The organism is Micromonospora fulviviridis (assembly GCF_014648395.1).
GTDB classification, from domain to species: domain Bacteria; phylum Actinomycetota; class Actinomycetes; order Mycobacteriales; family Micromonosporaceae; genus Micromonospora; species Micromonospora fulviviridis.
In genome coordinates, this window is record NZ_BMRA01000009.1 from 149,744 (window position 1) to 263,559 (window position 113,816).

Sequence of the window (113,816 nt, forward strand, 5' to 3'; positions counted from 1 at the left end):
AGCCGTCAGGCGGTGTACGGCAGGGTGAGCTTCGAGCGGTTGCCGGTGCCCAGGCTGGTGGCGCCGCCGCCGATGGCGTTCCACACCTCCACCTTCACCGTCCCGCCCGCCAGGTTCCCGAGCGTGCCCACGCCCGAGTAGAGGCCGCGGGCCTCGGTGTAGTGCTCCCATCCGGTGACCGGGTCGGTGGCGAAGTACTGGTACGTCTCCACGCGGTCGAAGGCGCCGTCGCCGGTCAGGTCGTAGGAGACCCGGACCTGGGTGCCGTTCCCCACGGTCGTGCCGGCGTCGAGGAACAGGTCGAAGCGGGTCGGCCCGCCGGCGTAGGCCGCGGTGACCCCGGTGGCCGTGTAGACCAGCGGGTTGTGCGGGCTGCCGACCCAGCTGCCGTTGGCCGCGGGCACCGTGGTGCTGGCCGCGGCGCCCGCCGCGCCGGTCAGCGTCTGACCGGTCAGGTACAGGTCCGCGGCGAAGCCGGTCGGCGGACCGCTCGGCGACGTGGTCGGGCCGGTCCCGGTGTACGGGAGCACGAGCTGGGACGAGTTGCCGACGCCCAGCGTGGTGGCCCCGCTGCCGATCGCGTTCCAGACCTCGACCTTGACGGTGCCGTCGACGAGGTCGCCGAGCGTTCCGGTGGCCGACTTCAGGCCCTGGGTCTGCCGGTAGTGCTCGACCCCGGTCACCGGGTCGGTGGCGTAGTAGGAGTAGGTCTCCACCCGGTCGACGGTGCCGTCGCCGGTCAGGTCGTACGAGACCCGGGCCTGCACGCCGTTGCCGACCGCGGTGCCCGCGTCCACGGCCAGGTCGAACACGGTCGACCCGCCGTTGTACGCGCCGGTCAGCCCGGTGGCGGTGAACACCTGCGGGTTGGCCGGGGTGCCGTCGTGGTTGCCGTTCGCGGCGGCCACCGACACCGTGCCGGCCGCGCCGGCCGTGCCGCCGAGCGCGCCACCCGTGAGCAGGTACTGGGTCGGGCTGAGCGACGGGGGCGGAGTGGTCGGGCTCGGGCTGGTCGGCGACGGGCTGGGACTGGTCGGCGTGGGCGAGGGCGAGTCCGTCGGGGTCGGCGGCGGGCCGGTGGGGACGACGACGCCGCCGGTGGCGTTGCCGCCGCTCCAGGTGAGCGCACCCGAGGTGGCCGTCCTGCCCGCCGGGACGGCCAGCGTCGTGCCGTCGGAGAAGGTCACCGTCAACGGCTGGGCGGTGATGTTCGACGCCACGTACGTGCGGGCCGTGCCCTTCTTGAAGACCTTGGCCAGCGGGTGGTTCGCGGTGACCGTCGGGTCCACGTTGCCCAGTGCGGCCAGGTTGCGGATCCAGTGGAAGGTGTGCGCCTTGCTCTCCCCCTCCTCGCTGGCGAACGTGCTGTTGGCGCGGAAGTTCTGCAGCGCCTGGTCGCCGTCGCCGAGGGCCAGGAACTCCCAGAGGATGTCCTGCCACACCGTCGGCGGGCCGCCCTTGTTGGTGACCAGCTCGTTGTAGTTGGCCTTCACGTAGGCGGGGTCGTCGCCGAGGTAGAGGTGGCCGCCGGTGATCGGCAGCATGTTGATGCCCTGGATCATCTCGGGCGCGGCGGAGAACCAGGTGGAGTACGCCCCGCCGTCGCCCCACACCATGCCGACGGTCCTGTGGCCGAAGGCGGCCGGGAAGTTCTCGTCCCGCACGTCGAACCAGTACTCGGCGATCGCCGCGGCCTGGGTGGTCCAGATGAAGACCCCGGCGTCGCGGACGGCGGTGTCACCGGTCGCCTGTCCCCACTGGATCAGGGCGTTGGCGAAGTTCATCCCCTCGGAGGAGGACTCCTGGTTGTTGCCGGCGAAGAAGGGGGCGAGGCCGGAGGCCCAGTCGTGGCCGGCGTAGATGTCGAAGTCGCGCAGGTAGGGGAAGCGGCTGTCGGCGCGGTCGTAGTTGTTGGCGTCGCGGATGAGCAGGTCCACCATGCCGCCGTATCGGGTGTCGTCGGCCCAGGCCGGGTCGAACTTGGCGACGGTGGCGGCGGCGGCGACGAAGTAGCCGTAGTGGAAGTGGTGGTCGTTGAGGTCCTCGTCGGAGCCGTACGAGGCGGGGTAGCCGATGAGCGTGCCCCAGTTCCGGTCGTAGTGGAACAACTGGCCGGTCTCGCCGGAGCCGGCGGTGAGCCAGTTGGTCAGCCGGGCCTTCATGGCGGCGACCGCCGCGTCGCGGACCGTGGTGAGGCCGAGCTGGTCGGCGATCTCGGCGATCCGGGCGGCCCGCCCGAGGCCCTTGCCGGCCCAGTAGGTGTCCTTGCCGCTGATTCCCTCCGGGTTGGCCAGCTCGGCGTTGAGGTAGTTGGTGACCGTGCCCAGGTCCGCCCCGGACGAGTCGCCGACCGCCGGCACCTCCGGCAGCACCCCCGTGAACCGCATGCCGGTGGTGAAGGACGAGACGCCGGTGAGGACCCGCATCGCGCCGCGCGGCGAGACGTAGCTCGGGGTGATCGGGGTGGCGCCGGTCAGGCTGCGCCACTGGTGCGGGTAGAGCGCCACGACGGTCTTCGTCTCGGTGCCCTCGCGCGGGGTGGTGGTGACGGCGTACGTGGTGCGTACCGCGCCGGTCGCCGGGTCGTAGGCGTAGCTCATCCGGGTGCCGGTGACGTGCGCGTGGGCGTACCGGCCGTACTCGGTGGCGAGCGCGGCCCGGTCGGCGCCGCCGGGCAGCACGGCCACCGAGAAGTAGCCCTTGCCGGCCAGGGTGGAGCTGATGCCGGCGCCGCTGACGCTCCAGGTCGCGCCGGTCGGCGCGTACGCGACGTAGTCGTGGCCGTTGACCGTGAAGCCGATGGTCGAGCCGGAGTTGGTCCACACGGTGGGCGCGGCCGCGGCGGTGAGCTGCGCGGCGCCGCCGCTGACCGTGTAGTAGCTGAACGGCAGGCCGTGCCCGATGGTGGCGCGCATGGTCCGCGCCCCGTCGCTCCAGTCGGCGGTGACCGTCCAGTCCGTCCAGTCGGCGGCCTTGACCACCGGCGCGGCGAGCCCGGCCACGCCGACCCGGACGTCCTCGGTGTACGGGAAGTGGTACTCGCCGACCCCGGTGGCGCTGCCGCTGATCGCCGGCGTGGTGGTGTACGACAGCCCGAGCCCGTTGTTCTCGGCGTGGTACGCCAGCGGGTGGGCCTGCATGTTCTCGCTGGTGGCGCAGTTGTTGCGCTTCCAGATCAGCGACGACCACCAGTCGTTGGTCGGGATCGCGCCCTTCGGGGCGTCGGCGGTCGTGAAGAGCCGCGGGTTGGTGCTGATGTCGCCGCAGCCCCTGGGCAGGACGGCGCCGGGCGGCAGCGTCTCGGTGTAGCTGCCCGCGCCGATTGTGCCGGCGGTGGCGGTGCCGCCGCCGGCCACCACGACGCCGAGCACGCCGGCCGCGAGGACGGACGCGGTGGCGAGGGCGAGGGCGCGCCGGACGCCGGGGCGCCGGACGGGGCTCGCCAGTGGAGGATCGCCGGGCGAGAAGTCCCGGAGGGGGAGTGTCATGGGGTTCCCTTCACCATGGGGAATGGAGGTGCGGGGTGTGGCCCGGCCGGGTGTGAGAGCGCTCTCTTGAGGAGCGAGGTTAGGTTCCGGTTACGCGCCCGTCAATGTTTCATGTCAAAAGAGAGCGCTCTCTCGACCCGTCCGGTCGACCCCGGCGTGGCGCCCGGAAGCCGCCTGACCAGCACGATCAGGTTTTCCGGAGGCCGCTGCGGGTAGTCGCCGCCCGCCGACCGGGACCGAGTGACGGGGGTGGCCGCCGACCATGTGCGGCATCAGTGGTGAGGCCCGCTTCGACGGGTCGCGGCCGGACACCACCGCCGTCGAGCGGATGACCGGGGCGATGCGCGCGCGCGGCCCGGACGGCGAGGGGCTGCGACCCGCGGGCTGGGTGACGCTGGGGCACCGTCGGCTGACCGTGATCGACCTGTCGGAGGCGGCGGCGCAGCCGATGACCCGCGAGGACCTCGGGCTGACGCTGGTCTTCAACGGCTGCGTCTACAACTACCCGGAGCTGCGCGAGGAACTGATCGCCGCCGGCCACACCTTCCGCTCCACCGGGGACACCGAGGTGGTCCTCGTGGCGTACGCCCAGTGGGGTGAGCGCTTCGTCGAGCACCTGGTCGGGATGTTCGCGGTGGGTCTGGTCGACCACCGGCGCGACCGTCTCGTGCTGGCCCGCGACCGGCTCGGCATCAAGCCCCTCTACCTGGCCGAGTCGCCCGGCCGGCTGCGGTTCGCCTCCACGCTGCCCGCGCTGCTGCGGGCCGGCGAGGTGGACACCGACATCGACCCGGTGGCCCTGCACCACTACCTGTCCTGGCACTCGATCGTGCCGGCGCCGCGCACCGTCCTGCGCGGGGTGCGCAAGCTGCCACCGGCAACCCTGCGGATCGTCGAGGCCGACGGCCGGTCCCGCGAGCGCGTCTACTGGCAGCCCGACTACGTCCGCGACCCGGCGCACGCCGGCCGGACCGCCGAGGACTGGACGGCGGCCGTCGGGGACGCGCTGCGGACCGCCGTGCGGCGGCGCCTGGTGGCCGACGTGCCCGTCGGCGTGCTGCTCTCCGGCGGCCTCGACTCCAGCATGATCGTGGCCCTGCTCGCCGAGGCCGGCCAGCACCACCTGCAGACCTTCAGCATCGGCTTCAGCGGCCGCGACGGCGAGGCGGGCGACGAGTTCCACTACTCGGATCTGGTGGCGGCCGCCTTCGACACCGACCACCACCGGATCCGGCTCGGCGACGAGGACCTCGTCCCGGCGGTCCGCCGCGCCGTGACGGCGATGACCGAACCGATGGGCAGCCACGACGTCGTCGCGTTCCACCTGCTCTCCGAGCAGGTCGCCCGGCACGTCAAGGTGGCTCAGTCCGGCCAGGGCGCGGACGAGGTCTTCGCCGGCTACGGCTACCACCAGCCCCTCGCGGGCGTGCCCCGCGACGCGGTGGCCGACGCCTTCGCCGAGGCCTTCTTCGACCGTACGCACGCCGAGCTGGCCGGGGTGGTCGGCCCGGCACACGCCTGCCCGCGGGACGCCAGCCGGGAGGTGCTGGCGGCGCACCTGGCCGCCCCCGGTGCCGAGACGGCGCTGGACGCCGTGCTGCGCCTGGACACCCACCTGATGCTGCCCGACGACCCGGTCAAGCGGGTCGACAGCATGAGCATGGCCTGGGGGCTGGAGGTGCGTACGCCCTTCCTCGACCAGGACCTCGTCACGCTGGCCGCCGCCTGCCCGCCCGAGCACAAGACGGCCCGGGACGGCAAGGGTGTGCTCAAGGAGGTGGCCCGGTCGGTGCTGCCGGCCGAGGTGATCGACCGGCCCAAGGGCTACTTTCCGGTCCCGGCGCTGCGCAACGTCGACGGCCCGGTCCGCGACCTGGTCGCCGAGGCCCTCGCCGCGCCGGCCGCCCGGCGGCGGGGGCTGTTCCGGCCGGCGTACGTGGCGGAGCTGCTCGCCGAGCCGGACCGCGCGCAGGCCGCCGCCGGCAGCAACAAGCTCTGGCAGCTCGGGATGCTGGAGCTGTGGTTGCAGGCGCACGGCATCGACTGACCGGCCGGACCGGCGGCCCGGGTGTCGCCGCCCGCCGCGCGGGTAAGGGGCGGGGATGAAGTTCCTCATCGCCGCCGCCGACACCGGCAGCTTCGGGTTCAGCCTGGTGGGCGACGACGGCCAGGTCATCGCCACCGGCCGGCAGTACGCCGACAAGGCCACCGCCCTCGCCGTCGTCGCGGACCTGATGCGCGAGGTCGGCAGCGCCGCGATCGAGGACCGGACCGAGCCGGGCGAGCCGACCGAGCCGGCCGCGGCGCCGCCCAGCCGGACCGTCGACGGCGAACCCGACCTGGCCCGGATCGGGCGGTCGGGCATCCCGCCCGTCTGACCGTCCCGGCTCAGCCGTCGAGGGTACGGGCGGCGAGCTCGTCCAGGACCGCCCGGACGTTTCCGCCGGTGTCAGCCAGGATCCGCCGCTGCCGGGTCGCCCCGCTGCCGTCGCGGCGCAGCCGGTCGAGCTGGTGGTGCACCACCTCCAGGTCGCCGTGGTGGGCCAGCGCCGGGGTCACGGTGGCGACCAGGTCGTCGATCAGCTCCCAGGCCGGCCGGGACCCGCCCGCGCGCAGGTCGACCAGGTGCCCGTCCAACCCGTCGTGCGCGGCCCGCCAGTGCGCGGCGGCCACCAGGCAGTTCCGGATCCGCGGCGCGGCCCGGCCGGCCCGCACGTCGTCGATCGTCGTGGCGACCAGGGCCCGCAGCAGGGCGGCCACCAGCACGGTGTCGTCGACCGTCGGGCAGACGTCGCCCACCCGGATCTCCACCGTCGGGTAGGCGACGGACGGGCGGGCGTACCAGTAGACCATCTGGGCGTCCAGCATGATGCCGGCGTCGACGAGGTCCCGGACCGTACGGTCGTAGTCGGCCGCGGAGTCGAAGTGCGGGGTCGGCCCGACGCTGGGCCAGCGGTCGAACTGGATGGCGCGCCAGCTCGCGTGCCCGGTGTCCCGCCCGTCGTGCAGCGGCGAGTTGGTGGTGAGCGCCTGCACCAGCGGCAGCCAGGGCCGCAGGTGGTTGCAGACCTGCACGGCGAGTTCCCGGTCGGACACCCCGACGTGGACGTGACAGCCGCAGACCGCCGGGTCGTGCGCCACCGGCCCGAACCGGTGCGACATGGCCCGGTAGCGGTCCTTGTCCGGCACCGACCGGTGCGGCTCGCACACCGGCGTCGCCGCCACCGCCACCAGCCGCGCTCCTGCCGCCTCGGCCGCCTCGGCCGCCGTCCGGCGGAGCGCCACCAGGTGCTCCCTCAGCTCGGCCAGGTCGGTGCAGATCGGCGTCACCATCTCGACCATGCTGTGCCGGAACTCCTGCCGGCTCTGCTCCCGGCTCGGCCCGGCGAGCGCGGTGAGCACCTGGTCGGCCACCGGCAGGCTCTGCCCGGTCACCGGATCCAGGAGCAGGTACTCCTCCTCCACACCGAGCGTGCGGACCGCCGGGACGGGCGCCACGGGCTCACCTCCGGATGCGGCGGGCGCGCGGCGCGGCGGCGGTCGGACACGTGCCGGCGTGCCGCGCGGGCGGGGTCGGCGACGGTCGCACCGCGGGGCGCGCCGGCCGCCTCACCTCGACGGTACGGCGCGCCCCGGCGTGCCGGTGGACGTTTCCCCTGGCACCGCCAGCTCGAGCGGCCCGGTCAGGCCGCGGTGACGGCGAGAGTCTCCGACCGGGCGGCCGGCAGCAGGTCGGTGGACCAGCCGGTCAGCGGGTCGCCGCGGCCCGGCTCCCCGGCAGTGGCGTCGGCCGGCGGCGCGGGACGCGGAGCGCGGGCGGCGCGCAGCCCCTCCTGGGCGTTGTTCCAGGCGGCGCAGGGCCAGGCGGCGCCGACGCAGCTCGGGCTGACGCAGACGCGGTCCTCGTCGGGCTGGTGGGCGTCGGCCACCGCGGCGGACAGGCCCCACAACAGCGGATCGGTCACCTCGGCCGGACGGTCGGCGCGGTCTGTGCTGGCTTCGGACATGAACAGGTCCCCCCTCATTCGAGCCGCCCCTCTGTTTCCAGAACGCCCGTACGTCAAACCTGGTCACGCCGGATCTTCTCCACTCGCCTCCGGCCGTCCGGCGGAATAGGCTCATCGACGTGGCGAGGTACTACGACCTGCACCCGGACAATCCCCAGCCCCGGGTGCTCCGGCAGATCGTGGACCTGCTCCGCGCCGACGGCGTGATCGCCTACCCGACGGACTCCTGCTACGCCCTCGGCTGCCAGCTGGGCAACCGGGCCGGTGTAGAGCGGATCCGGGAGATCCGGCGCCTCGACGCGCGGCACCCGTTCACCCTGGTGTGCGCCGACTTCGCCCAGCTCGGCCAGTTCGTCAAGCTCAGCAACGCCGTCTTCCGCCAGGTCAAGGCCGCCATCCCGGGCAGCTGGACGTTCATCCTGCCGGCCACCGCCGAGGTGCCCCGGCGCCTCCAGGACCCGCGGCGGCGGGTCGTCGGGGTCCGCGTACCGAAGCACACGGTGACCCAGGCGCTGCTGGCCGAACTCGGCGAGCCGCTGCTCTCCAGCACCCTGCTGCTTCCCGGCGACGAGGAGCCGCTGACCCAGGGCTGGGAGATCAAGGAACGGCTCGACCACCTGGTCGACGCCGTGGTCGACGCGGGGGACTGCGGCCTGGAGCCGACCACCGTGGTCGACCTGTCCGGGCCGGAACCGGAGATCCTGCGCCGCGGCGCCGCCGACCCGTCCCGCTTCGAGTAGCGATCGCCCGTTCCAGCCCGCCGCGCCGCGGCGGTGCGGCACCGTGGGAGCCGGCGGACGGCGACGGGGGTACGGCATGAGCGCACTCGTGCTGATCGCGGTGCTCGGTGCCACCGTGCTCATCGGCACCACCATCGGCGGCCGGTACAGCGTCGCCCCGCCCGTGCTGCTCATCGCCATGGGGGCGGGACTCGGCCTGCTGCCGCCGTTCGACAACGTGATCCTCGAACCCGAGGTGGTGCTGCTGCTCTTCCTCCCGGCGATCCTCTACCGGGAGAGCCTGGTCATCAGCCTCCGCGAGATCCGGGCCAACCTCGTGGTGATCGCCCTGCTCGCCGTCGCGCTGGTGATCCTCACGATGGTCGCCGTGGCGTACGCGGCCCAGGCCCTCGGCGTCGACCCGGCCGCCGCCTGGGTGCTCGGCGCGGTGCTCGCGCCCACCGACGCCGCCGCCGTGGCCGGCCTGGCCAAGCGGATGCCCCGGGGCATCCTCACCACGCTGCGCACGGAGAGCCTGGTCAACGACGGCACCGCGCTGGTGCTCTTCTCGGTGGCCGTCGGGGTGATCGCCGGCGGGGCGGTGCCCGACGCGCTCGAGCTGGGCGGGCAGTTCGTCGGCAAGGCGCTCGGGGGGATCCTCTCGGGCCTGCTCGTCGGCGGCGTGGTCGTCCTGATCCGCAAGCACGTCGACGACCCGATGCGCGAGGGCGGCCTGAGCATCCTCACCCCGTTCGTCGCCTTCCTGCTCGCCGATGCGGTGCACGCCAGCGGGGTGCTCGGGGTCGTGGTGGCCGGGCTGCTGCTCTCGTACGCGGGGCCCCGGGTGATCCGGGCCCGCTCGCGGATCACCGCGTACGCGTTCTGGGACCTCTCCACCTTCATGATCAACGGCAGTCTCTTCGTACTGCTGGGCATGCAGGTGCCCCGGTCGCTGCGCAGCATCACCAGCCACTCGCCGTTGGAGTCGTTCGGGATCGCGGTGCTGGTCGTCCTCGTCGTGGTGGCGACCCGGATGATCTGGGTGCACCTGTCGGTGGCCGGGTTGCAGGGCATCGACCGCCGGGAGTCCCGCCGCGCCCGCCGCTTCGACGCCCGGGTCCGCACCGCCGCCGGCTGGGCCGGCTTCCGGGGCGCGGTCTCGCTGGCCGCCGCGCTGGCCGTGCCGGTCACCACGCACGCCGGGACCCCCGTGCGCGAGCGCGACCTGATCATCTTCGTCACCGTGGTGGCGATCGTGCTGATCATGGTGGTGCAGGGCACCACCCTGCCGGCCGTGGTCGCCTGGGCCCGCCTGATGGGGGACCAGGAACGCGAGCACGAGGTGCGCTGGGCCCGCATCCGGGCCACCGAGGCCGCCCTGGACGCGCTGCCCGAGGTCGCCGCCGAACTCGGCGCGTCCTCGGACACCGTCGAACGGCTCCGCGCCGACTACCAGGACCACCTCGCCGACGTCCGCTCCCCCCGCAGCGACGAGGCCGACGAGGAGCGCGAGATGACCCGACGGTTGCGCCTGGGCGTGCTGGACCGCAAGCGGCAGGAGATCACTCGGCTGCGCAACAGGAACGAGATCGACGACGTGGTGCTGCGGCAGTTGCAGGCGGCCATCGACATCGAGGAGATCCGGCTGCTCGGCCCGGAGCCGGAGGACTGAGCGTCGCGGGCGCGGGTGTCCGGTGGCGGACGCCGGGGGAGGGTTGAACCGGGGGCGGCCGGGGCGGATGCTGGACGGGCATCGATCCTCGACGATGGAGGAGGCATCCCGGATGCGCCGATCGCTCGCCGTCCTCGCCCTGACCGCCCTGCTCGCCGGCACCCCGACCGCCGCGCGGGCCGGCACCGCCCCGGATACCGGGCTCGCCGCGGTGCGTACCCCCGGCACCGCCTGGGGAATCGACCCGGCCGGCGGCCGGCTGACCCTCACCGTCGACGACACCGTCGCCGGCGCCGAACTGGCCGCGCTGCGACGCGCCGCCGCCCGCGCCGGCGCGGTGCTCCGCCGCGAGCCCGGCCGGCTGCGCACCCTGATCGCCGGCGGCCAGGCGATCTACGGCGGGGGCGGCCGCTGCTCGCTCGGCGCGAACGTGCGCAGCGGCAGCACCTCCTACTTCGTCACCGCCGGGCACTGCACCAACCTGGCCGGCACCTGGTACGCCGACAGCGCCCGCACCACCGTGCTCGGCAGCCGGACCGGCACCAGCTTCCCGGGCAACGACTACGGCGTGGTCCGCTACACCGGGACGGTGGCCCACCCCAGCGCCGTGTACACCTACCCCGGCCAGGTCACCGTCTACGGCGCCGGCAACGCGTACGTGGGCCAGGCGGTCTGCCGCAGCGGCGCCACCACCGGGGTGCGGTGCGGCTCGGTCACCGGCCTGAACCAGACCGTCAACTACGCCGAGGGCACCGTGTACGGGCTGATCCGCACCAACATCTGCGCCGAACCCGGGGACAGCGGCGGCCCGCTCTACGTGGCGTCGACCGGCACGGTGCTCGGGATCCTCTCCGGCGGCAGCGGCAACTGCACCAGCGGGGGCACCAGCTACTACCAACCGATCACCGAGATCCTCGCCGCGTACGGCCTCACCATCCCGTGACCGGGCCGGGGCGGGGGTGCGGCAGGCGTCCCCGCCCCGGCCCGCCGGGTCAGCCGGCGCAGTTGTAGTTGCGCGCCGGCTGGGTGAGCTTCTCCTGCGTGCCGAACTTCGCGTACAGCCGCAGGTAGCACGGCAGCTCGACGTCGCCGTAGTAGCTGACGGTCTGGTTGTCGTAGTGCGTCGTGCCGCTCTCGGTGACCTGCCAACTGCCGCCGTCGCCCGACTGGATCTCCCAGTAGACGTCGCCGGAGCAGCCCTCCAGGCCCCGGGCCCACGCGATCATGTTGGCCCCGTTGTAGATCTCGGACTGCACCAGGGTGCAGGCCGCCGCCTGCGCCGGTGCGGCGCCGACGAACAGCCCCGCCGTCAGCAACGCCCCCGCACCGACCGCCGACATCAGCTTGCGCATGCTCCGACCCCTCCAAGGTGGATAGTGGATCACTTCTCCGGAGGGTAGCCGCAGATGCAAACAAGCTTCAATACCTGCCCCGGTGTCCGTTGGAAAGTTTCAGAGTGGGCGCCGGTGCCGTACCGCCCCTCAGCTGCCCTCGGGGACGGCCATCTCGCCGAGCCGCGACCAGTCCTGCCCGGGCACGGTCGTGTTGACGATCCGGGGCGTCTCGGCCAGGTGCGGCGGGAGCGTGCGCTGCGCCTCGGCGAAGTGCGCCGAACGCACGTGCGCCGCGCCGGCCTCGTCGTCCCGGAACGCCTCGACCAGCACGTACTCCGTCGGGTCGTCGAGACTGCGGGACCAGTCGAACCAGAGGCAGCCCGGCTCGGCCCGGGTGGCCGCCGTGAACTCGGCGGCGATCTGCGGCCAGCGGTCGGCGTCCTCGGGCCGGACCCGGAACTTCGCGGTAATGAAGATCATGCGCCTCAGGCTACCCAGGTCGGCGGCGCTCGGCAGCGGCTCGCCGCCGCCCCGCTCAGCTCTTCGTGACCGGGGCGAGCAGCTCCGACGCCCGGCGGTCGGCGAACGCGGTGACCGCCTGCTGCCCGGCGCCGAAGACGATGGCGACGCCCAGCAGGGCGGCGGTGCTGTTCACCGTGGTCTCCACCAGGCCACCGATCACCAGCATGATCCCGACGACCGCGACCAGCGGACCGATGGCCAGCTTCAGCAGGCCCTGCTGGAAGGGGAGCTTGTAGGGCAGGCCGCCGGAGCGCGAGGTGATCATCGAGGGCAGGGCGCTGATGAACGCCCCGAGCGCCCCGGCGATGAGCACGAAGAAGAGCAGGCGCCAGGGCGGCACGCCGCCCGCGTCGGTCGGCGGCTTGAGCAGCTGCACGTCCCGGCTGCGCCACTGCACCAGCACCATCAGCGCCTCGGCGACCAGCGCGAAGACGGACAGCCCCAGCATCCGGTTGCGCAACCGGCGTACCGACTCGTGGAACTCGTCCGACGCCGAGTGGTAGCGCAGCAGCAACGCCCGCACCTTGGCCTGGAAGCGCACCGGCTCCGCGACGTCGGCCGTCGCGTCGAAGTCGGTGAGCACCTTTTCGTCGGCCTTCAGGAACTGCGCGGCCGCGCCCTGGTACGCGGGGAGCAGGCCGAGCAGCTCCTCCGGCGTCCGCAGCTCCACCATGGCCCGCTCCACCGAGTGGATGCTCTGCCAGGCGTACTCCAGCTTGCCGCCGCGCAGCCACTCGACGATCCCGCTGCGGCCGAGCACGGACTCCACGCCGGACAGCTGGGCGCGCAGCGCGGCGACCCGGGCGGGATTCGCGGCGGCGCGGGTCTCGAGGTCGCTCAGCTGCTGGTACAGGTCGTCGAGCTTGGTGCGCACCCGCACCTGCCACACCGCGGTGGGCACGCCCGAACCGCCGCTCCCGCCGCCTCCGCCGCCTCCGGGACCGCCAGCGGGCGCAGTCGGCGCGGTGCCGCTCCCGGCGGTCCCGCCGCTCCCGCCACCACCACCGCTTCCGGAACCATCGGCGGGCGCCGCCGGGACGGGAGTGCCGGGCGTGCCCTCGGGCTGGGCCTCCTGGTCGATCATCTGACTGCCCCCAACCGGCGCGGCTCGCCCCGCTGCCCTCTGTTCCCAGTATCCGCAGCTCAGGGGCGGTATGGCCAGGGCGGTTCGGACAGTTGACAGCTCCCGTGCCGCAGCCGTTCCCGACCCGACGGTCCACGGTGGCGCAGCCCGGCGACGCGCCGGCGGCGCCGCCCCGGCGGGACGGCCCGCCGACCGGGCCGGCGGGCCGCGCCGTGCGGTGGATGTCCGCCCGCATCGATTTCGGACGATGGTCCGAGGTGGAGCGAACGCACCGCGCGGCGCCCCGCCCCGGCCGCAGGGAGGACGACGTGCGCGGACAGGACAGGCTCCGCGGGTCGATCAGGTGGGTGTGCCGCTGGACCGGCAGGGCGTCGCCTACGCCGGCACCTATCCGTCCCTCGGCCCCGGCGAACCGCTGGCCGGCAGGATCCGGTCGTTCTCGATGGCGCACGGCCTGTTCAGCCTGCTCGACGCGTTCCCGTTCCAGTACGGGTGCACCCCGCCGGACGCCACCGGCCCGGGCGCCTGCGACCCCCGGTACGCGTCCCACAGCGTCTCCATCGCGCCCGCGGAGCGGGCCTTCGGTCAGGGGGCGATCGGCTCGTTCCGCAACTTCACCGTCGGAACGGTCGGCCGGTAGGCCGCCCGGTGCTGCCGGGCCGGGGGACACCGGGGACGCGTACCGGTCCGTAACCTTGGGCCGGTGACCGTCTACGCCCTCGCGCAGATCACCATCCACGACCGGGCGCGCTACGACCGGTACGTCGCCGCCTTCCTGCCCGTCCTGGCGCGCCACGGCGGCCGGCTGCTCGCCGCCGACGGGTCCCCTCGGGTGGTCGAGGGGAGCTGGCCGCACGAGAAGGCCGTGCTCATGTCCTTCGACAGCCGCGAGGACTTCGAGCGCTGGTCCACCTCGCCGGAATACCGGGAGATCTCCCGGGACCGCGAGGCGGCCACCGAGGGAGTGGTCCTCCTGCTCGACGGGATCGGCCACGCCTGGCCGGCCTGACCGCCGGCACTACAGCCGGTGCCGGACCCAGACGTTCGGCTCGACGTAGGCGGCGTGGTCGTGCGCCACGTCGACCAGCACCGGCGCCAGCGCGCCCGGCACGTGCACCGGCCCGCTGGTGTCGAACGGCAGCCCGGTCCACCGCCGCCAGTCGGCGAGCGTGCCGGTGACCGCCATCGACCGGGGCGCGACCCGCTCGATCACCCCGCCGGCCCGCACGTGCACCCGCAGCCACGGGTCGACCGGCAGGCCGTCGGGGCGCACCCGCGCCGCGTACTCGGTCATCGGCAGGTCGGGGAGGGCGGCCTTGCCGTTCGGGCGCACCGGCGCGACGAGGGTGTCGAAGCCCTGGCGGGCCGCCGCCTCGCGCATGGCCGCGAGCATCAGCCCGGACACCCCGCCGCCGCGCCGGTCCGGCCGCACGCAGATCTCCAGTGCGGAGACCAGGTTCGGGGTGGCGCCGGTGAGCCGGTTGACGGCGGCCCGCTGGATCATCCGGTCCCACCCGCCGTCGGGCAGCTCGTCCTCCGTCCAGCGCAGCGGCACGGCGTACGCCCGGGCGACGGCGCGGCCCGGCTCGGCCGGGTCGACCGCGGCGAAGACGAACTCCGGGTAGAGGTCGTGGGCGACGCTGTAGTACACCGAGCCCATCGGGTCCCAGAGCATGAACTGCGGCCAGGCGCCGTCGAAGTCGCTGTCGAGCAGCGGGGCCAGGTCGGGCCGCTCCGCCAGGCTCACGATGTCCAGGTTCACGCCGGGCACGGTAGAGCGGTCCCGCCGGAGCCGCACGCCGTTTTCGGCCGGGCGGGGCCGGGGGCGTTCAGGCGCCGGCCGTCCCCGGCGGCCGTTCCCCGGAACCCCGGGCCAGCAGTCGCGTGGGGATCACCACCTGCCGGGCCGGCCCGCGGTGGCCGTCGATCCGGTCGAGCAGCAGCCGTGCCGCCCGCCGCCCCATGTCCTCCGGGTCGTGTGCGACGACGCTCACCCCCAGGACGTCGCCGAGGTCCACCTCGTCGAAGCCGACCAGCGCCGGGGGAGCGGGGTGACCGCGCAGGGCGCGCAGGGCGCCGAGGGTGATCCGGTTGTTCATCGTGAACAGGGCGGTCGGGGCGGGCGTACGGCCCAGCAGCTCGCTCACGGCCCGTTCAGCGGCGGCGACGTCGTGCGCGTTCTCCACGAGGTAGTCCGCCCAGTTCGCCACGCCGGCCGCGCGCATGGCCTCGGCGAAGCCGTCCAGCCGGTCACGGTGGGTGCTGAGCCGGGAGAGGTCGCCGACGACGCCGATCCGCCGGTGGCCGACCGCGCCCAGGTGGGCGCCGGCCAGCCGGGCACCGTGGTGGTTGTCCAGCAGCACGGTGTCCGCGGCCAGCTCGACCGGCGGCCGGTCCACGAACACGAACGGGATGCCGTGGCGGTGTTCGGCCGCGAAGTGGGCGTGGTGGGTGGCGGTCGAGGCGATCACCAGCCCGCGGACCCGCCGTTCCAGCAGCGCGTCGGCGAGCCGCCGTTCCCACTCCGGGTCCTCGTCGGTGCTGGCGGTGATCAGTTGCAGGCCCCGCATGCGCAGCTCGCGCTCCAGCCCACCGGCCAGTCGCGAGTAGAACGGGTTCGCCAGGTCGCCGATGAGCAGGCCGACCAGCGTGGAGGTGCTCGCGCCGCGCCGTAGCTCGCGGGCCACGCCGTTCAGCCGGTAGCCGAGCTGGTCGGCGGCGTCGCGCACGCGCGAGCGGGTGTCCGCGGCCACCCGGGGCTCGCCGCCCAGGGCCCGGGAGGCCGTCTTCACCGACACCCCGGACAGCGCCGCGACCTGTGCGAGGCTCGGTCGACCAGCCTTCGGGTCAGCGGTCATGGCCGCGATTATGACACCCGCGCGAGGCCCGGCCGCGGGCTCGGGTGGGTGGCCGGCCGCACCGGTTCACCAGGCCGTCCCGGCCACGAGGGCGCTTCGCGAAACAGCGGTATACGATGCGCGTCAACGATGTCATTAGTTGATCAGTAGCACCACCTCGGCGCTTGTCGGCAAGCGCTGGGCGCGTCGCAAAGGTCACTCAGCGTGGCGGTCGATATTACCGACTTGTTACGAAAAAGAGCGACTTGAGCACTTGCGGAACAGCCCCCGGCGAGATTGGGTTGCCGACGACAACGAAAAGTGAGCGAAGGTCATAACCCATCGCGGAGGCGGCCATGACGTTGGCAAGGTGGTGGGAGCGATGAGCGATCTGCCCGTCCTCCTGGAGATGCGCTCCATCACCAAACAGTTCCCCGGCGTCAAGGCGCTCGCCGACGTCAACCTTGTGGTGCGCGCCGGCGAGATCCACGCCATCGTGGGTGAGAACGGCGCCGGCAAGTCGACGCTGATGAAGGTGCTCAGCGGCGTCTACCCGTACGGCAGCTACGACGGCCAGATCATCTACCAGGGCGCGGAGACCCGCTTCTCGGACATCCGGGCGAGCGAGAACGCCGGGATCGTGATCATCCACCAGGAGCTCGCGCTCATCCCGGACATGTCGATCACCGAGAACATCTTCCTCGGCAACGAGCCCCGCAAGCGGGGGGCGATCGACTGGAAGGCCGCGAACCGGATGGCGCTGGACCTCATGGCCCGGGTCGGCCTGCGGGAGGACCCGGACACCCTGATCAAGGACATCGGCGTCGGCAAGCAGCAGCTGGTGGAGATCGCCAAGGCGTTCGCCAAGGACGTCAAGCTGCTGATCCTGGACGAGCCGACGGCCGCGCTCAACGAGGCCGACTCGCAGCACCTGCTCGACCTGCTGCGCGGTTTCCGCTCGCGGGGCATCACCTCGATCATGATCTCGCACAAGCTCAACGAGATCGAGGCGATCGCCGACCAGATCACCATCCTGCGCGACGGCCGGACCGTCGAGACGCTGGACGTCAAGGCGGACGGCGTCGACGAGGACCGGATCGTGCGGGGCATGGTCGGCCGCGAGCTGAGCAGCCGGTTCCCGGACCACACCCCGAAGATCGGAGAGGTCTTCTTCGAGGTCCGGAACTGGAACGTGCGCCACCCGATCTCGGCGGAGCGCCAGGTCTGCAAGAACGAGAGCTTCACCGTGCGGCGCGGCGAGATCGTGGGCTTCGCCGGGCTGATGGGCGCGGGCCGCACCGAGCTGGCCATGAGCGTCTTCGGCCGCTCCTACGGGGTGTACGAGTCGGGCACGATCATCAAGGACGGCAAGGAGATCGTCCTGAAGACGGTGGCGGACGCGATCGCCCACGGGCTCGCGTACGTCAGCGAGGACCGCAAGGCGCTCGGCCTGAACCTCCTCGACGACATCAAGACCTCCACGGTGGCCGCCAAGCTGTCGAAGATCTCGCGCCACGGCGTCCTGGACGAGGTGGCCGAGTACCAGGCGGCCGAGTCCTACCGGCGGGACCTGCGCACCAAGGCGCCGACGGTCGACGAGGGCGTCTCCAAGCTCTCGGGCGGCAACCAGCAGAAGGTCGTCCTGGCGAAGTGGATGTTCACCGACCCGGACCTCCTGATCCTCGACGAGCCGACCCGCGGCATCGACGTGGGCGCCAAGTACGAGATCTACGGCATCATCCAGCGGCTCGCCGACCAGGGGAAGGGCGTCGTCGTCATCTCCTCGGAGCTGCCCGAGCTGATCGGGCTCTGCGACCGCATCTACACCGTGTTCGAAGGCGCCATCACCGGCGAGATCGCCCGGCAGGACGCGGACCCGGAAACCCTCATGAAGCAGATGACCTCGACGAAGAAGATGCAGACACGATGAGCCGAATCAAGGACCTGCAGAAGAACCTCTTCGGAGGGACCACGTCCAACGCCCGCCAGTTCGGGATGATCTTCACCCTGGTGGCGATCGTCGTCCTGTTCCAGATCCTCACGGACGGCCTGACCCTGCGATCGGACAACCTGATCGCGCTGTTCAACCAGAACTCGTACATCCTCATCCTGGCCATCGGCATGCTCATGGTGATCGTCGCCGGGCACATCGACCTCTCGGTCGGCTCGATCGCCGCCTTCACCGGCATCCTGGTGGCCAAGTCGATGGCGGAGTGGTCGCTGCCCTGGCCGGTCGCCATCCTGTTCGGCCTGGTGATCGGCGCGATCATCGGCGCCTGGCAGGGCTTCTGGGTCGCCTACGTCGGGGTGCCGGCGTTCATCGTCACCCTGGCCGGCATGCTGCTCTTCCGGGGCGGCAACCAGTTCATCGGCAACGCGAACACGATCTCGGTGCCGGAGGGCTTCCGGGTGATCGGCTCGGGCTTCCTGCCCGAGGTCGGCCCGAACACCGGCTACAACAACCTGACGCTCCTGCTCGGCCTCGCCGCGTGTGTGGCCGTGGTGTGGCGGGAGTTCCAGGCCCGCAAGACCCGCCGGGAGATGGACGCCGAGCCGGCCCCGATGTGGATCTCGGTGCTCCGGATGGCCGTGATGGTCGGCGTGATCGTCTTCGCGTCGCTGCGGTTCGCCAGCGGCCGGGTCGGCACGAGCTTCCCGGTCTCCGGCATCATCCTGGTGGCGCTGGTCCTCGCCTACTCCTTCTACACCCGGAACACCGCCGGCGGGCGGCACATCTACGCCGTCGGTGGCAACTCCCGGGCCGCGGAGCTCTCCGGTGTGAAGCTCAAGCGGGTCAACTTCTTCGTCATGATGAACATGGCCGTCCTGGCCTCCCTGGCCGGCATGATCTTCGTGGCCCGTTCGGCGGCCTCCGGACCGCAGGACGGCAACGGCTGGGAGCTGGACGCGATCGCCGCGGTCTTCATCGGTGGCGCGGCCGTCGCCGGCGGCATCGGCACCATCAGCGGCTCGATCGTCGGCGGTCTGGTCATGGCCGTGCTGAACAACGGCCTCCAGCTGCTCGGCGTCGGCACCGACCGGGTCCAGATCATCAAGGGCCTGGTGCTGCTGCTGGCCGTCGCGCTCGACGTCTACAACAAGAAGCAGGGCCGGTTCTCCGTCATCGGCAGCCTCACCCGCTCGTTCCGCCGCGACACTCCCGCCCCGCCCACGGCACCGCCCGACGCGGACCGGGAGACCGCCCGCACGGCCGTGCCGAGCTGACGTTCCACCCCGCCTCACACCCCGTAACACCTCTCCAGAAGGGCACCACCAGCCATGCGTAAACTGATCGGCAAGTCGATGGCCATCGGCGCCATCGCGGCGCTGGCCCTGACCGCCACCGCCTGCGGCTCCGGCCGTGACGGCGACACCGGCGGCGCCAAGGGCGACACCAAGGGCTTCGCGGCCGACTCCCTGATCGGCGTCGCCCTGCCGTCGAAGACCTCGGAGAACTGGGTCCTCGCCGGTGACCTGTTCACCAACGGCCTCAAGGAGGCCGGTTTCAAGAGCGACGTCCAGTACGCCGGCGCCTCGACCACCGTCGCGGACCAGCAGGCCCAGATCACCGCCATGGTGACCAAGGGCGCGAAGGTCATCGTCATCGGCGCGACCGACGCCGCGCAGCTGTCGACCCAGGTCGCCGCGGCGCACGCCGCCGGCGCGAAGGTGATCGCGTACGACCGCCTCATCACCAACACCCCGGACCTCGACTACTACGTCGCGTTCGACAACTTCAAGGTCGGCCAGCTCCAGGGCCAGGCCCTGCTGGACGGCATGAAGGCCAAGAAGCCGAACGGTCCGTACAACATCGAGCTGTTCTCCGGCTCGCCGGACGACAACAACGCCGGTGTCTTCTTCAACGGCGCCATGAGCGTGCTCAAGCCGGAGATCGACAAGGGCAACGTGGTCGTCGCCTCGAAGCAGACCGACGTCAAGCAGACCGCCATCCAGGGCTGGAAGGCCGAGGGCGCCCAGGCCCGCATGGACCAGCTGCTGACCTCGACCTACGGCAACAAGGAGCTGGACGGCGTCCTCTCCCCGAACGACACCCTGGCCCGCGCGATCATCACGTCGATCAAGGGTGCCGGCAAGCAGATCCCGGTCGTCACCGGTCAGGACTCCGAGGTCGAGTCGGTCAAGTCGATCATGGCTGGCGAGCAGTACATGACGATCAACAAGGACACCCGGAACCTGGTCAAGCAGACCATCGCCATGGTGAAGTCCCTGCAGGCCGGTAACAACCCCGAGGTGAACGACACCAAGTCGTACAACAACGGCGTCAAGGTCGTGGACACCTACCTGCTGCCGCCGGTGGCCGTCACCAAGGCCAACGCGGCCGAGGCGTACGCCAACGACCCGAAGCTGTCCCCGCTCACCAAGTAATCCCCTCGCACGAAGGAAGGGCCCCGGAGTTCGCTCCGGGGCCCTTCTTCGTGCCGTGTGGCCGCGGCCGCGGCGCGGCCGGGGCGCTCACCCCGGCCGCGCCGGCGGTCACCGCAGGTGGGACTCGATGGCCTCGATGACCCGGGGGCGGAGTTCCGCCGCGCGGACGACCGCGTCGACGGAGCCCACCTCGACGGCGCGCTGGATGCTGTGCACCCGGTCGAACTCCGTGGCCACCTCGCCCAGCTTCTCGGCCCGGACCGACGAGCGCAGCTCGTCCAGTTCCGCGGTCAGCGCGGCGCGGTCGGCGCCGGCGGCGGCCGCCACGCGGGCCTCCAGGTCGCGCACCCGGGGGTCGGCCGCCGTGCGGGCGTTGACCTCGCCGGAGAAGACCACCGCGGCGGCCGGGGCGCCGCCCAGCACCGAGGCGAACGAGCCCTCCAGCGCCAGCACGGTCATGTTGGGGTTCAACGCCTTCGAGAACACCACGAACGCGCCGCCGTGGTAGCGCGAGATCACGCAGAACACGATGGGCCCGCGGAAGTTCACGATGGCGCGCCCGATCTCGGCCCCGTACTCGAGCTGGAGCTTGCGCATCGACTCGGGCGAGCCGTCGAAGCCCGACAGGTTCGCCAGCACCACCAGCGGCCGGTTGCCGCTGGCCGCGTTGATCGCCCGCGCGGCCTTCTTCGACGAGCGCGGGAACAGGGTGCCGGCCGTGTAGGTGTCCGGGCCGTCGGTGGGCGGGAAGCCGCGGCGCGGCACCGACCGGGACTCGATGCCCAGCAGGCACACCGGGATGCCGCCGAGGTGCACGTCCTGCACCACCGCGGTCTCCGCGTCGGCCATGCCCGCCCAGCGTTCCAGCACCGGGTGGTCCTGGTCGGCGAGCGCCCGCATGACGGTCCGGATGTCGAACGGCTTCTTCCGGTCCGGGTTGGCCGCGGCGGAGAAGATCTCGCCGACCGTGGTGAAGTCGCTGCCCGCCACGGTGTGCGGGAAGTCCGAGATGTCCCGGTCGACGGGGTCGGTCGTCTCGGCCCGCCGCGGCGCCGACTCGCCGGGCGCCACGTACGTGTGGTCGTAGTGCGCCATCAGCACGTCGCGCGCGGCGGGCAGGTTCGGCGCCCAGTACTGGGCCTGGCCGTTCGGGCCCATGACCCGGTCGTAGCCGCCGATGCCGAAGTTGTCCTCGGCCGACACGCCGCCGGAGAAGTCGAGCGACTGCTTGCCCGTGAGCACCATGGCCGAGTCCGGCGTCATCACGAGGACGCCCTTGGTGTGCATGAGCATCGTCGCCTCGGCGTTCCAGTACGGCTGGGCGCCGACGTTGATGCCCGCCACGACGATGTTGATCTCCCCGCCGTCCTGGGTGAACTCGACGATCCGCTTGAGCGCGGCCGCCACCCAGTCCATGTTCTCCGTGCCGGAGGTCATGGAGATCCGGGCGCCGGCGGAGAGCGCGTACCACTCCAGCGGCACCCCCATCCGCTCGGCCAGGTCCAGCGCGGCGATCACGCGGCGGCACTCCGGCTCGGACAGCGCGCCGAGCGACTTCGTGGGGTCGCCGAGCAGCACGACCCGGGTGACCCCCTGCGGGTGGCGGGGGGTCGGCGTGGTGACCACGCCCGCGACGATCGCCGCGCTGTTGCGCCCCCGGGGCCGGTCGACCGGCACCAGCGCGTGCTTGTCGTCGAGGTCGTGCTCGACGAAGTCGCCGAGCAGGCCGGTCAGCTCGTACGGGTACACCGTGTTGCGGCTGCTCGCGCGCAGCACCTTCAGCCGGTAGTCGTCGAGCGGCTCGACCGGCTCGACCGGCGGCTCACCGACGCTCAGCTCGGCGCCGCCCGTGGCGGTGAAGGAGATCCGTACGGCGATCTTGGTCAGCTCGCCGGTCCTCCGGTCCCGCTGTCGCGCGATGAACAGGATCTCCTCCAGCCCGGCGCCCGCGGTCGTCGGGCGCACCCGCCCGGCGATCATCTCCATCTCCTCGCGGGTGAGCTCGCTCGGCGGCCAGACGTAGATCACGATCCGGTTGGTCTGGAAGCGCGACTTCGAGGGCCGCCGCGACTGCGCCCGGCGGATCGAGTCGAGGCAGGCGGCCACGGTGTCCTCGGTCGTCGGCAGGGCGACCAACCGCCCGTCCTGCTCGCGCAGCTCGGTCAGGTCGCGCACCTGCGCGAACGCGACGAGGCGCTGGTCCGACGGGTTCTCCCGGGCCACGCACTGGAAGAGGTAGACCTCCTCGTCGGCCGACGGCAGCCGGGTCAGGTCGAACTTGCTCAACCGCTCCAGCTGCATGCGCTGCGCGATGTACGGGTGCAGGCCGCGGATCAGCCGGTCCTCGGTCATGCCGGTGTCCGACGACCGGAAGGTGAAGTGGTGGTGCATCACCGCGCCGCCGCGGCCCGCGACCGTGGCGGTGACCCGGCGGACCTGCCGCGGCAGCGGGTGCGCGGCGACGACCTCGTGCAGCGCGGCCGCCATCGCGTCGAAGCCCTCCGGCTGGTCCTCCCACGCCAGGTAGATGTCGGCGTCGATGGCGTCCGTGCCGTCCGCCAGCTCCGCGAGCCCGCGCAGCGCGCCGCCGAGCGCGTCGAAGCGCACCGCGGCGGAGACCACGGTCGAGTCCGCGCGCCCGGCCACCACGAACGTGCAGCCCGCGACCTCGCGGGTGCGGACGTCGGTGAGCCCCTTGTTGCCGTAGTAGCGCCGGGTCAGCACCTCCAGCATCACCGCGTTGTCCAGGTGGTCGCGCACGAGCCGCTGGCCGAGCAGCCGCACCAACGGCTCGGTGCTGCGCACCATCGCCGCGACGCGCTCGGCGCGGTCCGGCGCGTCCGGGTGCTCGTCGAGGTGGCGCAGGTGCCGGCGGACCTCGGCGTAGACGCGGGCGCGGTTGCGGCGCAGCAGCGGCTGGGCGAACCAGGCGAACACCACCCCCCGCGCGAGGTCGGCGACCACCGGGAAGCGGACCTGCGTCGCGGCCACCAGCCGCTCCAGCGCGAGGCCGGCGGGCTCGCGCAGCGTGTCGTCCGGCGGCGGCTCCCGCAACCACGAGCGCAGCAGCGTCGCCACGACCGTGGCGTCGGCGGACGCGCGCTGCTGGGCCAGGAAGATCCGGAACACCGCCGCCTCGAGCGCGGGGGAGCGCTCCAGGTCGGTGACCCCGTAGTGCCCGAGCGCCTTGCCGAGCTTGGCCTGGAAGGCGGCCGGCAGCCCGGCCCGCTCGATGTCGAGGCTCTGCAGGTAGGTGTGGAAGTACTCGCGGGCGCTCGGGACGTGGCCGTCGCCGTCCTCGCCCGTCGGCCGGTTACGGCTCAGCTCGGCGAGGTCGGCGAAGACGTTGACGAGCTCCAGCTCCGCGGCCAGCGGCCGGTGGCCGTCCTCGGTGGCCGCCTCGCGGGCGGCGAGGTAGTCGTCGAGCACCCGGCGGTCGTCGTGCGGGTCGACGTCGAAGCCCAGAAACAGGGCGCGCAGGTCCTCCTGGCCGCGGGCGGCGCGCTGCCGCGCGGGAATCTCCACCGGCTCGGCGGGCAGGTCCAGCTCGACGGCGGCCCCGGTCGGGCCGTCGGCCGCCTCGGCGCCGGAGTCGGCGAGCGGCTCCAGCCGCAGCAGCGGCGCGCCGGCCTCCACCTGGCTGCCCACGGAGACGGCACACTCCTTGAGCCGCGCCCGGAACGGCGCCCGCAGCACCGTCTCCATCTTCATGGCCTCAAGCACCAGCACCGGCGCGCCCGCCTCGACCTCGGCGCCGATCGCCAGCGGCGTGGCGACGACCAGCGCGGGCATGGGGGAGCGGAGCACGCCGCCCTCGTCCCGGCTGACCCGGTGCGTCACGCCGTCCACCTCGACCAGGTGGATGGGCCCGTACGTGTCGGTGAGCACGCGGTACCGGACGCCGTTGACCACGATCTGCCCGGTGTGCCGGTCGAAGCGGTCCAGCTCGACGTCGGCGGTGCGGACACCACCGGCCGTCTCGATGCCGACCCGGAACCGGTGCGCGCCGACCCGCGCCACGCGCATGCGGTAGCCGACACCCCGCAGCTTGAGGTCCAGCGGACGGCCGCTGGCGTGCTGCACCTGCGGGCGGCCGCCGGACGCCGTCGACAGCAGCCGCTGCCGCTCGACGCGCTCCTCCTCCTCGTACGCCTCGATGGCGGCGGCCGCCAGAGCGACGGCGGAGTGCCGGTGCGCGACGAGCCGCCCCTCGCCGCGGACGCGGTCGATCCAGCCGGTGTCCGCGCTGGCGTCGATCACCTCGGGCTGGTCGAGCAGGTCGAGCACGAAGCTCTTGTTCGTGGCGCCGCCCTCGATGATCACCGTGGTGTTCGCCATCGCCCGGCGCAGCCGGCCGAGCGCCTCGTCGCGGTCCCGGCCGTAGGCGATGATCTTCGCGATCATCGAGTCGAAGTCGGCGGGGATGGTGTCGCCCTCGCTGACGCCGGTGTCCACCCGGATGCCCGGCCCGGCCGGCAGGTCCAGCCGGGCGATGCGGCCGGGGGAGGGCGCGAAGTCGCGGTCCGGGTCCTCGGCGTTCAACCGGGCCTCGATGGCGTGCCCGCGCTCCACCGGCGGCTCGCCGTCGAGCCGCCCGCCGGCGGCCACGTGCAGCTGCGCCTTGACCAGGTCGAACCCGGTGGTGGACTCGGTGATCGGGTGCTCCACCTGGAGGCGGGTGTTGACCTCCAGGAACGCGAACAGCCGGTCGCCGGGGTGGTAGAGGAACTCGACGGTCGCCGCGCCGCGGTAGCCGACCGCGACGGCCAGGCGCTCGGCCGACGCCTTGAGCTCGGCGGCCTGCGCCGGGCTGAGCACCGGCGACGCCGACTCCTCGATGACCTTCTGGTTGCGCCGCTGCACCGAGCAGTCCCGGACGCCGAGGGCCCACGCGGTGCCCTGGCCGTCGGCGATCACCTGGACCTCGACGTGCCGGGCGCCGGTGACCAGGCGCTCCAGGAACACCACGCCGCTGCCGAACGCCCGCGCGGCCTCCTGGCTGGTGCGCTCGTACGCGTCGGCGAGCTCGGCCTCGTTGGTGATCACGCGGATGCCGCGCCCGCCGCCACCGGCGGTGGCCTTCAGCATCAGCGGGTAGCCGATCTCGGCCGCGGCCGCCAGGGCGGCGGGCAGGTTCTCCACGGCGCCGCGGCTCCACGGCGCGACCGGCACGCCGACCTCCTCGGCGATCAGCTTCGCGCCGATCTTGTCGCCGAGCTGGCGCATGGCCTCCGGGCTCGGTCCGACGAAGGTGACCCCGATCTTCTCGCACAGCTCGGCGAACGCCGGGTCCTCGGCCACGAAACCCCAGCCCACCCAGGCGGCGTCCGCCCGGGTCTCCACCAGCGCGCGCTCCAGCACCGCCAGGTTCAGGTACGGGCGCGCGGACGCCGGCCCGAGGTCGTAGGCGACGTCCGCCTCGCGCACGAACGTGGCGTCGCGGTCGACGTCGGTGTGCAGGGCGACGGTCTCGATCCGTGTCCCGGTCTCCGCGGCCAGCTCTCGGACGGCGTGGATGAGCCGCATCGCGGCCTCTCCACGGTTGACGATGGCGATACGGCTGAACACCCGACCGACCCCTCCGTTGGACCCACGATGTACGCGCCGCGAGGCGACGGCCCCCGGCAGTGATCACCTTTCCGCGTGCCGGCCGGCGGCGCCATGTCGTAACCGCCGAACCCTGAGCGGCGCGAGTTGTAGGAACCGAACAAAACTTTTTGGCTGTCCCGCCGGGCGGCCGGACCACCCGCGGCCCGCCGGCGCCCGCCGCGCGTCTCCACCGTCATCACGTTCCCTGGGTGTGAGCGAGCCAATCCTTGATCGGTCAAGCATTGCGGATATGCTTGACCAGTCAAGGAAATGAGGTGCAGCCATGGGTGACGACGACCTCGCCCCGGCAGGCGTGGCCCCGGGCGCGACGGCGACCCTGTCGTCCCGGCCGCGGATGGCCGTACTCGGGGCCGGGCACACCGGTCCGGTGATCGCCCGGGTCGCGATGGCCGCCGGGTACCCGGTGACGATCGCGGCCTCCGGCGATCCCGCGAACATCGCCCTGATCACCGACGTGCTGGCGCCGGGCGCGGAGGCGCGCTGGGCGGCGGACGCCGTCACGGACGCCGGAATCGTCGTGCTGGCCTTCCGCTGCACCGGTTCCCGGGCCTCGACCCCGCCCTGGTCGCCGGCAAGCTCGTGGTGGACACCATGAACTACTGGCCGCCCGTCGACGGCGTGCAGGAGATGTTCGACGACCCCCGGCACGGCAGCAGCGAGATCGTCCAACGCCGGCTGGCCCGGTCGACGGTGGTGAAGACGCTGAACCACATCGGCTACCACGAGTTGGAGGACGACCGCCGCCCGGCGGGCGCGTCCGACCGCCGGGCGCTCGGCGTCGCCGGGGACGACCCCGCGGCGGTGCGCACCGTGGCGGACCTGATCGAACGCATCGGCTACGACACGGTCCGGCTCGACAGCCTGCGCGCCGGGCGCCTGCTCCAACCCGGCGGCCCGGTCTTCGGCGTGGCGCTGGGCCGGGACGAGTTCACGCGGGCGCTGGCCGCCCGCACCGACCACAGAGACAGAGGCACATCGTGACCACCTTTCCGCTCGTGCTCGGCCTGGACACCTTCGGTGACGTCACCCACGACGCCGACGACCGGCCGCTCTCCCACGCCCGGACGATCCGCGACATCGTCGAGCAGGGTGTCCTCGCCGATCAGGTCGGCGTGGACTTCTTCGGCCTCGGTGAGCACCACACCGACGACTTCCCGCTCTCCGCCGCCGACGTGGTGCTCGGCGCGATCGCCGCCCGCACCACCCGGATCCGCCTCGGCTCGGCCGTCACGGTGCTCAGCTCCGACGACCCGGTACGCGTCTTCCAGCGCTACTCCACCCTCGACGCGGTCTCCGGTGGCCGGGCGGAGGTGATCCTCGGCCGCGGCTCCAGCGTCGACTCGTTCCCGCTGTTCGGCTACGACCTGGCCGACTACGAGCAGCTCTTCGAGGAGAAGGCGCAGCTCTTCGCCGAGCTGCGCAAGGGCGGGCCGGTCACCTGGAAGGGCACCATGCGTGCGCCGCTGCACGAGCAGGACGTCGTCCCGCACACCGAGTCGGGTCCCTTCCCCGCCTGGATCGGCGTGGGCGGCAACCCGCAGTCGGTCATCCGCGCCGCCCGGTACGACTACGGCCTGATGCTCGCGATCATCGGCGGGTCGCCGGCCCGCTTCGCGCCCTTCTCCCGCCTCTTCCACCAGGCGCTCACGCAGCTCGGCAAGGACCCCCTGCCGATCGGCGTGCACTCGCCCGGTCACGTGGCCGCCACCGACGAGCAGGCCCGCGAGGAGTTCTTCCCCCGCTATCAGCAGGTCATCCGCCGGGTCGCCCGGACCCGCGGCTTCGCCGTGCCGACGCGGGAGTCCTTCCTGCGCGAGGTCGGGCCGGACGGGGCGCTCTACGTCGGGTCGCCCGAGACCGTCGCCCGGAAGATCGCCGCGAACCTCACGGTGCTCGGCGCGAACCGCTTCGAGATGAAGTACGGCATGGGCGGCCTCTCGCACGCGGCTCTGATGACCGCCATCGAGCTCTACGGCACGCGGGTCATCCCGCGCGTCCGGGAGCTGCTGGGCTGACCACGTCCGGCGGTCCGCCGTCCCCGCCGCGCGGGCGGCGGACCGCCGGGTCCGGCCGCCGGAAGCTCAGTCGGCCGTGCCGACGCGCTGGAACGCGCGGGCCAGCTGGACGAGGTCGATGCCCTCGAAGTGGTCGAGGAACCGTCGCCGCACGCTGGCCAGGTGGCTCGGCCAGGACTCCTGGAGCCGGGCGAGACCGGCGTCGGTGAGGACGGCGTTCCACCCGCGCGCGTCCTCCGCGCACTTGGTCCGCTCGACGAGGCCCTGCGTCTCCAGCCGGCCGATGGTGCGGGTCATCCCGCTCAACGAGAGCTGGCACGCCGCCGCGAGTTCGCTCATCCGCATCCGCCGGCCCGGCGCCTCGGAGAGATGCATGAGCGCCGTGTACTCGGTGAGGGGGAGTTGGCGGTCAGCCACCATGTCGGCGTCGATGGTGCGGGGCAGGACGTGCATGAGCCTGCCCAGCGAGCGGACCAGCGCCTCCTCCTCGGTGCTGAGGGGGCGCAGCGGCTGCGGTGCGGCGGACATGCGCCGATTGTACTTGCTTGACCGAGCAATGACACGCGCCGCCGTGACAGCCGCCACCCGACCGTTGGTTGCTTGACGAAGCAATTAACCGCTAGCTTGTACTTGACCAGGCAAGGACTTTGGAAGGGCACCACGACATGACCAGGATCGGAATCATCCTCGGCAGCACCCGCCCGGGTCGTAACGGCGAGTCGGTCGCCCGCTGGGTGTTCGACGTCGCCAAGCAGCGCAGCGACGCGCAGTTCGAGCTCATCGACCTGCTCGACTACCAACTGCCGCACCTGGACGAGGCGTACCCGCCGTCGATGGGTCAGTACACCCAGCCGCACACGCTGCGCTGGGCCAGCACCATCGCCTCGTTCGACGGGTTCGTGATGGTCACCCCGGAGTACAACCACTCCACCTCGGGCGCCCTGAAGAACGCCATCGACTTCCTCTACGCCGAGTGGAACAACAAGGCGGTCGGTTTCGTCAGCTACGGCTCCGCCGGCGGCACCCGGGCGGTGGAGCACCTGCGGCTGATCGCCGGCGAGTTGCAGATGGCCGACGTCCGGTCCCAGGTGGCGCTGTCGCTCTTCACCGACTTCGAGAACTTCAGCGTCTTCAAGCCCAGCCAGTTCCAGCAGGACGCGCTGAACACCACCCTCGACCAGGTCGTGGCCTGGAGCACCGCGCTCGCCCCGCTGCGCAACCGCTGAACACCTCGACACGATCGAAGACGGCCGCGGAACCTCCGCGGCCGTCTTCCTGTCCGCGGACACCGCCGGGGCCGGTGCCACACTCAGGACTGTTGGCGAGGCGCCACGAATCCGGGGGCCGGCTGCGGGGACTCGCCGGTGACCTGGGTGATGATCTCCGCGGCCACGTCACGCAGCTTGCGGTTGCGGTTCTGTGACGCCTGCCGGAGCAGGGTGAAGGCCTCCGTGGCGGTGCACCGCTGCTGGCCCATGATCACCCCGAGCGCCTGGTCGATGACACTGCGGGAGGCCATCGCGTCGGTGAGCTGCTGATGCAGCAGCGCCTGGTCGGCCTGGCGGAGGATTACGCTCAGCGCCGCCGACCCCTGCTCGCCGAACGCCAGGGCGTGCCGGCGTTCCGTGTCGGTGAAGGCACGCGGCTCGGTGGCGTAGAGGTTCAACGCGCCGACGGTCTCGCGGTCGACCGTCATTGGCAGCGACAGCGAGCTGCGGATGCCGAGCCGGAGCGCACGCTCCCGGTAGCGGCGCCAGCGTCGATCGTCGCGCAGGTCGGACACCTCGACGACCTGCCCCTGGCGCAGCGCCGCGAGGCAGGGGCCCTCGTCAGCCCCGTACTGGATCTCATCACCCTGCGCCGCGAGTTCGTCGCTGCTGGCGACCGTGAGGGCGCCTCCGTCGCGGCGCACGGTCAGTCCGCACGCCACGGCGGGGGCGACGACCTCCGCCGCGACCCGGACGATCTGGTCCAGGAACACGTCGACGTGAGGCGAGTCGGCAAGCAGCGTCAGCAGTCGGCCGTAGGCCGAGGCCAGAGACGGGTCAGCAGCACCGGACACCACCGCTACCTCCTGTAATCCATGTGCCCGTTCGGTTGCACCGAAGGTGACGCCACTGCTCCGGCCTGCCCCCTGAGGGGCCCGGCCAGTGCTTTTCCTGTCGGGGAGCCCACGTTTCGCCGGTCGGCGGGGGTGCCAATCGGGCGGAACGGGGCTAGGGTCGGGGTGGGTTCGGACATGAGCCCAGGACCAGTGCCGCGCCACCAACGGTGGGCGCGCGCATCAACCCGGTCTGACGTCCTCACCAGAGGAGCAGCTCATGTCCGTCCACCACGCAGAGCATCCGGCGGGGCCGGAGATCACCCGCCTGCCGACCCTGTCCCTGGCGCTCGCCCGGGAGGGTCCGGCGGCGGTGGTGCGGGTCGGGGGCCCGCTCGACCTGGCGACCGTCGACCGGTTCGTCGGCCTCGTGGACAGGCTGGTGGCCGGCGGACCGCCCGCGGTGCTGGTGCTCGACCTGAGCGGGGTCACCTTCTTCTGCGCCGCCGGCGTCAACGCGCTGCTGGCGGTTCGCCGGCGAGTCGCCTCCGCGGGCAGCGCCCTGGTGGTGCGCGAGCCCTCCCGGATCACCGTCAAGGTCCTCGACATCGTCGGCCTCAAGGACGAATTCACCACCGAGTGACCTGCCTTTCTCGACGCCTGTCAGCGAACGGCAGGGGTCACATCGTCCCGCTGCCCGCCGGCGTCCGGCAGATACCCGAGGTGGATCAGCCCGAAACGGCGAGACACCCGTGATCGGAGCCACGGGCGGCCCACCCGGCCGCCGAGCCGCGTGCTCAGCCCGCCGGCGGGCGGTGCGCGTCGACGGCCCGGCCCATCCGGGTGACGGCCTCGGTGAGGATCGCGGGTGAGGTGGCGAAGTTGAGGCGTACGAAGCCGGCCCCGCCGGTGCCGAACACGTGCCCGGAGCTCAAGGCGACCCGCGCGTCGTCGAGGAACATCCTCGCCGGCCCGGCGAGGTCGCTGGCCACCCCCGGCTCGCCGGCCGGCTGCTCGGTGGCGATGCCCAGCCCGGTGCAGTCCAGCCAGGCGAGGTAGGTGCCCTCGGGCCGGTGGTGGGTGACGGCCGGCAGGTGCTTCGCCAGCAGGGTCTCCAGCAGGGTGCGGTTGGCGTCGAGGCCGTCGAGGAGGAGGTCGAGCCACGGCCCGCCGGCACGGAACGCGGCGGTGTGCGCGAGGACGCCCAGGTGGCTGGGGCCGTGGCTGACCTCTTCCGGCATGCGGCGCAGGTCGGCGGCGGCCTCCGGCCCGGCGACCGCGAGCGCCGCCTTGAGCCCCGCGAGGTTCCACGCCTTGGAGGCGGAGGTGAGGGCGAACGCGTCCTCGGCGCCGGACACCGTGAGGTACGGGGTGAAGCGCGCCCCGGGCAGCACCAGCGGGGCGTGGATCTCGTCGGAGACCACCCGCACCCCGTGCCGGCGGGCCAGGTCGGCGACCGCCTCCAGCTCGTCCCGGCGGTGGACCACGCCGGTCGGGTTGTGCGGACTGCACAGCAGGAACGCCGGCCGGCTGCCGCAGGCCCGGGCCCGGCGGAACGCCTCGTCGAGAGCGGCGGGGTCCATCCGCAGGTCGGGCCCGAGCGGAGCCTCGATCACCCGCCGGCCGGCGTGGCCGACGAACGCGTAGAAGGGCGGGTAGACGGGGGAGCAGACGACCACGGCGTCACCGGGATCGGTCACCAGCCGGAGCACCTCGACGACGCCCATCATCACGTCGGGGACGACGGTCGTGCGGTCGACCCGGAAGTCGTGCCAGTCCCAGCGTCCGGCGGCGAACTCGCCGAGCGCCTCGGCGTACGCCGTGCCGTGCGCGTAGCCGGTGTCGCCGAGGTCGATGGCGCGGCGCAGCGCGTCGGCCACCGGCGGGGCCAGGGGCACGTCCTGCTCCGCGACCCAGAGGGGAAGCACGTCCGGCGGGTGCATCCGCCATTTCACGCTGCTGCGCTGGCGGAGTTCGGCCAGCGTGAGCACGGTGAGCGGATTCCGGGCCGCGGAGCCGTCGGCGGAGGGGTCGGGGCCTGCCATGCCCACCACCCTAGGCCGTGCCCCCCTCGGTGTCGTTCCGCCGCCTCGCGGCCGCCTGGCGCCGCAGCTCGTGGCGGGCCAGGGCGTTCCGGTGCACCTCGTCGGGGCCGTCGGCGAAACGCAGCGTGCGGATACCGGCGTAGGCCCTCGCCAGCGGGAAGTCCTGGGACAGCCCCGCCGCCCCGTGCACCTGGATCGCCTTGTCCAGGATCCACTGGACGGTGGCCGGGGTCGCGATCTTGATGGCCTGGATCTCGGTGTGCGCGCCCTTGTTGCCCACGGTGTCCATGAGCCAGGCCGTCTTGAGCACCAGCAGGCGCAGCTGCTCGATCCGCACCCGCGACTCGGCGATCCACTCTCGGATCACGCCCTGCTCGGCCAGCGGCCGGCCGAACGCGACCCGCTGCTCGGCGCGCGCACACATCAGCTCGACGGCCCGCTCCGCGAGGCCGATCGAGCGCATGCAGTGGTGGATGCGGCCGGGCCCCAGCCTGGCCTGCGCGATCGCGAAGCCGTCGCCCTCGGCGCCGATCAGGTTCTCCACCGGCACGCGGACGTCGTGGAACTCCAGCTCGGCGTGACCGCCGTGGTCGTGGTCGTCGTAGCCGAACACCTCCATGCCGCGGACGACCTCCAGGCCCGGGGTGTCCCGCGGGACCAGCACCATGGACTGCTGGCGGTGCCGGTCGGCCTGCGGATCGGTCTTGCCCATGACGATGAGGATCCGCGCGTTGGGGTTCATCGCGCCGGTGATCCACCACTTCCGGCCGTTGATCACGTAGTGGTCGCCGTCCCGCTCGATCCGGGTCGCGATGTTCGTGGCGTCCGACGACGCCACGTCGGGCTCCGTCATGGCGAACGAGGACCGGATCTCGGCGTCCAGCAGCGGCTCCAGCCACTGCTTGCGCTGCTGGGCGGTGCCGAACATCGCCAGCACCTCCATGTTGCCGGTGTCCGGGGCGGCGCAGTTGAGCACGGCGGGCGCCAGGTGGCTCCGCCCGGTGATCTCCGCGAGCGGGGCGTACTGGAGGTTGGTCAGGCCGGCCCCGTGCTCACCCGGCAGGAAGAGGTTCCACAGCCCCCGCTTCCTGGCCGCGGTGCGCAGCTGCGCGAGCACCGGCACCGAGTCCCAGGCCCACCGGTCGCCGAGCTGCCCGAGCTGCTCGTGGAAGACCTGCTCGGCCGGATGGATCTGGCGGTCCATGAAGTCCAGGAGGTTGTCGCGCAGTCCCTCGGTCCGCGGGTCCAGGGCGAAGTCCATCAGTGCTCCTTCAGGTAGGTCAGGCCGGCGTCGAGGAGCAGCTCGGTGACCTCGCCGAGCTGCTCGAAGCCGGCCCCGACGGTCTGGCCACGCAGGTGGCGGACGTGGATGCCCTCGAGGATCGCGGCCAGCTTGAAGGCCGCCAGGCCGAGGTGGAAGCCGAGTGGCGGAAGGGCGCCCCCGCGCGCCGCCGCGTACCGTTCGAGGATCTCGTCCTCGGTCAGGAAGCCGGGCGCGGACGACGCCTCGGCCACGGCCGTGCCCACGAGCCGGCCGAGACGCTGGTAGAGCACCAGCAGCGCCAGGTCGGTCAGCGGGTCGCCGAGTGTGGCCATCTCCCAGTCGATGACCGCGGCGAGGCGGTCCCGGTCGTCGACGAGGACGTTGTCGAGGCGGTAGTCGCCGTGCACGATGCCCGGCGCCGAGTCGGCCGGCACCCCGGCCGCCAGGCGGGCGTACAGCTCGTCGGCGGCCGGCAGGTCGCGGCAGTACGACGCGTCCAGCTGCTTGCGCCACCGCCGCACCTGCCGGGCCAGGAATCCCTCGGGCCGGCCGAAGTCGGCCAATCCCACAGCCGCAGGGTCGACCGCGTGCAGGGTGGCCAGGGTGTCGACCAGCCTGGCCGAGACGACCCGGGTGCGTTCCGGGCCGAGCCGTTCGAGTTCGGCCGCGTGCCGGTACGCCGTGCCGGCGACCCGCTCCATCACGTAGAACGGCGCGCCGAGGACGTCGGCGTCCGCGCAGAGCGCGTAGGTCGCCGGGACCGGCACGTCGGTGGCGTGCAGCGCCGACATGACCCGGTACTCCCGGGCCATGTCGTGCGCGGTCGAGAGCACGTGCCCCAGCGGCGGCCGCCGCACGATCCAGGTCGTCCGCCCGTCACCCACCTCGTAGGTGAGGTTGGACTTTCCGCCGGCGATCAGCCGGGCGGTCGACACCCCCGTCGCCCCGGGCACCGAGGCGGCGAACCAGTCGGCGAGCCGGGCCAGGTCGAGGCCCGGCGGGTCGGGGAGCGCCGGGGCCGTCACGGGACCAGGACGCTGACGGTCTCGACGACGCGGGCCGGCTTCTCGGCGCCCGCCAGCTCGACGGTCACCTTCGCGGTCAGCTGGTAGCCGCCCCCGCCGGGCGCCAGCGACAGCAGCTCCACGCCGGCCCGCACCTCCGAGTCGACCGGGACCGGAGCGGGGAAGCGAAGCTTGTTGGCGCCGTAGTTGACCCCCATGGTCAGCCCCTCGACCCGGTAGACCTGCCAGACCAGCATGGGCACCAGCGACAGCGTCAGGTACCCGTGCGCGATCGTCCCGCCGAACGGGCTGCGGGCGGCCCGCACCGGGTCGACGTGGATCCACTGGCGGTCACCGGTCGCCTCGGCGAAGGCGTCGATCTGCTGCTGGCTGATCCGGTGCCAGTCGGAGTGCCCGAGATGGGTGCCGACCGCCCGCTCCAGCTCCTCGATGCTCTCGAAGACCCTCATCGTCTCGCCTCCTCCACTCAGGACTTCGGCCCGCCGGCGACGTACAGCACCTGGCCGGACACGAAGCCGGCGCCCTCGCTGACGAGGAACGACACGGCGTGCGCGATGTCCTCCGGCGTGCCGGTGCGGGCGACCGGGATCTGCGCCGCGGCGGCCCGCTTGAACTCCTCGAACGGCACGCCGAGCCGGGCCGCCGTGGCGGCGGTCATCTCGGTCTCGATGAAGCCCGGGGCGATCGCGTTCGCCGTGACCCCGAACTTCCCGAGTTCCAGGGCGAGGGTCTTGGTGAAGCCCTGCAACCCCGCCTTCGCGGCCGCGTAGTTGGCCTGGCCGCGGTTGCCCAGCGCGGAGGTGCTGGACAGGTTGACGATCCGTCCCCAACCGGCGCTGGTCATGTAGCCCTGCACGGCGCGGGTCATCAGGAACGAGCCGCGCAGGTGCACGTTCACGACCGCGTCCCAGTCGTCGGCGGTCATCTTGAACAGCAGGTTGTCCCGGGTGATGCCGGCGTTGTTGACCAGGATCGTGGGCTCCGCCAGCTCTGCGGCGATCCGGTCCACGGCCGCCCGTACCGCCTGCTCGTCGGCGACGTCGGCGCCGACGGCCAGGGCCCGGCCGCCCGCGGCCACGATCTCGTCGACGAGCGGCTGGCCCGCCGCCTCGTCCAGGTCGACGACGGCGACGGCGAAGCCGTCCCGGGCCAGTCGCCTCGCGACGCCGGCCCCGATGCCACGGGCCGCTCCGGTGACGACGGCGGTGCGCGTGCTGGTCATGGCGCGTCAACTCCTCGATGGATGGGGTGAGGGCGGGTCGGAAGCGGGACGTACGCCACCCGGCCGACGGTGGCGCCGTCGGCGAGCCGCTGCACCCCGGCGGCCACCTCGTCGAGCGGGAGGCGCTCGCTGACCAGGGGCCGTACGGCGCCCTGGGCGGCCAGCGCGGTGAGGGCACGATGGCACTCGGCGACGGCGGCCGGGTCGTGGCGCTGGTAGAGGCCCCAGTGCAGGCCGACGATCGAGTAGTTCTTCACCAGGGCGTGGTTGAGCGCGGCGGACTGGATGCGGCCACCGGCGAAGCCGGCCACGAGGATCCGGCCCTCGAAGGCCACGCACTTGGTCGAACGCTGGTAGGTGTCGCCGCCGACCGGGTCGTAGACGACGTCGGCGCCCCGGCCACCGGTCTCGGCCCTGACCACCTCGACGAAGTCCTCGTCGCGCCGGTCCACCACCACGTCGGCGCCGAGCGCGCGGGCCACCGCGGCCTTCTCCGGACCACCGACGACGGCGATCACCCGGGCCCCGGCCGCCTTGCCGAGCTGGACGGCCGCGCTGCCGACGCCGCCGGCCGCCGCGTGCACCAGCAGCGTCTCGCCGGCGCGCAGCGCGGCCCGCCGGTGCAGGCCGAACCAGCCGGTCTGGTAGCCGATGTAGAGGGCGGAGGCCTCGGCGTCGTCGAGCGCCGGTGGCGCGGGGAACGTGGTCGCGGCGTCCAGCAGCGCGGACTCGGCGAACCCGCCGTGGGGCAGCGCCGCGCCGCCGAGCACCCGGTCGCCGACGGCGAACCCGGTCACCCCCTCGCCGAGCGCGACGACCTCGCCGCACAGCTCGACCCCCGGGGTGAACGGCAGCTCCGGCCGGACCTGGTACTCGCCGCGGCACATGAGGACGTCGGGGAAGTTGGCCGGGGACGCCAGCACCCGGACCACGAGCTGTCCGGGGCCCGGCTCCGGGTCGGGCACGTCGACGAGCCGCAGCACGTCGCGGGGCTCGCCGAGCTCGGTCACCCGCAATGCCCTCACCGGAACGCCCCCTCGTCCTCGAGCTGCCGCTGCAGCCGGTTCATGCCGTCGAGCCAGCGGTCGGTGTCGGTGGCGCGGTGCCGGTAGTAGTCCGCCACCCGGGGATGCGGCAGGACCAGGAACCGGTCGTCGTGCAGGGCCTCCCACGTCGCCTCGGCCACGTCCTCCGGGGTGAGCGCCCCGTCGCGGCTGATCAGGTCCCGCAGCGGTCCGGTCCGGTCGAGCATCCGGGTCCGCACGCCCTGCGGGCAGATGGCCTGCACCACGACACCGCGATGCCGGTACGTCGCCGACAGCCACTCCGCGAACGCGACGCAGGCGTGCTTGCTGACCGCGTACGCCGGATTCCCGAGCGTGGTGAGCAGCCCGGCCGCGGACGCGGTCACCACGAAGCGGCCCGCGCCGCGCTCGACCCAGGCGGGGATCAGCAGTCGCGCGGCCCGCACGTGGGCCATGACGTTCACCTCGTGGCTGGCGGCCCAATCCGCCTCACCGGCGTCCAGTCCGCGCCCCCGGTCGATCCCGGCGTTGCCGAACCAGACGTCGATGTCGCCGAGGTGGCCGCGGGCCGTGTCGACCAGCGCGGCGACGCCCTGTTCGGTGGCGGCGTCGCCGGGAGCGGCCCAGCCGCCGATCGCCTCGGCCACCCGCCGGGCCGCCTCGCCGTCGAGGTCGTTGACCACGACCCGCGCCCCCTCGGCGGCGAGCCGGGTGGCCAGCGCGCGGCCGATCCCGTGCCCGGCGCCGGTCACGACGACGCCCCTGTCCCGTACCGGCATCAGACACCTCCGCTCAGGGTGAGACCGCCGTCGACGACGAGCAGTTGACCGGTGATCCAGGCGGCGTCCTCGGAGAGCAGGAACGCGACGACGCTGCCGACGTCCGTGGGGACGCCGAGCCGCTTGAGCGGGTACGCCGCCGCGACCTCCTCCTCCCGGCCCTCGTAGAGGGCGGTGGCGAACCTCGTCTTCACCACGGCCGGGGCGACCGCGTTCACCCGGATGTCCGGCCCCAGCTCGACGGCGAGCTGCTGGGTGAGGTGGGTGAGCATCGCCTTGCTGGCGCCGTAGAAGCCGATGCCGGAGGCGGGCCGGACGCCGGCCACCGAGGAGACGTTGACCACCGCGCCCCCGTGCTCGCCCAGCCAGGCCCGGTGGACCTGCTGCACCCAGGACAGCGCGGCGAGGCAGTTCACCTCGAAGACCTTGCGGGCCGCGGCCAGGTCCAGCTCGACCAGCGGGCCGTACGCCGGGTTGACGCCGGTGTTGTTGACCAGGAAGTCCGCGCTGCCGAAGGTGTCGATCGCCCGGGTCACCACCTCGGCCTGGTGGTCGGGGTCGTCGGCGTGCCCGGCGACGCCGATCGCGTGCTCGGCGCCCAGCCGGGCGACCGCCTGGTCCAGCGCCTCCCGCTTGCGTGCCGTGACGACCACCTTGGCGCCGTCGGCGACCAGCCGCTCGGCGATGGCCAGGCCGATGCCGCGGCTGGCACCGGTGACGATCGCCGTGCGACCGGCGAATCTGCTCGACGCGGCCTCCGACACGGCCACCCCCTCCGAAAGTTACTAAGCGCTTGCTTAGAATGTGTCTGAGGGAGTGTGCGACAGCCCGGCGGGAGTCGTCAACAGGTCGGCGCCGGCCGGTTGTGGTATCAATGCCGGCCGAGGCTCAGGAGGGAAGGTGGACGCGTGGTGACCGACAGCGCCGAGCAGTCCCGCGCCGACGCGACCCGCGCCCGGCTGCTCGAGGCAGCCGTCACCGCCTTCGCCGAGCGGGGCTTCCACGGCACGACGACCCGCGACATCGCGGCCGCGGCCGGGCTGAGCCCCGCCGCGCTGTACGTGCATCACAAGTCCAAGGAGGAGCTGCTCTACCTGATCTCGCGCTCGGGGCACGAGCACGTGCTGCGGCTGGTGCGGGAGGCGGTCGCCTCGTCCGCCGACCCGGCCACGGCGCTGCGGCGGGTGGTCCACGACTTCGTCGTGACCCACGCCCGCGACCACACCACCACCCGGGTGGTCAACTACGAGCTGGCCGCGCTCAGCCCCGCGCACCTCACCGAGATCCGGGAGATCCGCCACCGCATCGAACAGGCGATCCGGCAGCTCGTGGAGGCGGGCGTGAGCGCCGGGGTCTTCGAGACGCCGGACCCGCGGATGGCGGCCGCCGCCCTGCTCTCCCTCGGCGTCGACGTGGGCCGGTGGTACCGGGACGGCGGCGACCTGGTCCCCGAGTACATCGCCGCCCGGTACGCCGAGATGGCGCTGCGCATCGTCGGCGCCCGCTGACCCGGGCGGGCCGGGTTCCGGTCAGCCCACCTTCGGTGCGGCGCGGGAGATGATCGTGGCGAAGTCGACACCGCTCGGCAGTGTGCCGAACGCCTGGCCGTGGTCGCCGCCGAGGCGGGAGGCGCAGAAGGCGTCCGCGACGGCCGGGTGGCCGTGCCGCACCAGCAGCGAGCCCTGCAGGACCAGGGCGAGCCGTTCGACGACCCGGCGGGCCCGCAGCTCCAGGTCGTCGCGGTCGGACAGGTCGGCCCGCACCTGCCGCAGCGCGGCGTCGAGCCGCGGGTCGGCGCCGGCGGCGGCGCTCGCCTCCGCCTGGAACGCCTCCATGACCTGGGGCTCCTTCGCGACCGCGCGCAGGACGTCCAGCGCGGCGACGTTGCCGGAGCCCTCCCAGATCGAGTTCAGCGGCGACTCCCGGAACAGCCGCGGCATGCCCGACTCCTCGACGTAGCCGTTGCCGCCCAGGCATTCGAGGGCCTCGGCGGCGTGCGCCGGCCAGCGCTTGCACACCCAGTACTTGCCGACGGCGAGGGCGAGCCGCTTGAACGCCGTCTCGGCGGCGTCGCCGCGCGCGGACCGGTCGGTCGCTCCGGCGAGCCGCATCATGAGGACGGTGGCGGCCTCGGACTCGACCGCGAGGTCGGCGAGCACGTTGCGCATCAGCGGCTGGTCGACCAGGTACCGGCCGAAGGCCGCCCGGTGGGTGGCATGGTGGACGGCGGTGATCACCCCCTGCCGCATCCCGGCCGCCGCGCCGATGACGCAGTCGAGGCGGGTCAGGTTGACCATGTCGATGATGGTGCGCACGCCACGGCCCTCGTCCCCGACCCGCCAGGCGACCGCGTGCTCGTACTCGATCTCCGCCGAGGCGTTGGACCGGTTGCCGAGTTTGTCCTTGAGGCGCATCAGCCGCAGGGGGTTGCGCGTGCCGTCGGGCAGGACCCGCGGGACGAGGAAGCAGGTGAGCCCGCCCGGCGCCTGGGCGAGGGTGAGGAAGATGTCGCACATCGGCGCCGAGGTGAACCACTTGTGCCCGACGAGCCGGTAGGTGCCGTCCGGGTCGGGGTGCGCGACGGTGGAGTTGGCGCGCACGTCCGAGCCGCCCTGCTTCTCCGTCATCGACATGCCGGCCAGCAGCCCCCGCTTGGTCAGCGGCGCACGCAGCCCGAAGTCGTACGCCGTTGCGGTGAGCAGCGGCTCGTAGCGCGCGGCCAGGTCCGGGGCGTGCCGCAGCGCGGGCACGGCGGCGTAGGTCATCGAGATCGGGCAGCCGTGGCCCGCGTCGGGGCGCCACGTGTAGAACTTGGCCGCCCGGGCCACGTGCGCACCGGGCCGGTCGTCCGCCCACGGCGCGGCGTGCAGGCCGTGGGTGACCGCGGTACGCATCAACTCGTGCCAGGCCGGGTGGAACTCCACCTCGTCGATCCGGTGGCCGTAGCGGTCGTGGGTGCGCAGGACCGGCGGGTGCTCGTTGGCCAGCCGCCCGTGCTCGATCGCCGGCGCGGCGCCGCCGAGGCGGCCGAGTTCGTGCAGCTCCGCGGCGGCCCAGCCGGCGCCCTCGCGGTCCAGCCCGTCGAGCAGCGCCGGGTCGTCCGCCGCGTCGTAGCCGGACAGCGGGGGGACCTGGTTGACGACCTCGTGTGTGGTCACGGCGACACTCCCAGCGCGCGGTGGATGAACCTGATCAGGTCGGGGATGGTGGCCGGGCCGGCGACCCCGGCGGCCAGCGGGCCGACCATGGCCTCGGCCAGGGCGCCGACGAGCGCGGTCGCGGTCAACTCGGGGTCCTGCGGGGGCAGTTCGCCGCTCGCCACCCCGGCCGCGACGTAGCCGGCGATCAGGTCGGCGTACGCGCGGCGGAAGGTGAGCCGTTCGGCGTCGACCGCCGGGTCGACCGGCTCGGCGAGCAGCGCGTACGCCAGCCGCGGCGAGCGCAGCGCGCGGCCGGAGAACGTCTCGACGACGGCGGACACCTGGTCGGCGGCGGTGGCCTCCAGCGCGGCGGCGCGCGCGACGGCGTCCACCTCCCGCTGCGAGGCGGTGCGGAACACCTCGGCGAACAGGTGGGCCTTGGTGGGGAAGTGGCGGTAGACGCTGCCGGTGGCGACGCCGGCCCGCTCGGCGACGGCCGCGACCGAGCAGCCGGCATAGCCGTGCCCGGCCATGATCGCCAGCGCGGCGGCGATGATCCGCTCGCGCGAGGCGCTCAGCCGAGCCTTGACGCGCTCGGTGCTCCGGTAGGCCACGCAAGAAGTGAACCACCATTCAGTCCTTGCCGGCAAGGGCGCCCGGTTGCGGGCCGGGTGCCGGGTTCACCGGCCGGATCGGTCACAGCTTGGACGCGGACGGCCGCAGTGATCTTGGTGTGCCTCCGTCGATCGGGTACCGTCCCCTGGCACATCGTCTTTGCACCACCCCTGGCTGCCTGTCACACCGGGGTCGATCGGAGGGACACTGTCGTGACTTTCTCCAGCGCAGTCCGCAGGGCTGGCGTCATCGTGGCGATCGCCGCCCTCGCGGCGACCGCGGGATGCGCCAAGAAGGAGGACGGCGAGACCCAGGCGAGCGGGGTCAAGCTCGTCGAGAAGGGCAAGCTCACCGTCTGCACCCACCTGCCGTACGCGCCGTTCCAGTCGAAGGACGCCGCCGGCAAGGTGGTCGGGTTCGACGTCGACGTGATGGACCTGGTCGCCAAGGACCTGGGCGTCGAGCAGAAGATCGTCGACACGCCGTTTGAGGGGATCAAGTCCGGCCAGGACCTGAACACCGGCAAGTGCGACGCGGCCGCCGCCGGCATGACCATCACCGAGGAACGGCAGAAGGTCATGAACTTCTCCGATCCCTACTTCGACGCGACCCAGGCCCTGCTGGTCAAGACCGGGAAGTCGTACAAGTCGCTCGACGACCTCAAGGGCAAGAAGGTCGGCGTCCAGGCCGCGACCACCGGCCGCGACTACGCCAAGAAGTTCGAGAAGGAGAAGGGCCTGCAGCTCGTCGAGTTCGAGGACCTCGCCGCGGAGCAGCAGGCGCTGGCCAACGGCCAGATCGAGGCCGCGATCAACGACCTGCCGGTCTGGACCGAGTACATCAAGGAACACCCGGGCGGGTTCGAGGTGACCGCCGAGTTCGACACCGGTGAGCAGTACGGCTTCTCGGTGAAGAAGGACGGCAACCCGGAGCTGCTCAAGAAGATCAACGAGGTGCTCGCCAAGGCGAAGCAGGACGGCACCTACGACACGATCTACGAGAAGTGGATCGGCAAGAAGCCGAACGCCTGAGCCACCCACCGGCCGGAGGGCGCGCGCCGGGCGCGCGCCCTCCGCACCTCGCTAGGAGCGCCGAACCGTGAAGCTGCGACGCCGCCAACGAGAACGGCTGTCCCTCTGGCTCCAGTACCTGGCCTTCGTGGCCGTCATCGCCGTGGTGGTCCTCGCGGCGGACTGGGGTCGGCTGAGGGAAGCGTTCTTCCGCGTCGACATCATCGAGTCGATGTTCCCGACGATCATCACCGTCGCGCTGCGGAACACGATCCTCTACACGCTGGGCGCGTTCGCCTTCGGCCTCGTCTTCGGCACCGTCCTCGCGCTGATGCGGCTGTCCCGGGTGGCTCCGTACCGCTGGGTGGCGACGGCGTACATCGAGCTGTTCCGGGGTCTGCCCGCGCTGCTGGTGCTCTTCCTCGTCGGGTACGGCATCCCCATCGCCTTTCCGGAGCGCGAGATCCCGGGCGGCGTGTTCGGGTCGATCACGATCGGTCTCGGACTGACCGCGGCGGCCTACATGGCCGAGACCATCCGCGCCGGCATCCAGGCCGTGCCGAAGGGGCAGATGGAGGCGGCGCGCACCCTCGGCATGTCGCACTTCACCGCGATGCGCACGATCGTCATTCCCCAGGCGTTCCGGATCGTGATCCCCCCGCTGACCAACGAACTGATCCTGCTCACCAAGGACTCGTCGCTCGCCTACGTGCTCGGCGTGACGGCGCAGACCATCGAGGTGACGAAGTTCGGCCGGGACACGCTCAACGACCGGGTGAACGCCACCCCGCTGCTGGTGGCCGGCCTCACCTACCTGATCATCACCCTGCCCCTGTCCCAGGTGGTACGCCGCCTCGAACTCCGCTACGCCAAGGCTCGGTGACCCCATGACGACCAGCCAGTCCCAGCCCGCCGTCGAGATCCGCGACCTGCACAAGTCCTTCGGCCCGCTCGAGGTGCTCAAGGGCATCGACTTCGAGGTCGGCCACGGCGAGGTGGTCTGCGTCATCGGGCCGTCCGGGTCCGGCAAGTCGACGCTGCTGCGGTGCGTCAACCTGCTGGAGGAGCCGACCGCCGGCAGGATCTGGGTCAACGGGACCGAGATGACCGACCCGGACGTCGAGATCGACTCGGTACGCCGCGGCATCGGCATGGTCTTCCAGTCGTTCAACCTCTTCCCGCACCTCACCGTGCTGGACAACCTCACCATCGCCCAGCGCCGGGTGCTCCGTCGCGGGCGCGCCGAGTCGGAGCGGGTCGCGCGCGCCAACCTGGAACGCGTCGGGCTCAGCGACAAGGCCGGCGCCTTCCCGGCCCAGCTCTCCGGCGGGCAGCAGCAGCGGGTCGCCATCGCCCGGTCGCTGTCCATGGACCCCAAGCTGATGCTCTTCGACGAGCCGACCTCCGCGCTCGACCCCGAGCTGGTCGGCGACGTCCTCACCGTCATGCGCAAGCTCGCCGAGGACGGCATGACCATGATGGTGGTGACCCACGAGATGGCGTTCGCGCGGGACGTCGCCGACCGGGTCGTGTTCATGGACGGTGGGGTGGTGGTCGAGCAGGGGCCGCCGCAGGAGGTGCTGGGCGCGCCCCGGCACGAGCGGACCCGCTCGTTCCTCTCCCGGGTCCTCGACCCGACCCACGTCGCGCAGCTCGGGCAGCCCGACGAGGCCGCCGAGCCGCCCGCGGCGCCGGGGCTGCCGGCCGACGACCGTCACCAGCTGTGACCGCCGCGGCGGGGTCGTCGTAACCCCTGTCTAGGCTCGACCGCATGGCAGATCCGTTCCGGGTGCGCGTCACCGTCCGCGGCTACGAGCTCGACACCCAGGGCCACCTGAACCAGGCCGTCTACCTCCAGTACGGCGAGCACGCCCGGTGGGAGTGCCTGCGCGCCGCCGGCATCGCACAGGACCGGCTCCTCGCCGGCGGGGTGGGGCCGGTGGCCCTGGAGGTCACCGTGCGCTACCTGCGGGAGCTGCGCGGCGGCGACGAGGTGGACGTGTCCTGCGAGTTCCGCTGGGGCGAGGGGAAGACCTTCCAGATCGTCCAGGAGCTCACCCTGCCGGACGGCACGCAGGCTGCCACGATCACCGGGGTGGGCGGCCTGCTGGACCTGTCCTCCCGGCGGCTGGTGCCCGACCCGCGCGTGCGGTTCCGCCAGCTGGCCACCGACCCCGCGCCCATGAACCTCTGAGCCGCCTACCCGCCGGAGCGCAGGTAGGTGAGCACGGCCAGCACCCGCCGGTTGGTGTCGTCGTTGGGCGGCAGGTCGAGCTTCGTGAGGATGTTCCCGACGTGCTTGCCGACCGCCGCCTCGGTGACGTGCAGCCGCGCGGCGATCGCCCCGTTGGAGTGGCCCTCGGCGACCAGCGCCAGAACCTCCCGCTCCCGGGGTGACAGGGCGGCCAGGGGGTCCCGGGGGCGGCGCAGGAGGTGCCGCACCACGTCGGGGTCGACCGCGGTGCCGCCGGCCGCCACCCGGCGCAGGGTGTCGGCGAACTCGGCGACGTCGGCGACCCGGTCCTTGAGCAGGTAGCCGACCCGCCGGCCGTCGCCGCTGTCGAGCAGCGCGGCCGCGTACCCGCTCTGCACGTGCTGGCTGAGCACCACCACGGCCAGGTCGGGCCGCTCCGTGCGCAGCGCGACCGCCGCCCGGAGCCCGTCGTCGCGGTGCTCGGGCGGCATGCGGATGTCGGTCACCAGCAGCTCCGGCCGGTGGGTGCGGACGGCGTCGAGCAGGGCGGGCGCCGTGCCGACGGCGGCGACCACGGCGAAGCCGAACCGGGTCAGCAGGCCGACGAGGCCCTCCCGCAGGAGGACCTCGTCCTCGGCGAGAACGACCCGGGTCACGGGCGGCACGGCAGCTCCACCCGGACGAGGGTAGGACCACCGGGCGGGCTGGCCAGCAGCAACCGCCCGTCCACCGCGGCGACCCGGTCGGCGAGCCCGGTCAGCCCGGTGCCCAGCGCCGGGTCGGCGCCGCCCCGGCCGTCGTCCTCCACCTCCACGACGAGGCGGCGGTCGGGCAGCGTGAGCCGGACCTCGGCTCGGCTCGCCCCGGCGTGCCGGGCGACGTTGCCCAGCGCCTCGGAGACCACGTACCAGGCGGTGGTCTCGACCAGCTCCGGCACCGGGCGGGTGAGGTCGGCACGCACGGTGACCGGGACGGTGGCCTGCGCGGCCAGCTCACGCACCGCCCCGGCCAGGCCGAGTTCGGTGAGCTGCTGCGGGCGGATGCCCTGCACGATCCCGCGCAGCGTGACCATCAGCTCCTTGGCCTGCTCGTGGGCGACGGCCAGGGGCTTCGCGGCGGGGGAGTCCTCGGGCACGTCGAGCCGGGCCAGCCCCAGCTGGAGGGTGAGGCTGGTCAGCCGCGGCTGGGCCCCGTCGTGCACGTCCCGCTCGATCCGGCGGCGTTCGGCCTCGTAGGCGCCGACCAGGCGGGCGCGGGAGCGGGTGACCTCGCGCAGCGCCGTCCCGTCGGGCGGGGCGCCGAGCAGCCGGCGGGCCACCGCTGCCTGCCCCGCCACGAGCAGGCCGGCCAGGTAACCCAGCCCCGGCACGGCGAGCAGCCCCGCGACGGCGTACGGGACCGCCGCGCCGGGGGTGTCCACGGTGGTCCAGACCAGCACGATCCGCTCGGCGCCCCCGGCCAGCCACGGGCCCGCGACCAGCGTGACGTCGAGCAGGACGAGCAGGGCGAACATCCCGTACGCCAACGGCACGACACCGCCCAGCCAGGCCGCGTACGCCACCTCCCGCCACCCGGCGGCCGTGGTGTACCGCGCGGCCAGCCCGCGTACCCGGGGCCCGGGCAGTGGACGCCCGTCGACGACGCCGAGCCGCCACCGCTCCACCACGGCCAGCGGGGCGCTCGCGAGCGGAGCGACGGCCAGCGCGGCCAGGGCGACGACGGTGAGGACGGCGACGAGGGGGAGGGCGACGGGGCGGCCCCGCTGTGCCGCGGTGACCACGGCGAGCAGCGGCGCCCCCACCACGGACAGCCCGACCGCGAGGACGCCGGACAGCGGCACGGTGGTGACGGCGTACGCCAGCGCGCGCCAGGGCCACGCGGAGATCAGGTAGCGGGGCCGGCGCAGGGCCTCCGCCAGGTGCCGGGGCTCGTCCAAGGTCATGTCGTCACGCTAGCCACGCGGTGTCCGGGCAGCCCAGCCGTCTGGACCCACTCCCCGGGTATGCCTGGCCCTACCCTGTTCCGGCCCGCCACGCCCAGTGCGCCGGCCGTCCCCGCGCGCTGGACTGGGCGCATGGATCGTGACCGTCTCGGCGCCGCCTGCTGGCTGCTCGCCACACCCCTGTTCCTGGCCGCGAACGTGATCGTCGGGCTGGCCTGGCGCCGGCCGCCGTTCAGCTGGGCCACCAACAACATCAGCGACCTCGGCAACGTGACCTGCGGCCTGTGGGACAGCACCCGGCCCCGCCCGGTCTGCTCGCCCTGGCACGAGGCGATGAACGGCGCGACGGCCGTCACCGCGGCGCTGCTCGCGCTCGGGGTGCTGCTCACCTGGCCGGCGCTCGGCCGCGGGGTGGCCGCCACGGCGGCGCGGCTGCTCACGCTCGCCGCCGCCGCCGGGTACGGCCTGGCCGCCGCCGCCCCGGCGGACGTGGACGAGAACCGGCACTTCCTGGCCGCGCTGCTGATCTTCGTGCTGGGCAATCTCGGGATGCTGGTGGCGGCGCTGGCCGGGCGGTCGCCGGTGCTGGGCGGGATGCGCGCCGCGAGCCTGGTCCTCGGGTCGGTCGGGGTGGCCGGCGTGGTGCTCTTCCTCGGGCAGGTCGACGTGGGCATCGGGGTCGGGGGAATGGAGCGGGTGGCGGTGTTCCCGCTGCTGGTGTGGACGGTCCTGGTCGGCCTGCGGGTGGTCCGGGCCGGTCGGGATCGACGCCTATCCTGAGCGGGTGGAACTGGAGTTCAGCGGCGAGGTGTGGTTCTGGCGGGGGCCGGCGCCCTGGCACTTCGTCACCGTCCCCGACGAGCTCTGCGGTGAGTTGGAGGCGGCCTCGGCGTCGGTGACCTACGGCTGGGGAATGATCCCGGTGACCGCGCGGATCGGGGCGACGGGCTGGCAGACGTCGCTCTGGCCGAAGGACGGGCGGTACGTGGTGCCGGTGAAGACGTCGGTGCGCAGGGCCGAGGGAATCGGGCTGGGCGACCGGGTGGACGTCCGCCTGGTCGTCGGGGACTGACCGGTCGGGGCGGGAGCGGGAACGGATGGAACCCCCGGGTACGGCGGCAGCGGCGAAGCTGCTCGCGCAGGCGCGGCGACTGGTGGTCTTCACCGGCGCCGGCATGTCGGCCGAGAGCGGCGTTTCCACCTTCCGGGACGCCGGCACCGGGCTCTGGGCGCGGTTCGACCCGCGCACCCTCGCCACCCCGGAGGCGTTCCGCGCCGACCCCGCCCTGGTCTGGGGCTGGTACGAGTGGCGGCGCGACGCCGTCCGGCGGGCCGAACCGAACCCGGGGCACCGGGCCGTGGCCGCCATGGCGGCCCGGGTCCCGGAGACGGTGGTGGTCACCCAGAACGTCGACGACCTGCACGAGCGCGCCGGCTCCGCCGCCCCGATCCACCTGCACGGCAGCCTGTTCGCGCCGCGCTGTTCGGCCTGCGCCGAGCCGGCGCCGGTGCCCGACGGCGGGGCGGAGCCGGGGGAGGGCCGGCGGCTGACACCACCCCGCTGCGGGCGCTGCGCCGCCCTGGTGCGGCCCGGGGTGGTGTGGTTCGGCGAGGCGCTGCCGGAGCAGGCCCTGGAGGCCGCCGTCGAGGCGGCGTACCGCTGCGACGTGCTGCTCACCGTCGGCACGTCCGGCCTGGTGTATCCCGCCGCCGAGATCCCGCAGGTCGCGGCCCGCCGGGGCGGGACCGTGATCCAGGTCAACCCGGAGGAGACACCGCTGGACGCGGTGTGCGAGCTGAACCTGCACGGACCGGCGGCCGTGGTGCTCCCGGCCCTCGTGCGGGCCGCGTGGGGTGACGCCGTCCCGGCGTGACCCGCGACGGCCGCCGCGGCCAGCGGACAATCACCGGAACCCGCTGATGCCGTTGCCCGCACGGCCTACCGTCGGCGGAGGCGGTCGGTCGAGCCGGGAGGGGCGGCGACGTGGGGCGGGACGGGGGACGGCGGCGTCCGGCGTGGCCACGCCCGCCCGCTCCGGCGCCGGCCGGACGCCGCGTGACGCCGTTCGAGATCTTCTTCGACCTGGTCTTCGTCTTCGCGCTCACCCGGATCATGGCGCTGATCGGGCCCGAGCCCACACCGACCACCATGGGGCAGGGGCTGATCCTGCTCGTGCTGCTGTGGTTCGCCTGGTCCTCGTACACCTGGTTGGGCAACCACACGCGGGCCGAGGTCGGGGTGGTGCGCGGCGGGTTCCTGGTCGCGATGGCGGCGCTGTTCGTGGCCGCGCTGGCCATGCCGGAGGCGTGGACGCCGGGGCCGGGACTGGACGGCCCGTTGCTCGTCGCGCTGGCCTACGTGCTGCTCCGCGCCGTCCACCTGGGGCTCTACCACTGGGCGGCGGCCGGCGTGCCCGGGCTGCGGGCGCGGATCCGGTTCTTCGCGGCGGTCAGCGTCGCCGGCTGGGTGCCGCTGCTGGTCGGCGCGCTGCTGAGCGGGGCGGCGCACGCGGTGCTGTGGGTGGTGGCGTTCGTCGTCGAGATCGGCGGGCAACGCGTGTCGTACGCCCGGCGCGGCACCTGGCCGCTGCGCAGCGCGAGCCACTTCACCGAGCGGCACGGCCTGGTTCTGATCATCGCGCTCGGCGAGTCGGTCGTCGCCGCCGGGGTCGGCGTCGCGTCGGCGGTGACCGCGCTGCCGGTTCTCGGCGTGGCGCTGGTCGGCTTCGCGGTCACCGTCTGCCTCTGGTGGCTGTACTTCGACCACGCCGGGCCCGCCGCCGCCCGCGTCCTCGCCGCAGCCACGGGGGACCGGCGGGACCGCATCGCGGCGGACGCCTACAGCCAGACCCACCTGCTGCTGATCACCGCGGTCATCTACCTGGCGCTCGGCATCGAGCAGGTGCTCGCGCTCGTGGCCGGGGCGCACGGCGGCGACGCGCACGCCGGGGGCGCCACGCTGAGCTGGTCCGCCTCGGTCGCCCTGTACGGCGGCGCCGCGCTCTACCTGGGCGGCCGGCTCCTCTTCCTGCGGCTCACCGGGCAGCCGGTCCCGCCGGCCCAGCCGGCCGTGGCCGTGCTGACCCTGCTCCTGCTGCCGCTCGGGGTGCTGCTGCCGCCCGCCGCGGCGCTCGGCGTGCTCGCCCTGCTCCTGCTCGCCGCCGTCGCCGCCGAGCGGCTGCCCGCGCGGCGGGGGACGGCCATCCGCTCCGCCGCCTCCTGAAGCCGGCCCGTTCGGCCGTGCACCGGTTCGCGGAGGTGGCGGTGCCGGTCCCCGCCGCGCCGAGCCGGAGTCAGCCCGCCGGCTCGTCGAGGAAGGCGAGGGTGACCGCGGCGAACAGCGGCGAGCTGAAGATGCTGTAGTGGGTGAGACCCGGCAGGATCGCCAGCGCGTGCCCGCCCTTGGGTCGGCCCTCGTTCCCCCAGCCGCCGTCGCGGAGGCCGCCGTCGAGCAGCCGGAACACCTCCACGTAGTGGCTCGGCGGCGCCATGTCGGCGTCGGCCGCGACGATCAGCGTCGGCACCCGCAGGTCAGCGACCTCCTCGGTCAGGTCGAAGTCCTCCGCCATCAGCGCGCCGATCTTGTCGAGCAGCCGGGGAAAGTCTTCCGGGCGTGGCGCCACCCGCTGGTAGAGCTGGTACATCGGGGTGTCCGTCATGAACTCCGCGGCGGCCCCGGTCACCTGGCCCTGCTGCGCCCGCATCTCCGGATAGATGGCGTCCGACCGCACGTGCGCGGACGCCGCGACGAGCCGGCCGAGCTTCTCGGGGTGGGCCACCGCGGCGCGCAGCGCCACGCCGCCGCCCAGCGAGTAGCCCACCAGGTGCGGCCGGTCCAGGCCGAGATGGTCGATGAGCGCGGCGATGTCGTCGGCCATCGTGCGCAGGTCGAGCGGGCGGTCGACGTCGGCGGTGCGGCCGTGACCCTGCAGGTCGACGGCGATGACCTGGTGCCGCGCGGCCAGCGCGGGCAGCACCGGCCCGAACATCTCGCCCGACCCGAGCCCGCCGTGCAGCAGGATCAGCGGATGCCCGGTGCCGTGCGTCTCGTAGTAGAGGTTGATGCCGTTGACCTCGGCGTATCGGCCGGTGCCCTCGACGTCCGTGGTCCAGTCAGTGGCGGTCACGCTGACGCTCCTCCCGTGCGCGTTCGGCGATGGCGACGTGGCCCCGACGGCGCCGGCCGCGAGGTCACGGACTGCGGCCCCACCCTACGCAGGCCGTGGCGTCGCCCGCTGCCCGCCGCGCCGGGTCAGGAGAAGTGCGTCCGCGGCCGGGGGAGGCGTTCCCCGTCCACCACCAGGTCGACCTTCTCGTTGTAGAAGGCGACCAGCCCGGCGATCGGCAGCAGCGCGGCGGTGGGGAAGTCGTACGACCAGGCCAGGTCCCGATGGAGCCGGCCCCCGGTGCGCACCGACCAGTAGCCGCTGGTGCGGCCCTTGTACGGGCAGGCGGTCCGGGTCGGCGACGGGGCGAGGTGCCGGAAGCGCACGTCGGTGCGGCTCAGGTAGTAGCGGGTCGGCAGGCCGGTCTCGAAGACCAGCACCGGCGAGGTCGACTCGGCCAGCACGGTCCCGTCCAGCTCGACCCGGACGTGGCGGGTGGAGCGCAGCGCGTCCACCCGGGCGTACGGGTTGCGGGGGTGGACGAAGACCTCCTCGTCCTCCTCGAACCAGGCGTCCAGCGCGGCCCAGTCGAACCGGACGGTGTCGGCCAGCCCGGGCGGCGCGTCGGCGCCGTACCACCGGGCGCAGGCGGCCCGGGCGAACTCGCCGACCCGCAGCCCGTGCAGCCGCGCGGGGCCGAGCGGGGTCTCCTCACGGCGTCCCTCGTCGACCAGCAGCTCCCGGCGGACGTCGGCGGCGGGGACGTAGTACTGCGGGTAGGGCGGCCACTCCCAGACGTACCGCGCCCGGCCGGTGTCCAGCACCAGCTCGCCGGCCAGGTAGGCGCGGATCCGGCGGGGCGCCGGCTCGATCCGGCCGACCTCGGCGGCCGGCCGTGGGTACTCGGGCACGGTGTCTCCTCCCGCTGGGACGTACGGCGGATGGTTCAACGATCCGCTGTGACCTGGGGCACCTTCGCCCGAGTGGGGAATGAGATCGGCCGTCGGGGATTTGCTGCCAGGTGTGACCACTGCGCAGTCCTCCACCGCCCCGCCCGTCGAGACACCCGGTGACCTGATGAGCCGCGGGCAGCAGCTGCGCCTCGTGCTGGTCCTCGGCTCGCTGATCGCGATCGGCCCGCTGACCATCGACATGTACCTGCCCGCGCTGCCGGCCATCACCGCCGACCTGGAGACCACCTCGGCCGCCGTGCAGCTCACCCTCACCGGCACCCTCGCCGGGCTCGCCCTCGGCCAGTTGCTGATCGGCCCGCTCTCCGACGCGGTGGGCCGGCGCCTGCCGCTGCTCGCCGGGATCGCCCTGCACATCCTGGCCTCGCTGCTCTGCGTGGTGGCGCCGACCGTCGAGGTGGTCGGCGTGCTGCGGGTGCTCCAGGGGCTGGGCGTCGCGGCCACCTCGGTGGTCGCCATGGCCGTGGTCCGCGACCTGTTCAGCGGCGCCGCCTTCGCCCGGCTCTTCTCCCGGCTCATGCTCGTGATGGGCGCGGCCCCGATCCTGGCGCCCACCCTCGGCTCGGCGCTGCTGCGCTGGTCGGACTGGCGCGGCGTGTTCGTGGCCCTCGCCGTCTTCGGCCTGCTGCTGGTCGTGGTCGCGGCGGTCGGGCTCCGGGAGACCCTGCCGGCGGAGCGCCGCCGCCACGGCGGCCTCGCCGCCGTCGGCCGGGACTACCGCGCGCTGCTGCGGGACCGGACGTTCGTCGGGCTCGTCCTGGTCGCCGGGCTCGCCATGGCGGCGCTCTTCGCGTACGTGGCCGGGTCGTCGTTCGTCTTCCAGGAGCGGTACGGGCTGGACGAGCAGCAGTTCGGGCTGGCGTTCGGCGCCGGGGCGGTCGGCCTCATCACCGCCACCCAGCTCAACGTGCGGCTGCTGCGCCGGTACACCCCGCAGCGGATCCTGGTCACCGCGCTCGCCGTCGGCACCGCGGCCGGGCTGGTGCTGCTGACCTTCGCGGCCACCGGCGTCGGCGGCCTGCCGGCCGTGCTGGCCTCGCTGTGGGTGGTGCTCGCCGCGGCCGGGCTCGCCATGCCGAACGCGCCCGCCCTGGCGCTGTCCCGGCACGGGGAGGCGGCCGGCACCGCCGCCGCGCTGCTCGGCGCCGTCCAGTTCGGCGTGGGCGCGCTCGCCGCGCCGCTGGTCGGTGTGCTCGGCAACGGCAGCGTGGCGATGGCGGCCGTGGTCGCCGGCGGCATGGCGGTGGCCCTGGTCGTGCTGCTCACCGTGGTCCGCCCGGCGCGGCTGGCCGAGGTCGAGCCGGTCGCGGTCGCCGTCGCCGCACACTGACCGGCGCCACCGGCCCGCGGTTTCCGCCTCGGCGGCCGATCGGCGGATAGGGTCGGGAACCGTGCGGACCAAGCAGGAGCTGGGGGCGGCGATCCGGGGCGGGCGGCGGGCGGCGCTGGTCGTCAACGCCCACTCCCGGCGGGGCCGCCGGCTCTACGAGACCGTCCACTCCCGACTGCGCGCGGCCGGCTTCACGCTGCTCGGCGCGTACCCGGTCGACCGGCCCGGCGAGCTGGACCGGGTGCTCGCCGAGGCCGCCGACCTCGGGCCGGACCTGCTGGTCGCCGGGGGCGGCGACGGGACCATCGGCGCGGCCGCCCGGCTGCTCGCCCACCGGGACATGGCGCTGGGCCTGCTGCCGCTGGGCACCACCAACAACTTCGCCCGCACCGTCGGCGTCCCGCTCGACCTCGACGCCGCCGTCGGCCTGCTCACCGACGGCAAGGTGATCGACGTCGACCTGGGGCTGATCGGCGACACCCGGTTCACCAACCACGTCGGGATCGGGCTGTCGGCCGACATCATGCTGACCGCGCCGCCACGGCTGAAGCGGGTGGTCGGCCGGCTCGCGTACCCGCTGACCGCGCTGGGGCTGCTGGCCCGGCACCGGCCGCTGCGGGTCACGGTCCGCGCCGAGGGGCGGGAGCACGGCTTCGACACCCACCAGGTGTACGTGGCCAACGGCGGCTTCCACGCCGGCCGCCCGATCACCGCGGACGCCAACGCCGACGACCGGCTGCTGGTCGCGTACCCGGTCGGCGGGCCGACCCGGCGCGGCCTGCTGCGCGAGACGGCGCGCAACGCGGCGGCCGGCCACCGCCGCACCCTGGGCGACAAGCCCTTCCTGGCCGTCCGCCAGCTCTGGCTGGAGACCGACCGGCCCGCGCGGATCGAGGTCGACGGCGAGCCCTACGGGCAGACGCCGGTGCGCATCGGCCTGGACCCGAACGCGCTGCGGGTGATGGCCGCGGCGGACAGCCCGGACCGCTGACCGGTCAGTCCCGGCGGTCCTCGTCCGGGGTCGGGATCTCCTGGTTCTGCTCCACCGCGTCGGCCGGCGTGAGGTCGTCGCGCACCGCGTCGGGCAGGCCGGTGCGGTCGCTGGGTGGGACCAGCACGCCCTGCTCGGCCAGGTCCGCCTCGGTCGCCTCGGGCACCGCGGCCGAGATCGTGTCCGGCGGGCCGACCACCGTCTCGTCCTGCCGCTGCTCCTGCGCGTCGGCCTCCGGCGGCCGGCGCAGCGGCTCCTCCTCGCCGACGCTCATCGTCCGCCGCCCGTCACTGGCTGCGCTGCACGAACGGCGCGGTCTGGTCGGCCACCTCGCCGTACTCCGACGGGAGTTGGGCGACGACGTCCGCGTAGCCGGCCGGGTCGACGGCGTCGCGGAGCACGTCGAAGACGGCCGTCACGCCGTCCTTGGCCCGGTCCACGTCGATGTCGGCGCGCCCGCTGACCCGCTCCACGAACACGTCGAGCCCGAACCGTTCGCCGGTCTCGCTGCCGCCGAACGCGTACGCCCGCAGCGCCTCGGGGAGCCGGCCGGCCAGATCCCGGGCCTCCCCGCCGTCGATCCGCTCCGCCAGTGTGGTCAACGTGGCCCTCGTGACGGCGGTGGCCTGCTCCGACGACATCCCGCAGCGTTTCGCCACCGAGCCGATGAACTCGTCCTGGTCCACCTCGACGCCTCCCTCTCGGCTGGAGGAAGGCGTGTTCCCGCGCTCCGCCGCCGCAAACGACGTGGCCCGGCGATCGACCGCCGGGCCACCGTCGCGCGACCGTCAGCGGTAGACGTGCACCGGGGTGCCGATGCGGATGGTGGTCCAGAGCCGGTTCATCGCCGGGACGGGCACCCGGACGCAGCCGTGGCTGGCCGGGTAGGTGGGCACGGAGGTGGCGCCGTGCACCGCGTAGCCGCGGTAGAAGTAGTTGGGCCGCCACAGCAGGCCCAGGTCGCTCTGCCGCCAGCCGTCGATGCGCCGTTGCACCGTCCAGTTGCCGGTCGGCGTCGGGGTGCTGGCCTTGCCGCTGGAGGCGTCCAGGATGCGCACCACCGACCCGCCCTTGGCCAGGTAGAGCACCTGCCGGGTGAGGTCGGCCTCCACGGAGTAGCCCGGGTGGGTGTACCTCGGCTTCGGGACGACCGGACGGTCGAGCGCCGCCCAGGTGCGCGGCCCGACGATGCCGTCGCGGACCAGGCCGTTGACCTTCTGGAAGGCGACGACCGCGTGGTGCGTCGACGGCCCGAAGATGCCGTCGACCCCGCCCACGTCGTAGCGCAGGGCGGTGAGGCGCGTCTGAAGCTGGGTGACCGCCGCGCCCCGGGAGCCCTGCCGCAGGGTCGGCTGGCTGGCGGCGGCGAGCGTGACCGTGGCGCCGGTGGTGGCACCGGCGGCCGAGCCGGGGGTGGCCGGGACGGCCAGGCCGGCGACGAGGAGGGCCATCCCGAGCGCGGCGTGCGCGGCGGGGCGGCGGTGGCGAATGACGTGTGGTGAGACGGGACGCATCGTCCCTCCCTTCCGAACTCCTACCGAAACGGTAGTGCGCGGAAGACGAAAAAGCTGCTCCTTCGTCCGGTTTCAGCTTTCAGGCGACGCGGGGCGTCGGCAGTGCGGCGCGGCGGACGGTCCCGGAGACGTCGCCGGTGCGCTCGACGGACGGCTCGGGGACCGGGGAGGCGCTCTCGCTCTGGTCGGCGGCCGTCCCGGGACCGGCCGCGTCGTCCCCGCCGGCGGCGATCCGGACGGCGGTGAGCAGCGCGAGGAGCCGGTCCACGTCGTCGGCGGGCATTCGGAACGAGCCGCGGCACAGCGTGCCGCTCCACAGCGACAGCACCACGGCGCCGCGGTCCGGGTGGTAGCTGACCCGCAGCGTCCGGTCCTCGCCGCGAAGGTCGGTGAACAGGTCCCCGAAGCTGGGCATCGGTCGCACCTCTCCCATCCACCCAGGATGCCCGGTCGCCGGGGCCGGCCGGAAGGGCTCGCCGTGCGGGTCTCCCGGGCCGGGGGTAGCGTGCACGGCGGAACGCGCGGCTCAGGGAGGTTGAGGGTGCACACGACGACCGTGGACGTGCCGACCGGCGACGGGGTGGCGGACGCCTTCCTCGTCCGGCCCGACGGCGACGGGCCCTTCCCCGCCGTCCTGGTCTTCATGGACGCGTTCGGCCTGCGCCCGCGGCTGGCCGAGATGGCCGGGACCATCGCCGCCCGCGGGTACGTCGTGCTGGTGCCGAACCTGTTCCACCGTTTCGGCCGGGCCCCGCTGGTCGACCTCTCCGGCCTCGGCGACGAGACCCTCCGTGGCGCGCTGTTCGCGAAGGTCTCCCCGATGATCGGCGCGCTGACCCCCGACGTGGTCGCCCGGGACACGGCCGCCTACCTGGACTTCCTCGCCGCGCAGCCCGGCGTCGCGCCCGGCCCGGTGGCCGCCGTCGGCTACTGCATGGGCGGCACGAACGCGCTGCGGGCGATCGAGGCACACCCGGACCGGATCGCCGCGGCGGCCGCCTTCCACGCCGGGCGGGTGGTCACCGACGCCCCGGACAGCCCGCACCTGGGCGTCGGCGCGGTCACCGGCGAGCTGTACTTCGGCCACGCCGACCACGACCCGTCGATGACCGCCGAGCAGATCGCCACCCTGGAGAAGGCGCTGGACGCGGCCGGTGTCACCTACCGCTCGGAGGTCTACGCCGGTGCCCGCCACGGCTACACCCAGGCGGACACCCCGATGTACGACGAGCGGGCCACCGAGCGGCACTGGACCGCCCTGTTCGACCTGCTCGACCGCACCTTCCCGCGCTGACCCGGCCGCCGGCCGCAGGCAACGACCGGAGATTCACCCGCGCCGCGCCGGGTAACCGCCGCCATGGCCGACGACCGCCCAGACACCGTCCGCTCGCCCCTGGACCGGGCCACCGAGCGGACCGGGCGGGCGCTGGCCCACGCCCGCGCCGAGGGGGGTGCGGCCGGCCGGCTGCGGCTGCGCCAGCTGGAGGTCACCGTGGTGATCGCCGTCCAGGCCGGGCTCGCCGCCGCGCTCGCCGCGCTGCTCGCCCAGCGCCTGCTCGGGCCCGGCGCCCACGTCTTCGCGCCCGCCGCCGCGGTCGGCACCATCGCCACGGCCATCGGCCAGCGGGCCCGGCGCACCTTCGAACTGCTGGTCGGGGTGGGGCTCGGCATCGTGGTCGGCGACGTGCTGCGCGCCCTGCTCGGCTCCGGGTCCTGGCAGACCGGACTGGTGGTCACCCTGGCCATCGCGACCGCGCTGCTGGTCGCCGGGCGCGGCGGCGCCCTGGTCGGCCAGGCCGGCGGTACCGCCGTGCTGATCGCCACCCTCGCCCCGGTCGAGCCCGGCCTGGAACTGCCCCGGATCTTCGACGCGCTGGTCGGCGGCCTGGTCGGCCTCTTCGTGGTGGCGTTGCTGCTGCCGGTCAACCCGCTGCGGGTGCTGGACCGGGCGACCGAGCCGATCGTCACCACGCTCACCACCGAGCTGGACGCCGTCGCCCGGGCGCTGACCACCCGGGACGCCGACGCGGCGGTCCGGTCCCTGGAGCGGATGCGCGGGCTCGACGCCGACGTGGGGCGGCTCAACGAGGCGCTCAGCGGGGCCGAGGAGGTGGTCACCCTCGCCCCGGTCCGCTGGCGCCGCCGCGCCCATTTCCACCGGTACGCCGCCGCCGCGCAACACCTGGAGCGGGTGATCCTGTACGCCCGCTCGGTGGCCCGCCGCTCCGCCACCGCCCTCCAGTACGGCGAGCCGATCCCGCCGACGCTGGCCGACGCCGTGACCCGCCTCGGCCAGGCCGTCAGGGTGATGCGCCGGGAGTGCCGGGACGGCGAGGACCTGGCCGGCACCCGCCAGCTGGTCCGGGAGAGCGCCGAGCTGGCCGGGCGGGCCTGGGCGTGGGGCGTGCGTTCCTTCGGCGACGGGGTGATCACCGACCTGCGGACGGCGGACAGCGAGCTGCTGCGCGCGACCGGGTGCGACCCGGACGACGCCAACCGGATGGTGCGCCAGGCGGCCGGCGCGGGCGAGGCGGAACGGTGCCCGCCGCTGCGGGCGCACCTGCACCGGGCGGTCCGGCACACCCCGCGGTCCCGGCGGCGCACCCGGGTGGCCCGGCGCGCCGGCGGCCGTAGCGACCCGTTCCGCCCGCCGGCGCGCGCACCCCGCCCGGCCTGAGCCCGGCCTGGCGCCGGCGCGTGGGCGACGAACCGGAGCCACGGGCCGCGAACTGGCCCCTCCCAGGGCCGGGCCGGCTGGCTAGCGTCGGGCCATGACCATCGACCGCGCAGAGCTGTCCCGGCGGTTCGCCGCGCTGACCACCGCCCACGTCGCCGACGCCTGCCTGCGGGCCGCCGTCCCGGTGCGCTGCGCCCCGGCCGGCGTCCGGCCGGTGCTGGCCGGCGGGCGGCTGGCCGGCCGGGTGCTGCCGGCCCGGCACGTCGGCAGCGTCGACATCTTCCTGGAGGCGATCGACCGGGCCGCCCCCGGCGACGTGCTGGTGGTGGACAACGACGGGCGCACCGACGAGGCGTGCGTCGGCGACCTGGTGGTGCTGGAGGCGCGGGTCGCCGGCCTGGCCGGCCTGGTGGTGTGGGGCCTGCACCGCGACACCGGTGACATCCGGTCGGTCGGGCTGCCGGTGTTCAGCCTGGGCGCGACCCCCACCGGGCCGCAGCGGCTGGACCCGCGGCCGGCCGAGGCGCTGGCCTCGGCGCGGGTCGGGTCGTGCACGGTCGATCCCGGCGACGTGGCCCTGGCCGACGAGGACGGGGTGCTCTTCGTGCCGGCCGGCCGGGTCGGCGAGCTGTTCGACCTGGCGGAGTCCATCCGGGACACCGAGCGCCGGCAGGCCGACCGGATCCGGGCCGGCGAGCCGCTGCGGGCGCAGGTCGGGTTCGGGGCGTACCTGGCGGGCCGGGCCGAGAACCCGGCGCTGACGTTCCGGGAGCACCTGCGCGCGGTGGGCGGCGCCATCGAGGAGTGAGGCCGGCCGGCGCTCAGGCGCCGCGGGCCCACAGGGCCAGGCGTACCCGGTTCGCGCTGTTGGTCTTGGTCATCAGGCTGGTGATGTGGGTCTTGACCGTGGTGACGCCGATGTGCAGCCGCTCGGCGATCTCGGTGTTGGACAGGCCCTCGGCCACCAGGTCCAGCACGTCCCGCTCGCGCGTGGTGAGGCCGTGCACCGGTCGGGGCGACCCGGCGCGCGCGTGCACCGCCCGCTGGACCAGCCGCCGCAGCACCTCGGGGCTGAACGGGCTGTCCCCGGCGGCCGCCCGGCGTACGCCGTCGAGCAGGTCGGCGGGGGGCGCGTCCTTGAGCAGGAACCCGCAGGCGCCGGCGGTCAGCGCGGGGTAGAGGTGGTCGTCGTCGCCGAAGGTGGTGAGGACCAGCACCCGGGTGGCGGGACGGTCGGCGAGGATCCGGCTGGTCGCGGTGATCCCGTCGACGCCGGGCATCCGCAGGTCCATGACGACCACGTCGGGCAGCAGCCGCGCGGCGAGGGCGATCGCCTCCCGGCCGTTGTCGGCCTCGCCGACCACCTCCAGGTCGGGCTGGGCGTCGCAGAGCATGCGCAGGCCGGCGCGGATGAGGTGCTGGTCGTCGACCAGCAGGACGCGGATCATGCCGGCTCCGGCGCGGGCGGGCCGGCCGGGCGCGGGCGGGGCGCGGCCGGCTCCGCCGGGCGGGCGGGCGAGTCGGGCGGGCCGTCCGACGCGACGCCCCCGGCGGGCAGGACCGTGCGGACCCGCCAGCCGGCACCGGTGGGGCCGGCCTCCAGCCGCCCGCCGAGCACCTCGACCCGCTCCCGCATCCCGGTGAGCCCGTGGCCGCCGCCGGCCGGCACCGCGGCCGGCACCGATCCCCGGCCGTCGTCCGACACCTCCCAGTGCACGGCGCCGTCGACCACCGCCACGGCCAGCCGGGCCCGGGCCGCGGTGCCGGCGTGTTTGGCCACGTTGGTCAGTGCCTCCTGGGTCAGCCGCAGGACCGCCTGGCCCCGCACCGCGTCCAGCGACCCGACCCCCGGGTCGACGTCGGCCTCCACGGTGATCCCGGCCTGGCGGGCCCGGTCCACCGCCGCGTCGAGCGCCGCCGGGAGCGCCCCCGGCTCGATCGCGGTCAGCGCGGCGTCGCCGCGTACCCCGTCGGGGTCGCGCAGCACCGCGACCAGGCGGCGCAGGTCGTTCAGGGCCGCCGTCCCGGTGCCGTGCACGTCGTCGAAGACCTCGCTCACCCGCGGATCCAGGTCCGGCAGCACGTGCCGGGCCACCCCGACCCGCAGCACCATCGAGGCGACGTGGTGCGCGACCACGTCGTGCAACTCGCGGGCGATGGCGCTGCGCTCGTCGGCGCGGGCGGCGCGGCTCTCCGACTCCCGCCGGCGCTGCTCCGCCGCGGCCCGCTCCTCCGCCTGCCGGGCCAGCTCCCGGGTGGTGCGGATGACGAGGCCGAGCAGCAGCGGGACGCCGACCTCCACGGTGAGGCCGAAGACGCCGGAGAGCAGCCGCCGGACCGGGTCGCCGATCGAGTCGGTCAGGTCGACCGCGGCCAGCAGCCCGGCGGCCAGCCAGATGGTCCGGGGCCGCCCGGCCCACATGGTCAGCTCCAGCAGCGCCCAGCTGGCCCCGACCTGGTTGATCGTCGTGTCGTCGACCAGCGGGAAGGCGACCGCCAGCAGCGCAGCCTGCGCCACCAGGTTCACCAGCGGCCGGCGGTGACAGGCCAGGGCGGTGCCGAACGCGACCAGGGCGAGCACCCACTGCGTGGTCGTCGGGGCGTGGTGGCCCCGGGCGCCGAAGACCAGGTACCCGAGGCCGCTGAGGTCGAGCAGCAGCATCCGCGCGAGCGTGTCGCGTGCGTCGAACAGGCGTCCCACCCAGCCCACGACGCCAGCCTAGGCGGTGCGCTCGGGAGCCGGGGGGCCCGCCGGCCGGGCCCAGCCGGTCCGCAGTCCGAGGTGGACGGCCAGGCCGAGCGGTCCGAGCAGGATGGTCAGCAGCAGCACCGGCGCCACGAGCGGCGCCGGCATGCCCCGCTCCCGGCTGTCCCGCCAGATCCACCGGCCCACGAACAGGTCGAACCCGATCATGTGGGCCCAGGCCGCCGCCGCGCCGTCCGCGCTGCCCAGCAGGTCGCGGACGCCGTCCAGGGTCGGCGCGGTGACCACCGGCAGCACCCGGCCGAGCGCCGGGAGGACCAGGACCGCGTAGATCAGCAGGACCGGGAGCACGATCAGCGGCGAGCCGACGATCCGGGCGGTCCACGACCAGCGGGGCAGCAGGATCATCAGCGCCCAGAACGGTGCGGCGACCGCGAAGGTCAGGGTGAACAGCGTCCCGGTCATGCGACCACCACCGCGTCCGCGCGGCGCTGCCCGCGGGCCAGCACCCCACCGGCGGCGGTCGCCGTCGCCGCCACCAGGGCCGCCGCGACGGCCAGGGTGAGCGCGTCGGGGCGCAGCAACGGCTGCCCGCGCAACGCCTGCCAGGTGAGCAGCAGCGTGGCAGCGCCGTACGCCGCGCCGGCGACGAGCAGCAGCCGGACCCGGGTCCGCTCGTCCAGCCGGGTGCCGAGGAAGCGGTTGAGGAGCATCGCCAGCAACGGCAGCGCCTGGAGGGCGTGCAGCCCGACGAAGTGTCCGATCCGCAGGTCGCCACCGGTGGTGCTCCAGCCCACCAGGGGCAGCCCCGGCCCGCCGTCCGCCACGCCGACGCTGTGCGCCCCGCTGATCCCCTCGGCCGCCCCGTCGGGCGTACGGGTCACCATGGGGATGGCGACCAGCATGCCGAGCAGGGACAGGCCGAGGCCCAGCCGGACCGCGTGTCCGGCGACCCGGTCCGCAGTCGGCCGCAGCAGCGCCACGATCCCGATGACCAGCTGGGCGACGAAGAGCACCATGATCGCCGCGCCCATCGCCGAGAACAGGGCGCCGTTCAGCGGGGTGGTGCCGTTGTAGTGGCTGGTGGTGCCGCGCAGCACCTGGATGACGATGACCGCCATCTCGACCACCGACATGGCGACGATCACCGTGGCCGCCCACTCGGCGACGCGGCTGCGGCGCGGCAGCAGGGTGACCATCCAGGCGAGGGTGATGCCGTAGAGCACGAACGAGATGGCGAACTTCAGCGGCTTGAGCCAGATCGGCACGCCGGTGAGCACCCGCGGGTCGGCCAGCACGCCGACGGCCGCGACGACGGTGAGCGCCGCCATCGCCGCGACGAAGAGCATCAGGGGGCGGTGCCAGCGCGCCGCCCGGTTCAGCACGGTAGTCATGCCTGTAGATGCTGGTGGCCGGGCCGCCCCGTCGCGCCCGACCTGAAGCCCCGATGCCGGCCGCAGGTCCGAGACGCCGCCTCCTACCCAGGGAGGAGGCGGCGGCGGGCGCCGGTCACCGCGGCCGGCGGGGCGCTCGCGGCCGCGCGCTCACGACCGGTCGGCCGGCAGGGGCTGGACGAGCTGGACGGGGTTGCCGTCCGGGTCGGCCGTCCAGGCGATGAGCAGCCGGTACAGCCAGACGTGCGGGGCGGCGAGCGCCGGCGCGCCCGCGGCGGTCAGCGTCGCGTACGCGGCCGCGGTGTCGTCGGTCCAGAGCACCACGGCGGCGCGCTGCCCGCTCGGCACCGGGTCGAGCCCATGGTCGTCCCGGGTCGACGCCACCGAGGCGATGCCGATCCGGTAGCCGTCCAGCGTCAGGTCGACGTGGATCGGCGGGCCGTCGGCGGGCACCCGGAAGGTCTCGGTGAAGCCCAGCCCGGCGTAGAAGGCGGCGGCCCGGGACACGTCCTCGCTGAACAGGATCACCTGCGGGGTGCGGAACATCGACACGGCCGGACCCTACCCGTCAGTCGGGCAGCCGGGGCATCTCGAACCCCGGGTCGCGGCCGAGGAGGACGCCGCGGGTCAGCGCCCGCGACCCGAACCGGTCCCGCACCGCGTCCACGGCGGCGTCCAGCGCGGGCCCCGGGTCGGGGGTGAACGGCAGGGTGAGCTGCACGTGCCCGTCGTCCAGGTTGCCGACGGCGACCCCGATCAGCGTGACGCCCCGGGTCTCGATCTCGGGCAGCGCGGCGCGCAGCAGCGACCGGGCGGCGGCCCGCAGCGGCGCGGTCTGCGCGGTCGGCTTGTCCAGGGTGTGCGCGCGGGTGGCGCGGGTGTAGTCGGCGAAACGCAGCCGCAGGGTCACGGTGCGGCCGGTGCGCCGGGCCGCCCGCAGCCGCCCGGTGACCCGGTCGACCAGCCCGGCCAGCACGGCGTCCAGCTCGGCGGGGGAGTGCGGCTCACGGCCCAGCGCGTGCTGGGCCCCCATCGAGGAGCGCCGCCGCCCGACCTGCACGGCGCGCGGGTCGCGGTTGTGGGCGAGGGCGTGCAGGTGGCGGCCGGCGCCCGCGCCGAGCAGCGACACCAGGGTCGGCTCGTCCAGCCGGGCCACCTGCCCGACCGTACGCAGGCCCCGCTCGCGCAGCTTCGCGGCGGTGACCGGGCCGACGCCCCACAGCCGCTCCACCGGCAGGGGGTGCAGGAAGGCCAGCTCGCCCTCCGGCGCGACGACCAGCAGGCCGTCCGGCTTGGCCACCCCGCTGGCCACCTTGGCGAGGAACTTGGTCCGGGCCACCCCGACGGTGATCGGCAGGCCGACCTGCCGGCGGACCTCCCGGCGCAGCTCCGCCGCGATCCCGACGGGCGGACCGACCAGCCGGCGCAGCCCGCCCACGTCGAGGAACGCCTCGTCGATGCTGAGCCCCTCGACCAGCGGGGTGGTCCGCCGGAAGATCTCGAACACCGCCCGGCTGGCCTCCGTGTAGGCGGCCATCCGGGGCGGCACCACGACGGCGTCCGGGCAGAGCCGCCGGGCCTGCCGGCCGCCCATGGCGCTGCGCACCCCGCGCGCCTTCGCCTCGTAGCTGGCGGCGAGGACCACGCCGCCGCCGACGATCACCGGACGGCCGCGCAGCCGGGGATCGTCGCGCTGCTCGACCGAGGCGTAGAACGCGTCCAGGTCGGCGTGCAGGATGGTGGCCTCGCTCGACACCAGCACATGTTCGCACAGATGTTCGAACGCCGGGCCGGTCAGGGCATGCTGACCGCGAGTTTGCCCAGGGCGCCGGAGAACTCCGTGAGGGCCCGGGGCACCTCGTCCAGGTCGTAGCGGCGGTCGACCGGCACCCGGACCCGGCCGGCCAGCACGTCGTCGGCGAGCCGGTCGAGCGTCCTCCGCTCCGGCCTGCCGAAGATCGAGACGGCCGCCGGGTGCTGGTCGGGGCCGAAGCCGATGGTGGAGGCCAGCCGCCCGCCGGCGGCGAGCAGCCCCGCCAGCGGCGCCCCGTCACCGGCCAGGTGCACCACCGCCGGGACGCCGTCCGGCGCGAGCGCCCGCACCTGCCCGGTCAGGTCGCCGGTGTAGTCGACCACCTCGGCGGCGCCCAGGTCCCGGACGAAGTCGGTGGCGGGGCCGGGGCGGGCGGTGGCGACGACCCGGGCGCCGGCCAGCCGGGCGTACTGCACGGCCAGCGCGCCGACGCCGCCGGTCGCCCCGGCCACGAGCACCGTGTCGTCCGGCCGGACGGCCAGCGCGTCGAGCGCGTCGAGGGCGGTGACTCCGGCCAGCCCCAGCACGCCCGCGGTGGACAGCTCGACGCCGTCGGGGACGCGGGTGATGCCGTCCGCGCCGCCGACGGTCACGTACTCGGCCCACGTGCCCTCGCCCAGGTAGGGACGCATGAGCACACCGAACACCGCCTCGCCGACACGGAACGGGCTGGTGCCGCCGATGGCCTCGACCTCGCCGGCGAAGTCCTTGCCGAGCACGACCGGGTACCGGTAGTCCATCGACCCGCGCATCATCCCGGCCGCCGCCTTCCGGTCGAAGGCGTTGACCGAGGACGCCCGCACCCGGACCAGCACCTCGTCCGGGCCGGGGCTGGGCCGGGCCACGTCGTCCCGGGCGGCCGGCGCCGCCCCGTCCCGGTCGAGAGTGATCGCCCACATCCGCTCTTCCCTCCTCGTGCGCCGGTGGCGCCCAGTCGGCCACCGGGCCGGGGCGGGTTTCCCGGCGGGGGAGCGGCTACACCCGGCCGGGCGCCGGACGGGCGCCCCGAGGATCAGGCGCCGCGGGCACGCGGCCGGCGGGACAGCGAACTCGGCGCGTTCACGCCCGCACCGTCACTCACGCTCATCCCCAGCCGTTCGACCAGCTCGCCGCCCAGCCAGCCGGTGAAACCGGCCAGCACGATGCCGGCGAAGCTGCACACCAGCGCACCGGCGTTCGGGTCCCAGTTGTCGGCGCCCCGGCGCAGCAGCCAGCTCACCGCGAACAGCACCAGCACGACCACGTTGCCGAGGCCGTGCACCGCGCCGACCCGCTTGGCGCGGGTGCCGGCCGGGATGGCCGACCAGTCGATCAGGCCGAACACCGCCGCGACCAGGCCGCCGATCACGCCGGCGGCGATGGTGTACGCGGCGGAGACCTGGAAGCCCGTCCGGTCGGTGATCAGGTACAGGATGTCGAAGATCACCGAGGTGGCGAGCAGTCCGAGCGGGAACACGATCAGGATGGGGTGGATCGCATGCCCCATCGACTTCGCGCGACTCTCCATGCCGGTCCTTCCTTCTCGGCCCCAGGCGCCGCCGGTTTCCCCGCCCGGCGCCGACTACACCTGCCGGCGGGCGAGGGCGATCGCCTGCCGGGGCGGGCGGCGGACCACGGCCAGCCGGTCGCCGCGTACCCGCACCGAGGTCCGCCCGCCCCGCCGGCGCCGCACCGTCAGGTCCACCGTCGCGCCGCCCACCCGTACGCCCTCCAGCCGCAGGTCGGGCAGCCACGCGGGCAGGTGCGGGTCGATGAGGACCGTGCGCAGCGGCGCGGCCGGACGCATCCCAAGCAGGGCCTGGACCAGGGCCACCACCGCGCTGGCCGACCACGCCTGCGGGGAGCACGAGTTCGGGTAGACGCCGGGGTGCGGGTGGGCGGCGTCCCGGGGCAGCCCGCTGAGCACCTCCGGCAGCCGGTGCTCCGCGAACAGCGCCGCGGCGCCGACCATGCCCTCGGCCAGCCGGTGCAGGTGCGGCCAGCAGCCGTACCGGGCCAACCCCAGGCCGATGGTGCCCGCCTCCACGGGCCAGACGCTGCCCCGGTGGTAGCTGAACGGGTTGTAGGCCGGGTGCTCCGCCGACAGGGTCCGCACCCCCCAGCCGCTGAACATGTCCGGGGCGAGCAGCCGGTCGGCCACCTTCTCGGCGACCCGGGTGGGGACGATGCCGGTGGCGAGGAGGTGACCGTCGTTGGAATTGGTCGAGCGGACCGGCCGCCGGTCCGGCCCCAGCGCCATGGCGTAGCAGCCCCGGTCGGGCAGCCAGTACGCCCGGTGGAACCGCCGGCGCAGCCCCCGGGCCCGGGCCAGCAGGGCGGCGCCCCGGGCCGGGTGCCCGGTGACGGTGAACACCACGGCGGCGTGCCGCAGGGCGGCGTACCAGTAGCCCTGAAGCTCGCTGCTGGCGATCGGGTTCGGCACCACCTCGCCCCGCTCGTCGACGATCGCCGTGTCCGAGTCCTTCCAGCCCTGGTTCTTCAGCCCGCCCGGGGAGCGGCAGTGGTAGTCGAGGAAGCCGTCGCCGTCCGGGTCGCCGTACCGGTCGATCCACTCCAGCACCCGGCCCGCCGTGGGCAGCAGGTCCCGCACCGTGTCGAGGTCGCCGGTCCAGGCCAGGTACTGGCCGAGGAAGATCAGGAAGTCCGGGGCGGTGGACCAGTCGCCGTAGTAGGCGCCGTAGGGGTTCAGCCCGAGCAGGGAGACCGGCCCCTGCCGGGCCTCGTGCAGCGGCTTGCCGGGTTCCTCGTCCCGCCAGTCGTCCATCCGTTGCCCCAGGTGCCGGGCGTTGAGCCGGAGGCTGTCGGCCAGCATGGTGGGGCCGGCCAGCAGCGCCTGCCAGGAGGCGGTCATCGTGTCCCGGCCGAAGATCTCCTGGTAGATGGGGAGGCCGGCGATCGGCGCCGCCGGGCCGGCCGGCTCGCCGAGCGGCAGCACGGCCAGGTCGCGCACGGCGCACCGCCAGGCCGCCGTGACGTCGAAGTTGCTGCTGGACAGCCGGGCCAGCTCGGCGTCCAGCCGGGTCCGGGCCCGGGCGGCCGGGTCGTCGGGCTCGGCGAAGGTGGCCGGGGGCGCGGGCAGCCGGGTCCCGTCGAAGACCGGTTCGACCAGGAGGTCCGCCCCGGCGCTGCCGCCCGGCGGCACCACCAGGTCGACGGTGAACCCTCCGTCGGCGTACGCCACCGGGGCGTCGGCGCGCAGCCGGATCGCCACCGCGCGGTCCAGCCCCTCGTGCCGGTAGGTGAGCAGCAGCTCGGCCGCGTCGGGGTCCCACCCGGCCGCCACCCCGCCGACCTGGAGCCGGCGGCCCGCCTCGGCCTCGCTCGTGTCGGCGAAGTCCGCCTCGACCGCCACCACGAGGCGGAACCGCAGCGGCCGTGCGGCGTAGCTGACCACGGTGTACCGGCTGCGCAGCCCGGGGCCGACGAACCGCGCGACGGTCAGGTACGCGGCCCGCGACGGCAGCGCCTCCCCGTCGCCCAGCTCGGCGTAGGAGAGCTGGGCGTGCCCGCCCACGTTGGCGGTGGCGAACGGCACCGGCTCGCGGCCGTCCACGGTGATCCGCTCCCAGCGGAGCACCCGGGTGTTGCGGGCGAAGAAGCCCTGCGGGTCGGCCCCGGCGATCCCGCCGCGGACGTCGGTGACCAGGGTGCTCCACCCGCTCGCGACGTAGAGCAGGTCGGGCCGGACGCGCAGGTTGCCCACCCAGGTCATCGGCCCGCCGTTACCCCTTCCCGCTCCCGCTACACCCGGCTCAGGGCCCGGTGCGGGCCCGGTCCCGGACGAGCAGCTCGACGGCCACCGCGATCGCCACCGCCTCCACGGCCAGCAGGGTGAGCAGGATCAGCAGCTGGGTGGCCCCGGCGCGGACCGGCCCGGCCCCGCCGAGCAGCACCCCGACGAACGCGCCGGGCAGGGTGACCAGCCCGACCGTGCGGGTCTGGTCCAGCGCCGGGACGAGGGCCTGCCCGGCGGCCGGGCGGCAGATCTCCAGCGCGGCGTCGCGGGGGAGCAGCCCCAGGGCCAGCCCGGCCTCGTACTCGCCGTGCCGGGCGCGCAGCTCGTCGAGGGTACGCCGGCCGGCCAGGCTGGTGGCGGTCATCGCCCCGCCGATCAGGATGCCGGCGGTGGGCAGCACCACGAGCGGGGTCGCCGGCAGGGCCCGGCTGGCCAGGAGCACGGCCAGGCTGGGCGCCACGCCGGCCGCGATGGCCAGCGGGGCGACCCGGGCCGGCGCCCCGGCCCCGACCCGCCGGCGCGCGGTGAGGGCGGCGACGACGTACATGAGCAGCACGAACGCGGCGGTGCTCCACCAGGCGCGGAGGACGGCGACGATGACCAGCGAGACGGCGCCGAGCTGGACGGTGGCCCGGGCCGCCGCGGTGAGCACGGTCCGGGCCCGGCCGAGCCCGGCCAGCCGCAGCACGGCGGCGCCGGCCAGGGTGAGCGCGGTGAGCGCCACGACGAGCGCCGGGCCGATCGGTACCGTGCCGCCGCCCACCCGACGACCTTATGCCCGGTGGCCGGCCGGCGGGTGGCGCCCGCCGGCCGGCCGCGGGTGTCACCGGCCGTAGACCTCGAACTCGTAGAGCGAGAAGCCGTACGAGGTGGCCCGCTTGACCCCGTACACCCGCACGAAGCGGGCGCTGACCGGGGCGAGGGTGACGTTGTCCGTCCCGCCGTTGCCGGCGGTGGTGCTGAACACCGTCTGCCAGGTGCCGCCGTCCGGGGAGACCTCGATCCGGTACGCGCTGCCGTACGCGGCCTCCCAGCGCAGCACCACCCGGCCGACCGTGCGGGCCGCGCCGAGGTCCACCCGGATCCACTGGTTGTCGTTGTAGCTGCTGGACCAGCGGCTGCCGAGGCTGCCGTCGACCGCCTTGTCCGGGGTGTGGCTGGTGAGGAACTGGGTGCTCGACGCGGTCGCTGGGCGCCCCTGGGCCAGGTTGGTGACGTCGTCGCCGCGGCGCGCCGGGAACGAGACGACCTGCTGGTAGGTGGGGCGGTTCTGCCAGGCGATCAGCGGGTGGGTGATGCCGCCGAGCCCGGACTGGGCGATGGCGTCGGCGCACCACTGGTCGCCCGCCCCGCAGGACTTGTCGGCCGGGTACACGGTGGCGGCCGGCACGGCGGCCGCCTGGGCGAGGGTGTCGAGCAGGCTCTGCCGGCAGGTCCCGAGGTTGCCGCCGCCGCAGTACGTCCGGCCCAGCCCGCCGGCAACCGGGTCGCCGAGCACGGTGCGGATGTCCTTGTCGACGTAGCCCCACCAGCCGTACTGGAACGAGGAGCCCTTGTGTGGCTGGCCCTGCGCCGCCCAGACGGCGCTGCCGTCGCGCCCGCCGTTCTGGCCGCCGGACGGCGCCTCGTTCACCTCGATGGCGTCCACCAGCGCGGCGTAGAGGTCGGGCCCGAGGCCGGGCCGGAACTCCGCGGCGGCCAGCAGCGGCCACCAGGCGTCGAAGATGCGGATGGCGTCGGCGTGCTGGTAGACCTTGGACCCGGCGGCGGTCTCCACCCGCCGGGCGCCGGCCTGCTGCCAGGCCCGCAGCTTGGTCACCGCGTCGGCCAGCGTCGGGTCGGTGACCGGTGCGCTGCCGAGCACCCGCAGCAGGTCGCCGAGGACCTGCTGGCCGCGCAGGTCGGTGACCGCGGCGTCGGCCATGATCCGGACGACGTCGGCCCGGCCGAGCTTGCGCTGGGCGATCGCGGCGCGCACCGGGCCGTCGAGGAGCTGGCCGCGGTGCACGGAGCCGAAGCTGAAGTTGCCGTCGGCCGCGCCGAAGTCCCTGGCCTGCTTGTTGTTCCAGCTGACGTAGTAGTCCTGGTTGACCGACTGCGGGTGGGCGGCGGCCGGGGTGTAGGTGGCGGCGTTGGTGTCCGGGTCCCAGCCGACCCACTCGTTGGCCGCCTCGGCCCGGGTGGGCAGGTTGGGGTCGGCGGTGGACGGCCGGACCGGGTTCGACCCGGAGTTGAAGTAGGCCGCCTCGGTCGAGTTGACGTAGAACCAGTTGAAGGCGTAGCCGACGCTCGCGGCGGACTGCTGGAAGGCCGCCGCGGAGCCCATCGCGGCCGGGTCGTTGTACGCCTGGAAGCCGATCGCCGAGTCGGCCTCGTGCCGGTAGGTCGAGCGCAGCCTGGTGAAGGCGGTCGGCTGCCCGTTCACCAGCCCCCGGTACGCGACGAGCCCGTACCTCGTGCGCAGCGCGCGCAGCGTGTACGAGCCGGCCGGGGTGGAGTCGGCCAGGGTCGGCGACCAGGAGTTGGTGTGCTGGAGGACCTCCATGGCCACGCACTGCCCGTGCCACAGGTAGCGGTTCGACCCGAGCGTCGGGGCGCTGCCGTCGGTGGTGCACAGCGGCACCGCGTAGGTGTCGGTGAGGTCCTGGGCGGCGGAGGTGGCGCTCCACGCGTAGTCCTGGCCGCGGCCGAGCAGCACGTACAGGTTCAGCCCGGCGAAGGCGGCGCCGCGGGCGCTGACGCCCGGCCCCTGCAACTCCTGGAGCATGAGCAGCTGCGGGGCGAAGTAGCCGGTCTGCGGGCCGAACACGGCGACCGGGTTGCCGGTGGTGGTGTGCCGTCCGGAGACCACCACGGCGTTGGACATGCCGTGCGACCGCAGCCCGGCGAGGCCGCTGAGCAGCGGCTGCGTGCTGGTGCTGCCGCCGCCGACCCGGGCGGTGGTGGCCCCGCCGGTCTGGTCGTAGGCGAGCGGCTCGGCCACGACGCTCCCGGCGTCGGGGAGCACCGCGCCGGTCGCGCCGGCCGGGGTGGCGCCGTACGGGAAGCTCTGCCCGTCGTGCAGGGTGAGCACCGTCTCCGGGTCGTTCTGGGACCGGAACGCCTGCCAGACCCGGTCGCCCTCGTCTGTGCCGAACTTGGCCCGGGCGGCCACCCGGACCAGGGCGGACCGGATCTCTGAGCCGCCTCCGCCGCCGAACAGCCCGCCGATGACGCCGGCGGTGGCGATGAGGTCGGTCATGGTGAAGTGCTTCGGCTTGCCGGCGCCGGCCAGGACGTACTCGCCGGGGTAGTTGTCGGCGCTGATGGACTGGTCGATGTAGGCGTTGACGCCGGCGATGTAGTCGGTGACGTCGGTGTAGAGCTGCTGGCCGCGGGCGCCCTTCTGGCGCAGCGCGTCGACCTGGGCCTGGAGGTCCGCCTCGGTGTACGGAGAGTTGGCCCAGATGCTCTGCTCCAGCTCCCGGTTGCCCGGGGCGCCGCCCGCGAAGGAGGTGAGCGTGCCGCGGCCGGCGTGCCGCAGCAGGTCCATCACCCAGAGCCGGTCCTGCGCGCCGGCGTAGCCGGCGCCGAACATGGTGCCCGAGCGGGTGGTGCCGGTGATGTGCGGTACGCCGGTCGCCCGGTCCCGCACGATGGTGACGTCCGCCCGCGGCTGCACGGTGCTCTCCACCTGGGCGTCGGGCACGCCGAACGAGGCGTCGTTGTAGAACTGCGCGATCTGCTCGTCGGTGAGCCCGGCGTAGCCGTAGACGAGGTTGGCGTACTCGTCGAGCTGGTCGCTCGAGTGCGCGGGCCGGGTGCCGAGCGCCTGGTGGGCGAGGATCGCGGCGAGCGTGGCGTTGCCGTTCTCCCCGGGCGGCAGGATGTCGGCGCACTGGCCGAGGCAGTAGTCGTTGCCGGTGAAGGTGGTGGCGGCGACGGCCGGTGGTGGTGCGACGACCGTCAGGACGCTGGCGGTGAGGGCGGCGGCGGCCAGCGCCGCGAGCCGGGCACGGGTGGGGGGACGGGGCATGGCGATTCCTCCGGGGTGCGGAGTCGGGCCGGTCGTACGCCCGGCTACCGCTTGCCGACGTCTCGCCCTCCGTGCCCGGGCGTCATACCCGGAGGTGAGAGTGACTCATGTCTACCTCCGGGTAATGATTGATGGCGTTCCATGCCTTGGGATAGGTGCCGTTCACCAGGCGCGAATGCCGACGTTTCCGCTTGATTACGGCAGCGCGAGCACGGCCTCGTGACCCAGGTGGTCCGATGCCCACCGGCCGCCGGGGGTCTGCCGCGTGTTGCCGAAGACCTCACTGGACACCGGCACCACCGTCCCGCGGACCAGCACCATGTCGATCCGGTGCTCGACGTCGTCGGCCGGCTCGGTCAGGTCGTCGCCCAGCCCGGCCGTGTAGCCGGGGTCGCCGGGGTGCAGGACGGGCCAGGTGTCGACCATCCCGCCGGCCACCAGGGCGAGGTACGCCAGCCGGTTGTTCGGGTCGGGCAGTTCGGGTCCGCTGTTCAGGTCACCGAGGAGGATCAGCCGACCGGGCACGCTCAGCGGGCCGCGCAGCAGTTCCTGCGCCTGGAGCAGGCGTACGCCGGGGTGGAACGCTTCCAGGTGGGTGTTGACGAACCGGAACGTGCGGCTGCCCAGCACGGCGTCCACCGCTGTCCAGCCGCGGGTGCTCGTGGCGGTGCCGCCGGTGGCGGCGAGCGGGAAGACCAGGTTGTTGGCGAAGTTGCCCGACGAGGTGCCGGCGACCTTGACCCGGCCGCCGTGCCGCACCAGGATCACGTCCCGCATGGTGAGCCGGACGTCCCGCAGGTGCGGCGCCCCGGCCGGGGCCTCCAGGTCCGCCTCGTCCTGCGCCACGACGACGTCGTACGGGTGGCCGGACCCGGCCAGCTCCGCCATGAGCAGGGCCAGGTAGTCGTACCGGACCTCGGTGGCCGGGGCCGGGTCGCCGAGCGGCCCGGTGCGCCAGAGTGCCACCTCCTGCAGGCCGACCAGGTCGGGCTTGCGCTCGCGGATCTCGTCGGCGATGAGCGCCGCCCGGGCCGGGAAGTCGACCAGGTCCACGTGGCTCAGCAGGGCGGCGTTCGCGGCCAGGAACGCCGGCAGGGTCGGCGCGGCGATCGACGGCGTGAGGTCCCCGCCCAGGTAGAGGTTCCGGGTCAGCACGGTGACCTTGGGTCCGGCTTCCGCGTGTGCCGGCGGGGCGACGAGCCCCAGGCCGGCCACCGCGAGGGCGGCCGCGGTGGCCAGCCTGGCCAGGCGTCGGAGGTGTGCGCGGGGGCTGCCGTCCATGACTGTCGTCCTCTCCGGCGGGATCCGTGGATCCGCGTACGGTAACGCCGGTCACACCAGCGTGGACACCGCCGTTCGGGCCACCTCCGCCCGGCGGTCAGGCCTGGGGCTGCCCGATGTCCACCATCCAGGACGTGCCGAACCGGTCCACGCACATGCCGAACTCGTCGCCCCACATCTGCTTCTCCAGCGGCATGGTGACGGTGCCGCCGTCGGCGAGCTGTTCCCACCAGCGGCGCAGGTCGTCGGCGTCGTCGCCGCTCAGGCTGACGGCCATGGTGGTGCCCGGGGTGAACTCCATCCCGGGCGGGGTGTCGGAGGCCATCAGCGTGAGCCCTGGTCGGTCTCCAGTTGCGCGTGCATGATCAGGTCGGCCACCTGCGGGTCCGGGTTGCCGAACTCGCCGAAGGTGTTCATCCGCAGGTCGCCGCCGAACACCCGCTGGTAGTGCTCCATCGCGGCGCGGGCGTTGTCGCGGAAGCTCAGGTACGGATTCAGTCGGGACGTCATCTCGCCTCCTCGGTGTCGTGACCTGGGCATCGTCGCAGAGGGACGGGCCGGGGCCTACGAGGCGCGACGGGCGAGTACGGACGGCAACGGTGGGGGTGGCGCCGTTGCCACCCCCACCGTCTTCCCCGCCGGTGCGCCGGTCAGCTCTTCTGGAACGACTGGCGCACCACACCCCCCACCAGGGCGCACCAGGTGGTGGTGCTGACCTTGCCGTTGGTGTCGAGACCGTGCAGTTCCTGAAGGTCCTGGAGGGCCTTCTTGGTCGGGTAGTCGTACTCGCCGGTGATCGCCACGTCGGCGTAGCCCTTGGAGTTGAGCATGAACTGCACCGCCTGCACCGGAATGCCGGTGGCGTCCTTGTCCAGTTCGGGCGCGAGGGTCTCCCAGGTCGGTGCCGTGAGGGTGGCGTCGATGTCGACCGGGATGCCGTTGCGGGCCTGCCAGTCCTGCACGGCCGCCACGGTGGCCGCGTCGAACACGCCGGTGACCGGGACGGTGTAGCCGCGGAAGGTGAGCAGGTACTGCGCCACCTTCACCACCGGGCCGCCGACGAAGCGCCAGATGTCCGGCCAGCGGCGGGCCGGCACGTCGGCCAGGTCGGTGCCGAGCTTCGCGAAGACCCGCCGGCGCAGCGCCGGGAACTCGCGGTAGAACATCGCGCCCGGGCACTGCGTGGCCCGGAAGTCCCAGTGGCCGAAGATGTCGTGCGCGTGCAGCCCGTACTGCTGGCAGATGGTGGTGCAGAGCTTGACCAGGGAGTCGAGCAGCTCCTGCGGCGGCGTGTCGGTGACGTAGGTGCCCTCGTTCTCGATGCCGATGGCCCGGCCGTTCTCGCCGGGGCAGTGCGCCGAGATCATCTGCCGGTCGCCGGCCTGCAACCGCTCCAGGCTGCCGTGCCGGCCTTCCAGGACGTGGCCGCCCCGGCTGACCGTGAAGTGCTGCCCGGTGTCCGACCACCGGTTCACGTCCATGTGCAGGTTCTGGCAGTCGCGGGCGAGCTGCTTGGCGTGTTCCTCGGAGTAGTCCGTGCTGTTGGGGAACGCCATGTGGTGCACGATGATCTTGTTGGTCGCGATCGCGCTGATCGACAGCGGGTCCGCCGGCGGGCGGGCTCCCCACTCGTCGCAGCTGATGATCCAGTCGAGGTCCGCGTCCGGCGCGGCCTGCGCGGCGGCCGGGAAGGCGAGTTCGCTCCCGACGACCGCGACCGCGGCGGCGCCGAGGCCGGCCCGCAGCAGGGTACGACGGTCCAGCTCGGGGTGGTCGAAGTGCATGGCATCTCCTCGGTGGCCCGACGGGTGTGCGGGCGTGTAAAGGAACTCCAACTGCTGCGCGCGAAGTGGAGAATATTGCCAGGATCGGTCGGCGCGCCAGAGGACAAATGCGACGACTGTCAATCGCGGCGCCGTCGGCCGGCCCTCCTTTCCCACCGCCGGAGTAGGCGATGTCACGTCCGGTGGGTGAGACGGCGGGATTCCTACCGCCGGTCGTCGTGGCAGCCTGGACCCGTGCAGCCGCCCCGTCTGACCGGTGTCCTGGTGCTCGTCGCGGTGCTCGCGGCCGCCACCGCCTTCGGCTGGTGGCGGCGCCGTCGCGACGGCCGGCTGCGTGCCGTGTCCCCGGCCGCCGCGCCGCACCGGGCCGCGCTGGCCGCCCTCGGCGTCCGCCCCGGCGCGGTCACCCTGGTACAGTTCTCCGCCCCGGTCTGCGCGCCCTGCCGCGCCGCCCGCCGCGTCCTCGAGGACGTCGCGGGGCGGCTCGACGGGGTCACCCTGCTGGAGGTCGGCGTCGAGGAGCACCTCGACCGGGCCCGCGAGCTGGACGTCTGGCGTACCCCGACGGTGCTGCTGGTGGACGGCGACGGCCGGATCGTCCGGCGGGCCGCCGGCGTGCCGGACCGGGACGACCTGCTCGCCGCGCTCGCGCCGCTGGCCGCCGGGGCGCGGGCGTGAGCGGCGTCCGGCTGATCCGGCGGCGGGTGGTGGACCACGGCCGGCTCGCGGCGAGCCTCTGTGCGCCGGTCGCCACCGCCTGACCGACCCCTTCGCCGCCGAACGGAAGCCCCCATGCTGCTCGACCCTCGCGGGCCGCGGTTCGCCGCCGCCCTCACCACCGTCGTCCTCGCCGTCGCCCTGGTCACCGGCTCAGGCTGGCTCGTCCTGGCCCAGGCCGTGGTCTTCGCGCTGACCGCCGTCCACCCGCGACTCGGCCCGTACGGTCTGCTGTTCCGCGCCCTGGTCGCGCCCCGGCTTGCCCCGCCGGCCGAGCTGGAGCCGGTGGCCCCGGTCCGCTTCGCCCAGCTCGTCGGCCTGGCCTTCGCCGCGGTCGGCGCGGCCGGTTGGCTGGCTGGCGTGCCGCTGCTCGGTCTGGTCGCCACCGCGGCGGCGCTCGCCGCCGCCTTCCTCAACGCGGCCTTCGGGCTCTGCCTCGGCTGCGAGGGCTACCTGGCGGTCCGCCGCCTCACCGGCCACCCGCTCACCGCCCGGGTCCCGGTTCCCCCACGCTGACCGGCCCCGGCCCGCCGGGGCCTCGGCCCACGCCGCATCGCCGACCCAGGTCAGCGCGGTTGGAAACGTTTTCGTAACGAGGTCTTGACCTGATCGTCGGGTCGGGCGCAGACTCCCGGAAACGTTTACAGCAGACAGGTGGAGGTGCCGGGCGTGGGTCGTAAACGTTTACAGGAGTCGGCCGACGGCCGGCCCACCGTCCACACCGTCGCCGCCCGCGCCGGTGTCTCCATCGCCTCCGCCTCCCGCGTGCTCAACGGCGTCGGCGGCAGCCCGGAGACCGTCCGCAAGGTGCGCGAGGCCGCGGCCGAGGTCGGGTACGTGCCCAACGCCATCGCCCGCTCGCTCCAGTCGCAGCGCACCGGCCTCGTCGCGCTCGCCGTCGAGGACATCGGCAACCCGGTGTACGTCGAGATGATGCGGGCCATCGAGTCCGTGGTGGCCGCGTCCGGCCGGCAGCTGCTGGTGCACGCCACCGGCGGGCAGATCGCCAACGAGACCGCCCTGCTGCGCCGGCTGGCCCACCGCTACGTCGACGGGATGATCGTCTCCCCGATCCGGGTCACCGACGACCACCTCGCCGCGCTGGTCGACAGCCCGGTGCCGGTGGTCGTGGTCGGCCAGCTCCCCGGCGACGCGCCGGTGGACAACGTCCGCACCGACTCGCGTACCGGCGTGGGGCTGGCCGTGGACCACCTGGTCGCGGCCGGGCGGCGGCGGATCGGCTTCGTCAACGGCCCGCTGGACACCGTGCCCGGCGCGGCCCGCGACGCCGGCTTCCGGGCCGCCCTCGCCGGGCACGGCATCGCTCTCGACGAGCGCCTCGTCGAGGTCGGCGACTTCCGGTACGCGGCCGGCCGGGCCGCCACCGAGCGCCTCCTCGCCCGCGCCGAGCCCGACGCGCTGGTCTGCGCCAACGACCTCATCGCCGTCGGCGCGCTGCACGCCCTGCTGGCCGCCGGCCGGCGCGTCCCCGAGGACGTGGCGGTCGTCGGCATGGACGACACCGAGCTGGCCCGGATGATGTTCCCCCAGCTCTCCAGCGTCTCCCTCGGCTCGGCCGAGCGCGGTCGCCGCGCCGCCGAACTGCTGCTCCAGCGCATCGCCGACCCGACCCTGCCGCCGCGCCGCGAGCAGGTCGCCCCCAGCCTCGCCGTGCGCGCCTCCAGCGCCGCCGCGTCGCTCCCCGCTCCCGCGCCGCGTACCCCGGAGGTGACGGCATGACCACGGTGGCCGAACGGCCCGACGTCGCCCGCGCCGACGGGCCCCGCAGGGCCCGGTCCCGCTCCGACCGGCTCGGCATCTACCTGCTGCTGCTCCCGTCGCTGCTGCCCATCGTGGTGCTGTCGGTGTTCCCGCTGGTACGCGGCATCTACCTCGGCTTCACCGACGCCCGGGCCGGGCGCAACGTCGAGATCAGCTTCACCGGGCTGGCCAACTACCGGGAGTTGCTCGGCGACGAGCTGTTCTGGAACTCGTTCAAGATCGGCCTGCTCTGGGCGGTCGGGGTGACCGTGCTCCAGTTCGTGCTCGCCCTCGGCCTGGCCCTGCTGCTCAACCAGCAACTGCGCTTCCGCGGGCTGGCCCGGGTGCTGGCCGTGGTGCCCTGGGCGATGCCGCCCGTGGTGGTCGGCATCCTCTGGAAGCTGGTCTACCACCCGGACGCCGGCCTTCTGAACGAGTTCTTCCACCGCGTCGGCGCCGACGGGCTGCGCACCAACTGGCTCGGCGACTTCAGCACCGCCCTGCCCGCGGTCATCCTCGTCGGTGTCTGGGCCGGCATGCCGCAGACCACCGTCGTCCTCCTGGCCGGGTTGCAGGGCGTGCCGCGCGAACTGCACGAGGCGGCCGCGGTGGACGGGGCCTCCACCTGGCACCGGTTCCGCAACGTCACGCTGCCCGCCATCGCGCCGGTCGTCGTGGCGATCACCTCGCTCGACTTCATCTGGAACTTCAACTCGTTCGGCCTGGTCTACGTGCTCACCGCGGGCGGGCCGGGCGGCAAGACCATGCTGCCGATGCTCTTCGCCTACGAGGAGGCGTTCCGCTACGGCAACTACGGCTACGCCGCGGCCCTCGGCAACGTCATGGTCGTGATCATCGTCGCGCTGCTCGCGGTCTACCTGCGTCGCCGGTTGAGGGAGGCGAACTGACATGTTCGGAAAGCCGAGCCGCACCGGGCGGACGCTCCAGTACGTCGCGCTGACCGGCTACCTGATCTTCCTCGGGTTCCCGCTGGTCTGGCTGCTCTCCACCGCGTTCAAGCCGCCGCGCGAACTGGTGCGGCTGCACCCCACGCTCATCCCGAGCAACCCCACCGTGCAGAACTTCGTGCAGGCCTTCACCGAGCAGCAGCTCGGCCGGGCCGCGCTGAACAGCCTCCAGGTGTCGCTCGCCTCGGCGGTGCTCACCGTGCTGGTCGCGCTGCCCGCCTCGTACGCCCTCGCGCGGTTCCGGACCAGGCTCGGCACCGTCGCGCTGGGCTGGGTGCTGCTGTCGCAGCTCTTCCCGTTCGTCCTGCTGATCATCCCGATCTTCCTGATCCTGCGGCAGGTCGGGCTGGCCAACACCCACGCCGGGCTGGTGCTGATCTACGTGGTCTGGGCGCTGCCGTTCGCCCTGTGGATGCTGCAGGGCTTCGTCCGCAACATTCCGCGGGAGCTGGAGGAGGCGGCCAGCGTCGACGGCGCCAGCCGGCTCCAGGTGCTGCGCCGGGTGGTCTTCCCGCTGCTCGCGCCGGGCATCGTGGCCACCGCGCTGTTCTCCTTCATCTCCGCCTGGAACGAGTTCTTCTTCGCCCTGGTGCTGGTCAAGACGCCCGAGCTGGCGACCCTGCCGGTCGCCCTGGCCCGGTTCGTCGGCATCGAGGGCACCGCCCGCCTGGGTCCGCTGGCCGCCGGTTCGCTGCTGGCCACTCTGCCCAGCCTGATCTTCTTCGCGGTCATGCAACGCCGCCTCTCGTCCGGGTCGCTCGCCGGCGCGGTCAAGGGCTGACCACATCCCCCAACCACCACCAAGGAGGAATCCCCCATGCTCCGTAGCAGATTCCGTCGACTCGCCGCGGCCACCGCGGTCGCGGTCGTCGGGCTCGGCGCCCTCACCGCGTGCGGTGACGGCGGCGGCGAGGACGAGAACTCGTCCGGCCCGGCCAAGCTGCGCTTCCTCAGCCTCGCCTGGCAGAAGGAGTCGCTCCAGGCCAACAAGGACCTGGTCGCCAAGTGGAACAGCGAGCACCCGGACATCCAGGTCGAGTACGTCCAGGGTGACTGGAACTCGATCCACGACCAGCTGGTCACCTCGTTCGAGGGCGGCGACGTGGCCGACATCGTGCACTACGAGGCCTCGGCCATCGGCGAGTTCAGCAAGCAGGGCTACCTGACCGACCTCTCCAAGCTGCTCAGCGACGACTTCAAGGGCCAGATCGACCCGGGCGTCTGGGACACCGCCACGTTCGACGGCAAGGTCACCGGCGTGCCGTTCCTGCTGGAGTCGCAGGTCGTCATCGCCAACAAGAAGCTGCTCGACGCCGCCGGGATCGCCGTCCCGCCGGCCGACGGCGGCTGGACCTGGGACGAGTTCCAGGCCAACGCCCAGAAGCTCACCAAGCCCGGCCAGTACGGCGCCGCCTGGGCGCTCAAGTCGCCCACCAACCGGGTGCTGAACCTGGCGCTGAACTACGACGGCAAGTTCTTCTACACCGAGGGCGGCAAGACCGAGGTCAAGGTCGGCGACGCGGAGAAGGAGGTGCCGAAGCGGATCCACGACATGCTCTACACCAGCAAGTCGGCCTCCCCGGAGGCGCTGGGCATGAGCGGCGCGGACACCCTGCCCGGCTTCTTCGGCGGCAAGTACGCCATGCTCCCCGGCTCGGTCTCGCTGCGCCAGCAGATGGTCGAGCAGGCCCCCGCCGGCTTCGAGTGGGTGACCCTCCCGCCGATCAAGGGCCTCTCCAGCAAGCAGGCTGCCAACCCGCAGACGCTGTCCATCGCCGAGGACAGCAAGCACAAGAAGCAGGCCGCGCAGTTCCTGGAGTGGTTCCTCAACCCGACCAACATGGCCGCGCTGGCCAAGGGTGACTGGCTGGTGCCCACCGGCAAGCAGGCCAACGAGGAGCTGGTCAAGGCCACCGGGGGCAAGCAGGGCTGGGACGTCGCCGCGGACAGCGCCGCCGACCTGACCGTCGCCCCGTTCCAGAAGGCCGCCGGCTACCCGGAGTGGAAGACCAAGTACGCCACCCCGGCCCTCCAGCAGTACTTCGCCAACAAGATCACCCTGGACCAGCTCGGCACGCAGCTGGTCGACGGTGGCAAGCAGGTTCTGAGGTAACCATGTCACTCTTGCTCGACACGTCGGTCGGATGCCTGGTCGGCGCCGCGGTGGGCGACGCCCTCGGCGGGGCCACCGAGACGGCCCTTCCGGAGCAGATCCGCGCCCGCTTCGGCGGCTGGGTCGAGGGGATCGTCCCCCCGTACCACGCCGACTGGGCCACCGCGCGGCCACTCGCGCCGTACCACAAGGGCGACGGGCACATCACCGACGACACGTTGATGACCCACGCCCTGGTCCGGGCGTACGCGGCCAAGCGGGACCACCTCGACGCGTACGACGTGGTGGAACTGCTCGTCCCCGACCTGATCGAGCGGGTGGTGTACATCCCGGACCTGGAGCGGGAGGGGGTGACCTTCCACCGCCTGGCCGCGGCCGAGCGGTGGTTGGTCACCCGCCTGCACCACGCACACGCCGACCCGCGTGAGGCGGGCGTGGGCAACATCGTCAACTGCGGCGCCGCCATGTACATGGCGCCGGTCGGCATCGTCAACGCCGGTGACCCGGCCGGGGCGTACGCCGAGGCCGTGGAGATCGCCGGGGCGCACCAGCACAGCTACGGACGGGAGGCCGCGGCGGTCTTCGCCGCCGCGGTCGCCGCCGCCGCGACCCCCGGCGCGAACGTCGACGACGTCGTGGCGGCCACCCTCGACCTGGCCCGCGACGGCACCCGCGCCGCCATCGACGCGGTGGTCAAGGAGGCCCGCGGGCACGACGACTGGAAGGCCGCCATCCCGGCGCTGCGCGCCGCGGTGGCCCCCTACGACACGGTGGGGGAGGAGTACCGCAGCCCCGGCCTGGGCGCCCGCCGCCCGAGCCGGCTGCACGCCATCGAGGAACTGCCGGTGGCGCTCGGCATGCTGGTGGTGGCCGGCGGCGACTACCGGGCCGCGGTGCTCGGCTCGGTCAACTACGGCCGGGACGCCGACTCCACCGCCACCATGGCCGGCGCGATCGCCGGCGCGCTCGGCGGCGCGGCGGCCGTGCCGGCCGAGTGGTCGGAGACGGTCGCGGCGGCGTCCCGCACCGACCTGGTCGAGCCCGCCCGGGTCCTCGCCGGGGTGGCCACCGAGGTGTTCGACCGCGACCGGGAGCGCTTCGCCCGGCGCGCCGAGCGGTTCGGCGGGCTGGCATGAGCGCTGCCGGGACGCCGGCCCGCGGGCTCCGGCTGACCTGGGTGCAGCCGGAGGACCTGCTGCCGCACGAACTGGCCGCGAGCCGCGACGAGGGCCGCGACGTCACCGCCCTGGCCGACCGCTGGGCGGCGGCCGGCGGTGACGTCACGGCCCCGGTCAGCGGGGCCTCGCCGGTGCCGGCACCGCCGGAACTGCGGGCCCTCGCCGTCGCGCTGCTCGCCGTCGCCGCCGCGCTGCCCGGCCCGGTCGCCGCGGACGAGCCCGACGACCTCGACGCGGTCCGCAAGACCTGGCCGGGCGCCTGGGACCTGCCGACCACCGTCGAGCGGGACCGGCTGCACGGCGCCTGGCTCGGCCGGGCGGCCGCCGGCCTGCTCGGCAAGCCGGTGGAGAAGATCCCCCGCCACGGGATCCGGGAGATCCTCTCCGCCGCCGGCCGGTGGCCGCTGCGCGACTGGTTCACCGCGCGGGGGCTGCCGGCCGAGGTGGCCGCCCGCTGGCCGTGGAACCGGCGCAGCGCGCCGACCAGCCTGGCCGAGAACATCGCCGGCATGCCCGAGGACGACGACCTCAACTTCGCGCTGCTGGCGCTGCGCGTCCTGGAGACCCACGGGCCCGGCTTCACCAGCGCCGACGTGGCGCAGGCGTGGCTGGACTGGCTGCCCGCGGGGCGGGTGTTCACCGCCGAGCGGGTCGCCTACCGCAACCTGCTGCTCGGACTCACCCCGCCGGAGACCGCCCGCCGGCACAACCCGTTCCGGGAGTGGATCGGCGCGCAGATCCGCACCGACGTGTACGGCTGGACCAACCCGGGCCGCCCCGACCGGGCCGCCGAGGCCGCCTGGCGGGACGCCGCCGTCAGCCACGTCCGGGCCGGGGCGTACGGGGCGATCTGGGTGGCCGCCCTGGCCGCGGCGGCGCCGGTGGCCGGCGACGTGGACGCGGTGCTGGACGCGGGCGAGTCGGTGCTGCCCCCGGGCAGCCGGTTCACCGCCGCCGTCCGGGAGGCGCGCGCCCTGGGCGCTGGTGGCGACGACTGGGAGAGCATCGTGGACACCCTCTACGCGCGGCACGGTCACCTGCACTGGGTGCACGTCCGCAACAACGCCGCCCTGGTCGCGGCGGCCCTGGCGTACGGGCGGGGCGACCTGGAACGGTCCATCTGCGCGGTGGTCGCCGGCGGCTGGGACACCGATTCCAACGGCGCCACCGTCGGCGCGGTCACCGGGGCGCTCACCGGCGCCGCCCGGCTGCCGGGGCGCTGGGTCGCGCCGCTGCGCAACCGGCTGGCCAGCAGCATCGCCGGCTTCGACGGCATCGGCTTCGACGAGCTGGCCGACCGTACCCTCGCCCTGGCCCACGGGAACCGGGCATGAGCGCCCGGGTGGTGGTGGTCGGCAGCGCCAACCTCGACCTGGTGGTCACCGCGCCGCAACTGCCCCGGCCCGGCGAGACGGTGCTCGGCGACGACTTCCGGATGGTGCCCGGCGGCAAGGGCGCCAACCAGGCGGTCGCCGCCGCCCGGGCCGGCGCGGCCTGCGCCTTCGTGGGCGCGGTCGGCGGCGACGGGTTCGGCGGGCTGCTGCGGGACAACCTGGCCGCCGCCGGCGTCGACCTGCGCGGGCTGCGCACCGTCGACGGGCCGTCCGGGGTGGCGCTGATCGCCGTCGACCACGCGGCGGAGAACTGCATCGTGGTCGCGCCCGGCGCGAACGCCGCGCTGACCCTCGACGACGCCGATCGCGGCGCGGTGGCGGAGGCCGACGTGCTGCTGCTGCAACTGGAGGTGCCGCTGTCGGAGGTCACCCGGGCCGCCGGCTGGGCCCGCGCCGGCGGCGCCGCCGTGGTGCTCAACGCCGCCCCGGCCCGGCCGCTGCCGGCCGAACTGCTCGACCTCGTCGACGTGCTGGTGGTCAACGAGCACGAGGCCGCCGTCGTCGCCGGGGTGTTCACCGACGAGCCGGCGGCCCTGCTCGACACGCTTGTCGGCCTGGTGCCCCGGGTGGTGCTCACCCTCGGCGCGCGCGGTGCCGCCTACGCCGACCGGGACGGCGCCCGGATCGAGGTGCCGGCCCCGAAGATCGACGCGGTGGACACCACGGCCGCCGGCGACGCGTTCACCGGCGCGCTCGCCGTCGCCCTGGCCGAGCGCGGCGGGCTCACCGGTGACACCGCCACGGCGGTGCTGCGCTGGGCGTGCGCCGCGGGCGCGGCCTGCGCCCAGCGCCCCGGGGCGTCCACCGCCCTGCCCGAGCGGGCCGCCATCGACGCGCTGTCCGCCGCCACCTACGGAGGGGTCGAGTGAGCTTCAACCCGTACGTGCCCCGGCCGATCGACCGGCCCACCGAGGTACCGCTCGGCGCGCACGCTGACCTGACCACCCTGGACGAGGCGAAGATCTTCGCCGCCCCCGGCGACCCCGCGGACTGGCCCGCCTGGCGGGAGCAGCTCACCCGGTGGCGGGCCGACGCCCGCGCCCGGCTCGGCTACACCGGCGCGCACTACGACGAGATCGCCGGTGACTGCTTCACCGTCTGCCTGGCCTGGCTCTGGGACGAGACGCTGTACGACCACGACCGCGGCGAGTTCACCGTGGCGGCGTTCCTCGACGCGGCGCGGCGCGACTTCGGCGGCTTCGACGGGGTGGTGCTCTGGCACGCGTACCCGGTGATCGGGCTGGACGAGCGCAACCAGTTCGACTGGTATCGCGACGTGCCCGAGCTGCCCGACGTGGTCCGCGCGTTCCAGGCCGCCGGGGTCCGGGTGTTCGTCGACTACAACCCGTGGGACACCGGCACGAGGCGGGAGCCGGGCGCCGACGCCGAGGAGGTCGCGGCGCTGGCCGCCACCCTCGGCGTCGACGGCGTCTTCCTGGACACCCTCAAGGAGGGCGCCGGCGAGCTGCGCAAGGCGCTCGACGCGGTCCGCCCCGGCCTGGTCCTGGAGGGGGAGAGCCGGGTACCGCTGGCGCGGATCGCCGACCACGCCATGTCGTGGGCGCAGTGGTTCGCCGACTCGGACACCCCCGGTGTGCTGCGGGCCAAGTGGTTCGAGCGCCGGCACGTCCTGCACCACACCCGCCGCTGGCACCGCGACCACCTCGACGAGCTGCACTCCGCCTGGCTCAACGGCTGCGGCGTGCTGGTCTGGGAGAGCGTCTTCGGCGTCTGGGTCGGCTGGAACGAGCGGGACCGGGCCGTCCTGCGGGCCATGCGCCGGGTGCAGGCCAGCCACGCCGCGTGGTTGCGCGCCGAGGACTGGGTCCCGCTGGCCGACCACCCGGGCGCCGGCCAGGTGTACGCGTCCCGCTGGACCCACGACGACCAGCCGCTGTGGACGGTGGTCAACCGCGGGGCCGACCACGACGGCCCGTGGCTGCTCACCGACCGCAAGCCGGGGCGCTTCGTCGACCTGGTCACCGGCGCCGAGCTGGCCGTCACCGAACTCGAGGACGGCCGGGTGGCCGTCGGCGGGCCGCTGCCCGCCGGGGCGATCGCCGCCGTGGTCGCCACCGACACCCCGGTGCCCCGGCACGAGCCGCCGACCGGGGACCCGTCCTTCCCGGCCCGCGCCGCCGTGCGCGCCCGTACCCCGTGGTCGCCGCTGGCGGCGCTGCCCGACGGCATGGTCACCGTCGAGGGGGGCCGGCACGAGCTGACCGTCCACCACCGGGTCCGGGAGACCGGCCTCTACGGCGAGGCCCCGTACGTCGACGAGTGGAAGCCGCTGCCGCCGCGCCTGCACCACACGGGCACGCTGCGCCGCCAGGTCCGGCTCGGCCGGTTCGCCATCGACACGCACGAGGTCACCCACGGCCAGTACGCCCGCTTCCTCGCCGCCACCGGTTACCGGCCGGTCCGGCCGGAACGGTTCACCGCCGGGCAGGGCCCCGCCGACGCCCCGGTCACCGGCGTCGACCTCGCCGACGCCCGGGCGTACGCCGACTGGGCCGGGCTGCGACTGCCCACCGAGGACGAGTGGCAGGTGGCCGCCGCGGCGGGCCTGCTGGTCCGGCGGGAGCCCCTCGTGTGGAACCTGACCGAGAGCGAGCACTCCGACGGGCGGACCCGCTTCGTCATCCTCAAGGGCGGCTGCGCGTACCGGGCGGAGGGCTCCGACTGGTATCTCGACGGCGGCCCGCAGCCGCCGGACGTGTCGGTGAAGCTGCTGCTCACCGGTGCCGGCCTCACCCGCTCCACCTCGATCGGCTTCCGCTGCGCCGCCGACCTGCCCGAAGGAGCCCTCCGATGAGAAGAGCCTGGCGCCCCGGCGCCGCCCTGGTCGCCCTGCTGACCGCCGTGGGGCTCGCCGGCCTCGCCCCGGAGACCGCCGTCGCCGGCAAGGAGCGGTCCGGCACCCTCACGACCGCCACCGCCCCCTCGCCGGCCCTCGGCGCGCCCGTCGACTACACCGTCTACCTCCCGTACGGCTACGCCGACGCGGCGAACGCCGGCACCCGCTACCCGGTGCTGTACCTGCTGCACGGGCGTGGCGACACCATGCAGGCGTGGACCCGGGTGAAGAGCGACCTGGACCGGCTCATCGCCGACGGCGAGGTGCCGCCGGTGATCGCCGTGCTGCCCGACGCCCCGTGGAGCGAGCGCGGCAACTGGTACGTCGACTCCGCGTACACCGGCGCCGACCGCCCCGGCCGGCCGGTGGAGACCGCGCTCACCCACGACCTCGTCGCGCACGTCGACGCCACGTACCGCACCGCCGCGCACCGGAACGCCCGGCTGGTCGGCGGCTACTCGATGGGCGGGGCCGGCGCGCTGCGCTACGCCCTCGCCCACCAGGACCTCTTCGCCAACGCGCTGGTGCTCAGCCCCGCCGTCTACCGGCCGCTGCCGCCGGCCGACTCCTCGGCCCGCGAGTTCGGCGCGTTCGGCGACGGCGACCGGCCCTTCTCCGACGAGGTGTACCAGCGGCTGAACTACCCGGCCCTGCTGCCCGGTCTCGATCCGGAGTCGCCGGTGCGGATGTTCATCGCGGTCGGCGACGACGAGTGGGCCAACCCCGACCCGGCCGACGCCGCCCACGACCTCGACTACGAGGCCGCCACCCTCTACAACACCGTCCGCCGCGCCGACGGCGTCGCCGCCGAGTTCCGCGTCCTCGACGGCGGGCACGACTGGGACGTCTGGCGGCCCGCGTTCGTCGACGGCCTGAAGCACCTGGCCGCCACGCTCAGCGTCACCCCGCCGGCCGGGCTGCCCGCCCCGCTGCACGGCACCGCCGGCGCGGACTGGGCCGGCGGGGTCGCCGCCCACCCGGACGGCGAGGTCACCCTCGGCTACGCGGCCTCCGGCGGCGTCGCCGGCCAGCCGTACGCCGGCGGTCTCGACGCCGTGGTCACCCGGCTCGCCGCCGACCGGCGCACGGTCCGCTGGACCAGCCAGTTCGGCACCCCCGCCAACGAGCGGCTCTACGGGACCGTGCCGCTGCCCGACGGCGGCGTGCTCACCGCCGGGTACACCCGCGGCGACCTCGACGGCCGGCACCCGGGCAGCCCCGCCGACGACGCGGTCGTGGCGAAGCTGACCGCCACCGGGCAGCGGGCCTGGCTCACCCAGGCCGGCGACCCGGCCAAGGCCGACCGGTTCTACGCGATCACCGCCGCCCCCGACGGCGGCGCGTACGTCGCCGGCTACACCAGCGGCACGTTCGACGGGACGAGCGCCGGCGACAAGGACGCCGTGCTCGCCCGGATCGCACCGGACGGCACCCTGGCCTGGACCCGGCAGTTCGGCGGCCCCGGCGAGGACAAGGCGTACGCCGTCGCGGCCGACGCGAACGGCGTCTACGTGGCCGGCGGCACCTCCGGCGCGCTGCTCGGCGCCACGCCGCTCGGCGGCGCCGACGGCTGGCTCGCCCGGTTCACCCCGGACGGCGCCCGCGACTGGCTCACCGTGGCCGGCGGCACCGGCGACGACCTGCTCGGCGGGGTCACCGTGACCGGCGCCGGCGAGGTGGTGGCGACCGGCGCCACCGCCGGCGACGTGCTCACCGTGGCGTACACCGCGAAGGGCGCGCAGCGCTGGCGGACCGTCACCGGCGGGCGCGGCGCGGACGCCGGCACCGACGTGCTGGCCCTCGCCGACGGCACCCTCGCGGTGGTCGGCTTCACCGGCAGCATCCTCGGCGTGCCGGCCGGCGGCGCGGACGTGTTCACCCTGCGCCTCGACGCCCGGGGCAAGCAGGTCGCCGTCGCCCAGTACGGCACCGCCCGCGACGACGCCGCCGACCCGTTCGGTGAGGAGAACGTCTACGCCACCCTCGGGCCGGACGGCCGGCTGCTGGTCAGCGGCCGCACCGCCGGCACGCCCGACGGCGGCGCCGCGCTCGGCAACGGGGACGTGTTCCTCGCCGCCGTCGACCCGGCGAAGGGGACGCCGTGACCACGCCCGGCCCGCTGCACGGCGTCAAGGTCGTCGACCTGGCCACCCTCTTCGCCGGTCCGCTGGCCGCCGCGTTCCTCGGCGACTTCGGCGCCGACGTGGTCAAGGTGGAGCACCCGGCCAAGCCCGACCCGTCCCGGGGACACGGCCCCGCCAAGGACGGCGTCGGCCTGTGGTGGAAGGTGCTCGGCCGCAACAAGCGGACCGTGACGCTCAACCTGTCCGACCCGCAGGGCGCGGACCTGCTGCGCCGGCTGCTCGCCGACGCCGACGTGCTCGTGGAGAACTTCCGCCCCGGCACCCTGGAGCGGTGGGGTCTCGGCCCGGACGAGCTGCACGCGGTCAACCCGCGGCTGGTGATCGCCCGGATCAGCGGCTTCGGGCAGGTCGGCCCGTACGCGCCCCGGCCCGGGTTCGGCACCCTCGCCGAGGCGATGAGCGGCTTCGCCGCCGCCACCGGGGAACCCGACGGGCCGCCGACCCTGCCCCCGTTCGGGCTGGCCGACTCCGTCACCGCGCTCGCCGCCGCGTACGCGGTCATGCTGGCCCTGCGCGGCCGCGACCTGACCGGCCGGGGCCAGGTGGTGGACCTCGCCATCATCGAGCCGATCATGGCGATGCTCGGCCCGCAGATCACCTGGTACGACCAGCTCGGCTACGTCCAGCCCCGGCTGGGCAACCGGTCCAACAACAACGCGCCCCGCAACACCTACCGGTGCGCCGACGGACGGTGGGTGGCCGTGTCCACCAGCGCGCAGAGCATCGCCGAGCGGGTGGTCCGGCTCGTCGGCCGCCCCGACCTGGTCGACGAGCCGTGGTTCGCCACCGGTAGCGGTCGGGCCGCGCACGCCGACGAACTCGACGCCGCGGTCGGCGACTGGGTGGCGAAGCGGGACCGCGACGAGGTGGTGGCCGCGTTCGAGGCCGCCCAGGCCGCCGTGGCACCCGTCTACGACGTGCGGGACATCCTCGCCGACCCGCAGTACGCGGCGCTCGGCACCGTGGTCACCGTCCCCGACGAGGAGTTGGGGGAGGTGCGGATGCAGAACGTGCCGTTCCGGATGTCGGACAGCCCCGGGGAGATCCGGCACGCGGGCCGCCGCCACGGCCAGGACACCGACGCGGTGTTCGGCGCGCTCGGGCTGACCGCCGACGAGCTGGCCGCGCTGCGGGAGCGCGGGGTGATCTGATGCTGCTCACCTGGCTCTACGTGCCCGGCGACCGGCCCGACCGGTTCCCCAAGGCGGTCGCCGCCGGCGCCGACGCGGTCATCCTCGACATGGAGGACGCCGTCGTGGCCGGCCGCAAGGCGTACGCCCGGGACGCCGTCGCCGACTTCCTCGCCGACCCGCAGCCGCTGCCCGTGCAGGTGCGGGTCAACGAGCTGACCGGACCGGACCTCGACGCCGACCTGGCCGCCGTCGCGGGGCGGCCGGGGCTGGCCGGGCTGCGCCTGCCCAAGGTGGAGTCCCCGGCGACCGTCGCCGCGGTGGCCGCCCGGGTCGACACCCCGCTGCACCCGCTGGTCGAGTCGGCCGTCGGGCTGGAGTCCGCGTACGCCATCGCGGCCGCCCACCCGGCGGTGGCCTCGCTCGGGCTCGGCGAGGCCGACCTCCGCTCCGACCTGGGCGTCGCCGACGACGACGGCCTGCTCTGGGCCCGCGGCCGGATCGTGGTCGCGGCCCGCGCGGCCGGCCTGCCGCCGCCGGCCATGTCGGTGTACGCCGACGTGGCCGACCTCGACGGCCTGGCCGCCTCCTGCGCGGCCGGCCGGCGGCTCGGCTTCCTCGGCCGGGCCGCCATCCACCCGCGACAGTTGCCGGTGATCGCCGCCGCGTTCCGCCCGGCCGACCGGGAGGTGGACCGGGCCCGCGAACTGCTCGCCGCGGTCGCCGACGCGCACGCCCGCGACTCCGGCACCGTGGTGCTGCCCGACGGCCGGTTCGCCGACCGGGCCATGGTGGCCGCCGCCCGCCGGGTCGTCGACCTCGCCGCCCGCTACGCCGCCTGACCCGGTGCCCGCCGCCGCCCGCCCGTCCCGCTGACCCGGCGGTCCCCGCCGGCCGCACGATCGCCGGATGCCGGGCCGGCGCCGCCGCCCGTACGCTGGCCCGGGCCGGCAGGGGAGCGGGGGAGCGGCATGGGCGATCGGGCACGGCTGGACCGGCGCAGCCTGCTCGCCGCCGCCGGTGGGCTGGCGGTCGCCGGGATCGGCGTACCCGTGGGCCTCGCCGCCACCGGCGACCCGCCGCCGGTCGCCCGCGGACGGCGGCCGATCAGCATGGCCATGCACCTGCACGCCTCGTTCAGCGAGGGCGTCGCCAGCTACGCCGCCCACCTCGACCAGGCCCGACGCAACGCCGTCGACGTGCTCTGGTGGACCGACCACGACTTCCGGGTCGCCGCCCACGACCACCGCCGCGTGGTCCACTTCGACGGCCCAGAGGAGCCCGAGGGCGGGCTCGCCTGGACCTGGACGGCGTCCACCGAGGGCGCGCTCACCGCCTCCGCCGCCGACTTCGTGGCCGCCCCGCACGCCGCCGACGACCCGGGCCGCGCGCTGCGGCTCACCGCCGCCGGCGCCGGCATCCTCTGGTACGCCGGCAAGGCGTGGAACTGGACGCACACCGGGAACATCTCCGACACCACCCTGCACCTCGACGTGCTGCCCGAGACTGCCGGTCCCGACGCGACCCTGATCGTCGAGATCGCGCTGTCCCACCACCCGGCCGGCGCCGGCCGCCCCGCCGGCCAGCTCGTGCTCCGCTACCGCCTGGGCGCGGCGACCGCGACCCGGCACCGCGCCGACGGCCGGCACGGCACCGTCGACCTGCCCGCCCCGCCCGGCGCCTGGCGGCGGCACACCCTCGACCTGCTGGCCGACGTCCGGCGGCTCTGGCCAGACCTGGTGGCCGGCGACAACTCGCTGCGCGGGCTGCGCCTCGGAGTGCAGGTCGCGGCCGGCGCGCGCGGCGCGTACGTGGTCGACCGGCTGGTCTTCGACCGGGCCCGGCGTGCCGGGCAGGCCGGTGAGGAACTGCGCGCCGAGGTGCTGCGCGGCTACGCCGGGGCGTACCCGGGCGTCACCCACCACCGCGCCTACGAGGTGTCGATGGTCCGGCACCTCAACTGGTTCGGGGGCGACCAGACGCTGCCCGCCTTCCCGTCCCCGCCGTACCGGGACAACGACGTCGGGGCGACCGAACGGATGGTCGAGTTCCTGCACGGCCACGGTGGGGTGGTGTGCTGGAACCACCCGCTGGACGTGGAACGCCGCGAGTCCCTCGCGCGGCTGCTGGTGGAGCGGAATGCGCTCGGCGTCGACCTGATCGAGATCGGTCGCGATCCGGTCGACGACCACCTCTGGGCGTACGACGTGGCCGCGCGCAACGCCATCCCGGTCACGGCGGTCGGGGTGACCGACGACCACGACGGCACCGACTGGCGGGCCGGGCGGGACCGGCACGTCACGTACGTCTGGGCGGCCTCCACGGGCCGCGACGACCTGGTGGCGGCGCTGCGCGCCGGGCAGGCGTGGTTCACCGACCTGGCCCGCTACCGGGGCGCCCTCGACCTGGAGATCGGCGGCCGCAGCGCCATGGGCGCCGTGCTGACCACCGACGCGGCCGACCTGACCGTGCGGCTGCGCGCCACCGACCTGCCGGCCGGCGCGACCCTGGAGGTGGTGACCGGGACGGTCGACCGGGCGGGTGTCGCCGACCCGACCCCGGCGATCCGGATCGGACAGGTGCCCTGGCGGCAGCTCCGGGAGGGCTGGCACGACCTGTCCGTCGCTCCGGGTGCGGGCAGCTACCTGCGGACCCAGGTCCGGGGGCGGGACGGTGTCATCATCGGGGCGGGCAACCCGGTCTGGCTGCTGCGCCAGGCCCCACCGCGCGGCATTCCCTTGGCCCGCCGCTTCTGACCGCCGTGGGGCCGCGGACCGTCGACCGTCGCGTCTCTGCTCTGCTGGCCGTCCACGAGAAGGAGGAAGGTCCGTGAGCCTGCACTACGAGGTGGTCTTCAGTTGTTTCCTGGACGACGAGACGCCGCCCGACGTCCTCGACGCCCTCCGGTGGCATCTCGGGCTGCGCGACGACCTGCCCGCCACGCTGCACCCGGACGAGCACCCGTACCGGCTGTTGTCGTCGGACCCGGACAGCTACCTGCCCGGCGGTGACGTGGCGTCGTTGCGCCGGCAGCGGGTCGGCTTCACCGCGGCCGGCGACGTGTTCCAGTGGGGTCTGCACAGCCGGAACTACTGGCTGGACGACGACCTGGGCGAGCTGGTCACCATCCTCGACCTCATCGCGCCGCACGTCGTCGAGGACGGGTACGGCGGCCACTTCCGCGAGGTGTACGACAGGGATCTCGTCGTCTTCGAGTTCCGCGACGGGTCCTACGTCAGGAATCCCGCCCACTGACACCGGAAACGTAGATCTTGGCGAGTTCCCGTTCGCTGCTGACGGCAACTCTCCAAGATCCGTCCAGGCGCCTCCCGCTTGACATCACCAGGAGTGAAGGGCGGCGGACCGGGTACGCGCGCGGCCGGGAGGCGGGCGCCTCCGGGATCGAGGGGGACCATGGCAGCCGCCGCCGTCATCGCGCTGATCATCGTCGTCGCGCTCGTGGTGCTCGTGGCCTCGCTGAGCGTCCGGCTGGTCCAGCAGTACCAGCGCGGCGTGGTGTTCCGCTTCGGCCGGGTGCTGGAGCGCATCCGCCAGCCCGGCTTCCAGCTGATCGTCCCGATCGCCGACCGGATGGTGCGGGTGAGCATGCAGACCACGGTGATCGGGGTGCCCGCGCAGGGCGTGATCACCCGCGACAACGTCACGCTCACCGTCGACGCGGTCGTCTACTACCGGGTGGTCGACCCGGTGAAGGTGCTGGTCAACGTCCGCGACTACCCGTCGGCGGTGCTCCAGGTCGCGCAGACCGCGTTGCGCTCGGTGATCGGCAAGGCCGACCTGGACACCCTGCTGCGCGACCGGGACCGGATCAACGCCGAGCTCAAGGCGGTCATCGACGCGCCCACCGAGAAGCCGTGGGGCCTGCTCATCGAGCGGGTGGAGGTGAAGGACGTGTCGCTGCCGGAGGGGATGAAGCGGTCGATGTCCCGGCAGGCCGAGGCGGAACGGGAACGCCGGGCCCGGGTGATCGCCGCGGACGGCGAGTTCCAGGCGTCCCGGCGGCTCGCCGACGCCTCGCGGGCCATGGCGAACACGCCGGGGGCGTACCAGCTGCGGCTGCTCCAGACGGTGGTGGACGTGGCGGCGGAGAAGAACAGCACCCTGGTCATGCCGTTCCCGGTCGAGCTGCTGCGCTTCTTCGACCGGCTCGCCGGCGGGGACGTCGACCAGGTCCGTCCGGCGGGACAGGCCGGCCGGGGCCCCGCGGGGCAGGGCGGCCGGGGCCCGGCGGAGCAGGCCACGCCGGTCGAGCCGGTGCTCGGGCCGGTCACCGAGAACGTCGCGGCGGCCGCCGCCGACGGGGACGGGCGCCCACCCGCGCAGTGACCGGACAGGTATAGGCCGGGCCGCCGACCGGGAACGCTGAGCGCTCGCCGGTGGCCCCGCGCTCAGCCCGGAGCCACCGGCGTCAGCTCGCCCGCCTGCTCCGGCACGCTCACCGCGGCGGCCGGCTTCGGCAGGGTGAGGACGAACCGGGCGCCGTCGGCGTACGCGTCGTCCAGCCGCAGCGTGCCGCCGTGGTACTCGACGATCTTCTTGCAGATGGCCAGCCCGATGCCGGTGCCGTCGTAGGTGCCCCGCGGGTGCAGCCGCTGGAAGATCAGGAAGATCTTGTCGGCGTACCGGGGGTCGATGCCGATGCCGTTGTCGGCCACGGCGAACTCCCAACCGGCCGTGTCCTCGGTGACCGAGATGCGGATCCGGGGCGCCTGGTCGGGGCGGCGGAACTTCACCGCGTTGCCGAGCAGGTTCTGCCAGAGCATGGTGAGCAGCGTCGGGTCGCCGTGCACCACCGGCAGCGGGTCCGCCAGGATCTCGGCGCCCGCCTCGGCGATCGGGTCGGAGAGGTTCGACTCGGCCTGGGCGAGCGTGGCGGCCAGGTCCACCTCCCGGTCGTCGCGGTAGACCCGGCCGATCCGGGAGAACGCCAGCAGGTCGTTGATCAGGTTCTGCATCCGGGTGGCCCCGTCCACCGCGTAGTCGATGTACTGCCGGGCCCGGTCGTCGAGCTGGTCGGCGTAGCGGCGTTGCAGCATCTGGCAGAACGACGCCACCTTGCGCAGCGGCTCCTGGAGGTCGTGCGAGGCCACGTAGGCGAACTGCTCCAGGTCCTCGTTGGACCGGCGCAGCTCGGCGGCCTGCTGTTCGAGCGCGTCCCGGTGCCGGCGGCTGGTGTTCAGCGCGTCGACCACCCGCTGCCGCATGGTCTCCACGTCCGCGGTGAGCCGGGCGATGTCGGCCGGACCCTCCGGGGCGAGGCGGTGCTCGAAGTCGCCGCCGGCGACCCGCCGCACCGAGGCGCCCAGCCGGTCCAGCGGGCGCAGCACCGTGGTCCGGACCAGCACCGAGATGACGATGCTGGACAGCAGCAGGGTGGCGAGGATCGCCACGAAGAGGAGGTCCCGCAGCGCGCGGGCCCGGTCCAGGTCCGCCCGGCCGGCCGCCTGCACCCGGTCCAGCCGGGCCTCCAGACCGGTCAGCGCGGCCTGCGCGGCGTCGAACGCGAGCCCGCTCTGCCGTACCACCGGGGCCAGCTCCGCCGCGCTCGCGCCGGCCCGGCGGGCGGCGATCAGCCGGGTCGGGTACTCGGCCCGCCAGCGCTCCGCGAGGGCCAGCGCGGCGTCCAGCTCACGCCGCGCCGCCGGCTCGTCGGCGAGCAGGTCGCGGGCGCGCCGCGCGGTCGCGCGCTCGGCGGCCACCCCCTCCTCGTACGGGCGCAGCAGCTCCGGATCGCCGGTGATGACGTACCCGCGGACCGCCGCCACCTGCTCCAGCAGCCCGCTCTCCAGCCGGCTCACCGCGGTGCGGGCCGGGGAGATCCGGTCGGCCAGCCGGTTGGAGACCGTGGCGGTGTGGGACAGGGCCACCGCGCCGACCCCGCCGCCGGCGAGCACCAGCACGGTCATCCCGAGCATCATGACGCTCAGCCGGCGGCTCGTGGTCATCCGCGCCGCGCGACCCTCGATGACGGGTCCGTGCGCCGCTGCTGTGTTGCTCACGGCAGCACAGTAACGGAGTGTCGGGAATGTGGCGGGAGGGTCACTCCCGTCGAGGGCCGGTGCGGCCTATAGCCGCCAGCACCGCCGATCTGGCAGGGTCGAGCAGGTCTCCCCATAGTCGCAAGGATATCGATTACGTCTGTGATCTTAATCCAGCTTCAGCTGCCTATGTCTTCTAGTGTGAATACTTGGTCAGCGCTCGGATATCCGGCTCTTTCAAGCGCCTGCGTTGCCTCAGGCACGTCTGCCGTATACAGAACAATAGCCAGACTGTCCCTGGCTCTTGACGCACACACATACAGCAGCCTGCGGGTGCGCTCAATCACGCTATCCCTTCCCTCGGCTCGATTGGTTCTGTCGGTTATCGACAAAGGCCGCAGCCCCAACAGCTTCTCGTACGAGTAGAGTGACCACGACTCCTCATTATCATCAAGGACCACGACTACCCGAGGAAACTCTGCCCCCTTAGTCCCATGCTGAGTCGAGTATGGTGAGGCCCGATTGATGTAGGAAACGTAGCCATCCAGCTCGCCTACGTCACAGGCCATGAGCGCTTCTAGTACTGATTTCGTCGCTTCGGGAAGCGCGATGTCGTTGTCATCCCTGGAGTCCAAGAACCCGGCGAGACGGGGATCAAGAGTTACAAGCTCCGCTTCATGAGCTATTCGGAGCACTTCTCCCATGGAACCCGGTCCTCCTTGCTGTGCAGCACGCCTTAGCGCATGCACCGCCTCTTTGGCGGCACTTAACGCCGTGTGCACCGAGACTGACCTGAGCGCTTCATCGCTTAATGCCGTGCCGTGTCGGCGTACGACCACGGCTGGGACATCGCTGGAGGCGCCTCTGCACAATGGGAGGATACTGTTAATCAAGGGCGTTAGCGGCCATGCATTGCCTTCGTCAAACGCCTCACTGATCGATCCAGCACCGCGTTGATGAAACGCCGCATAAAGGTTCTCGAAGCCCAGTCGGCGCGCCGCAAGCTTGTGCATAATTAGCAAGATCTTTGCCCCGGCGGGGGGGTCAAGCGTCCAGTTTCCAGAAGCGCTGTGTGAGTCAAGCCAGGTGCGAACCCTCTTCAGGGTCGTGGTACGTTCGCTGTCGGCCGGCAAGACAAAAAAGAAGACCTCGCCGTGGCGCTGTGCTTCTTCCGGGAGCCCCGACACCTGATGCAACCCGTCGGCGCCAGCGCGAATGTGGTTGACAACACTGAGCACCTTCAGTGATGATCTGAAGTTCTCGGGCTTCTTTACGATCTCCCAGCCCCGCTCTGCCGGAATATCACTGATGCCACCAAAGTGGATCCTTTGCATTGGGTCGCCAAAAAATCCAAGACATATCCTGTCCGGCTGTGTACGGCGGACATGAAGGAGTGCCTCTAGGACTCGAGGTTCGGTATCTTGGCTCTCGTCAACGAAGATGAACGGAAACTTGGCCGCCACGATTCTGGACAACAAGGGCCGCGACAAGAGCATCTCAGGCACCATCGAGAGGATGTCTGAGTGTCCAACGATCCCTCGGCCGTAGTCGCCCCCGACCCCGTATGTCCACGACCGAATACTCCTGGACCCAGCGAGTTGATGGGCTCGCTTCTCTTTTGCCGCACCGGCCCTCGAGGCCCTGCGGGGATCTCCGGACGCCCCTGCCTCTGCTAGTTCGTCGATCTTCCGTTGCAGGTGACGTTGAACCCAGCCACCAATGTCTGCTTGAAACGGAGAGATTATCCTCCAAAGGAAACTGTGAATAGTTGATACATGGACCAAGGGATTACTGCCGACCTCTTGGAAGATTTCCTCCGCAGCTACCTCAGTGTAGGTAATACATGCGATCTGCTGGCCCTTTGCCGACAATACGTCGCCCTTGACTGCGGCGACGTGTGCAAGTGCTTTGACCAGGGACGTCGTCTTTCCCGAGCCTGCTCCGGCCACAACAGAGAAGCTTGGTGATGGTTCAGACCCCAGGATCCGCTTGAGCTGTGCATCCGCATCAGTGTCAGGAGCCAACGTCCTTGCCGTCACTTAGCCCTCCTCGACGTCGGTCGCGGACGTCTCAGGCCCGAGCAGTTCGTCCGCCAGCCAGGATAAGCCGTTCACAATATAGTGAGGGGCGGCCCAAGACTCCGGATCTTTTGCGATGAGCCCCATGGCAAACGATGTCTTCTCGAATGACTTAACTCTTTTGTGCAGCTTCTCATGCAACTCGTTAGCCGCGAGTGATTCGCTTCCACTAATGCCTAAGCCCAGCCCTTGCTGGGCGGAATCTTGGGACCATCTTAGGTTCTGTAACGCGAATGCTTCTTCGAATGTGCGCCCTGCCAGCTCTAAACTTTCTCCATTCCATGTGACTGGCTGCTTAGTCTGGAAGGCTATACGTACCTTGCCCGCTTGGCCCTCGGCTCCCGGGGGGCACTTCTCCTTGTCGCTCAGTTCTAACAGCTCAGCAATTCCGTCTACACTGGGGAGCCAGGCTCGCAAGGTTTCGTTGGAGGTTCTTGCCTTAGCCGTCGTCGTCATGCAGGCGGAGCCCGCCTTTTGTCCTGATGCTTCATTGTCTTCTCCATATACGCTATCTAGGTCTGTAATGACGAGGGTGGTAAGCCCCAGGAACTCGAGCAGGCTCCGAAACTTGTGCGCGAAGGCGCCACCGAGCTCTAGGATCGTCAAATGGCATTGCCGAAGTGCGGGGGTCGCCTTATGGATAATTAGTGGAACTAGGAGTCGCTCGACATTTCCCTCGACTAAGACCGCGGCATCAGCGAAGAAGAGGTCGCAATGGGTGAGCTTTAAGTATCTCCGTATGAACTCTCTAGTTTCTTGCTCCTCGTTATTGTGAAATGTTGAGAGGTTGCGCACGTCGCTGTGCAATATGTTGCCATCAGGGCCGGACCGCTTGAAGTATCTGATGGGCTCGAAGTTTGATTCATAGATAACATGCGCTGAGTGTGTCGTCACGATCATCTGTGTAGTGAAGTGCAACGGCATGGGTGGAAGGATGTCGCGAATCTTCCTAATAAAGACCTGTTGCAACTGGGCATGCAGGTGCGCCTCTGGCTCCTCAATCATAATGAGATGGATCGGTGGCGTTTCTTCAGCGACCTCCGTCCAGGCATGATGGAAGTCGAGAACTTCTACAACCATGTAGATGAGGTTCTTGAAGCCTAGGCCGTTGTAGTGATCGGGAAGCGTTGTGGTTTGACTCACATCACCGGTGCTGGTCTGAGGCAGTGCGTAGTGGACGCGGGCACTCGTATTGAGGATGCTCTCCGGGTTGAAAGAGGCCTTGATCACCAAGCTTGGGTTAGTTAGGCCGGGGTAACCTAGTTGCGTTAGCTTTTCCAGTGTTGACCCGAAGACTTTGGCAAAATGGGCATTGAGCTTTTCCTCTGATTCTGAGATGGCGTTTAGCGCCTCGAGGTCTTCGTTGCGCTTCTCCAAGTTCCTTGAATAGAACCTGCTAAGCCGTTTGGAGAGTTCCTCGGCTCGGCCGCGTGAATCCGTGTCCGTGAGGTGTCGTTGCGCACTCAGAAAGTCAACTCGGATCAGGGATTCGAGCTTCTTTGCCGATCCTGAATCGGATGATCCAAGGACGTACGGTGTATATGACTCATTCGGGTTGCCGTCATCGTCGCACTGCTGAGAGTCGAGTACCGAGTATCGAATCCCATATTCGGATCGTAGTCGCCGCGTCAGGTAGTCTGTGAGATCCTCAGGCCAGGGTTTGTAGTGCGATTCCGGTTTAAGGGCTTCGATATCGATAGCGTCTAGCGCCTCGTGAAAATTGGTTATGAGGGATAAATGGTCCCGTGGCATGTATTCCAGACGCACGCCCACAGGCTGCTCGCTATTCCACTCCAGGGTTGGGATGAAATCAACTACACGATGCAAGTTCTCGTCATCGACCACGAACCACAGGTCTAGAACGATTCGGGGTAAGCTTGTCTCTGGGTCGTCCCTCTCTGGGTTAAATTCGCTGAACTGGTTCCAGCAGTCCGCACTGAAATCGTACAGCTGGAACTGGCCCTTCTGGTTCCCGAGGAATAGTGGAAAGACGTGGGTGGCCGACGTCTTTCCACTATTGTTGGCGCCCACGAAGATCGTCGTTTCCTCGTCAAGCATGACATGGACGTTCTTGAGGCGTCGGAAATTCTTGACCCGAAACGACTTGAGGTGCATAGTTCCGCCCAATGCTGAAGTCTACGAAAACCCGTTGGGTGTCCTTGCCTCAACGGCCAACGCCAATGGGGTGCGGCCGTTGAGTCTCGCATATCCGGAGCGCTGGTCGTGGACGGATGAGTGGTACCGATGGCTGGTATTTGGACCGCATCGGATGAGGCTCGATGGTCCTAGCCGCCGATGGTCGGCTGTACTCGGTGATAGCTAGGTCGTAGTCATGTGTCGTGCAGCCACGGAGTCCCACTGAGGCCTGATGTTCGGAGCTCCATCAGCTGGTAGCGGCAGCCCCACCAGCATCGGCGAGAGGAACGGGCGCCGGCGCGGACCAGGCAGTCGCGCCGATGCCACCTCGCCCGCGGTCCTGCGATCCCATGCTGTGCTCACCGCACACAATGGATGTGTCGCGGCGCTCAGTCGAGCAGCCCGCCCCCGGTGGGCAGCGGCAGACCGGGCAGCGGCAGGCCCGGCACGGAGACCGACACCGACACCGACGGCAGTGGCAGCCGGGGCAGCGGCAGCAGGGGACTGTCGGCCGGGGCGGGCGATCCGCTGGTCCCGGGCCTGGGCGAGCCGCCCGTGGAGGCGGGGCCCGGCCGGGGCGCACCGGTGCGGGTGGGGCTCGGCACGGCGGTGGGCGCGGGGGTGGCCGGGGCGGAGCCGGCCGGCGCGGCGCTCGGCGGCGCGGCCACCGCCCGGGCCGCCGCCAGGTCGCGGGCCAGCACGTCGAGCGCGGCGCCCAGCCGGGCGACCGCCGCCGGGTCCTCGACCCGGGCCAGGTCCCGGCGGGCCTGCGCGATCAGCGCCTCGGCGTCGTCGAGCCGGCCGGCGTCCAGGGCCGCGCGGGCCCGGTCGACGGTGTCCTCGATGCCGCGCACCTCGGCCTGCTGCGGGTGCAGCAGCTTGGTCAGCGACCAGAGCGGGCTGCCCGGGCCGGCGTCGCGGCTGCTGATGCCGAGCCCGGAGACCAGGGCCAGCAGCGCCAGGGCGGCGGCCGCCAGCCGCAGCGTCCAGGGGCGGGGCCGCCGGACCGCCGGCCGCGCAGGCACCTCCTCGACGGCGTCCGGCGCGGCGGGGCGTACCCCGGTGGGTTCCTCGGCGAGGTCGGACCGCCACGCGGCGAGCAGCCCGGCGAGCGCGTCGTCGTCGGGCGCGGGCTCGCCGCGGCCGAGCGCGTCGAGCAGCGCGTCGTCGCGGGCGATGGTCCCCAGGTCCATCGCCTCGTCGCCGTCGCCCGGCATCCGCCCGGTCATGCCGCCACCTCGTCCAGTGAGCCCCCGGCCAGGGTACGGAGCCGGGCCAGGGCACGGGACTGGGCCATCCGGACCGCGGCCGCCGACATGCCGACGACGTCCCCGACCTCCTCGGCGGAGAGGCCCACCGCGACCCGCAGCAGGACGATCTCCCGCTGCACGTCGGGAAGCCGGCTGAGCAGGGCGGACAGCCGCCGGGCCAGGTCGCTCGCCACCGCCTGCTGCTCGGGCCCCGGCGCGGCGTCGGGCCGCTCCACCGGGGTCTCGGTGGGGGTGACCGCGGCGTCCCGGACGGCGGAGCGCTGGGCGTCGGCCACCTTGTGCGCGGCGATGCCGTAGACGAACGCGGCGAACGGGACGCCCTGCTCACGGTAGCGGGGGAGGGCGCGCAGCACGGCCACGCACACCTCCTGGGCGACGTCGTCAGCGGTGGTGTAGGCCCCGCCCACCCGGCCCAGCCGGGCCCGGCAGTAGCGGACCAGCCCCGGACGCACGCCGACCAGCACCGCCTCGACCGCCGCCGGGTCGCCCCCGGCGGCCCGGCGGACGAGCTCGGACTCGATCACTGTCGTCATGGCGTTCGCGGAACATCCTCATCACCGGCCGGTTTCCGGCACGTTATCCACACCTCCGGGGTTTTGCATAGCTCGCCGCCCGTCCCCGACCGGTGACCCAAAGTAGTTGTTGCGCCCCGCCGCCCCCGCCCGATGTTCCAGGTGGGACACGAAGGGAGGGGAGCGATGGGCGTCGAGGTCGCGGTACGTGGACTGACCAAGTCCTTCGGCGGGCACCCGGTCTGGTCGGACCTCACCCTGACCCTGCCCGCGGGGGAGATCTCCGTCCTGTTGGGACCCTCCGGCACCGGCAAGTCGGTGTTCCTCAAGACGCTGGTCGGGCTGCTCCGACCCGACCGGGGCTCCGTCGTCATCGAGGGCCGGGACCTGCCGAAGCTCTCCGAACGCGAGCTGTACGAGGTGCGCAAGCTGTTCGGCGTGCTGTTCCAGGACGGCGCGCTGTTCGGCTCGATGACCATCTACGACAACGTGGCGTTCCCGCTGCGCGAGCACACCCGCCGCTCCGAGTCGGAGATCCGGGCCGTGGTGACCGAGAAGCTGGAGATGGTCGGCCTGGTCGGGGCCGAGCACAAGCTGCCCGGCGAGATCTCCGGCGGGATGCGCAAGCGGGCCGGGCTGGCCCGCGCGCTCGTCCTCGACCCGCAGATCATCCTCTTCGACGAGCCGGACTCCGGGCTGGACCCGGTGCGCACCGCCTACCTCAACCAGCTCATCGTCGACCTCAACCAGCGCACCGGGGCGACCTTCCTGATCGTCACCCACGACATCAACACGGCCCGGACCGTGCCGGACAACATCGGCCTGATCTACCACGGGCACCTGGCCATGTTCGGGCCGCGGGAGATGCTGCTGTCCAGCACCGAGCCGGTGGTCCGGCAGTTCCTCAACGCGCAGCGGATCGGCCCGATCGGGATGGCCGAGGAGAAGGACGCCGAGGAGCTGGCGGCCGAGGCGCAGGCCGGCGTGGAGCTGCCGCCGTTGCCGCCGATCCCGCTGCAACTGCCCCCGTCGGACGGGCGGCCGCGCCGCGCCGAGCGCCCGCCCGGGCAGTGGTGCCGCGAAAACGGCGTCACCCCGCCGCCCGGGTCGTTCGAGGGCCGCTGGGCGCCCGAACCGAGTGAGGTGGTCCGGTGAGTGCCCCGGTCTCCGCCGTGCGGCACACCGGCGAGTTCTTCGCGTTCTGCCTGGACACCCTGCGGGGGCTGGGCCGCCGGCCGGTGCAGGTCCGCGAGTTCGTCCAGCAGGCCTGGTTCATCAGCTCGGTGTCCATCCTGCCCGCCGCGCTGGTCTCCATCCCGTTCGGCGCGGTCATCGCGCTCCAGCTCGGCTCGCTGGTCCGCCAGCTCGGCGCGCAGTCGTTCACCGGCGCCGCCTCCGTGCTCGCCGTGGTCCGCGAGGCCGGCCCGATCGTCACCGCGCTGATCATCGCCGGCGCCGGCGGCTCGGCCATCTGCGCCGACCTCGGCGCGCGCAAGATCCGCGAGGAACTGGACGCCATGCAGGTGCTCGGCATCGACCCGATCCACCGCCTCGTGGTGCCCCGGGTGCTCGCCTCGATGCTGGTCGCGGTGCTGCTCAACGGCCTGGTCAGCGTGGTCGGCGTGACCGGCGGCTACGCGTTCAACGTGGTGCTCCAGGGCGGCACGCCCGGGGCGTACCTGGCCAGCTTCCAGGCCCTCGGCCAGCTTCCCGACCTGCTGGTCGGCGAGGTGAAGGCGCTGCTGTTCGGCGCCGCCGCCGCGCTGGTCGCCAGCCACCAGGGGATGACCGCCAAGGGCGGCCCGAAGGGCGTCGGTGACGCGGTCAACCGCAGCGTGGTCATCACCTTCATGCTGCTGTTCGCGCTGAACTTCGTGGTCACGGCCGTGTACTTCCAGGTCGTCCCGCAGAAGGGGAGCTGACATGGCCGTCCTGCGGTACCTCGACGACCTGGGCGGCCAGCTCGCCTTCCACCTGCGCGCCCTGGCCTGGGCGCCGCGCACCCTGCGCCGCTACCGGCGCGAGGTGATCCGGCTGCTGGCCGAGGTGAGCTTCGGCACCGGGGCGCTCGCCGTGTTCGGCGGCACCGTCGGGGTGATCTGCTTCCTCACCTTCTTCACCGGCACCGAGGTCGGGCTCCAGGGCTACCAGGCGCTCGACCAGCTCGGCAGCAGCGCGTTCACCGGCTTCGTCTCGGCCTACTTCAACACCCGAGAGATCTCGCCGCTGGTCGCCGCCCTGGCGCTGTCGGCCACCGTCGGCTGCGGCTTCACCGCCCAGCTCGGCGCCATGCGGATCTCCGAGGAGGTCGACGCGCTCGAGGTGATGGGCGTGCCCTCGCTGCCGTTCCTGGTCACCACCCGGATGATCGCCGGCTTCATCGCGGTCATCCCGCTGTACGTGGTCGGCCTGCTGGCCAGCTACCTGGCCACCCGCACCATCGCGGTCGGCTACTTCGGACAGTCCGCCGGCACCTACGACTACTACTTCCACCTCTTCCTGCCCCCGGCGGACGTGCTCTGGTCCTTCGGCAAGGTGCTGGTGTTCAGCGTGATCGTGGTGCTGGTGCACTGCTGGTACGGCTACACCGCCCAGGGCGGGCCGGCCGCGGTCGGCGTCGCCGTCGGGCGGGCCGTGCGGACCGCGATCGTCGCGGTCAACGTCGTGGACTTCTTCCTGTCCCTGGCCATCTGGGGCGCCACCACCACCGTCCGGATCGCGGGGTGACGACCATGCGACACCGTCTTCTCGGCCTCGTCTTCGTCGCCCTGCTCACCGCGGCGCTGACCGCCGCCGTGCTCCAGTACCGCGGGGCGTTCACCCCGGTCGACCGGGTCACCCTCCGCGCCGACCGTGCCGGCCTGCACCTGATCGAGGGCGCCGACGTGAAGGTACGCGGGGTGGTGGTCGGCGACGTCCGGTCGGTGCGCAGTGACGGCCACGGCGCGATCGTCGGGCTGGCCCTCGACCCCGCCGCCACCGCCCGGATCCCCGCCGACGTGACCGCCCGGCTGCTGCCCAAGACCCTCTTCGGCGAGCGGTACGTCGAACTCGTCCCGCCCCCGGGCAGCTCCGCCGGGCCGATCCGCGCCGGCGCCGTGATCACCCAGGACCGCAGCCGCACGGCCGTCGAGCTGGAACGGGTGCTCGACGAGGCGCTGCCGCTGCTCCAGTCCATCCGCCCCGATCAGCTCGCCACCACCCTCGGCGCCATCGCCACCGCCCTGGAGGGGCGCGGCGAGCGGCTCGGCGCGAACCTCGCCCGGCTCGGCGCGTACCTGCGGCAGCTCAACCCGCAGCTGCCGACGATCACCGAGGACCTCCGCCAGCTCGCCGCCGTGCTGGACAGCTACGACGCGGCGCTGCCCGACCTGCTGGCCCTGCTGCGCGACGTGACCGTCACCGCCGGCACCATCGGCGACCAGCGCGACCAGCTCGCCGCGTTCCTCGCCGACACCACCGACACGGCCGACACGGCGCGCGGCTTCCTGGACCGGCACGGCGACCAGCTCATCCGGCTGGGCCAGGTCAGCCGCCCGGTGCTGGAACTGCTGGCCGCCTACGCGCCCGAGTACCCGTGCCTGGTGCACGGGCTGGTCGCCCTGCAACCCCGGGTCGAGGAGGTCTTCGCCGGTGGCCGGATGCACATCACCTTGGAGGTGACCCGCGACGGCGGCCCGTACGAGCGGGGCCGTGACGAGCCGGTCTACGCCGCCCACGACGGCCCGGACTGCCGGGGCATGCCGCACCCGCGGGTGCCCGCCCCGGAGGTGCCGGTCGCCGACGGCTACGACTATCGCGGCGCCCGTACCCCGGCGCCCCTGCCGGTCGGTGTCCCGGCCGGTGGCGCGCCGACGGCGCCGGCGTCCCCGGCGATGGGCCGGGCCGGCACCGCCGAGGAGCGGGCGCTGGTGAAACCGCTGGTCGGCGGGCTCACCGGGACGCCGCCCGCCGAGGTGCCCGACTTCGCGGTGCTGCTCTGGGGCCCGCTGCTGCGCGGAGCGGTGGTGACCGCCCGATGACCGGGAAGACGACCCCCGCGCTGGTGAAGCTGGTGCTGTTCGCCGCGGTCACGCTGCTGGCCACCGGGCTGCTCGCGCAGACCCTCGGCGCGTTCCCGCCCGAGGGCACCACCTACCGGGCCCGGTTCACCGACGTGACCGGGCTGCTCGCCGGCGACGACGTGCGGATCGCCGGCGTGCGGGTGGGCAAGGTGGCCGACATCCGGGTGGTCGACGACACCACCGCCGAGGTTGCCTTCACCGTCGACCGGGACGTGCCGCTGGCCGTCGGCGTGCGCGCCGCCGTCCGCTACCGCAACCTGGTCGGGCAGCGCTACCTGGCGCTGACCGAGGGCCCCGGCGACCCCCGCCCGCTGCGCGCCGACGGCCTCATCCCGCTCAGCCAGACCAAGCCGGCGCTGGACCTGACCGTGCTGTTCAACGGCTTCCGGCCGCTGTTCACCGCCCTCGACCCCGCCGAGGTCAACAAGCTGGCGTACGAGATCGTCCAGGTGCTCCAGGGCGAGGGCGGCACAGTCGCCAGCCTGTTGCGCCGCACCGCCTCGCTGACCAGCACCCTGGCCGACCGGGACGCGGTGATCGGGCGGGTGGTCACCAACCTCAACGAGGTGCTGGGCACCCTGGCCGCACACGACCAGGAACTCGACCAGAGCATCAGCCAGCTCCAGCAGTTCGTCTCCGGGCTCTCCGCCGACCGCACCGCCATCGGTGAGGCGCTGGTCAGCCTCGGCGAGCTGACCGACACCACCGCCGGGCTGCTGCGCCAGACCCGGCCGCCGCTCGCCGCCGACGTCCGCGCCCTCGACGAGCTGGCGGGCACGCTGAACCGCAACTCCGCCGTCATCGACGCCACCCTGGGCCGGCTGCCGCAGCGCTACGAGTCGCTGACCCGGGTCGCCTCGTACGGCTCCTGGTTCAACTTCTACCTCTGCGACTTCGACGGCCGGCTCGCCGTCGACGGGCGGGCGCCGCTCACCGTGCCCGGCGTCGACGCCACCGCCGCCCGCTGCGCCACCGGAGGTGCCCGGTGAGACCGTTCCGCGAACGCAACCCGGTGATCGTCGGCGCGGTCGGGCTGACCGTGCTGGTCGCCGCCCTGCTCGGCGCCTTCCAGCTCGACCGGATCGCCGCGCTCACCGGCCGGGCGTACGCCGCCGCGTTCCACGACGCCAGCGGCCTGGCCACCGGCAACGAGGTCCGGGTGGCCGGGGTGCGCGTCGGGGTGGTCACCGCCGTGGAACTGGCCCGGGGGCCGCAGCCGTACGTACGGGTCCGGTTCCGGGTCGACGACGACGGCGTACGCCTCGGCCGGGACACCGGCGCGACCATCCGGATCAAGACGGTGCTCGGGCAGAAGTACCTGGCCCTGGCCCCGGCCGGCGCGGGGAAGCTGCCCGAGCGCGGGCAGATCCCGCTGGACCGCACCGCCGCACCGTTCGACGTGGTGCAGGCCGTCACCGGCCTCGCCGACACCCTCGACAAGGTCGACACCGACCAGCTCGCCCGGGCGTTCACGACCCTGTCGGAGACCTTCGCCGACACCCCGTCCAGCGTGAGCACCTCGCTGACCGGACTGTCCCGGCTGTCCCGCACGGTCTCCTCCCGCGACGCGGAGCTGCGCACCCTGCTGTCCCGGGCCCGGGGCGTCACCGGCGTGCTCGCCGAGCGGGACGAGGAGTTCCGCAAGCTGGTCACCGACGGGGAGAAGCTGCTCACCGAGGTCAGCCGGCGGCGGGACGCCATCCACCAGCTCCTGGTCGGCACCGACCAGCTCGCCACCCAGCTCTCCGGGCTGGTCGCCGACAACCGCACCCAGCTGCAACCGGCGCTGCGCAAGCTGCGCGACGTGGTGGCCGTCCTGCAACGCAACCGCGACGACCTGGAGCAGACCATCCGCCGGATGGGCCCGTTCGTCACCGCGTTCGCCAACGTGGTCGGCAACGGGCGCTGGTTCGACTCGTACGTGGACGGTCTGCTCCAGCCCTACCTGCCCGCCGCCACCGGAGGTCGCTGATGCCCGGTCGGATCCAGCGCTGGCGGCGCCCGCTCGCCGCGGCCACCGTGCTCGTCATCGCCGTCGCCGCCGGGGCGGCGGTGTGGCGGCACGAACCGCCGCAGCGGCGCGTCGTCGCGTACTTCACCCGCGCGGTCGGCGTCTACGCCGGCTCCGACGTGCGGATCCTCGGCGTCCGCGTCGGCGAGGTCGAGAAGGTGGTCCCGCAGGGGCGGGTGGTCCGGGTCGAGATGCGCTACGACCCGGAGCTGCGGCTGCCGGCGGGCGCGCAGGCGCTGATCGTCCCGCCCAGCGTGGTCAGCGACCGGTACGTGCAGCTCACCCCGGCGTACACGGGCGGCGCCGCGCTCGACGACGGCGCGCGGATCCCGGTCGACCGGACCGCCGCGCCCATGGAGATCGACGACATCTACGCCGCGCTCGACGAGTTCAACCGGACGCTCGGCCCGCGCGGCGCCAACGCCGACGGCGCCCTGTCCGACCTGGTCGCCACCGGCCGGGCCAACCTGGACGGCAACGGCGCCGACCTGCACGAGACGCTCGACGGGGTCTCCCGCGCGCTGACCACCCTGTCGAACGGGCGCGGCGACCTCTTCGGCACGGTGGTCAACCTGCAACGCTTCACCACGACCCTGGCCCGCAGCGACCAGCAGGTACGCCGCTTCCAGCAGCAGCTCGCCGACGTCGCCGAGCAGCTCGCCGGCGAGAAGGAGGAGCTGGCCCGGGCGCTGCGCAACCTGGCCGCCGCGCTCGGCGACGTGACCACCTTCGTCCGGCAGAACCGGACCGCGCTCACCTCGAACGTCACCGCGCTGGCCGACATCACCAAGGTCCTGGTCAAGCAGCAGCAGGCGGTCATCCAGATCCTCGACGTGGCCCCGCTGGCCATCGGCAACCTCAACCTCGCCTACAACCCCCGCTCGGGCACCCTGGACACCCGCGACAACCCGCTCGGCCCGTACGACCCGGCCACCTTCGCCTGCTCGCTCATGGTCGCCCAGCTTCCCGCCGCGGAGGTGCCGGCGATCTGCACCAAGCTCGCGCAGACCCTGCGGCAGCGCGGGCTGCCCCTCACCGACCAGCTGCGCAAGCTGCTCAAGCTGCCGCCCGGCGCCCCGGCGGGAGGCGGGTCCTCACCGGGCTCCGTCAGCTCCCCCGGTGCGCCGACCGCCGACCAGGCGCCGGGCGGCTCCACCATCCCGAGCGACCCCACGCTCGGCGGCATCCTGCGGGGCCCGGCGTGACCGCCCGGCTGTCCGGCGCGCCCGCCGCCACCCGCGCCCGGCTGCCCCGGTTGCTGGCCGGCGCGCTGGCCGTGGCCCTGCTGCCTGCCGGCTGCGGCCTGCCCGAGGTCGCCGACCTGCCGCTGCCCGGCGGCCGGCCGGCCGGGCCCGGCTACACGGTCACCGCGGAGTTCACCGACGTGCTGGACCTGGTGCCCCGGGCCGCCGTGAAGGTCGACGACGTCACCGTGGGCAGCGTCGAGAAGATCTCGCTGGACGGCTGGCACGCCCGGGTCCGGCTGCGCATCGACCGGGCGGTGCGGCTGCCGGCGAACGCCACCGCCGCCGTCCGCCAGAGCAGCCTGCTCGGCGAGAAGTACGTGGCGGTGGCCCCGCCCCCGGCCGAGCCGGCCCGCGGCGACCTCGCCGACGGCGACCTCATCCCGCTGTCCCGCACCACCCGCGGCGCCGAGGTGGAGGAGGTCCTGGCCGCGCTGGGCCTGCTGCTCAACGGCGGTGGCCTGGCCCAGTTGCGCACCATCAACGCCGAGCTGAACCGGGCCCTGGCCGGCCGCGAGCCGGCGCTGCGGGACACCCTCACCCAGCTCGACACCTTCCTCGGCGGGCTCGACCGGCAGAAGGCCGACATCGTCCGCGCCATCGACGCCCTGGACCGGCTCACCGGCCGGCTGGCCCGGCAGCGGCAGGTCGTCGGCGACGCGCTGGACTCCCTCGCCCCGGGCCTGACCGTCCTGGCCCGGCAACGCGCCCAGCTCACCAAGGCGCTCACCGCGCTCGGCCGGCTCGGCACCGTGGGCACCCGGGTGGTGGAGCGCAGCCGGGCCGACACGGTGGCCGCGGTGACGTCCCTGCAACCGATCCTGGAACAGCTCGCCCGGGCCGGCGACGACCTGCCGAAGTCGCTGGACTTCATGCTGTCGTACCCGTTCCCGCCGAACGTCACGGGTGCGATCGTCGGCGACTTCGTGAACCTGTCCGTCACGGCCGACCTGGACGCGGCCAGCATCCTGGCCAACCTGGTGGCCGCCGCGCCCGCCCCGGCGCCGCGGGCGTCCCGGCCGGCGACCCCGACGGCGCCCCGGCCGCCCGCCACCGGCGGCGGCCCGGCGCGGCCCGGCGCCAAGCCCGGCGGCGGCGTCCTCCCCGACCTGCCGCTGGTCCGGTGCCTGCCGGACCTCAAGGACTTCCCGGCCATCTTCACCCCGCCGAAGGAGTGCGGGCTGCCGGAAGGCTGCAAGCTGCTCAAACCCGGCTCCGCCGTGCCGCTGGGCGGGCTGCTGCTGCCCAAGGGCCTGGTGCCGCCGGGCACCGCGCTTCCCGCCGGAACCGAACTGCCCGACGGCACCGTGCTCACCGCCGAGTGCGTGCTCCCGGTGACCGGCGCCGTCGTCGGCCAGGTCGGCGACCTGACCGACGTGCTCGGGGGAGGGCTGATCCCGTGATCGGACGCACCGTGAAGCTTCAGGTGCTCGCCTTCGTGCTGGTGAGCATCCTCGGCGTCGGCTACGTCGGCATCCGCTACGTGGGCCTCGGCGACCGGCTGTTCCACACCGGCTACGTGATCCACGTCGACCTGGCCCGCGCCGGCGGGCTGTTCGCCAACGCCCCGGTCACCTACCGCGGCGTGCCCGTCGGCCGGGTCACCGCGGTCGACCTGCGCGGCGACGGGGTCCGCGCCGACCTGCGCATCGACCGGGGGGTCCGGGTTCCCGACGCGCTGCGCGCGGTGGTCGCCCAGCGGTCCGCCGTCGGCGAGCAGTACCTCGACCTGCGTCCCGACCGCGACGGCGGGCCGTACCTGGCCGACGGGGCGGTGATCCCGGCCGACCGGACCGGCCTCCCGCTGGCCCCGGAGACGCTGCTGACCAACCTGGACGCGCTGGTCCGCTCGGTGGACCCGGACGACCTGTCCGTGCTCGTCACCGAGCTGGGCACCGCGTTCGAGGGCAACGAGCAGGCCCTGGCCCGCCTCCTCGACGCCGGGGACGCCCTGCTCGCCGAGGCGGACCAGCGGCTGCCCGAGACCCTCGCGCTGATCCGCGACGCGCGGACCGTGCTGACCACCCAGGCCGAGTCCGCCGAGGCGCTGCGCCGCTGGTCGGCCGGGCTGGCGCAGCTCGCCGCCACGCTCCGCGCCGCGGACCCGGACCTGCGCCGGCTGCTGGCCGGCGGACCGCCGGCCGGCGTCGAGCTGCGGGCGCTGCTGCGCGGCCTGGAACCCGACGTGGGGGTGCTGCTCGGCAACCTGGTCACCGTCAACGGGATCGCCGCCCGGCGGCTGCCCGGCATCGAGCAGCTCCTGGTCGTGTACCCGATCGCGGTGGCCGGCGGGTTCACCGTCACCCCCGGCGACGGCACCGCGCACCTCGGTCTCGTGGTGAACGCGGGCAACCCGCCGTCCTGCGTCTACTCCGGCGGCGGCACCCGGTGCGACGCCGGCGAACGGTCCGCCGGGGCGAGCGTGCGCGGCGCCGGGAACGCCCCCCGACCCGGCGGCGCCGACCCCGCGCCCCCGACCGCCGACCGGGGCGGCGACCCCGGGTACGACCCGGCGACCGGCCTGGTGCTCGGCGCCGACGGCCGCCCCCTGCAGTTCGGCGGCACCGGCGGCCAGTACCGCACCGCCGGCGCCCAGTCCTGGAAACAGCTGTTGCTCGCCGGGGTGACCCCGTGACCGGCGTACCCGAGGAGGTGGCGGTGCCCAGCCGTAGGAACACCACGTTGAAGGTCATCAAGGGCGCGAAGGCGGGCGGGCCGACGCCACCGCGCCGCCGCCTGGTCACCCGGGCGGTGCCCGCACCCGCCGAGCCGATCGAGCGGGTGCTGGAACGGCTCGACCGGGAACCCGTCGAGGACCCCACCGAGGCCGGCGACCTGACCGTCGTCGGCGACCCGGCCGAGGTCGAGGACCTGCCGGATCCCCACCGGGAGTCCGCCGAGGCGGACGCCGCCGACGAGCCGGACGCTGCTGCCGAGTCGGTCGGCGACGTCCCGCGCGGCCGGGCCCGGGCGCTCACGGCGCTGCTCGTGATGCTGCTCGCCGCCGCCCTGGCCGGCGCCGGCGTGCAGGGCCACCGCTGGTACGTCGACCGCGCCACCGAGCAGGCCCGCGGGGCGGCCGTCGCCGCCGCCCGGCAGGCCGCGGTCAACTTCGTCTCGGTCAGCGCGGCCAGCGTCGACCGGGACCTGAGCCGGATCACCGCCGGCGCCACCGGCGACTTCAAGGACGAGTTCACCCGCGGTCAGGCCCAGGTGCGCGCCGCCGTGGTGGAGAACAAGGTCCAGTCGCAGGGCACCGTGCTGCGCGCCGGGATCGTCTCCGGCGACCGGCGGCGCGCGGTGGTGCTGGTCGCGGTCGACGCCACCGTCCGCAACGTCAAGGCGCCCGACGGGCGGCCGTCGCACTACCGGATCCAGCTGGACCTGGTCCGGGACCGGGACTCGGGGGACTGGCTCGTGACCAAGCTCCAGTTCGTCGGATGACCGACAGGAGGAGACCGATGCGCGTACCGACCGTCCTGCGCCGACCCCCGCTGCGGCCCGTGCCGCTGCTCGTCGTCGCGCTGCTGCTGGCCGCCGCCGTGGCGGTGGCCGGCTGGACCGCCGACCGCCGCGCCGGCCAGCGCGACCAGGCCGTCCGGCAGGCCCTGGCCACCGCCCCGGCCGCCGCCAAGGCCCTCTTCTCGTACGACTACCGCACGTTCGACGACAGCGTCGCCAACGGCCGCACCTTCGCCACGGGCGCGTTCGCCGACGAGTACGCGCAGACCACCACCGCGCTCAAGGCGACGGCCACGAAACAGCAGGCCGTGGTGCTCGCCGAGGTCTCCGCCACCGGCGTGGTGAGCGCCGAGCCGGACCGGGTGGAGCTGCTGCTCTACCTCAACCAGTACCGGCGCAACGTGACCACGGCGGGGGAGAAGGTGGACCAGAACCGGGTGGTGCTCACCCTGGTGCCGGTGCACGGCGAGTGGAAGGTCGTCCAGGCCACCGCCATCTGACCGGCGGGCTTGCCGGCGTCTGCTAGCTGTGGCGGTGTGTCCGAAACCGACCACCGGCCCGCCGACCTGGCCGGCCCGTCCGCGACCGACCCCGGACCCGGCCGGCACCCCGGGTCCGGGGTCGCCGTCCGGCGCGCGGAAGCACCCGTTGCGCCGATGGACGGCGGCTCCGGCGCGACCAGAATGACCAGCGAGGCGGAGGCCGACACCCGCCCCTGGAACGCCGTGGAGTTCGTCGCATGAGCGGCTGGCAGCTGTCCGGCTACACGCCGGTCCGTCGGCTCGGCGCCGGTGCGTCGGGCAGCGTCGTGCTCGCCACCCACGACGCCACCGGCACCCCGGTCGCCATCAAGTACCTGGTGCGCGACATCGGCGCGGACTCCTCCTTCCGGACCGCCTTCCGGGAGGAGGCCCGGCTCCTCGGCGAGATCGACGACCGGCACGTCAGCCGCCTCTACGAGTACGTCGAGTCGCCCCACGGCGCGGCCATCGTGATGGAGCTGGTCAACGGGGTCTCGCTGCGCCAGATGCTGCGCGCGCACGGCCCGACCACCCCCGAGGCGGCGCTCTGCGTGCTGAAGGGGTCGCTCGCCGGGCTCGCCGCCGCGCACGCCCGCGGCGTGGTGCACCGCGACTACAAGCCGGAGAACGTGCTGGTCACCGGCGAAGGGCTGAGCAAGCTCGCCGACTTCGGCATCGCCATGCCGGTCGGGCAGGGCTCCGACACCACCGTCTCCGGCACGCCCCGCTACATGGCCCCGGAGCAGTGGACCGGCGCGCCGGCCAGCCCGGCCTGCGACATCTACGCGGCCACCGCCACCTTCTTCGAGTGCCTCACCGGCCGGCCCCCGTACGAGGGGCCGGACCTGTTCACCCTGCGCGAGCAGCACGTCTCCGCGCCGATCCCGACCGACCCGGCACCCGCGCCGGTGCACGAGCTGCTCCGGCACGGCATGGCCAAGCGCCCCGACGAGCGGCCGCAGCCCGCCCAGGTGTTCCTGGAGATCCTGGACCGGGTGGCGGGCGCCGGATACGGCGAGGAGTGGGAGGAGCGGGGCCTGCGCGAGCTGGCCCGCCGGGCCGCCCTGCTCGCCGCGCTCTGGCCGTTCCCCGACGGCGCGGGCGGCGCCACCAGCCTCGCCAGCACCACGCTCGGCACGACGGCGGGGAGCGGCCGGTTCGGCCGGGGGCGCGCCCGGACCGTGCTGGCCGCCGGCGCCCTCGCGGCCGCCCTGCTGGCCGGCGGCGCCGGCTACAGCTACGCCGCGCACGACGACCCGGCCACCGCCGACGGCCCCACCGCCCCGGCCGTCACCGACCCCACCAGCACGGGCCCGGCCGGCGCCACGCCGACCGGCACGCCGGCGCCGACCGTGACCGCCACCCCGTCCGTGACCGCCACCGCGTCCGCGATCCCGAGCGCCACCCCGACCGGTTCCCGCTCCGCGACGCCCACCCGCTCGCCGGTACGCACCAGCGCTCCCGCCCCGACCCCGTCGACCAGCACCTCGCCGCCCCCGCCGCCGGACGTCACCGCCCCCACCGTTGGTGGTGTCGCCGCCGACCCCGGGCAGCTCGAACCGAACGGCTGCCCGTACGGCTACAAGACCGCAACGGTCACCGCGACGGTCACCGACGACCGCAGCGGCCCGGCCGCACTCAAGGTCACCTTCCGCTACACCCTGGAGGGCGCCACCGGCACGGGGTCGATGGCCGCCGCCGGGCGCGGCGTGTTCCGGGGCACGCTCGGCCCGTTGTCGGCGCCGAAGCAGAGCACCCGCATCCCCGTCCACGTCACCGCCGTCGACGCCGCCGGCAACGCGACCACCTCGGCGTCGCCGGTGTACGTGACGCTCTACAACTACTGCACCCCCGGCTAGGAGTCGACCGTGCCCGCTGCCCAGACCTGCGCCGCGACCCGGGGACGGCCGGCGTGACCCGGCCCGAGGAGCCGACCGAGGCGCTGCCCACCCGGGCGCTGCCCA

107 protein-coding genes and 1 pseudogene (1 of these 108 cut by a window edge) are annotated in these 113,816 nt (G+C 73.6%); 59 read left to right on the plus strand and 49 right to left on the minus strand.

Annotated features, from left to right (window positions below; genetic code table 11):
- Positions 1–5 precede the first annotated feature (5 nt).
- Positions 6–3,488 carry a glycosyl hydrolase gene (locus IEY96_RS23225; RefSeq protein WP_229791821.1) on the minus strand — a complete coding sequence of 1,161 codons (3,483 nt, stop codon included), beginning with the start codon at positions 3,486–3,488 and terminating at the stop codon, positions 6–8.
- A 262-nt stretch (positions 3,489–3,750) separates the two neighbouring features.
- Between IEY96_RS23225 and IEY96_RS23230 the strand changes: the two genes are divergently transcribed.
- Positions 3,751–5,535 carry an N-acetylglutaminylglutamine amidotransferase gene (locus IEY96_RS23230; protein WP_189196922.1) on the plus strand — a complete coding sequence of 595 codons (1,785 nt, stop codon included), beginning with the start codon at positions 3,751–3,753 and terminating at the stop codon, positions 5,533–5,535.
- Between the two features lie 55 nt (positions 5,536–5,590).
- Positions 5,591–5,866 (plus strand): YegP family protein, encoded by a 276-nt coding sequence (locus tag IEY96_RS23235; protein WP_189196923.1) that lies wholly within the window; start codon positions 5,591–5,593, stop codon positions 5,864–5,866.
- A 10-nt stretch (positions 5,867–5,876) separates the two neighbouring features.
- On the opposite strand, the gene IEY96_RS23240 is transcribed toward IEY96_RS23235, so the two are convergent.
- A complete protein-coding gene (locus IEY96_RS23240) occupies positions 5,877–6,986 on the minus strand; it encodes a carboxylate-amine ligase (RefSeq protein WP_229791822.1) in 1,110 nt (369 codons plus the stop codon).
- 185 nt (positions 6,987–7,171) lie between these two features.
- The gene (locus IEY96_RS23245; RefSeq protein WP_189196924.1) at positions 7,172–7,495 is read right to left on the minus strand and encodes a hypothetical protein; all 324 of its coding nucleotides are present in this window, start codon (positions 7,493–7,495) and stop codon (positions 7,172–7,174) included.
- A 119-nt stretch (positions 7,496–7,614) separates the two neighbouring features.
- Between IEY96_RS23245 and IEY96_RS23250 the strand changes: the two genes are divergently transcribed.
- The 3 genes from IEY96_RS23250 (at position 7,615) to IEY96_RS23260 (ending at position 10,829) form a co-directional block, all read left to right on the plus strand.
- On the plus strand, positions 7,615–8,235 hold the full coding sequence (locus tag IEY96_RS23250) for an L-threonylcarbamoyladenylate synthase (RefSeq protein WP_189196925.1): 621 nt from the start codon (positions 7,615–7,617) through the stop codon (positions 8,233–8,235).
- Between the two features lie 76 nt (positions 8,236–8,311).
- Positions 8,312–9,886 (plus strand): Na+/H+ antiporter, encoded by a 1,575-nt coding sequence (locus tag IEY96_RS23255; RefSeq protein WP_189196926.1) that lies wholly within the window; start codon positions 8,312–8,314, stop codon positions 9,884–9,886.
- Between the two features lie 112 nt (positions 9,887–9,998).
- A complete protein-coding gene (locus IEY96_RS23260) occupies positions 9,999–10,829 on the plus strand; it encodes a S1 family peptidase (protein ID WP_189196927.1) in 831 nt (276 codons plus the stop codon).
- Positions 10,830–10,878: 49 nt separating this feature from the next.
- On the opposite strand, the gene IEY96_RS23265 is transcribed toward IEY96_RS23260, so the two are convergent.
- From IEY96_RS23265 to IEY96_RS23275, 3 genes are all read right to left on the minus strand, one after another.
- Complete coding sequence (locus IEY96_RS23265; RefSeq protein WP_189196928.1) at positions 10,879–11,238, minus strand: hypothetical protein; 360 nt, start codon at positions 11,236–11,238, stop codon at positions 10,879–10,881.
- A gap of 129 nt (positions 11,239–11,367) precedes the next feature.
- A complete protein-coding gene (locus IEY96_RS23270; RefSeq protein WP_189196929.1) occupies positions 11,368–11,700 on the minus strand; it encodes a putative quinol monooxygenase in 333 nt (110 codons plus the stop codon).
- Between the two features lie 55 nt (positions 11,701–11,755).
- Positions 11,756–12,643, minus strand: coding sequence for a hypothetical protein (locus IEY96_RS23275; RefSeq protein WP_229791823.1), 888 nt, complete (start codon positions 12,641–12,643; stop codon positions 11,756–11,758).
- Positions 12,644–13,169: 526 nt separating this feature from the next.
- On the opposite strand from IEY96_RS23275, the gene IEY96_RS23280 reads away from it, so the two are divergent.
- Together IEY96_RS23280 and IEY96_RS23285 are read left to right on the plus strand one after the other, a co-directional pair.
- Positions 13,170–13,466: a hypothetical protein gene (locus IEY96_RS23280; protein ID WP_189196931.1), complete on the plus strand. Its 297-nt coding sequence runs from the start codon at positions 13,170–13,172 to the stop codon at positions 13,464–13,466.
- Between the two features lie 63 nt (positions 13,467–13,529).
- Positions 13,530–13,835 carry a DUF1330 domain-containing protein gene (locus IEY96_RS23285; RefSeq protein WP_189196932.1) on the plus strand — a complete coding sequence of 102 codons (306 nt, stop codon included), beginning with the start codon at positions 13,530–13,532 and terminating at the stop codon, positions 13,833–13,835.
- Between the two features lie 9 nt (positions 13,836–13,844).
- Here the strand turns inward: IEY96_RS23285 and IEY96_RS23290 are convergent, their stop codons facing one another.
- A complete protein-coding gene (locus tag IEY96_RS23290; protein ID WP_229791824.1) occupies positions 13,845–14,588 on the minus strand; it encodes an N-acetyltransferase in 744 nt (247 codons plus the stop codon).
- A 67-nt stretch (positions 14,589–14,655) separates the two neighbouring features.
- Positions 14,656–15,684, minus strand: a complete 1,029-nt coding sequence (locus IEY96_RS23295; RefSeq protein ID WP_189196933.1) for a LacI family DNA-binding transcriptional regulator — start codon at positions 15,682–15,684, stop codon at positions 14,656–14,658.
- Positions 15,685–16,045: 361 nt separating this feature from the next.
- Between IEY96_RS23295 and mmsA the strand changes: the two genes are divergently transcribed.
- Genes mmsA through IEY96_RS23310 form a run of 3 tightly spaced genes read left to right on the plus strand, consistent with a single transcriptional unit; the run spans position 16,046 to position 20,049 of the window.
- Positions 16,046–17,593, plus strand: coding sequence for a multiple monosaccharide ABC transporter ATP-binding protein (gene mmsA / locus IEY96_RS23300; RefSeq protein ID WP_189196934.1), 1,548 nt, complete (start codon positions 16,046–16,048; stop codon positions 17,591–17,593).
- Positions 17,590–18,888 (plus strand): multiple monosaccharide ABC transporter permease, encoded by a 1,299-nt coding sequence (gene mmsB, locus IEY96_RS23305; RefSeq protein WP_189196935.1) that lies wholly within the window; start codon positions 17,590–17,592, stop codon positions 18,886–18,888. Before mmsA ends, mmsB begins: the two co-directional genes overlap by 4 nt.
- 54 nt (positions 18,889–18,942) lie before the next feature.
- Positions 18,943–20,049: a substrate-binding domain-containing protein gene (locus tag IEY96_RS23310; RefSeq protein ID WP_189196936.1), complete on the plus strand. Its 1,107-nt coding sequence runs from the start codon at positions 18,943–18,945 to the stop codon at positions 20,047–20,049.
- Positions 20,050–20,157: 108 nt separating this feature from the next.
- On the opposite strand, the gene IEY96_RS23315 is transcribed toward IEY96_RS23310, so the two are convergent.
- A complete protein-coding gene (locus tag IEY96_RS23315) occupies positions 20,158–25,617 on the minus strand; it encodes an ATP-binding protein (protein ID WP_189196937.1) in 5,460 nt (1,819 codons plus the stop codon).
- 304 nt (positions 25,618–25,921) lie between these two features.
- Here IEY96_RS23315 and IEY96_RS32835 point away from each other — a divergent pair, with 304 nt between their 5' ends.
- The 3 genes from IEY96_RS32835 to IEY96_RS23325 are packed head-to-tail and all read left to right on the plus strand — an operon-like array spanning position 25,922 to position 27,674.
- Positions 25,922–26,254, plus strand: a complete 333-nt coding sequence (locus IEY96_RS32835; RefSeq protein ID WP_229791825.1) for an NAD(P)-binding domain-containing protein — start codon at positions 25,922–25,924, stop codon at positions 26,252–26,254.
- Positions 26,251–26,640 carry an NADPH-dependent F420 reductase gene (locus tag IEY96_RS32840; RefSeq protein WP_229791826.1) on the plus strand — a complete coding sequence of 130 codons (390 nt, stop codon included), beginning with the start codon at positions 26,251–26,253 and terminating at the stop codon, positions 26,638–26,640. The genes IEY96_RS32835 and IEY96_RS32840 overlap by 4 nt, the downstream gene beginning before the upstream one ends.
- Complete coding sequence (locus IEY96_RS23325) at positions 26,637–27,674, plus strand: LLM class flavin-dependent oxidoreductase (RefSeq protein WP_229791827.1); 1,038 nt, start codon at positions 26,637–26,639, stop codon at positions 27,672–27,674. Before IEY96_RS32840 ends, IEY96_RS23325 begins: the two co-directional genes overlap by 4 nt.
- A gap of 66 nt (positions 27,675–27,740) precedes the next feature.
- On the opposite strand, the gene IEY96_RS23330 is transcribed toward IEY96_RS23325, so the two are convergent.
- Positions 27,741–28,202, minus strand: a complete 462-nt coding sequence (locus tag IEY96_RS23330; protein ID WP_189196938.1) for a MarR family winged helix-turn-helix transcriptional regulator — start codon at positions 28,200–28,202, stop codon at positions 27,741–27,743.
- A 137-nt stretch (positions 28,203–28,339) separates the two neighbouring features.
- Here IEY96_RS23330 and IEY96_RS23335 point away from each other — a divergent pair, with 137 nt between their 5' ends.
- A complete protein-coding gene (locus IEY96_RS23335; RefSeq protein WP_189196939.1) occupies positions 28,340–28,900 on the plus strand; it encodes an NADPH-dependent FMN reductase in 561 nt (186 codons plus the stop codon).
- 83 nt (positions 28,901–28,983) lie between these two features.
- On the opposite strand, the gene IEY96_RS23340 is transcribed toward IEY96_RS23335, so the two are convergent.
- Complete coding sequence (locus tag IEY96_RS23340; RefSeq protein ID WP_189196940.1) at positions 28,984–29,736, minus strand: GAF and ANTAR domain-containing protein; 753 nt, start codon at positions 29,734–29,736, stop codon at positions 28,984–28,986.
- A 259-nt stretch (positions 29,737–29,995) separates the two neighbouring features.
- Here IEY96_RS23340 and IEY96_RS23345 point away from each other — a divergent pair, with 259 nt between their 5' ends.
- Entirely contained in the window at positions 29,996–30,358 is a 363-nt protein-coding gene (locus tag IEY96_RS23345) for an STAS domain-containing protein (protein ID WP_189196941.1), read from the plus strand.
- 154 nt (positions 30,359–30,512) lie between these two features.
- On the opposite strand, the gene IEY96_RS23350 is transcribed toward IEY96_RS23345, so the two are convergent.
- Genes IEY96_RS23350 through IEY96_RS23385 form a run of 8 tightly spaced genes read right to left on the minus strand, consistent with a single transcriptional unit; the run spans position 30,513 to position 37,839 of the window.
- A complete protein-coding gene (locus IEY96_RS23350; protein ID WP_189196942.1) occupies positions 30,513–31,760 on the minus strand; it encodes a MalY/PatB family protein in 1,248 nt (415 codons plus the stop codon).
- A 10-nt stretch (positions 31,761–31,770) separates the two neighbouring features.
- Positions 31,771–33,021 carry an acyl-CoA dehydrogenase family protein gene (locus IEY96_RS23355; RefSeq protein ID WP_189196943.1) on the minus strand — a complete coding sequence of 417 codons (1,251 nt, stop codon included), beginning with the start codon at positions 33,019–33,021 and terminating at the stop codon, positions 31,771–31,773.
- Positions 33,021–34,049: a phosphotransferase family protein gene (locus IEY96_RS23360; RefSeq protein WP_189196944.1), complete on the minus strand. Its 1,029-nt coding sequence runs from the start codon at positions 34,047–34,049 to the stop codon at positions 33,021–33,023. The genes IEY96_RS23355 and IEY96_RS23360 overlap by 1 nt, the downstream gene beginning before the upstream one ends.
- Complete coding sequence (locus IEY96_RS23365) at positions 34,046–34,498, minus strand: MaoC family dehydratase (protein WP_189196945.1); 453 nt, start codon at positions 34,496–34,498, stop codon at positions 34,046–34,048. The genes IEY96_RS23360 and IEY96_RS23365 overlap by 4 nt, the downstream gene beginning before the upstream one ends.
- 17 nt (positions 34,499–34,515) lie before the next feature.
- Entirely contained in the window at positions 34,516–35,271 is a 756-nt protein-coding gene (gene fabG, locus IEY96_RS23370) for a 3-oxoacyl-ACP reductase FabG (protein WP_189196946.1), read from the minus strand.
- Positions 35,268–36,281 (minus strand): NADPH:quinone oxidoreductase family protein, encoded by a 1,014-nt coding sequence (locus IEY96_RS23375; RefSeq protein WP_229791828.1) that lies wholly within the window; start codon positions 36,279–36,281, stop codon positions 35,268–35,270. The genes fabG and IEY96_RS23375 overlap by 4 nt, the downstream gene beginning before the upstream one ends.
- An 11-nt stretch (positions 36,282–36,292) precedes the next feature.
- Positions 36,293–37,075 carry an SDR family NAD(P)-dependent oxidoreductase gene (locus IEY96_RS23380; protein WP_189196948.1) on the minus strand — a complete coding sequence of 261 codons (783 nt, stop codon included), beginning with the start codon at positions 37,073–37,075 and terminating at the stop codon, positions 36,293–36,295.
- Positions 37,075–37,839 (minus strand): SDR family oxidoreductase, encoded by a 765-nt coding sequence (locus IEY96_RS23385; RefSeq protein ID WP_189196949.1) that lies wholly within the window; start codon positions 37,837–37,839, stop codon positions 37,075–37,077. The genes IEY96_RS23380 and IEY96_RS23385 overlap by 1 nt, the downstream gene beginning before the upstream one ends.
- 144 nt (positions 37,840–37,983) lie before the next feature.
- Here IEY96_RS23385 and IEY96_RS23390 point away from each other — a divergent pair, with 144 nt between their 5' ends.
- Positions 37,984–38,583, plus strand: a complete 600-nt coding sequence (locus IEY96_RS23390) for a TetR-type transcription factor C-terminal domain-containing protein (RefSeq protein WP_229791829.1) — start codon at positions 37,984–37,986, stop codon at positions 38,581–38,583.
- Between the two features lie 21 nt (positions 38,584–38,604).
- Here IEY96_RS23390 and IEY96_RS23395 read toward each other — a convergent pair whose 3' ends face one another.
- Both IEY96_RS23395 and IEY96_RS23400 read right to left on the minus strand, forming a co-directional pair.
- A complete protein-coding gene (locus IEY96_RS23395; RefSeq protein ID WP_189196950.1) occupies positions 38,605–40,233 on the minus strand; it encodes an acyl-CoA dehydrogenase family protein in 1,629 nt (542 codons plus the stop codon).
- The gene (locus IEY96_RS23400; RefSeq protein ID WP_189196951.1) at positions 40,230–40,829 is read right to left on the minus strand and encodes a TetR/AcrR family transcriptional regulator; all 600 of its coding nucleotides are present in this window, start codon (positions 40,827–40,829) and stop codon (positions 40,230–40,232) included. Before IEY96_RS23400 ends, IEY96_RS23395 begins: the two co-directional genes overlap by 4 nt.
- A gap of 213 nt (positions 40,830–41,042) precedes the next feature.
- On the opposite strand from IEY96_RS23400, the gene IEY96_RS23405 reads away from it, so the two are divergent.
- The 4 genes from IEY96_RS23405 (at position 41,043) to IEY96_RS23420 (ending at position 44,034) form a co-directional block, all read left to right on the plus strand.
- Positions 41,043–41,861: a basic amino acid ABC transporter substrate-binding protein gene (locus tag IEY96_RS23405; protein WP_189196952.1), complete on the plus strand. Its 819-nt coding sequence runs from the start codon at positions 41,043–41,045 to the stop codon at positions 41,859–41,861.
- A gap of 67 nt (positions 41,862–41,928) precedes the next feature.
- On the plus strand, positions 41,929–42,723 hold the full coding sequence (locus tag IEY96_RS23410; protein ID WP_189196953.1) for an amino acid ABC transporter permease: 795 nt from the start codon (positions 41,929–41,931) through the stop codon (positions 42,721–42,723).
- Between the two features lie 4 nt (positions 42,724–42,727).
- Positions 42,728–43,567 (plus strand): amino acid ABC transporter ATP-binding protein, encoded by an 840-nt coding sequence (locus tag IEY96_RS23415; RefSeq protein ID WP_189196954.1) that lies wholly within the window; start codon positions 42,728–42,730, stop codon positions 43,565–43,567.
- Between the two features lie 44 nt (positions 43,568–43,611).
- Positions 43,612–44,034: an acyl-CoA thioesterase gene (locus tag IEY96_RS23420; protein WP_189196955.1), complete on the plus strand. Its 423-nt coding sequence runs from the start codon at positions 43,612–43,614 to the stop codon at positions 44,032–44,034.
- Positions 44,035–44,039: 5 nt separating this feature from the next.
- Here IEY96_RS23420 and IEY96_RS23425 read toward each other — a convergent pair whose 3' ends face one another.
- Both IEY96_RS23425 and IEY96_RS23430 read right to left on the minus strand, forming a co-directional pair.
- Positions 44,040–44,699, minus strand: a complete 660-nt coding sequence (locus IEY96_RS23425; RefSeq protein WP_189196956.1) for a response regulator transcription factor — start codon at positions 44,697–44,699, stop codon at positions 44,040–44,042.
- Complete coding sequence (locus IEY96_RS23430) at positions 44,687–45,976, minus strand: sensor histidine kinase (RefSeq protein WP_189196957.1); 1,290 nt, start codon at positions 45,974–45,976, stop codon at positions 44,687–44,689. Before IEY96_RS23430 ends, IEY96_RS23425 begins: the two co-directional genes overlap by 13 nt.
- Before the next feature lie 132 nt (positions 45,977–46,108).
- Here IEY96_RS23430 and IEY96_RS23435 point away from each other — a divergent pair, with 132 nt between their 5' ends.
- The 4 genes from IEY96_RS23435 (at position 46,109) to IEY96_RS23450 (ending at position 49,199) form a co-directional block, all read left to right on the plus strand.
- The gene (locus IEY96_RS23435) at positions 46,109–46,756 is read left to right on the plus strand and encodes a DUF998 domain-containing protein (RefSeq protein ID WP_189196958.1); all 648 of its coding nucleotides are present in this window, start codon (positions 46,109–46,111) and stop codon (positions 46,754–46,756) included.
- 4 nt (positions 46,757–46,760) lie between these two features.
- Entirely contained in the window at positions 46,761–47,048 is a 288-nt protein-coding gene (locus IEY96_RS23440) for a DUF1905 domain-containing protein (protein ID WP_189196959.1), read from the plus strand.
- Positions 47,049–47,073: 25 nt separating this feature from the next.
- Positions 47,074–47,850, plus strand: coding sequence for an SIR2 family NAD-dependent protein deacylase (locus tag IEY96_RS23445; protein WP_189196960.1), 777 nt, complete (start codon positions 47,074–47,076; stop codon positions 47,848–47,850).
- Positions 47,851–48,032: 182 nt separating this feature from the next.
- A complete protein-coding gene (locus tag IEY96_RS23450; RefSeq protein WP_229791830.1) occupies positions 48,033–49,199 on the plus strand; it encodes a low temperature requirement protein A in 1,167 nt (388 codons plus the stop codon).
- A gap of 70 nt (positions 49,200–49,269) precedes the next feature.
- Here the strand turns inward: IEY96_RS23450 and IEY96_RS23455 are convergent, their stop codons facing one another.
- Both IEY96_RS23455 and IEY96_RS23460 read right to left on the minus strand, forming a co-directional pair.
- Entirely contained in the window at positions 49,270–50,040 is a 771-nt protein-coding gene (locus tag IEY96_RS23455) for an alpha/beta fold hydrolase (protein WP_229791847.1), read from the minus strand.
- 188 nt (positions 50,041–50,228) lie between these two features.
- A complete protein-coding gene (locus IEY96_RS23460) occupies positions 50,229–50,993 on the minus strand; it encodes a DUF427 domain-containing protein (RefSeq protein ID WP_189196963.1) in 765 nt (254 codons plus the stop codon).
- Positions 50,994–51,159: 166 nt separating this feature from the next.
- On the opposite strand from IEY96_RS23460, the gene IEY96_RS23465 reads away from it, so the two are divergent.
- On the plus strand, positions 51,160–52,383 hold the full coding sequence (locus IEY96_RS23465) for a multidrug effflux MFS transporter (protein ID WP_189197086.1): 1,224 nt from the start codon (positions 51,160–51,162) through the stop codon (positions 52,381–52,383).
- 61 nt (positions 52,384–52,444) lie between these two features.
- On the plus strand, positions 52,445–53,374 hold the full coding sequence (locus tag IEY96_RS23470; RefSeq protein ID WP_189196964.1) for a diacylglycerol/lipid kinase family protein: 930 nt from the start codon (positions 52,445–52,447) through the stop codon (positions 53,372–53,374).
- A 4-nt stretch (positions 53,375–53,378) separates the two neighbouring features.
- Here the strand turns inward: IEY96_RS23470 and IEY96_RS23475 are convergent, their stop codons facing one another.
- The 4 genes from IEY96_RS23475 to IEY96_RS23490 all read right to left on the minus strand — a co-directional run bounded on the left by IEY96_RS23475 (position 53,379) and on the right by IEY96_RS23490 (position 55,303).
- The gene (locus IEY96_RS23475) at positions 53,379–53,648 is read right to left on the minus strand and encodes a hypothetical protein (protein ID WP_189196965.1); all 270 of its coding nucleotides are present in this window, start codon (positions 53,646–53,648) and stop codon (positions 53,379–53,381) included.
- A 13-nt stretch (positions 53,649–53,661) separates the two neighbouring features.
- Positions 53,662–54,060, minus strand: coding sequence for a DUF2267 domain-containing protein (locus IEY96_RS23480; protein WP_189196966.1), 399 nt, complete (start codon positions 54,058–54,060; stop codon positions 53,662–53,664).
- Between the two features lie 102 nt (positions 54,061–54,162).
- Entirely contained in the window at positions 54,163–54,888 is a 726-nt protein-coding gene (locus IEY96_RS23485; RefSeq protein WP_189196967.1) for a L,D-transpeptidase family protein, read from the minus strand.
- Positions 54,889–54,967: 79 nt separating this feature from the next.
- Positions 54,968–55,303: a hypothetical protein gene (locus IEY96_RS23490; RefSeq protein WP_189196968.1), complete on the minus strand. Its 336-nt coding sequence runs from the start codon at positions 55,301–55,303 to the stop codon at positions 54,968–54,970.
- Between the two features lie 126 nt (positions 55,304–55,429).
- Here IEY96_RS23490 and IEY96_RS23495 point away from each other — a divergent pair, with 126 nt between their 5' ends.
- From IEY96_RS23495 to IEY96_RS23505, 3 genes are all read left to right on the plus strand, one after another.
- Positions 55,430–56,182 (plus strand): dienelactone hydrolase family protein, encoded by a 753-nt coding sequence (locus tag IEY96_RS23495; RefSeq protein WP_189196969.1) that lies wholly within the window; start codon positions 55,430–55,432, stop codon positions 56,180–56,182.
- 63 nt (positions 56,183–56,245) lie between these two features.
- Positions 56,246–57,565: an FUSC family protein gene (locus IEY96_RS23500; protein WP_189196970.1), complete on the plus strand. Its 1,320-nt coding sequence runs from the start codon at positions 56,246–56,248 to the stop codon at positions 57,563–57,565.
- A gap of 94 nt (positions 57,566–57,659) precedes the next feature.
- Positions 57,660–58,373 (plus strand): RraA family protein, encoded by a 714-nt coding sequence (locus IEY96_RS23505; RefSeq protein WP_189196971.1) that lies wholly within the window; start codon positions 57,660–57,662, stop codon positions 58,371–58,373.
- Between the two features lie 13 nt (positions 58,374–58,386).
- Here the strand turns inward: IEY96_RS23505 and IEY96_RS23510 are convergent, their stop codons facing one another.
- The 15 genes from IEY96_RS23510 to IEY96_RS23575 form a co-directional block, all read right to left on the minus strand.
- The gene (locus tag IEY96_RS23510) at positions 58,387–59,013 is read right to left on the minus strand and encodes a response regulator (protein ID WP_189196972.1); all 627 of its coding nucleotides are present in this window, start codon (positions 59,011–59,013) and stop codon (positions 58,387–58,389) included.
- Entirely contained in the window at positions 59,010–60,275 is a 1,266-nt protein-coding gene (locus tag IEY96_RS23515) for a sensor histidine kinase (protein ID WP_189196973.1), read from the minus strand. Before IEY96_RS23515 ends, IEY96_RS23510 begins: the two co-directional genes overlap by 4 nt.
- Before the next feature lie 9 nt (positions 60,276–60,284).
- Positions 60,285–60,734 (minus strand): ABA4-like family protein, encoded by a 450-nt coding sequence (locus IEY96_RS23520; protein ID WP_189196974.1) that lies wholly within the window; start codon positions 60,732–60,734, stop codon positions 60,285–60,287.
- Positions 60,731–61,663, minus strand: coding sequence for a hypothetical protein (locus IEY96_RS23525; RefSeq protein ID WP_189196975.1), 933 nt, complete (start codon positions 61,661–61,663; stop codon positions 60,731–60,733). The genes IEY96_RS23520 and IEY96_RS23525 overlap by 4 nt, the downstream gene beginning before the upstream one ends.
- A gap of 150 nt (positions 61,664–61,813) precedes the next feature.
- Positions 61,814–62,209, minus strand: a complete 396-nt coding sequence (locus tag IEY96_RS23530) for a VOC family protein (RefSeq protein ID WP_229791848.1) — start codon at positions 62,207–62,209, stop codon at positions 61,814–61,816.
- 22 nt (positions 62,210–62,231) lie between these two features.
- On the minus strand, positions 62,232–63,419 hold the full coding sequence (dinB, locus tag IEY96_RS23535) for a DNA polymerase IV (protein WP_189196977.1): 1,188 nt from the start codon (positions 63,417–63,419) through the stop codon (positions 62,232–62,234).
- A gap of 38 nt (positions 63,420–63,457) precedes the next feature.
- The gene (locus IEY96_RS23540; protein ID WP_189196978.1) at positions 63,458–64,375 is read right to left on the minus strand and encodes an NADP-dependent oxidoreductase; all 918 of its coding nucleotides are present in this window, start codon (positions 64,373–64,375) and stop codon (positions 63,458–63,460) included.
- Positions 64,376–64,488: 113 nt separating this feature from the next.
- A complete protein-coding gene (locus tag IEY96_RS23545) occupies positions 64,489–64,983 on the minus strand; it encodes a DUF2231 domain-containing protein (protein ID WP_189196979.1) in 495 nt (164 codons plus the stop codon).
- A gap of 54 nt (positions 64,984–65,037) precedes the next feature.
- On the minus strand, positions 65,038–67,188 hold the full coding sequence (locus IEY96_RS23550; RefSeq protein WP_189196980.1) for an amylo-alpha-1,6-glucosidase: 2,151 nt from the start codon (positions 67,186–67,188) through the stop codon (positions 65,038–65,040).
- A gap of 40 nt (positions 67,189–67,228) precedes the next feature.
- Positions 67,229–67,975, minus strand: a complete 747-nt coding sequence (locus IEY96_RS23555; RefSeq protein ID WP_189196981.1) for an ABC transporter permease — start codon at positions 67,973–67,975, stop codon at positions 67,229–67,231.
- A 60-nt stretch (positions 67,976–68,035) separates the two neighbouring features.
- Entirely contained in the window at positions 68,036–71,227 is a 3,192-nt protein-coding gene (locus IEY96_RS23560; RefSeq protein WP_189196982.1) for a penicillin acylase family protein, read from the minus strand.
- Positions 71,228–71,422: 195 nt separating this feature from the next.
- Positions 71,423–72,508 (minus strand): endonuclease/exonuclease/phosphatase family protein, encoded by a 1,086-nt coding sequence (locus IEY96_RS23565; RefSeq protein WP_189196983.1) that lies wholly within the window; start codon positions 72,506–72,508, stop codon positions 71,423–71,425.
- 97 nt (positions 72,509–72,605) lie between these two features.
- Complete coding sequence (locus tag IEY96_RS32845) at positions 72,606–72,836, minus strand: VOC family protein (protein WP_373293634.1); 231 nt, start codon at positions 72,834–72,836, stop codon at positions 72,606–72,608.
- Complete coding sequence (locus IEY96_RS32850; protein WP_229791832.1) at positions 72,833–73,018, minus strand: VOC family protein; 186 nt, start codon at positions 73,016–73,018, stop codon at positions 72,833–72,835. The genes IEY96_RS32845 and IEY96_RS32850 overlap by 4 nt, the downstream gene beginning before the upstream one ends.
- A 140-nt stretch (positions 73,019–73,158) precedes the next feature.
- Positions 73,159–74,292 (minus strand): peptidoglycan recognition protein family protein, encoded by a 1,134-nt coding sequence (locus tag IEY96_RS23575; RefSeq protein ID WP_189196984.1) that lies wholly within the window; start codon positions 74,290–74,292, stop codon positions 73,159–73,161.
- 234 nt (positions 74,293–74,526) lie between these two features.
- Between IEY96_RS23575 and IEY96_RS23580 the strand changes: the two genes are divergently transcribed.
- The 16 genes and pseudogenes from IEY96_RS23580 to IEY96_RS23655 all read left to right on the plus strand — a co-directional run.
- The gene (locus tag IEY96_RS23580) at positions 74,527–74,970 is read left to right on the plus strand and encodes a TlpA family protein disulfide reductase (RefSeq protein WP_229791833.1); all 444 of its coding nucleotides are present in this window, start codon (positions 74,527–74,529) and stop codon (positions 74,968–74,970) included.
- Positions 74,971–75,084: 114 nt separating this feature from the next.
- Positions 75,085–75,525, plus strand: a complete 441-nt coding sequence (locus tag IEY96_RS23585) for a DUF4395 domain-containing protein (protein WP_189196985.1) — start codon at positions 75,085–75,087, stop codon at positions 75,523–75,525.
- A 153-nt stretch (positions 75,526–75,678) separates the two neighbouring features.
- Positions 75,679–76,749, plus strand: coding sequence for a LacI family DNA-binding transcriptional regulator (locus IEY96_RS23590; RefSeq protein WP_189196986.1), 1,071 nt, complete (start codon positions 75,679–75,681; stop codon positions 76,747–76,749).
- On the plus strand, positions 76,746–77,678 hold the full coding sequence (locus IEY96_RS23595) for a carbohydrate ABC transporter permease (RefSeq protein WP_189196987.1): 933 nt from the start codon (positions 76,746–76,748) through the stop codon (positions 77,676–77,678). Before IEY96_RS23590 ends, IEY96_RS23595 begins: the two co-directional genes overlap by 4 nt.
- A 1-nt stretch (position 77,679) precedes the next feature.
- Positions 77,680–78,519: a carbohydrate ABC transporter permease gene (locus IEY96_RS23600; RefSeq protein ID WP_189196988.1), complete on the plus strand. Its 840-nt coding sequence runs from the start codon at positions 77,680–77,682 to the stop codon at positions 78,517–78,519.
- 36 nt (positions 78,520–78,555) lie between these two features.
- Positions 78,556–79,851, plus strand: a complete 1,296-nt coding sequence (locus tag IEY96_RS23605) for an ABC transporter substrate-binding protein (RefSeq protein WP_189196989.1) — start codon at positions 78,556–78,558, stop codon at positions 79,849–79,851.
- A gap of 2 nt (positions 79,852–79,853) precedes the next feature.
- Positions 79,854–80,987, plus strand: a complete 1,134-nt coding sequence (locus IEY96_RS23610; RefSeq protein WP_189196990.1) for an ADP-ribosylglycohydrolase family protein — start codon at positions 79,854–79,856, stop codon at positions 80,985–80,987.
- Entirely contained in the window at positions 80,984–82,363 is a 1,380-nt protein-coding gene (locus IEY96_RS23615) for an ADP-ribosylglycohydrolase family protein (protein ID WP_189196991.1), read from the plus strand. The genes IEY96_RS23610 and IEY96_RS23615 overlap by 4 nt, the downstream gene beginning before the upstream one ends.
- Entirely contained in the window at positions 82,360–83,292 is a 933-nt protein-coding gene (locus tag IEY96_RS23620) for a PfkB family carbohydrate kinase (protein WP_189196992.1), read from the plus strand. Before IEY96_RS23615 ends, IEY96_RS23620 begins: the two co-directional genes overlap by 4 nt.
- Positions 83,289–85,238: an SUMF1/EgtB/PvdO family nonheme iron enzyme gene (locus IEY96_RS23625; RefSeq protein ID WP_189196993.1), complete on the plus strand. Its 1,950-nt coding sequence runs from the start codon at positions 83,289–83,291 to the stop codon at positions 85,236–85,238. Before IEY96_RS23620 ends, IEY96_RS23625 begins: the two co-directional genes overlap by 4 nt.
- Positions 85,235–87,385 carry an alpha/beta hydrolase-fold protein gene (locus tag IEY96_RS23630; protein ID WP_189196994.1) on the plus strand — a complete coding sequence of 717 codons (2,151 nt, stop codon included), beginning with the start codon at positions 85,235–85,237 and terminating at the stop codon, positions 87,383–87,385. Before IEY96_RS23625 ends, IEY96_RS23630 begins: the two co-directional genes overlap by 4 nt.
- A complete protein-coding gene (locus IEY96_RS23635; RefSeq protein WP_189196995.1) occupies positions 87,382–88,575 on the plus strand; it encodes a CaiB/BaiF CoA transferase family protein in 1,194 nt (397 codons plus the stop codon). The genes IEY96_RS23630 and IEY96_RS23635 overlap by 4 nt, the downstream gene beginning before the upstream one ends.
- Entirely contained in the window at positions 88,575–89,396 is an 822-nt protein-coding gene (locus IEY96_RS23640; protein ID WP_189196996.1) for an HpcH/HpaI aldolase/citrate lyase family protein, read from the plus strand. Before IEY96_RS23635 ends, IEY96_RS23640 begins: the two co-directional genes overlap by 1 nt.
- A 129-nt stretch (positions 89,397–89,525) precedes the next feature.
- Positions 89,526–91,310 (plus strand): CehA/McbA family metallohydrolase domain-containing protein, encoded by a 1,785-nt coding sequence (locus IEY96_RS23645; RefSeq protein ID WP_189196997.1) that lies wholly within the window; start codon positions 89,526–89,528, stop codon positions 91,308–91,310.
- 73 nt (positions 91,311–91,383) lie between these two features.
- Positions 91,384–91,809 carry a hypothetical protein gene (locus tag IEY96_RS23650; protein ID WP_189196998.1) on the plus strand — a complete coding sequence of 142 codons (426 nt, stop codon included), beginning with the start codon at positions 91,384–91,386 and terminating at the stop codon, positions 91,807–91,809.
- 159 nt (positions 91,810–91,968) lie between these two features.
- Positions 91,969–92,796: pseudogene (locus IEY96_RS23655) on the plus strand (SPFH domain-containing protein); the annotation flags it as partial.
- 167 nt (positions 92,797–92,963) lie between these two features.
- Here the strand turns inward: IEY96_RS23655 and IEY96_RS23660 are convergent.
- The 5 genes from IEY96_RS23660 to shbA all read right to left on the minus strand — a co-directional run bounded on the left by IEY96_RS23660 (position 92,964) and on the right by shbA (position 100,571).
- A complete protein-coding gene (locus tag IEY96_RS23660; RefSeq protein ID WP_229791834.1) occupies positions 92,964–94,574 on the minus strand; it encodes a sensor histidine kinase in 1,611 nt (536 codons plus the stop codon).
- Positions 94,575–94,732: 158 nt separating this feature from the next.
- Complete coding sequence (locus IEY96_RS23665; protein ID WP_189197000.1) at positions 94,733–96,592, minus strand: UvrD-helicase domain-containing protein; 1,860 nt, start codon at positions 96,590–96,592, stop codon at positions 94,733–94,735.
- Complete coding sequence (locus tag IEY96_RS23670) at positions 96,593–98,746, minus strand: ATP-dependent endonuclease (protein ID WP_189197089.1); 2,154 nt, start codon at positions 98,744–98,746, stop codon at positions 96,593–96,595.
- A 410-nt stretch (positions 98,747–99,156) separates the two neighbouring features.
- Positions 99,157–99,996: an anti-sigma-D factor RsdA gene (locus tag IEY96_RS23675; protein ID WP_189197001.1), complete on the minus strand. Its 840-nt coding sequence runs from the start codon at positions 99,994–99,996 to the stop codon at positions 99,157–99,159.
- A complete protein-coding gene (gene shbA / locus IEY96_RS23680) occupies positions 99,993–100,571 on the minus strand; it encodes an RNA polymerase sigma factor ShbA (RefSeq protein ID WP_189197002.1) in 579 nt (192 codons plus the stop codon). Before shbA ends, IEY96_RS23675 begins: the two co-directional genes overlap by 4 nt.
- A gap of 165 nt (positions 100,572–100,736) precedes the next feature.
- On the opposite strand from shbA, the gene IEY96_RS23685 reads away from it, so the two are divergent.
- The 14 genes in view from IEY96_RS23685 to IEY96_RS23750 are tightly spaced (at most 53 nt apart) and all read left to right on the plus strand, a layout consistent with a single transcriptional unit that may run on beyond the window.
- A complete protein-coding gene (locus IEY96_RS23685; protein WP_189197003.1) occupies positions 100,737–101,705 on the plus strand; it encodes an ABC transporter ATP-binding protein in 969 nt (322 codons plus the stop codon).
- Positions 101,702–102,472 carry an MlaE family ABC transporter permease gene (locus IEY96_RS23690; protein ID WP_107079119.1) on the plus strand — a complete coding sequence of 257 codons (771 nt, stop codon included), beginning with the start codon at positions 101,702–101,704 and terminating at the stop codon, positions 102,470–102,472. The genes IEY96_RS23685 and IEY96_RS23690 overlap by 4 nt, the downstream gene beginning before the upstream one ends.
- 1 nt (position 102,473) lies before the next feature.
- Positions 102,474–103,277: an MlaE family ABC transporter permease gene (locus IEY96_RS23695; RefSeq protein WP_189197004.1), complete on the plus strand. Its 804-nt coding sequence runs from the start codon at positions 102,474–102,476 to the stop codon at positions 103,275–103,277.
- Positions 103,278–103,282: 5 nt separating this feature from the next.
- Positions 103,283–104,572 (plus strand): MCE family protein, encoded by a 1,290-nt coding sequence (locus IEY96_RS23700; protein WP_189197005.1) that lies wholly within the window; start codon positions 103,283–103,285, stop codon positions 104,570–104,572.
- Positions 104,569–105,603 (plus strand): MCE family protein, encoded by a 1,035-nt coding sequence (locus tag IEY96_RS23705; RefSeq protein ID WP_189197006.1) that lies wholly within the window; start codon positions 104,569–104,571, stop codon positions 105,601–105,603. The genes IEY96_RS23700 and IEY96_RS23705 overlap by 4 nt, the downstream gene beginning before the upstream one ends.
- Positions 105,600–106,586: an MCE family protein gene (locus tag IEY96_RS23710; protein WP_189197007.1), complete on the plus strand. Its 987-nt coding sequence runs from the start codon at positions 105,600–105,602 to the stop codon at positions 106,584–106,586. Before IEY96_RS23705 ends, IEY96_RS23710 begins: the two co-directional genes overlap by 4 nt.
- Positions 106,586–107,830, plus strand: a complete 1,245-nt coding sequence (locus tag IEY96_RS23715) for an MCE family protein (RefSeq protein ID WP_189197008.1) — start codon at positions 106,586–106,588, stop codon at positions 107,828–107,830. The genes IEY96_RS23710 and IEY96_RS23715 overlap by 1 nt, the downstream gene beginning before the upstream one ends.
- The gene (locus tag IEY96_RS23720) at positions 107,827–109,272 is read left to right on the plus strand and encodes an MCE family protein (protein ID WP_229791836.1); all 1,446 of its coding nucleotides are present in this window, start codon (positions 107,827–107,829) and stop codon (positions 109,270–109,272) included. The genes IEY96_RS23715 and IEY96_RS23720 overlap by 4 nt, the downstream gene beginning before the upstream one ends.
- The gene (locus IEY96_RS23725) at positions 109,269–110,504 is read left to right on the plus strand and encodes an MCE family protein (RefSeq protein ID WP_189197009.1); all 1,236 of its coding nucleotides are present in this window, start codon (positions 109,269–109,271) and stop codon (positions 110,502–110,504) included. The genes IEY96_RS23720 and IEY96_RS23725 overlap by 4 nt, the downstream gene beginning before the upstream one ends.
- Positions 110,501–111,313, plus strand: a complete 813-nt coding sequence (locus IEY96_RS23730; RefSeq protein WP_189197010.1) for an Rv1363c family protein — start codon at positions 110,501–110,503, stop codon at positions 111,311–111,313. The genes IEY96_RS23725 and IEY96_RS23730 overlap by 4 nt, the downstream gene beginning before the upstream one ends.
- Positions 111,314–111,330: 17 nt before the next feature.
- Positions 111,331–111,831: a hypothetical protein gene (locus IEY96_RS23735; protein WP_189197011.1), complete on the plus strand. Its 501-nt coding sequence runs from the start codon at positions 111,331–111,333 to the stop codon at positions 111,829–111,831.
- A gap of 36 nt (positions 111,832–111,867) precedes the next feature.
- A complete protein-coding gene (locus tag IEY96_RS23740; protein ID WP_189197012.1) occupies positions 111,868–112,074 on the plus strand; it encodes a hypothetical protein in 207 nt (68 codons plus the stop codon).
- Positions 112,071–113,711, plus strand: a complete 1,641-nt coding sequence (locus IEY96_RS23745; RefSeq protein ID WP_189197013.1) for a serine/threonine-protein kinase — start codon at positions 112,071–112,073, stop codon at positions 113,709–113,711. The genes IEY96_RS23740 and IEY96_RS23745 overlap by 4 nt, the downstream gene beginning before the upstream one ends.
- A gap of 53 nt (positions 113,712–113,764) precedes the next feature.
- On the plus strand, positions 113,765–113,816 hold the beginning of the coding sequence (locus tag IEY96_RS23750) for a hypothetical protein (RefSeq protein WP_189197014.1). Its footprint extends 929 nt past the window's final position; the window shows 52 of its 981 coding nt (coding positions 1–52); it begins with the start codon at positions 113,765–113,767; its stop codon lies off the right edge, out of view.

Excerpts from the sequence above, each read along its gene's own strand:
- IEY96_RS23225 (WP_229791821.1), bottom strand. The coding sequence starts at position 3,488 with ATGACACTCCCCCTCCGGGACTTCTCGCCCGGCGATCCTCCACTGGCG.
- IEY96_RS23230 (WP_189196922.1), top strand. The coding sequence starts at position 3,751 with ATGTGCGGCATCAGTGGTGAGGCCCGCTTCGACGGGTCGCGGCCGGAC.
- IEY96_RS23235 (WP_189196923.1), top strand. The coding sequence starts at position 5,591 with ATGAAGTTCCTCATCGCCGCCGCCGACACCGGCAGCTTCGGGTTCAGC.
- IEY96_RS23245 (WP_189196924.1), bottom strand. The coding sequence starts at position 7,495 with ATGTCCGAAGCCAGCACAGACCGCGCCGACCGTCCGGCCGAGGTGACC.
- IEY96_RS23255 (WP_189196926.1), top strand. The coding sequence starts at position 8,312 with ATGAGCGCACTCGTGCTGATCGCGGTGCTCGGTGCCACCGTGCTCATC.
- IEY96_RS23260 (WP_189196927.1), top strand. The coding sequence starts at position 9,999 with ATGCGCCGATCGCTCGCCGTCCTCGCCCTGACCGCCCTGCTCGCCGGC.
- IEY96_RS23265 (WP_189196928.1), bottom strand. The coding sequence starts at position 11,238 with ATGCGCAAGCTGATGTCGGCGGTCGGTGCGGGGGCGTTGCTGACGGCG.
- IEY96_RS23270 (WP_189196929.1), bottom strand. The coding sequence starts at position 11,700 with ATGATCTTCATTACCGCGAAGTTCCGGGTCCGGCCCGAGGACGCCGAC.
- IEY96_RS23295 (WP_189196933.1), bottom strand. The coding sequence starts at position 15,684 with ATGACCGCTGACCCGAAGGCTGGTCGACCGAGCCTCGCACAGGTCGCG.
- mmsA (WP_189196934.1), top strand. The coding sequence starts at position 16,046 with ATGAGCGATCTGCCCGTCCTCCTGGAGATGCGCTCCATCACCAAACAG.
- mmsB (WP_189196935.1), top strand. The coding sequence starts at position 17,590 with ATGAGCCGAATCAAGGACCTGCAGAAGAACCTCTTCGGAGGGACCACG.
- IEY96_RS23310 (WP_189196936.1), top strand. The coding sequence starts at position 18,943 with ATGCGTAAACTGATCGGCAAGTCGATGGCCATCGGCGCCATCGCGGCG.
- IEY96_RS32835 (WP_229791825.1), top strand. The coding sequence starts at position 25,922 with ATGGGTGACGACGACCTCGCCCCGGCAGGCGTGGCCCCGGGCGCGACG.
- IEY96_RS32840 (WP_229791826.1), top strand. The coding sequence starts at position 26,251 with ATGAACTACTGGCCGCCCGTCGACGGCGTGCAGGAGATGTTCGACGAC.
- IEY96_RS23330 (WP_189196938.1), bottom strand. The coding sequence starts at position 28,202 with ATGTCCGCCGCACCGCAGCCGCTGCGCCCCCTCAGCACCGAGGAGGAG.
- IEY96_RS23335 (WP_189196939.1), top strand. The coding sequence starts at position 28,340 with ATGACCAGGATCGGAATCATCCTCGGCAGCACCCGCCCGGGTCGTAAC.
- IEY96_RS23345 (WP_189196941.1), top strand. The coding sequence starts at position 29,996 with ATGTCCGTCCACCACGCAGAGCATCCGGCGGGGCCGGAGATCACCCGC.
- IEY96_RS23350 (WP_189196942.1), bottom strand. The coding sequence starts at position 31,760 with ATGGCAGGCCCCGACCCCTCCGCCGACGGCTCCGCGGCCCGGAATCCG.
- IEY96_RS23355 (WP_189196943.1), bottom strand. The coding sequence starts at position 33,021 with ATGGACTTCGCCCTGGACCCGCGGACCGAGGGACTGCGCGACAACCTC.
- IEY96_RS23365 (WP_189196945.1), bottom strand. The coding sequence starts at position 34,498 with ATGAGGGTCTTCGAGAGCATCGAGGAGCTGGAGCGGGCGGTCGGCACC.
- fabG (WP_189196946.1), bottom strand. The coding sequence starts at position 35,271 with ATGACCAGCACGCGCACCGCCGTCGTCACCGGAGCGGCCCGTGGCATC.
- IEY96_RS23380 (WP_189196948.1), bottom strand. The coding sequence starts at position 37,075 with ATGCCGGTACGGGACAGGGGCGTCGTCGTGACCGGCGCCGGGCACGGG.
- IEY96_RS23415 (WP_189196954.1), top strand. The coding sequence starts at position 42,728 with ATGACGACCAGCCAGTCCCAGCCCGCCGTCGAGATCCGCGACCTGCAC.
- IEY96_RS23420 (WP_189196955.1), top strand. The coding sequence starts at position 43,612 with ATGGCAGATCCGTTCCGGGTGCGCGTCACCGTCCGCGGCTACGAGCTC.
- IEY96_RS23430 (WP_189196957.1), bottom strand. The coding sequence starts at position 45,976 with ATGACCTTGGACGAGCCCCGGCACCTGGCGGAGGCCCTGCGCCGGCCC.
- IEY96_RS23435 (WP_189196958.1), top strand. The coding sequence starts at position 46,109 with ATGGATCGTGACCGTCTCGGCGCCGCCTGCTGGCTGCTCGCCACACCC.
- IEY96_RS23445 (WP_189196960.1), top strand. The coding sequence starts at position 47,074 with ATGGAACCCCCGGGTACGGCGGCAGCGGCGAAGCTGCTCGCGCAGGCG.
- IEY96_RS23465 (WP_189197086.1), top strand. The coding sequence starts at position 51,160 with ATGAGCCGCGGGCAGCAGCTGCGCCTCGTGCTGGTCCTCGGCTCGCTG.
- IEY96_RS23475 (WP_189196965.1), bottom strand. The coding sequence starts at position 53,648 with ATGAGCGTCGGCGAGGAGGAGCCGCTGCGCCGGCCGCCGGAGGCCGAC.
- IEY96_RS23485 (WP_189196967.1), bottom strand. The coding sequence starts at position 54,888 with ATGCGTCCCGTCTCACCACACGTCATTCGCCACCGCCGCCCCGCCGCG.
- IEY96_RS23490 (WP_189196968.1), bottom strand. The coding sequence starts at position 55,303 with ATGCCCAGCTTCGGGGACCTGTTCACCGACCTTCGCGGCGAGGACCGG.
- IEY96_RS23500 (WP_189196970.1), top strand. The coding sequence starts at position 56,246 with ATGGCCGACGACCGCCCAGACACCGTCCGCTCGCCCCTGGACCGGGCC.
- IEY96_RS23505 (WP_189196971.1), top strand. The coding sequence starts at position 57,660 with ATGACCATCGACCGCGCAGAGCTGTCCCGGCGGTTCGCCGCGCTGACC.
- IEY96_RS23510 (WP_189196972.1), bottom strand. The coding sequence starts at position 59,013 with ATGATCCGCGTCCTGCTGGTCGACGACCAGCACCTCATCCGCGCCGGC.
- IEY96_RS23520 (WP_189196974.1), bottom strand. The coding sequence starts at position 60,734 with ATGACCGGGACGCTGTTCACCCTGACCTTCGCGGTCGCCGCACCGTTC.
- IEY96_RS23525 (WP_189196975.1), bottom strand. The coding sequence starts at position 61,663 with ATGACTACCGTGCTGAACCGGGCGGCGCGCTGGCACCGCCCCCTGATG.
- IEY96_RS23530 (WP_229791848.1), bottom strand. The coding sequence starts at position 62,209 with ATGTTCCGCACCCCGCAGGTGATCCTGTTCAGCGAGGACGTGTCCCGG.
- IEY96_RS23540 (WP_189196978.1), bottom strand. The coding sequence starts at position 64,375 with ATGTGGGCGATCACTCTCGACCGGGACGGGGCGGCGCCGGCCGCCCGG.
- IEY96_RS23545 (WP_189196979.1), bottom strand. The coding sequence starts at position 64,983 with ATGGAGAGTCGCGCGAAGTCGATGGGGCATGCGATCCACCCCATCCTG.
- IEY96_RS23550 (WP_189196980.1), bottom strand. The coding sequence starts at position 67,188 with ATGACCTGGGTGGGCAACCTGCGCGTCCGGCCCGACCTGCTCTACGTC.
- IEY96_RS23560 (WP_189196982.1), bottom strand. The coding sequence starts at position 71,227 with ATGCCCCGTCCCCCCACCCGTGCCCGGCTCGCGGCGCTGGCCGCCGCC.
- IEY96_RS23565 (WP_189196983.1), bottom strand. The coding sequence starts at position 72,508 with ATGGACGGCAGCCCCCGCGCACACCTCCGACGCCTGGCCAGGCTGGCC.
- IEY96_RS32850 (WP_229791832.1), bottom strand. The coding sequence starts at position 73,018 with ATGACGTCCCGACTGAATCCGTACCTGAGCTTCCGCGACAACGCCCGC.
- IEY96_RS23575 (WP_189196984.1), bottom strand. The coding sequence starts at position 74,292 with ATGCACTTCGACCACCCCGAGCTGGACCGTCGTACCCTGCTGCGGGCC.
- IEY96_RS23585 (WP_189196985.1), top strand. The coding sequence starts at position 75,085 with ATGCTGCTCGACCCTCGCGGGCCGCGGTTCGCCGCCGCCCTCACCACC.
- IEY96_RS23595 (WP_189196987.1), top strand. The coding sequence starts at position 76,746 with ATGACCACGGTGGCCGAACGGCCCGACGTCGCCCGCGCCGACGGGCCC.
- IEY96_RS23600 (WP_189196988.1), top strand. The coding sequence starts at position 77,680 with ATGTTCGGAAAGCCGAGCCGCACCGGGCGGACGCTCCAGTACGTCGCG.
- IEY96_RS23605 (WP_189196989.1), top strand. The coding sequence starts at position 78,556 with ATGCTCCGTAGCAGATTCCGTCGACTCGCCGCGGCCACCGCGGTCGCG.
- IEY96_RS23610 (WP_189196990.1), top strand. The coding sequence starts at position 79,854 with ATGTCACTCTTGCTCGACACGTCGGTCGGATGCCTGGTCGGCGCCGCG.
- IEY96_RS23615 (WP_189196991.1), top strand. The coding sequence starts at position 80,984 with ATGAGCGCTGCCGGGACGCCGGCCCGCGGGCTCCGGCTGACCTGGGTG.
- IEY96_RS23620 (WP_189196992.1), top strand. The coding sequence starts at position 82,360 with ATGAGCGCCCGGGTGGTGGTGGTCGGCAGCGCCAACCTCGACCTGGTG.
- IEY96_RS23630 (WP_189196994.1), top strand. The coding sequence starts at position 85,235 with ATGAGAAGAGCCTGGCGCCCCGGCGCCGCCCTGGTCGCCCTGCTGACC.
- IEY96_RS23640 (WP_189196996.1), top strand. The coding sequence starts at position 88,575 with ATGCTGCTCACCTGGCTCTACGTGCCCGGCGACCGGCCCGACCGGTTC.
- IEY96_RS23645 (WP_189196997.1), top strand. The coding sequence starts at position 89,526 with ATGGGCGATCGGGCACGGCTGGACCGGCGCAGCCTGCTCGCCGCCGCC.
- IEY96_RS23670 (WP_189197089.1), bottom strand. The coding sequence starts at position 98,746 with ATGCACCTCAAGTCGTTTCGGGTCAAGAATTTCCGACGCCTCAAGAAC.
- IEY96_RS23675 (WP_189197001.1), bottom strand. The coding sequence starts at position 99,996 with ATGACCGGGCGGATGCCGGGCGACGGCGACGAGGCGATGGACCTGGGG.
- shbA (WP_189197002.1), bottom strand. The coding sequence starts at position 100,571 with ATGACGACAGTGATCGAGTCCGAGCTCGTCCGCCGGGCCGCCGGGGGC.
- IEY96_RS23685 (WP_189197003.1), top strand. The coding sequence starts at position 100,737 with ATGGGCGTCGAGGTCGCGGTACGTGGACTGACCAAGTCCTTCGGCGGG.
- IEY96_RS23695 (WP_189197004.1), top strand. The coding sequence starts at position 102,474 with ATGGCCGTCCTGCGGTACCTCGACGACCTGGGCGGCCAGCTCGCCTTC.
- IEY96_RS23700 (WP_189197005.1), top strand. The coding sequence starts at position 103,283 with ATGCGACACCGTCTTCTCGGCCTCGTCTTCGTCGCCCTGCTCACCGCG.
- IEY96_RS23705 (WP_189197006.1), top strand. The coding sequence starts at position 104,569 with ATGACCGGGAAGACGACCCCCGCGCTGGTGAAGCTGGTGCTGTTCGCC.
- IEY96_RS23715 (WP_189197008.1), top strand. The coding sequence starts at position 106,586 with ATGCCCGGTCGGATCCAGCGCTGGCGGCGCCCGCTCGCCGCGGCCACC.
- IEY96_RS23735 (WP_189197011.1), top strand. The coding sequence starts at position 111,331 with ATGCGCGTACCGACCGTCCTGCGCCGACCCCCGCTGCGGCCCGTGCCG.
- IEY96_RS23745 (WP_189197013.1), top strand. The coding sequence starts at position 112,071 with ATGAGCGGCTGGCAGCTGTCCGGCTACACGCCGGTCCGTCGGCTCGGC.